Origin of the sequence: Nocardia sp. CC213A, assembly GCF_030766805.1 — a bacterium.
In the GTDB taxonomy this organism is placed as follows: domain Bacteria; phylum Actinomycetota; class Actinomycetes; order Mycobacteriales; family Mycobacteriaceae; genus Nocardia; species Nocardia otitidiscaviarum.
The window spans coordinates 230,686-346,028 of the sequence record NZ_JASFXA010000003.1 but is presented as its reverse complement, the minus strand read 5'-3'; the positions used below and the strand labels follow the sequence as shown (position 1 = coordinate 346,028).

Genomic DNA, 115,343 nt, shown 5'->3' with positions numbered 1-115,343 from the left:
GCTTCGTTGCTGCTCTCCGGCTGGAAGGTCCGCACCGTCTCGACGATCTGGTCGCGGGTGAGGATGAGCCGGGCGTCGGCGTCCTTGGCGTCGTTCTCGGCCAGCTTCTTCCGCAGCAGCGCCAGTAACAGGCTCACCGGGAACGAGCGCGCGCCGGGGCACGAGACGCGGAATCGCCGGTCCGTCGTCCTCCTCGAGTTCGGGCCGAGAGCGCAGGAAGGCGTAGCCCTCCGATTCGTCGATGAACACGGTGAGCCCGATGACCCGGACATAGTCGCGCACCTGCGCCTGGAGCGCCAGCAACTGCCGCCACTGCCGCTCATGGGTGTCCTGGTAGAGCACGCCCTTCATCAACTGGGTGACGACCACGGACAGTTCGTGTTCGGCGGTCGGTGTGGTCATCGCGGTTCCTCCGGCGCGGCGGCGCGCGTGAAGATCACGCGCGGAATCCGGGCGCTGCGCTGCACGCCATCGGTGTCGCACCACCGCACCCGCTCATGCTGCCCGTCATCGAAGACGACCTCGAAACCCGGATCGCTCAGTGACAGGTAGGTGACCGGCGGGTCATGGACATCCTGCGGGGCATCGAGGCGAATACGCTGCGCCTCAGGGAGATTCGGGTGCCCGATGTCGTGATGGGCCTCGATGCGACCGCACCGGAGGTGGTGCTGCCGATGGAACGGCCGCTGTATCGACCGGTGGACAAGGCACCGCCCCTGAGCCACCGCCTCGATCTCCGCGTCGATCGCGTCACGCCGCCGCCGCAACTCCGCCAGCCGCACCCGAGGATCCCCCTCCGCCCCGAACGCCATCTGCCGCAGCAGCTCGAACACGGTATTCAGCCGCGACTCGGTCCCGACGAACGACCGCTCCCGCAACGCCTTCGCCCACCCGAGCGCCTTCTCCACCGCCGGTGTCGCGTCGAAGTGCACCTCGTCGGAATCGGCGGGGTAGTACTTGCGCAGCCACCCCGATTCCGATGCGGCCCAATCGTTGAGATAGGTCTTCGGCGACTTCGGGAAGGTGCCCTCGCCAACCGCTGATTGAGCGCGTACAGCTCGTCATCGAGTCTGCTCTCGAGCTCCGAGGCGGAGATGGCGCGAATGTTCTCCTCCACGAACACCTTGCCCAGGAACGACAACACCAGCGGCGCATTGTCGGCTCGCAGCAGTCGCCACGCGGGATGCTGCCGACGCAGGGCGTCGAGCTGCTCGTAGTGCATGGCGATATGTCCTCGTCAGTACCGGGTGGTGCCATCGCATCGTAGGCGGGTGCTATGACAGATCGGCGATCCGGCCCACGCGGGAAGCCGACATCCCGGGCAAGCACCGATCGGCCCCCGAACCCCCGGCAAGTCCCTCACACCGTCGCGAGACGTCGAAGCAGGGCGGGCCGGTTCGCGTATCGGGTACGCAGGTCCGCGACGCGGATATCGAACCGGTCCATGCGTTCGTCACGGTCAGCGAGCGCTTTGAGATCGGAGAGCAGCGCGGCGGCCGCGTCGTAGTCACGCGGCTTGGCGGTAGTGACCAGCGCCTCCACCCGCGTCCATACCGCCTCGCCCTCGGCGGCGAGCCGTTCCAACCGCCGCTCACGGTCGCGGGCGGCCCGAGCCGCCACGCGGGCGCGCTCCCGCTCCTCCGCTTCGGCCTCAGCCCGTTCCCGGACAGCACGCCGTCGCGCCGCCTCGCCGAGCAGATCGGCGACCGTCCGTTCCCCGACCGTTCGCGGCCGTGGCGTCACGGCGCGGAATCGGTGCAGCAGTTCCAGGTGCACGAGCGCGGCGTCATCGCGAGCCACCCGCAGCAGGAGTTCGTCCTTGTCGGCGGGCGGTAGCCCGGCGATCCAGGCGGCCAGCTCCTCCGGCTCCTCGGCGGCAGCCGCGAGATCCGGACTCGCTTCCGCCGCGACCTCCAGCAGATCCGGATCGAGTCGCAAGAAGTCCGCGAGCCCACGCTGCGGTGCGGTGAGGGACCGCAGCCCCGAGGGCACCGGCGGCTCGAGTTCGTCATCGTGCTCACGGCCGAACGCGTCCTCGTCCCACTCCCACGTCCCGTAGCCCGCCAGCCAGGCCAGATAGAGCGCGCGCAGATCCCCGGCGGCCAACTCCGCACGCACGCCGACCAGCACCGACAGCGAATCCTCCGCCCCTTCCTCCCAATCACCGTCATAGCCGTCGCTGGTCAGGTCGATAACGAGGCTCTCGCCAGCGATCCAGGCACTCACGCACTCGTCGAGCAGATATGGCTCGACCGCTTCCGCATCCAGCAGCGCACGCGGCACCTTGAACAGGAATCGGTGTGTGCCCCAATCGGTTACATACAGGTGCGCGTCGAAATACTGCTCGACCAACTGCCGGGGATCGGCCTTCAGGTCACCCCAGTGGTACTCGTTGACGAAGCGTGTCGCCGTGATCCGCGCACGGGTGGACAGCGCCCGTACCTCCGCGAACTGCCGATCGTCGAGCGGTCGGTCGATGGCGACGAATTCGTAGTACTGGTACTCGCTCATCCCCCGCCCTCGGTCGCGCTGTCCTCGAACGGTACTGCGCGGAAACCGGATTCGTCACCGAGATGAAAGGTCAGATACCCGTCCACCCCACCGTCCACGCTCGGCACCGCCCACCCGCGCCCGCTCACCGGATCACCCTCGTCGAACCCTTCCCAGCTGAATCCGACGCCGTCGCGGCCGCTAGGCCGCTCGGGGCGGCAGTCCAGTTCGCCGGTCACACAGATGAAGGAGAACGCGCCGGTACCGTCCCGGCGGAACTCGATGTATCCGGGACCGGCGAGTTCGATCGCGTCGAGATCCCAGTTGTCCATCTCGGCGATCCGCCAGCGGCCGAGGAGAGCTGTGGGCATCGGGGACTTTCTGTCGTGCGCCATCGACCGCGAGGGTAGCTCAGTGCCCGCACCGAGAACACACGCCGTACACGCCGCCCCGCATGCACTGACGTCCTACCACTGGGAAGCACGTAGTCACGCAAGCTGCCGTAATCCCGTCAGCCGAGCCCGCAGGGCTCCGCCAGCTTATGACAAGTTGCGCCAGTCCTGCTGAACCGCAGGGCATCTCACAGCCCGCACTGCTACTGTCCAGAGGCCCGGGGCCACGGGGGCGGCGGGTGCACAACTAGGGGTTACATCGGTGAGTGTCGAGGCCTTCGAGATCAAGAAGCCGTTCCTGCGCAATCTTCTCGAGCAGGCCAGGGAAGGCCAGATTCAGCTTCCGGAGTTCCAGCGCGGCTGGGTGTGGCCGGAGAACAATATCCGCAGCCTGCTGGGGTCGGTGTCACGTGGTTTCCCCGTCGGGACGCTGATGATGCTCCAGGCCGGTGGCCACACCCGCTTCAAGCAGCGCCCCATCGAAGGCGTCGAGCTGCCCGGCAACGTGCCCGCGACGCAATTGCTCCTGGACGGGCAGCAGCGGATCACATCGCTGTACCAGGCGCTGATGCTGGACCGGCCGGTGGCGACGATCGACGAGCGGCGGCGGAAGGTCTCGGGGTGGTTCTACGTCGATATCGACCTGGCGCTCGATGACGAAACCGACCAGGACGAGGCTTTCCGGTTCATTCCGGCGGATCGCAAGGTCCGTGCCAGCTTCGGCCGCACCGAACTGGATCTGTCCACTATGGACGGGGAATGCCAGGCCGGACTCTTCCCCATGACCCACGTGTTCGATGCGGACGAATGGGGTTACCGCTACGCCGAACTGCACGACGATACGGCGGCCGCGTTCAAGCGCTGGCAGAACTTCAACCGGCGGTTCATCAAGCGGTTCGAGCAGTATCTGGTCCCGGTCATCGAGCTCTCCGCCACGACCCCGCGGGAAGCCGTCTGCCAGGTGTTCGAGAAGGTCAATACCGGCGGCGTCACCCTCACTGTCTTCGAACTGCTCACGGCCACCTACGCGGCCGACGAATTCAACCTGCGCGAGCACTGGGACCAATGCCGGATGCAGTGGAGCGACAGCAAATTCCGTGTGCTATCGGATGTTTCGGAAACGGATTTCCTGCAAGCCGTCACACTGCAGGCCACCTTCCGGCGACGCGAGACCAATGGAACGTCCGACCCCAAGGGCGGTCCCCGCATCGGCTGCCGCCGGGTCGACATGCTGCGGCTGCCGCTGGACGACTACAAGAAGTGCAGCGAGGAGATCGTGAGCGGCCTGCTCATGGCCGCGAAGTTCCTCCATCACCGCAGTATCTTCGACGTCAAATTCGTGCCCTACGGTGCGCAGTTGATCCCCTTGGCGGCGGTCTGCGCGGCGCTCGGCCAGTCGTGGCACCGGTATGACGTCCAGCAGAAGGTCGCGCGCTGGTACTGGTGCGGCGTGTTCGGCGAGCTGTACAGCGGAACAACCGAAACCCGTTTCGCCCGAGACCTTCCCGAGGTGGTGGACTGGGCCCTCGGGCGTACGTCGTCCGAACCTCGCACGGTCGCCGAAGCCCAGTTCGCTCCGGGCCGCCTGCGCACATTGCGGACTCGGAACAGCGCCGCGTACAAGGGCGTGTACGCCTTGCTGCTGGCCAACGGCGCTCGCGACTGGTGCAGCGGCAACCCCATCAATGCCGCAACATATTTCGATGACGCCGTCGACATTCACCACGTATTCCCGCAGGCGTGGTGCGCCAAGCAGGGTCTCGACCGCGCCATCTACGACTCGGTGATCAACAAGACCCCACTGTCGGCATACACCAACCGCCACATCCTCGGCGGGTCGGCTCCGTCGAAGTACCTGGCGAAATTGACCAGCATGGGTGCCGTCGACGCGCCCGCACTGCGTTCCCATGTGTCCACGCACTTGATCAATCCGGACGTGCTGCTGCACAACGACTTCGACACCTTCATCGGACAACGCGAGTCCGTCCTGCTCAATCTGATCTCCACCGCGATGGACAGCGGATTCGCGCAGCCGGAAGAACCTGAACAGGTGCCGCCGGAGGAGCTCGTCTCGCGCGGTGAATGCCAGACGGTCGAGTTCAAGGCATCGGCATTCCTGGATCTCAAGACCAATCAAGCCGAGCCGGATCGGCAGTACATCATTGTCAAGACCGTGTGCGGTCTGCTCAACGCCGACGGCGGGTCACTGTTCATCGGAGTGGAGGACAACGCCAACCCCGTCGGCCTGCTGGGCGATATGCGATCCATCAAGGTCTCGGACGCGGACAAATACGAGCTGCGCGTCCGGGAGGTGATCGAGAACAACCTCTCCACGACCACCGCCGCGACGGTACGTGTCGAGTTCCCCTCGATCTCGGGCACGCAGGTCTGCCAGGTCATCGTGACGCCCGCGGTCAGGCCGGTGTTCGTCACGCGGACAAAACGTCTGGGCGGTAAGGGCGAATCAGAGTTCTGGGTTCGACGCGGCAACGCGACGGTGCAACTCCAGGGTGATGCCATGGAGCGGTACAAGGAGGAGCACTGGGGCTCCATCGACCGCAGTACGCCGGGAAACCGCCCGGCAAGAGCGGCCGACCAGTCGGACAACCCGCGACGCCGGCACGGTCGACGTCCCTGGGAAGCCGACGATCTCGACCTGGCAGTGGAGTTGTGGAGCCAACTGACCGATCGTGCCCGCTCATTGTTCTCGCTCCTCATCGACCACCCCGACCGGCAATTCTCCGGCGAGGAACTGGCCGAGCTACTCGGCCTGCCCAACAGCCAGTCGGTAGCCGCCATGCTGAGCCGACCGGGAAAGCTGTGCGCCGACGCCGGACGAAACTACCTGTGGTGGTGGGAGTATCTCGACGACGGCCGCTGCTACTACTGGATGGACGACCAGCTCGCTGCGCTGTTCCGCGAGGTTCGCGACTGAGCGATGGTCAGGGTGCGGCGGGACCCGCGTTGGGCGGGTACCGCCGCAGCCTAACCCGACCTCACGTCAGATCGAAGTGGCCTGCCTTAACGGCATATGCGAACTGGTCCCAGACCGGGCCATCGAAGACGAGAACCGGACTGTCAGCCCCCAGCTTCGAGTCCCGAACACCGACCCTGCTCCCGGTCAGGTGAGCTGCTTCGACACACGCTTCGCCACCTTGACTCCTGCTGCTCTTGAACCAACGCGCCCCAGTTAGATCGCTCACGCTTCGAACTCCTTCGCCACCTGCCGGAGCAGGTGCTTGCTATCCGCTTCGCTCAACGCCACCGCACCCAACTGCTCGTGCGCTCCGACGTACCGATCCACAATATCGGTGCGGTCGTAATAGAGGCGGGACCCGTAGGACTCGACGTACACGGTCGTCGGTTCTACAGGCGTTTTCGTGCCGGAATCCATCGGGAATCGGAGGATCACGAACGGGCCTGGCGCGCAGCCGAGCGGGAATCCGACGGAGAAGGGCACAACCCGGACACGCACATTCGTCGGGGTGTCGGCGAGTTTGCGGAGCTGTGCCGCCATCACCTGTCGGGCGCCGGCCACACGCCGAATGACCGCCTCGTCGATGAGCAGATCTACCTCGACAGGGGCCAATCGGCGCGTGATAGCGGTCTGTCGCTGCATCCTCACCTGGATGCGTTGCTCCAGCTCCATGGGCGAATCCGAGCTGAAGAACACCCGCTCGAGAGCACGTGCGTACTCGGCCGTCTGAACGATCCCCGGCACCACGTCGGGTTGGTACATAATCACCTGTGCCGCTGCGGCTTCCAGGCTCATATAGGTCTCGAAGTCGCTGGGTATCAGGTCGTCGTAGCGATGCCACCACACTCGCTCATCGGTCGGCCGGGCCCGCTCATCTCCCTCCCGCGCAAGGGCCTTCAGAACCTCCAACTTCTCCTCGGACGCGTCGTACAGCCTGCACAGCGCTTCGATGTCCAGCAATCGAATGCGAGGGTTCTCCCCCTTCTCCAACCGCTGAAGCGTCCCGGCCCCGCGCTCGATCAGACGAGCCGCATCGGCAATGGAAAGCCCTGCCCCTTGCCGCATCTCGCGCAGCTGTCGACCGAGTTGCCGCCGGGGAATCGTCGTCGGGTTCTTGCCGGTCATTAGCTTTGCTCCCGAGTTCTGGATGGTAGGTGGACCGATCAGTGGACGGTGCAGCACCAGTTGCTGGATCTATTCTCCGCGCTCAATGGATGCCCTGCTGGCACTTTGGATGAATCTCTTTGGATGAGCCAAACACGCTGTCAGGCCGCCGTACCTGCGCGTCTACTGGAACCTGTCCGCAGCAACCAGTTCGAGCGTAAGGAGGTGGCCGACGATGACCGGCCTTCCGTTGATCAACCACCACGCGGTACCCGAATCGACACTCACGACCGCGCGCGCCCATCGGATAATGCAGGACCATAGGCATTGTCCAGCTTCGGTCTGCGCAGCGAAGGCACAGGCGAAGCGAAGGCTGATTCTGGCCGGAAAGCTCGTGCCTGCCGATGCTCCACACGTGGGGAGCTGAGGTCATGGACGACGACTCCTACTTCCACCGAATGCCGGATTACCCGATCCTGAATCCCGAAGTGGCGCAACGCGGATTGGCCAGGCACCAAGAGTGCGGCGACGATTGCGGCGCGAGGCGCTACTTCGCCGATCTGGTCCCCTATCTCATCCTCGGGTCAAACCGGGAAGGCCCGCTCATCGCGCAACCAACTACAGACCCCGGATGTAAGGAGCGGTGATGTTCGGAGAATTCATCTACCTCGCGCTCGGGATGCTCCTTGCGTGGTCGATCAGCGCAGTTCGCAACGCAGGATGCACCTCAGGCTCGAACAAAGGCCGAACTGTTGCCGAAATCCAATCCCGCATAGAGCAGGAGGGGCGTCACAGACAGCCGTTTATGCCACGAGAAGAAACGACCAGCTCGCTACATAATGCAGCGAGGTCCGCGACTGATCGAAGGTTAGGCCACGCAGCGGGGGCCATATAAGAGCTCCTATCGGGTTCGGTTGCTGAGTCGTCGCCAGCAGATCAGGGCGGCGGCGAGGTGGAGGAATCCGTGATGGATGTCGGTGCGTCGTTCCCATCGGATGGCCAGCCGCCGGTACTGGTGCAGCAGGGCGAAGGTCTGCTCGACGATCCAGCGGCCGGCGGTGATCTTGTCACCGGTGCCTCGGCGGGCGATATAGCCGGTGATATGTCGTTGTCGGAGTTCGGAATACACACTGGGGTAGTCGTATCCCTTGTCGGCGATCAGGTTGGTGATTCGGCGTCGGGGTTGGCCCGCACGGCCGCGCAGGGGGCGGACCCGGTCGAGCAGTGTGGGCAGCACCAGGTGATCGTTGACGTTGGCCGCGGACAGCGCCACCGCGAGCGGGAATCCGTTCGCGCAGGTCAGGATGTGGTGCTTGGAACCGGTCTTGGCGCGGTCGACCGGGCTGGGACCTGTTGCGGCGCCCCTTTTTTCGCCCGCACGTGCGAGCCGTCGACCATGACCCGGTCGAAGTCGATCAATCGGGCTGCGTGCGCGCGGGCGAGCACGGCCTGATGGATCTGCTCGAATGCCCCAGTGGCCTGCCAGTCCCGTAACCTGCGCCAACAGGTCATCCCGGATCCGAATCCGAGTTCCTGGGGCAGGTCCTCCCATCCGATTCCGGTGATCAGCACGAACAAGATCCCCTGTAGCACCAGACGCGAGTCCATCTGCGGCGGTCCCGGCGTACCGGCCGGTTTCACCGGCAGTAGCGGTTCGATTACCGCCCACAACTCGTCATCCACGATCCAGGGTGCTGCCACGACGAAACATAGTGCACTGCAATCAAACCCACCGCCACCGGACCGAACCTGTTAGGAGCTCTAAGGGTCTTGTCAGGACGTGTAACGACGTATTTGAGGCCGCTCCGCCGCTGAAACAGCGTCAGAGCGTGTCCAACAGCTCCCCCACCTCCACGGTGAACGAGTCGCGGGGACCTCTGATCATCATCAGATCGTCCAGCAGCGCTTGCAGCATCGTGCGCGCGGCCGGTAGGTCGCCGATCTCGCGTTTCAGGTCACCGATCTCGAAGCGCAGGTCGAGGGCCAGTTCGGAGCCACTGCCGTCGGCAGTGGTCACCTCGGCGAGGATCTGTTCGAGTTCGGCCAAACCGCTCTCGATATCGCCGAGCGCCATCCGGGCACGGGCGGCGCCGGCGCGGCATTCCAGGGCCGAGCGGCTGAACCGGCCCTCGGCGCGCTGGTATGCCTTGGCGAGCAAGTCGAACTCGCGGCAGGCGCGGCGGTCTTCACCGGCCAGTGCCCAGGCGGCGGCCACATCTTTGCGGAGGGTCAGCACTTGGACATTCTCCTTGCCCAATGCCGCTGCGGCACTGTCGATCACAGCCCTCAACGCATCTGCGGCTTGGGTGTAGCGTCCAGCTCGGACCAGCTGCACGTATCGATCCTCGGCGTCGGTGATCGCGGTCTGCAAATGCTGCGCCGACATCGGCGCGGTGGGTGCTGCCGCCTGCGGGCGGAGGCGAGTCGCTTCGATCTGGCCGGTTTCCAGGGGCGCGTTCGGCCGCCGAAATACCCGTGTCGGGTCCGGGAATCCGGGCAAGTACAGCTCGGTGGGCGGGATTGGTGTGCCGGGACCGGGCAGAAACGGCAGCAGGCGCTCGTACACGGAGTAGGCGTCGGCGGGCCGCCGGTGCGGGTCTTTCTCCACCAAGTCGAGTACGAGCTGCTCGAACTCGGCGGGTACGTCGAGACCGAGCCGCCGGAGCGGAGTCGGTGCCTGTTCGGCATGCGCGATCATGATCGAGAACTCCGAATCCGCCTCGAACAGCGGTCGGCCACTGATCATTTCGTGCATCAGGCAGCCGAGCGCGTACAGGTCGCTGAGCGGCGTGACCCGGCGGCCGTGGACCCGTTCGGGTGACATGTACCGGAGCGTGCCAATCTGTTGTCCGGTCACCGTCAGCTTCGGCGCCGACCCGTCGAGGATGGCGGCTATGCCGAAATCGATGACCTTGACGGAACCGTCGCGGGTGATCAACACGTTGCCGGGTTTGAGATCGCGGTGCACCACCGGCAGCGCGTGCGCGTACGACAGCACCGTGGCGATCTGGGCGGCCACGGACGCCACCCATGACAGCGGCAGCGGGTGGTCCGGGTCGATGTAGTTCTGCAACGGAACTCCATCGATGAGCTCCATCACCAGGTACACCGTCTCGAACGACGCGTCGAGCACGGCGTCGAATACCTGTGGTACGCCGTGGTGTCGAATACGGGCGGTGACCCGAGCTTCGCGGCGGAATCGTTCGGTGAACTCCTCGGCCTGCTCCGCGGTGACCACCTGATCGACGCGTATGGTCTTCACCGCGACCGCCCGGTCGAGCACGATGTCGTAGCCGCGCCAGACCGAGCCCATTCCGCCGGATGAGAGCTGCTCGGTGAGTTCGTAGCGGTTGTCGATCCGCCGCACCCGCATAGGTCGTTCCCCCTGTTCCCCTACGTCACTACCGGTAGACGTCCGCACACGCCGATCTGCCTACCTCCAGTTTGAGCCGGGCCGAGTACTCCAGCGTCGCGACCGGGAACGGGGTTCGGGAAATCGGTCACGCTACTCCGTCCAGACCGTGCTGTCGCCGGATCATTCGCCACGCCGCCCGGCTGGCGTGCCGGTTCAGTGTTTCCTTGAACGCGGGCTCGGAGCGGCTGAAGTACTTGTTGCCGAGGTCGGCGACGGTGTCGAGGTGTTCCATCATCTTGTCCTGGAACACCTCGACGAACTTGCCTTGGAACTCGTCCTCGCTGCGGTTGGCGACGGCGGCCAACTGGACCTCGGGATCGGCCATCGCCTCCTGGTAGGGCTTCGCCAGGTCCCCCTCGTCGAATTCGGTGCCGAAGCGTTCGTTGAGCTGGTCGATCAGCTCCGACAGCAACGATTTCTCCGGTTCCTTCGGTGCGGCGGCCGATTCCCCGAATCCGCGGAGCGTGGCCGGGCCTTCCGGGGCAAGTCCGAGATCGAGGTCCCCGATGTGCTGGACGCGGACATGGCTGAGATCGACCTCTCCGACATCCACCCCACCATCGGCTCGCCGCGGCAGGACATTCAGCAAATGTTTGCCGTACAGGTGCAGCAGCTCGAGCTCGGCATCCCGATAGGGCACGATCTGGGCGAGGAATCCGTACTTGCGTACGTAGTCGCGCAGCTCGATCCGGAACTGTTCGGCGAGCTCCACGTCCGATTCCTCGTCGCCGTGCAGCAGTGCGGTGAACCTGTCCACGGCTGGCTGGAGGTGCCGGTACAGCTCGGCATGTAGCTTCTGCCATTTCGCCTGTGATCCGGCGGCCTGCTGTTCGGCGGTCAGGTAGGCCTCGGCGAACGCGCGCATCTCCGATTCGATGAGTATCGGGGCGGCCATGACTTTGGTCTGCGCCAGATACAGCAGGTTCGGGTCGGTGGGCATCGTCTCGGCCAGTTCGTAGTAGGGCCGGAACGACTTCTGAATGTCCTCGCCGTCGTTGGCGAAATCGAGCACGGCGAGGTCGGCCTGGGTCTTCAGTTCATGGGTGCGGTTGAGCCGCGACAAGGTCTGCACGGCGGCGATACCGTGCAGCTTCTTGTTCACGTACATGGTGGTGAGCAACGGCTGGTCGAATCCGGTCTGGTACTTCTCGGCGACCACCAGTATCCGGTACTCGCGCTGTCCCGCTCCGCCCGAGCGGGTGGCGACATCGTCGGCACGGGTGTAGGCGAAGGCCTTCGGCAGCTGGGATTCGGGCAGGCCGCCGTTCTCCTTGGTTTCGGTGGTCTCCTCGCCCTCGTAGTCGAGCGCGCCCGAGAAGGCCACCAGCACACCGATATCCGGGTACTTCCTGTCGTAGCCGATATCGGCCAGATGCCGCTTGATGGCCCGCGCCATCGCCACGGCGCTCTTGCGGGAATCGGTGACCACCATGGCCTTGGCTCGCCCGCCGAGCAACTCGCGGGTGTGCTCCACGAAATGCTCGACGATCACCTGCGCCTGCTGCACGACCGTGGACGGGTGGGTGAGCGCGAACCGGGCCAGCATCGTCTTGGCCTTGGATTCGGGAACCTCACGGTCGGAGGGGTTTTCGTTGACCAGGCGGTAGAACGTCTTGTAGGTGACGTAATTGCGCAGCGGATCGAGGATGAAGCCCTCCTCGATGGCCTGCCGCATGGAGTAGGTGTGGAACGGTCGATACCGGTCGCCGTCGAGGGTGCCGAACGATTCGAGTGTCTTGGCCTTGGGGGTCGCGGTGAACGCGAAGTACGACAGGTTCGCCGCGTGTGCGCGTTCGGCGGCTTTGCGGTCGAGGCGCTGTTCCAGCTTCAGTTCCGTCGCACCGCCCTCCTCGTCGTCGGCGTCCAGGCCGAGATCGCGCAGCGCGGCGCGGACGGCGGTGGCGGCGTCACCGGACTGCGAGGAGTGCGCCTCGTCCACGATGATCGCGAACTTGCCGCCGCGCAGCTCGGTGGGGTTGCGGCGCAGGAAATCCAGCAGCGCCGGGAAGGTGTGCAGGGTGACGGTGATGATCTTCCCGGATTCCTGCGTGAGCGCCTGCGCCAGCTGCTCGGACTTCGCGCCCTGCCGGTCGTCGATCTTGACGACCAGGCCGTGCACCCGCTCGAAACTACCCACCGTCTCGCGCAGCTGGCTGTCCAGGTTGCGGCGGTCGGTAATGATGATGATCTTGTCGAAAACCGGTGTACCGGGCGTCAATCCGGCCGCCGGGTCGAGCAGTCGGGGATCAGCCGCGGTATGCAAATCGGTGAGCCGATGCGCGAGCCACCCGATCGTGTTCGACTTACCCGAACCGGCCGAGGCCATCACCAGATAGTTGTGGCCCGCACCGTGGGTGGCCGCATGCGCGGTGAGCTTCTTGACCACATCCCACTGGTGGTAGCGCGGGAAGATGATCGTCCGGCTCCCCCGCCCGCCGGGCCCCTTCGATTCGTGAGTGTGCACGAACCGTTCCAGCAGATCCAGCCAGTTGTCCGGATGCCAGATCTGCTCCCACAGATAGGCGGTCGCGTACTTGCCCGCCACCGTCGGGGCCGGGTTACCCGCGCCACCGGCCTCCCCCGGCCCCTCCGAACCGGTGTTGAACGGCAGAAAGCGTGTCTTCTTCCCCTTCAACTGGGTCGCCACGAACACCAGGTGCGGGTCGACAGCGAAATTCGCGATCACCCGCCGTGTGAAGATCAGCTCACTCGGATCGCGTTCGCTGCGATACTGTTCCTTCGCATCCTCCACCGTCTGCCCGGTCAGCGGATTCTTCAACTCCGCCGTGGCCACCGGAATCCCGTTGAGCAGCAACACCAGATCGATCCGATGCTTGGCATCGGCCTGCTTCGTCGCGTACGGCAGCTCCCGCACCACGGTCAACCGATTCGCACGATAGTCCCGCAAATCATCCGGCGACGTCACCAAATTCGGCTTGAAATACGCCAGCCGAATCCGCACCCCCCGATCCTTCACCCCCGACCGCAGGGTCTCGATCAACCCCTTGATCCCGATCTGCTGATCCACCACTTTGGCAAAACCAAGCTCGGCGGCGTTCCGGTCTCCCCCGTAGAAGGAGACCAGCTCATCCCACTCGTCGTTCTGGGTAGCCCTGATGAAGGCCAGCAATTCGCCCATATCCACACCGAGCTCAGGCTTGTACTCATGCGGATTGCCCTTGTGCCAGCCGTAGTCGAGCATGGCGGCGACGATGGAGTCGCCAAAGGTGAGTTCGTCATGGACTGGGCTCATCGCGGTTATACCCCCTGGGTGGTGTTTCGGCCGCTGGCGGTTGTTACGTCGAATTGGCCGGTTACGGCGGCAGTGATGATAGCCTGGCGGCGTTCGGAGAGAAGCGTATGTTGCCGTTCGAGGACGCGTACAGCATTTCCAATCATCAACTGCGCGTTCGCCACTTGTGCGGCCAAAAACCGCTGCTTCTCGATGCAGGGCAGCGGGATTGGGAAGCCTAGAATCTTGCTACTGTTAGTCGATGCCAGGTTTGTCGTCTTCACGCCCGTGCTCTCGAAGTAGCAACGACCGTGTAGAGTCTGAGTCATCAGTGCCAGGAATTCGCCATCCAGCCGGTCACGTTCTGGACGTAGGGCGAATACATGGTTCTGGTGCAGACAGCCGTCAATCTCCCCATGCCAGACCGTACCTCGGCCTAGCTTGTCCAGATCGCCCCCTTCAGTCATGAGCACATCACCTTGCCGGAGCGCCGTGCGAGCGGCAACATCTCTCGAAACTGCAATCTCCGTGATTGAGCCGAGGTCAACGTAGCCAGCCTGAACATTCGCGACCCGGAGGTACGGCCTGGTCACCCAATCGGCCGAAGCCTGACGCTTCCCATCCACAGTAAGCCCGTTCTGGATTCTACAGACATAGCCAAGCCTAACCAGTGGACGGTCATCGGGCAGATCTGGCAACCACGGCCAGGGCCACCTTCCCCTCGACTCCGAGAGGATGCCCGGAACGAGCACTTCTGAAGTGATCGCGCGCGACCGCTCGGCCAAAGATTCGATTTGTCGACGCCGCAATTCAGCCAACCGATCGATGCGGGAGGTTTCGGCGTCGAGAAAGTCGGCGATGCGGCGCTGCTCGTCAAATGGCGGGCTCGGCAGACGAAACCGCTTGATGTCCCACTGGAACAAGTGCGGCACACCCATGCCTCCTTTAACTGCGCCAATCTCTCCCTGGATTAAATCGCTGGCGATTACGTATCGTAAGAACCGCGATTCAATACTGTGCGATCTAATGACCGCTATTGACCCATTCACTGTCGCAGGCCTCGGCAGGTCCCGAACGATATTCACAATGCCGAGAGTATTGCCATCCTTTGCTAGCAGAACGTCTCCGCGCCGCAACTTCAAATCCGGCGACTCGTGATATCGATACTCACTAATGAAGTTGACGTTTGCGAAATCGATGTCCCGCTTCTTAATATTCGGTGTCGCAAGGAATGCGAATCCCTCTCGCTGATACTCTGACGCCGTCAGAGCCTTCCAGCCAATTCGGGCGTTAACGGAGGCAACTCGATCCAACCGGGTCCACTGCCATGACGGCGGGAGAGCTTCCACGACAGGGTTCACTGCGTCACCTCCCCCAACAGCTCCTGAATCTCTGTCTCCAACGCCTTCAGCTCCGCGTCGATCTCCTCCAGCGGACGCGGCGGTGTGTACACATAGAAGTGCCGGGTGAAGGGGATCTCGTATCCGATCTTTGTTTTGCTGTGGTCGATCCAGGCGTCGGGGACGTGTGGGAGGACCTCGCGGGCGAGGTATTCGTTCACGTCCTCTTCGAGCGGAACGTTCTCGTAGTCGCGCAGTTCGGTGTCGGGTTCGGGGGCGCCCTTGACGAGCTGCACTTCGCCTTCGGGGTCGCGAACGCCGAGGGCGTCGCGGAAGGCTTTGGCGAAGGGAGTACCGGTGGGCCAGGGTTCACCGGCACCCGCTACCGCGTCCTTGAGCGCGGTAATGGCATCGGCCTTGGTATTCCAGGTCTTGCCGAGGAGATTGCGCAGTAGGTCCGCGAAGGCGGTCGGGTCGGTGTACAGCTTGCGGACCGGGGCCGATGCGGTGAGTTGGTCGAGGGCGTCCTCGGTGAGTTCGAAGCGCAGGCGCAGCGGGCGTTCGACCGTGATGCGCTGGTAGCCGAAATCGCTGTTGGCGAAGACCTTCACCTTGCCGTGCAGGGGGTGGTCGGGGTCGGCGGCGACGTCGAGGGCGTCGCGGTAGAGGCGGGTGATCTCTTCGATCTGGTTGTCACCGATGCGTTTGCGCTTGTCGCCCAGGGATTTCCGCATCTTCTCCCAATAGTCGCGGGCGTCCAGAAGCATCACCTTGCCCTCATGGTCGGGTGATTTGCGGTTGGTGAGGATCCAGAAGTAGGTAGAGATGCCGGTGTTGTAGAACAGCTGATCCGGCAGAGCGACAATGGCTTCGAGCCAGTCGTTTTCGATGATCCAGCGGCGGATATTGGATTCGCCGGATTCGGCGGCGCCGGTGAACAGTGGGGAACCGTTGAAGACGATGGCGATGCGGCTACCGCCGCCGTTCGGGCCAACGGGCTTCATCTTGGAGATCATGTGCTGGAGGAACAGCAGGGAGCCGTCGTTGATGCGAGGCAGGCCCGCGCCGAAACGGCCGGCGTCGCCGAGGGTTTTGTGCTCCCACTCGACGGCGTCCTTGACCTTCTTCCACTCCACACCGAAGGGCGGATTGGCCAGCAGGTAGTCGGCGCGCAGGTGCTTGTGGCCGTCGTCGCTGAAGGAGTTGCCGAAGACGATATTGTCGGGGTCCTGGTCCTTGATCATCAGGTCCGAGCGGCAGATGGCCCACGATTCGGGGTTCAGCTCCTGGCCGTAAACCTCCACGCGCGCCTGCGGATTCAATGCCTTGATGTGGTCTTCGGCCGCACTGAGCATGCCGCCGGTGCCGCATGCGGGGTCGAGCACCTTGCGGGTGACACCGGGGGTGCCGACCAGATCGATATCGGGTGCGATCAGCAGGTTCACCATGAGTTCGATGACCTCGCGCGGGGTGAAGTGCTCACCGGCGGTCTCATTGGACTGTTCCGCGAAACGCCGGATCAGTTCCTCGAACACGTAGCCCATATTGTGGTTGGATACCTCGGAGGGCCGCAGATCCAGATCGGCGAACTTCCCGATCACCTTATAAAGCAGCCCGGCCCCGTCGAGCCGTTTGATCTGCTGGGCGAACTCGTACTTCTCCAGCACCTCACGGGCGTTGTCGGAGAACCCACCGACATACCTGATCATGTTCTTCTCTACCTGCCCGGAGTCGGACAGGATGGACTTCAAGGTCAGCGGCGTACGGTTGTAGAAGCGGACACCGGATGCCTTCTTCAGGAACGGATCAAGATCCAGATCACTGTCCTCGCGTGCCTCCACCACCGCGAGCACCTTCTCCCGCGTCGGCTCCAGCACACACTCCAGCCTGCGGAGCACGGTGAACGGCAGAATCACCTTGCCGTAGTCGGACTGCTTGTAATCCCCGCGAAGCAGATCGGCGACCGACCATGCGTGGTTGGCCAGCTCGGTGTGCTTATTGGTGTTCACTTCCTACCTTTCCGAGAGGTGGATTCCGCGGTATCGGCGGAGTGTTGTTGTGGTTCAAGCGCTCCGACGGTGAGGCCGGCGGCCATGAGTTCGGTCAGTCTGCCCGCTGTGTCGTCGACGCGGCGGGCGGCGCTGCGTATTCGGTGTAGCTGTCGGAAGGCCGCGCCGTAGCGCTGCTGCTGGTCGAGGGGCAGCAACGGTATGCGCAGGCGGGTGGGGACGACGCGGATAGTTGTCGCACCCATCATCGCGGCCACGTTATCTGGACCCGCGGCGAATCCGGCGAGGAACCACGGGTCGACACGGGAGGGGTCGGGGCGCAGCAGGAACACGTTGGGGCCGAGGACGGCACCCGCGTCGGCGCGGCCCGCGACCCTGGCACCGAGCTGACCGTCGCGGTTGCCGCGAAGTTGTGGGATCACCACGTCACCGGCCTCGATCACCACCACCGAGCCAGACCAGTCCGCATCGACCACCGCCGACGGCGCGGCGCCGGTAACGAGATCACGACCGGTCAGCACCGGCCTACCCAGATCCGCATCGGCCACGGGTTCTTTTTCATCACGTGAACGGTAGCTGAGCAACCGCAACGCGCCACCCTTGTCGAGATCGGCGACCGTCGCTGTGCGCCAAGGCTTCTCCTCGGCTCCAGTCAGTTCCGGCAACTCGTCGAACGCACCGCTGAGGGCCGCGAGATCGCCCGCAAATTCAAGGACCGTGGTCTCGACCGCATCTACCGTCCGGTCGGCATCGACCACCGCACGGACATACCGCCCGGGCGTCAGGTCTACGTCCTCGTCGAGCACGTCCATCACACGCACCACAGCCGCAACGTCGGAGGTGGCGGCGGATTTGGTATCACCCCGATCGAATGCCCGCCACGATTCGACAGCGGTTTCTGACAACTCCCGCCATTCGCCCGCGTTGGCCGCGGCTGCATTGTGCCTGGTCGCGTCGATGAACAGCACCTCATCGGCGACACCGCCACCGGTGGGACCGCGCAGAACCCACAGTTGCAAGCCCAGCTGCCGCGGCGGCGCCGCACCCGCGGGCAACCCGACAACCGCACGGAGGGCACCCTGACGCAGCAACTCACCGCGGATCCGGCGGCCAGTCGCACGCGACGCGACGGCCGGAGGAAGCAACAGCACAGCTGTGCCGCCCGGCCGCAAGTGCGCCAGTGCGTGCTGCACCCAGGCCAGCTCGGATTCCCCACGCGATGGCACTCCGAACTTCCACCGCGGATCAAGGGACAGTTCGTCCGCCCCCCAGTCGCGCTGCTGGTACGGCGGATTGCACAGCACCGCATCCACTTCGAGCCCCGGAAACGCATCGTTCAGAAGACTGTCGCCAGCGGCGATCGCGGCCTCGGTGTCCGGAGCATGCACCGATAGCAGGAGGGCGGCTCGCTGCGCTTGCACAGGCAGCACGTCTTGACCGAAGCATGCATGGGCGCCGGCCCGGGCGGCTGCTACCAGCAAGCCGCCGCTCCCACATGCGGGATCCAGCACCCGGCCGAGGAGCGCGTCCCCTGTGGGACGGGCGAGCTCCGCCATGAGATCAGCGACCCCATCCGGGGTGAGATAGACGCCTGTCGTGGGGCTTTCTTCCAAACCGCGTTCGGCCAGGGCCTCCACTGCTGCCGCCATACCCACCTCCCTCACCGCGGCACGCATTGTCCTCAGGATCTCGGAGTCGGTTCTCCCACGCCTCGAAGTCCCATTGGACGTCGAGATCGCGGTGAGTTCGTCCAGGAGACTGGGAATCTGCTGCGGCGCCACCTGTGCGCGGAGCAGGGTGCGCAGTTCCCGCAATGGCGACTCCGCCGATTCCACGCCGTGCTCCCGCAACCAGTTCCGGACATCGCCCAGGTCGAAGACCGGCCGCGATTCGCTGCCGCCCACGGGAGGCGGGAAATCGGCGTGCCGCCTGCGCCAGTTGCTGACGGTCGCTCGGGTGACACCGGCCAGCCGGGAGATCTCGGCAGCGGTGACCAGCGGGGCACTGTCTGACATACGCCTCCTTTCTCGTCTGGACAGCTTCACCCATGGTGGCGTTAAAGTCAATCTCCAAAGTTCTGATTGACAATGTTTTCACTCTACGTCTACCGTTGCGTTGTATCAGCGGATGCCGACCCGGTTCTCCGCACTACACATCTCGATCAGGTTGTGTCACAGGAGGTTTGCCATGGGGCATCGCAGCGATCAGCGCACCGACCGTGAGCAAGGCCGGGGTACACGCCGCCGGCTCGCGGCCCGTGGTCACCGGCCCATTCGCCTCCGGCACGGCGACGATCTACGGGATCTGCCGCCGCTACCGCGTCGATCCCACTGCGAGTCGACCGGGAAGATCCGCTACTTCGACCCACAGACCGCGGAACTGGCGCTGGCCGGAATCGATCACCGCGATCCCCGACGACGTGAACAGCGCACCTACCACTGCTCTAGCTGCGGTGGCTGGCATCTGACGAGTCAGCCGCTCCGAAGTGAGCACTCCTCCACAACCGGCAACTTCAACCGGCTGCCATAGCCACTGGCATTGCCCCGACGGCAGGCTGCCCTACCTCACCGACCGTGTTCCCCGGATGGGTCGCGGTCCGATCACCCCTACGCACAAAGGACGCGATCCACATGATTCGTAGAACCCTCACCCTGATCATCGCCGCATCGGCGGCGGTACTGATCACCACCGGCACCGCGCACGCCGCCCCACGCACCTGGCTCAACGAGGGCACCCAGGTCGTCGGCGAGGACGTACTGGCCGGCCTCTACAGCACCACGGGCCCGGACTCCGACGACTTCGGCTACTGCTTCATCGAATGGCTCCCGTACAAGGGCGCCACCTCATCTGAACTCGTCGATATCCAGGCCTACGAAGGTCCCTCCTACGTACGGCTCGACGAAGGCGATGTCATCACCGTCGACGGCTGCACCTGGATCCACGAGTCCTACACCCCCTGACCGAGTTCCCGTCACCGTGCCCGGCTGATCTCGCCGGGCACCACTCAGGAGTCATCATGACCTACCAGCCCTATCCCACCGCCACACCGCCGCCAGCACCGGTCGGCAAGGGAAAGCTCGTCGCCCTTATCGCGGGCGGAGTACTCGGTGGATTGGTCCTACTCGGGGCGATTGGGGCCGCTGTCGGCGACGATAAACACAGCGCGGCCACCACGACCACCGCCACCGGAGCGGCCGCCACCCGGACCGCCCGCACGACTGCCCCGGCGTCAGCTGTCGTCTACGACGTCCCCGGCGTCGCCAACCTCGCTCCGGAGTTGACCGTCACCGAGAAGCAATGCTTCGGTTCCGCCGGTTGCATCTTCAGGTACGAACTCCGGATCACCTCGCTCGGACCGGTCAACTTCGACCCGGAAAAGTCCTATCGCGTGACGATCGCGATCGATGAAGGCACGAACTGGGAGCGTGTCCACTCGCTCGAGGTCAAGGGCGCCAAGGCCGATGTGGTCACCGGTCACGTCAGCAGCGATACCTACAGCACTCCCGTCGCGACGATCTACACCGTCACCGCACGCTGACCACATTCGGGGCGCACAGGCAGCGCGCCATAGCAATTCGTTCACCAACGACCGGGTCGGAGCAAGCCGGCCCGGTCACGCCAACGAATCTCCTCGAAAGCGAAAGACAAGGAATCGCACCATGATCGACAATCACATGGGACTCACAGAGCACGACGGACTCGACCGGGCCCTCGCCGCCGCGTCCGCCGATGCCGCCGCGGCCGGGGCGCGCGTCTTCCCCTGCACCGTCTTCCAGCAGGGCAAGCGCACCATGATCTCCACCTCGTTCCCCTACGCGTTCCTGGCCCGGCAGGTGGTCTCCGAATCCGCCGAGAAGGGCGGTGACCCCGCGAACACCACGAACCGGCCGCTCATGGCCGACCACGTGAAGAACATCAACACCTATGTCCGGGAGAACCGCGACAACTACATCCTGCCGCCCGTCACGCTCAACGCGCGCCAACTGCCGGCACTGCACGTGCCCCGGGGCAACTTCAAGAACCGCCTCGGGTTGAATCTCCCCGGGTTCCGTGCGCACCGTGGTCTGCCCTGGGTTTCTCGGAGCCGGGTTGCTGGACTTCATGCCACGATGGTTGTGTTCTCGAATTCTATCGGGGCTAGCATGCCGAGGCTGCTGTGACGACGTTGTCGGTTGTGGAAGATTTCGAGGTACTCGAAGATCGCGTTGGCCAACTCGACGCGGGTGTTCCAACGGCGACGGTCCAGGAGTTCGACCTGCATCCGCGACCAGAACGATTCCATCATCGCGTTGTCGTAGCAGTCACCGACACTGCCCATCGACGGAACGAGCCCAGAGTCCTTGGCGCGCTGAGTGAATGCCCATGACCCGAACTGCGTGCCCTGGTCGGAATGAATGATCGTCCCGACGCTAGGGCGGCGAGTGTCGATGGCCATCCCGAGCGCGTTGGTCACCAGGGCGGCGTTCGGCGTGGAATCGATCGACCACCCCACCACCCGCCGGGAGTAGACGTCCAGCACCACCGCGCAGTAGACCTTTCCTTCGCGGGTGTGATGTTCAGTAATGTCGGTGAGCCACTTGCGATTTGGCGCTTCAGCGGTGAAATTTCGGTTGATCCGGTCGCTGGCGATCTGATCGGGCTTGGCATGCTTCCACTTCGGCCGACCGATCGCGCCCACGATCCCGGCGCGACGCATGAGCAACTCGACTGCCCCGTGTCCGACCACGATGCCGCGGCCCAGTCGGAGTTCGGCGTGTACCCGGCGGCTGCCGTAGGCACCGCGAGAACGCTGATGGATCTCGGCGATCAGCTCGGTCAACCAGGCATGACGGACCTCCCGCTGCGACGGCGGGCGGGAACGCCAGTCGTAGAAGCCGGATTCGGAGACTCCGAGTACCCGACAGGCGATCTGGATCGACAGTCCTTCCTCAGCCATCGCCGCGATCGCGGCGTAGGTGGCTTTTGGGCGCACCGCCCCCTTCAACAACTCCGTCGCCCGGCGGTGCACCGCCAACTCGGCTTCCAGTTGCGCGATACGTTGTTTCGCCGCTATCAGCTCGGCTTTCTCCGCGCTGGTCAGGCCCGCTTCCAGGCCGCGGTCGATGCGGTCCTGGCGACGCCAGGTGTAGATCGTTTGATCGCTGATGTCCAAGTCCCGGGCGATGTCGGCGACCTTGCGGCCGGCCTCGACCAGATCAAGCACCTTCCGCCGGAACTCCGGTGGATACCCGCGCCGTCCCATACCACTCCTCCTCATCAGGGTGGCACAAGAATCCAACATCCCGCCTCCGAAAAACCCGGGATAGACCAGAACACGGGGCGATTCAGGTTCATGGTGATCGGCGACAATGTGCGGTTCTACGTCACCGATGGGCAGCATCGCATCACCGCGATCAAGGGGCACGGCACCGGGCGGGCGGCGACCCCCGGGCTGATGGACCTGGAGGCCGGTTTCGAGGACGACAGCCTCGCGGTGCTCATCGTCGTCGAGGACGACCTCAAACGCATCCACCAGGACTTCGCGGATGCCGCGCAGACCAAGCAGATTCCGGCGAGCCTGCTCGCGGTGTACAACACGCGCGAACCGATCAATGGCGTGCTCGCCGACCTCGTGGAGAGGACACACCTGTTCCGGGGACGTGTCGACGCCACCTCGACCAAGCTGCCCAAAGCCTCGCAGGCGGTGTTCCTGCTCAATCAGGTGCGCCAGTTCGTCAAGGAACTGCTGTTCAACGACCATGCGCTCAACGAGGACTCGGTCTCCAAGCAGAGCACGCTGCTGATTGGCGATCCGGCTGCCCGCAACGAGTTCGTCGCCGACGCGGTCACGCTCATCGAAACGATGTCGGAACATATGGACCCGTGGCGGGAAATCTGCGAACTGCCCACCACCGGTGGACCCGCCAACCAGGTGGCCGACTTCCGGCAGAAGTACATCAACCTGACCGCGACGGGGCTCATCGTGATCGGCCGCGTGGCCTACGAGGTCCGCAAGAGCCCGGACCTCGACTGGCGGCTCGAGCAGTACAAGCGGCTCGCCACCGAAATCGATTGGCGGCGCACAGCTTCGATCTGGCGGAACAACATCGTGTCCAGCGACGGGAAGGTCTCCACCCAGCGTGGCCCGGTCCGGGAGGCCGCGAACCGGGTCATGGACGAACTCGGGCTGCAACTGGAAGTCAGCCTGTAGGCCCGCCCTCAGCGGAGGCCTTCCCTATGGGAGTGCCTCCGCTGGCCAGAGCCTCACGCGGGCAGATCGAACGCACCCGACCGGACGGCCGCGGTGAAGTCGTCCCACTCGAGACCGCCGAATACCAGCACCGCACCGGCTGCGTCCTTGCTGTCCCGAACCCCGACCTCACCCCCCGGAAGGTGCGCGGCCTCGACACAGTCACCCTGCGGCTGGCTGTGGCTGCTCTTGAACCACCGCACTGCGGATGGGGTCTCACTCACGCCGAGTACTCCTTCGCGAAATCTAGAACCATGTGTCTGGTATCTCCCTCATCCAACGCCACCTCGGCGATGTCCGCCACCGCCGTGCGGTACTTCTCGATCATCTCGTCGTCCTCGAAGAACAGCGCGCCGGTGAAGACTTCGACGAAGGCGACCGGCGGCTCCTGTAATCCGCTGTGCCGCAGTGCGGGGAACTCGAACAGGGTGAACTGTCCGACCACCAGGCCGATGTAGCCGTCGGCGGCACGCGGCACGACCCGGATGGTCACGTTCGGCGACTGCCCGATATCGGCCAGGTGCCTGAGCTGTTCGACCATCACCGCCGGACCGCCTACCCGGTGCCGCAGTACCGCTTCGGACAGAAACACATTCATCTCGAAATCGCGGTCGTCCAGGAGACGCATCCGTCTCCGAATACCGAGTTCGATCTCCCGCTCGACGTCGAGGGCGGAACGCCCCGGCTCCTTCACCAGGATCATCGACCTGCGGTAGCCGGGAGTCTGGAGCAGGCCGGGCAGCAGGGTCATCTGAAAGGTGGTCAACCGGGTACAGGCTTCTTCCAGATTCATGTAGTGGTCGAAATGGCTACTCGTCACATCCTTGTACGCACGCCACCACCCGCCCCGCGGGTCGCCCTTGGCCGCCTTCACCTCCTCGAACAGCGTCAGCGCCTGATCGGCCAATTCTCGCTCTGCCCCATAGCATCTCAGCAGCTCCTTCACCTGCACGCCGCTGACCTTGACCGGTATCCCGTCCTCCATTCTGCCGATGACCTGTGGGGAGACATCAATGATCAATCCTGCGGCCAACTGAGTCTTCCCGGCCTGTATCCGCAGTTGGTGCAATATCCGGCCCAACGCTCTCCGGGGGATGGTGGAACCCGCCATATCGTTAGCCTCGCTATCCGGGTCACTCCGTTCTGGCGGCACCGTGCTGGCTGCCGAACGAGATACGGATCAACTTCGATGCGGAGCTTCCAGAATAGCCCGGGCGGGTGTCTACTCGAGGGTGTTCAACAACCGGAAACCGCAGGCCCGGAGGCAAATCCACCCCGGTCTCAGCGGCCGATCCCTCGGGCTTGCTCAGCCGGTGGACCACACCTTCGACGACACCGAAAGCGGGAATTCGATCATGACGGCCGACCCACTTCCCACCTGGGTGACAATCGGCGCGCACGTAGTCGAGCTGTCCGAGACCCGTGGCATCGTGCTGTCCCGCACCAGAATCAAGTCCATTACCGACACGACTATCGAACTCCGTTGCGGCACACGGTACCTGCTGCGCACGATGCAATCCGCCGACCGCCCGGAAGAGGTGGTCTTCAGCCGCCCGAACTCCTTCATCCCGGGAATCAGAACCCGCCTGGCCTCCCCCGACCACCCCGAAGCGCGGCACTGACCACGGTGGTCCACCACCCGCACCATCGAAAGGCCGAACCCCATGGAATACGTCTCCCCCAGGGCACTGGCCTTGGCCGGATGCGACTACGACGGCGCGATGAACCATCTCGAAGCGGTCGAGGCGCGCGCTGCACCGCGCCTGCCCTCCCGACGAATGCCGCACCCTGCGCGCGGCGCAGAGCATTCTCCGTGCTCCTACCGAACCTCGGTGAGGCGGCCCGAACAATGGAGACCACCCACGATCCCGAATCAGAAAGAAGTACACCATGATCGCGTACTGGCTGCCGTTCCTGATCGGTGCGACCACCGGCGGCATCGTGAGCTGGCTCGCACCCACGCTCACAACGCGCCTCTCGCCCCGTCCGGTCGAGAACCGGACCGTCGCCGCGATCATCGCCCGCCTGGAGCGCGAGCGCCGCGCCGAGGGTGGGGCGCGCTCGATGGGGTCAACCGCTGTCTCCGCGCGAACACACCCGAGACACGCACGCTTGGCCACCGCCCGCTGACCGCGCCCGGATCGGCTCGCGCCAGAACTTGACGGCTGCCGCCATCCCGGGCGCGAGAGCCAGAAGCTACGATCGGTGCCGCATGCAGTTCCTAGAGGGGGTTCTTCAGTGGTGGGCGTTGATCCGGCCGGTTGGCTGGCTGTGGATTTCGGCAGGTCCTACATCGCAGCGGCACTGGCCGACGACTACGGGCAGCCCCACGTGCTGCCCTTGTCCAGTACCGGGAATTCGATGCCCGCAGCGGTTTTCGTAAAATCGCCGGCCCGAATCGAGGTTGGTGACGTGGCCGTCCAGCGCGGCACGAACGATGGGGTCGGATTCATCGCGGAACCAAGAAGCTGGATCGACGTGGGACACACCACCTTTCAGATCGGTGCGGGAGTGATACCGGCGCCCGCCATCTTCGCCGCCATCCTCGCGGCGGTGGTCGAGCGGGCGCAGTCTGTGCACGCGGGCCGGTGGCCGACCGGGGTCGTTCTGATTCACCCGCGGTCATGGTCCGCCCAGCAGGTCGGAATACTGATCGAGGCTGCGGTCAGGGTCGGTTTTCCGCAGGAACGCATCCGTGCCGTGCCCGAACCGCTAACCGGCGACCAGGAGCGACAACCCGTCGTCCTGGCGGCAATACGAGGTCTGGCGAGTGGCTCGTTCGACGCGCGGACCGATCTCTCGGACGCACCGTTCCAGCGCGGTCCTGCCGTGGATCCCGGTGTGGTTCGAACGCAGTCCGCGCAGACGCGGTGGCGTCTCGGTTCTCGTGGCCGTGGGCTGCTCTTCGCCGGTTTGGCGGCGGCGGTGGCCGTAGCGGTTGTCGTGTTCGCCGGGGGCTTCACCTACTGGACAGGCGACACCGATGCAGCGTTCGAGACTATCGCGCTCGGGCAATCCATGGACCGCACCTACGTCGCGGTCCACCCCGAGACCGGCCTGGTCTACGCCACCGACGAGAGTGACCGGACCGTATCGGTCGTCGATCCCGCAGGCAGCAATGTCACCGCGACGATCCAGCTTTCCGACAATCTGGAAGGCCTCGCGATCGACCCCGAACTGAACCAGGTCTACGTCGTGGGGCGCGGAGGCACCACTACCGACAGCTCCGAGGTCGGTACCCTGTCCATCATCGACACCACGACCAACCAGGTCACCGCGACGATCCCCACAGGAAAGGAATCTTGGGGCGTTGCCGTGGACCCGGTAACGCATAACGTCTATGTCACCAACGTGAACGGATTCGATGACCAGAGTGCGCCCAATGGGCGCAGCACGCTGTCGGTGATCGATCCGTACTCGGCCGAGGTGAAAGCAACTATCCCCGTCGGGCGCAACGCGATGGACGTCAGTATCGACCCCGATACCCGCAGCGCCTATGTCGTTGGCAGCTACTACGAATCGCATCCGGGGCAAGCGACGAAGGGGCTCGTAGCGGTCGACCTCGAGACGAACCGAGTGCGCGGTGCCATCGCCGGACCCGATGGCACCCATCTGGTCCATATCGCCGTCGACCCGCAGACCGGTACCGGCTACGCGACCGGCCGCGACAAGATCGCGGTGTTCGACTTGGCGAACAACACGATGGCGACGGTTCTGGACAACTCCGGACATGGAGGAATCGTCGTCGATTCGGCATCCCATACCGCCTATGCGGTCAGCGAGGACGGGCCGGTACTGGATTCGATCGTCGTCATCGACACACAGGCGCGCGTCGTGACCACCACGATCGAGCGAGTGGGTGAGACGCCGGACGGGCTGGCCTTCGATCCGAAGACTCGAACGCTGTACGCCAAGGGTTGGGGGCAGCTCACGGTGATTCCACGCTGAGCGACCCCGTCAACCGGTCATCGCGCGAACCGTTGACCGAACGTGGCAACTCAGGACCGCGGTGATCGAAAGCACTAGTGCGACAACACCGACCGCGGTAATCAGAGGCATGCCGTGGTACGGCAACGGCTTGCTGATCAGAGCAACCTCAGGTTCGGGGAGAAACACCTGAACCGAGGCCATGAGCATCATGCACACACCACCCGCGGTGACGAGGAATCGTCCGGCGGCCAACCGGGCGAACAGTAGGATGACGCCCACGAGCAGCAGTAGCACGGTACCCGCGGCCAGAATCAACCACACACGGTGATTGAAGGCGGAGTTCTGTCTGTACCACTCCAAGGTGTCCGAGATCCGCCATGTGGCCGCTGCGGCAATGACCGCGCACAGCAGAGACGATATCGCCGCGGTGATAACGCCCGGCCCGAACGCGGCGCGGTTGTGGGATCGGTGGGGATCCCGCGGGAGCGCCGCCGAGGGCAATAGCGCGCATATCGCCGCGACGATCGAAAAGATCAGTCCGACAACGCACACCGCCCTCTCGATCGTCAGGTCGAATGCCGTGAAGGCTCGGTCGTCGGCCGTCAGCGCCAGCAATACGCCGATCGCGTAGCTCACGCTTCCGGACAGCACAAGGGGACGTCCGGCGGGCTTCTGCGCGAGCAGCAGGCCCGCACCTCCGAACAGGAGCAACGCGATGAGCGTCGCGGCAAGGGTACCCACACCGAAGTAGGCCAGTGGGTACTTGTCGCTGTCGTAGCCCGAGAGTTGGCTGATCTCGGATTTCATGCCGGAGTAGATGACCCACAGTCGCAGCGCACCCGCGGCGGCAACGGTGGCCGCGACTGCCGCGAAAGCAGCGGCAGCCACAGCGGCCGGGCGTGAGCCGGAGTGCGGGTACGGCGGAGGCGCGGGGAATCCCGGCATAACCTGGTTCCGCCCAAAACCCGGCGCAGCCTGCGGGCTGGGGGGTGTGGGTAGCACCGGTGCTTGCCCGGCAAGCGCTGCGGCCGCAGCCGCGACGAACTCCGAGCAGTTGGCGAACCGTCCGTCCGGGTGCTTGGCGGCGGCACGCGCCAACACGTCATCGAGCATCGGCGGCACATCCGCTCGGAAACCGCTGAGCCGCGGGAACGGCTTGCTGAGATGCGCGGCGACAACCTGTCCCGCATTCGTCGATGCGAAGGGCGGCTGTCCGGCCAACAGCGTGAAAAACGTGCAGGCCAGCGAGTACTGGTCCGATCTCGAATCAACTCGTTCCGCGGACAGCTGCTCGGGAGAGGCGAACGCCAAGGTCGCGGTGACCAGTCCCGTAGAGGTGAGCTGGGTGTTCGCGTCGGCCAGGCGGGCAATGCCGAAATCGGTGAGGATCGCACGTTCCTCCCGGCCAGTGTGAGCGGCGGAAAGCAGGATATTGGCCGGCTTCACATCGCGATGCAGGACGCCTTGGCTGTGTGCGTAATCCAGGGCGGATGCCGTGTCGGTGACGATGCGCAAGGCCCGCTCCACGGTCATCTCGCGCGGATCGACGCGGGAGGCGTCGACGCCTTCGATGTATTGCATAGCGATCCACAGGTGACCGTCGTCCATTCCGCGGTCGTGAATGCCGACGATGCAGGGGTGGTCCAAACGTGCAATAGCTGTGGCCTCACGGTCGAATCGCTGTCGCAACTCCGGATCCGTGGAAACTTCGGCGGCAAGGAGTTTCAGTGCTACCCGACGAGGCAAACGGGGATGTCGGGCAAGATAGACGCTGCCCATTCCGCCCTTGCCGAGAAGACCGTCGAGAGTGAATTCGGCGAAGGCTTGACCCACGCTGACCTGAACCACTGTCCCCCCATGCTGGTCGATATCGGTAGTGCCGGAACAGCATAGACGATGTGCAGCCATCTTCTACGATGTGGAAGCCACGCTTCGTCAAGGGTTCACGGACGGCCTCAACGAGCGCCGAGACTGACGCTGCTGATCTCGCCGCATAACTCATCGGACTAGCCCCGCCTAGTTGGTGATGCTCAACATCGAGACGGACTAAATGCTCTCTCTTGCCTCGGTCATCTTCTGGTAGGCATGGGTCGCGGGTGTGGTCGCGCTGCCGAACGAAGTCGTCAACCCCACCCGATGATGGAGGCTCAGTAATGATGCCCGCTACGACAGCAATTGCTGCGGTAGCCCCAGTTCAGCAGTCAGGCTTATACAGGGAGTAGCTTATTATCGGCCGATAGTCGTCCTCAATCAGCCACTCCTGTTGACGCTGCGTCTTCTCTTGTTCAGCTGCGTCAACTCTATGTTCGGCAGACTCTGGTACTGATGCTGCTTCACTAGAACTGCGTGCAGCATCGGCCATGATGGCGAGATACTCGGGAGGAAAGTCGGCATAAGGGTCCGGACTTGGTTTAGGCGAACTCACAGCGGAAGGGCTTTCTCGCTACCGATTTACCAGCATCGTCGTCTCGGCTGTTTTTAGCTAATCGCAACTCGACTCCTTGTCGCGTTGTCCGGGTTCTTACGAGCCTCGGACGATCCAGTCGTCTTGATCAATCAACCGATAATCTCGAATGCGATCAACGGCTCGGTGGTCGGCAAGTTCTTCACGCAGTTCTGGATGCTTGTGGTAGAAGCGAATCAACCAGTAGGTCGCAGCGGCACCGATTGATGGAATATGAGCATTTATCACGCGGTATTCCGATTTCGAGTTACCCGCCATTTTCAATATGACTTCATAGGGCTTACTTCTGCGCCCTTTTTCGATTCCGGAACTAACTTCTTCTATTGATCTCCATTCTACGGAGCCCATTCCAGACGATGGCCTCGGGTAGGAGAGGCTGGATGGGCTCAATGTCAGGTCCATCGCCTTCTTTTTTCGAAGCTGCGAGCCTTCGTACAATGCCCACAACACCGTGAAAATCGCCCCGAACGGGAAGAATATGCGCTGCCCATCGGTGAGCGGTATGTTGAGATCGCCGGACCATGCCCCATAGGTGAATATCACGCCTGCGGGTATCAAGAACAGAATCATCCCGATCCGCGAGCTCTTGATGTACGGCGCAGGATCTACGACGGTAGCTTCGTCACAAAGTCGAATAGATGCTTCATCAACGCGCGCCCGACCGGTGTTGCGAACCATGGCCAGGCCAAACACCGCCATGCAGCTGAAAGCAGCCCCTGCCGTTACCAGGAACGCAACCTTGAGTACGTCGGCTCGAGCGATCGCAACAGGCAAGTTCCCAATGAGGAAAAGAGCGAATCCTGAAACGAGTATTACACCCGCCCAACGCATCCAGCGTGATCGATGCCATTGAGGAGGGAGGGGATAGCGAGAGAATCCCGATCGCGTCACTGACATACCATCTCTCCGATTTCTTTCCCAAGCCATCCAGCCAGCCAAGTACCGCCCATAGCTATGGGAACCGTGGCGACCGCGCCGATTCCTGTGCTCGTAGCCAATCCACCGGCAACTACGCCACCTGCTGTGCCCGCCGTTCCGGAAATGCCAGCGATGCATTTCTGGGTCGCGGTCTCTGCGTTCCATACGTCCCATGCGGTGACGGCGAGGCTCAGGCCCGGGCCGCCATATTTCGCTCCGATGCCGACGGATTTGATCTGGGCGTCGCTGATGCCCGGAATGCTCGCACCAGTCTTGCCGGCGTAGTTCTCCAGTCCCGAGATCGCCCCGCCAACCGAGGTCAGGACGGGGTGGGTGAGGTCCGCGGTAGTGGGCATGTTGAGCGATCTGTCGATGATCGGCTCGGGTATCGGCGTGGTTGTTCCGGTCGTGAGGTCGGTGACCGTTCCGCCTCGCCGACCGTCGGCGTCCTGCCACAGCACGGTGCGCGACTGGTCGGTGATCACCGATTCCGTTGTCTTGTAGCCGGATGTCGGATCGGTTTTGGTGCTGGTCGTCGCGACGACTTTCCCGGAGGGGTCGTACACGGTCTCCACCTGATACGACCAGCCGGTCGGCGGAGAGCCGAGGGGAAGACCGTCCGAGCCCATCGGCAAGCCGAGTTCGTTGTAGGAGTATCGCTCAGGCGAGTAGCCGCTGGTGTCCTCGATGCTACCGATCGAGACGACTACATGTTTGCTGCCGTCCTGCATGGTGATCGTCGTCTTGGTGTTCCCGTACCACTCCTGCTCCTGGGTATCCCGGACTGTGGTCGCGGCGTCCTGCTTCTGGATCTGCTCCTGACGGGCGAGCCCGTCTTCGGTGTTGGGGACAGGCACACCGCTGTCGGGCTTGGGCACGAGCTGGGCGATTGATAGAGGAATGCTGGTGTACTTGGAGGCGACCGTGAAGACGCGGTGTACCAGATCCTTGTCGGCGGCATCGAATTCGACGAGCAGAGGATTGATCACGTTGGTTTGCATCGCCTTCTGGGCATTCTGCAATGCCTTGTAGCGCTCGTCGTCCATCGGCTCCGGCTTGAGCAGGACGACCCATAAGTCGTTGACGAACAGCGGCCCCGACTCGATCATCGAGACAGCGTTGTCGAGCCGAGTTTTCAATGAGGAAAAGGTCTGGCCAGCGTTGGCTTGCACGGCAGCCATCGCCAACGCGACGTCGTTGAAGAAGCGGCCCTGCCGGGACGCCCGGGTGAACATAGTTGTCGCGGCATCGTGTGCTTTGCCCTCCCACCCACGCATCTCGGGCAGGTTCTCACAATTGCGCTGTAAGTCATGGGTCGCCACTTCGAGGGTGTTGCCGCTACTGTTGGTGGTCGTGGCGGCAGCCTGGAGGCCAGCGATATCCCAGGTAGCGAAGGTCGTGCGAGTCGGAATCACCGCTCGGGCTCCCCAATGATCTCGATATTGTCGCCCAGGGGCCCATACAGCGACCCGCCCGAACTCGGGTCATCGACCATCAGACCCTCGAACGTGGCGGCGAGGTCTTCGTCCATCACTTCGTAGGTACCGGCAGCACCCCGCACCGCGTCGCCCATGGCCGACACCTGACCTGCAAACTGGTCGAGCGGCTGCCGCAACCAATCGCCAGCCAGACTCGCAGCCCACTGCGCCTCCGAACCAGGCATCCCGTCGAAGGCGCTCTTCACTTTGCCCGCCAAATCCGCCCCTGTGATCGTTTGCGACGCACCCTCGACCTGCCCCGCGAACGTCCGCAAGATCGCTGGATCGACCAGCACGATACCTACCCCCTGTCAAGCCAACTCAATTGACCAGGCACGCTACCAGATCCGCAGCTGCCGAGCGCGTCCATGGCAACCGATCTGACCTCGCCAAGACGAGCGCCAGGCGTCGCCGACGGTATCCATCTCCTAGGCAATCCCAGGGCGGTTGACCGGGCGCCGCGCTACCGACACGTCGAACCAATCGCAGCGGAATTGCCCCCCTCAAAGTTAGCGAGTTCAAGCTGACAGCCGACCGTCAGCCTGCGGCGACGCCCCGGTTCCACTCCTACTGGGAGACGGCACGACCGATGTCGCGTCGATGACGTCACCAGGGAGAATCCAGACCCCGTGCGCTTCGGAATCGGAGAGGGGACCAGCCAGCGGAGCCGTCGCGGGAGCTATCGTCCCGCAAGATCTTCGGCGGGCGGAAGTCCGCTCGGCGCATCCGGTCGATCGCCACATCCGACGTGAGTTCACTGCGAAGCTCCGGATACCTCGAGTAGAACCGAACCACACGCAAGAGCAGAGGCGGATCAATCTTGAGATGCCATGCGAGAACGGTGATCGACATCTCCAGCTCATCACGGCCGAATCCTCCGCCCTCCACATCCACATTCACCCAGGGACGTGGAGTAATCCGCACCGCATGAACATTGGCATACATGACCGGTGAGATGCGGTCGATATCGTCCCAGGCGATGGCCGAGATCGACCTTCCTGCCGCCTTGACCACACCTTTCTCAGTAAGGGCGAAGAAGTGCTTGTGACGGCCGAAAACCATGGATGCCAACACGCCGACAATCGCGACTAGAACGATCACGACCACCACGATCCCGCCGGCGTTCAAGCCCAGCAGGACAGGATCGTCGGTAGTGGAATAGTCGCCGAAGGCGATGGCCCCCCGCAGCACCAGGAATCCCGCACCCAGCAGCAACCAGACGGCCATCACTGGACGCCACGAGGCCCGAACATCGATACGGAGGCCTCGAACGTGATCACCGACAGCAGTCACAGACAGGCGTGGCAGCTTATCGCGTCTGATACGGGCAGCAGGAATCAGTGACGCCGCCATGGTCAATGCGGTCAGCCCGCCGACCACACCGAGCACGCCGTTCAGCTGATCGCCACGCCCGAGGAAGTCACTGGCGAACGGACCGATCAGAACGATGCCGGCCAAGCCGAACGCTGCGATAACAAGGATGAGTTGACCGGGTGGCCTGGCCGGACCCCATTCTCGTGGCCATGCCAATTGTTTGCGGTTGTCCGCCCGTGACACTGTGATCCATCCTTCCACCCGCTACTGAGCGGCGGTTCCACGACGTAGGATCCACCCAATCTGGGGACGAGACCATCTATCGTGGCACTGACGCCCATGCAAACCGTGGCCGGAGAACGCCGCACCGGCAAGCGCTCCGAGTTTCGCACCAGCCCGGCCACCGAGACCACTCGAGCAAGCATGCGTCCACTCGCTCACGAGCAACTGTCGAGTGCCGCGTCGCGGGCCGCGCGATAGCGGTCGTCGGCGGCGATGAATATCTCGGGCGAGGTCGAGCCGACGGCCAGCTTGTTCAGCTCGGACGCGAAATCTTTTGCGGCACTGGCGTATTCGGACATGGCCGCGTTGAGGGTCGCGGGAATCGAGGGGTTGTCGCGTAGTGCGTCGGTGACCGTGGTGGCGGCGGAGGACAGTGCGGTCGCGGCGTCGCGAGCCTTGGTTCGGGCGGCCTCGCGGTCCTGCTGGGCCTCCAGCTCGCGGCTGAAGGCGCTGAGCTTGAACTTGACGTCGACCGCGGACCTGAAGAAGCCCCCGCAGACGGTGACCTTGGCGGTGTGCGCTCGGGCGGACGTCGCCGCAGCGGCGGAGCTTGATACCGAGGAGACGTAAGCGGCGCGGTCGGTCTCATTGGCCACTGCCTCGCCGTCGATGGTGCGGGCGCAACCGGCCGCGATCAGGCCGACCGCGACCGCAGTCAGGGCCAAGCCCTGCCCGAGAACACGCACGTTCATCAAACACTCCCCCTCGTCGTCGACAAGCCGATCAACCCTACGGCAGAAGCAGGCACGCCGAACGAACCTGTGAGCAGCATCGCGTCAGGCAACGGGTCCCGATCAGGAGTATCCGACCGAAAGTGCAACCACATGGACTGGCCATCGCATCGGGTTGAGGAGCGTGCCTGGAACCCGCCTCAGCGGCAGGGCTCGAGGGCCGACCGGACGCTCGAGCGTATCGAGGTGTCGATCCCACCTCACATCGCCGGGCTGGAGTACGACCCGGTGGGAGCGGTCGCCCGCGCTCACGAGGCGGCTGTGATCGCGATCGCGCGGCTCGAGGCCGGATTCGGGCGGCACCTGGCCCCGCTGGCGGACTTCCTGCTGCGCAGCGAGTCGGTGGCCTCGTCGAAGATCGAGCACATCGACGCTGGGTGGCGAGCCTTCGGCAAAGCGGTCGCCGGTGGCAGGGCGAGCGATGACGCCAAGGCGCAGCTGGCGGCCGTCGAGGCGCTCGTCGCCATGGTGGATGCCGCCTCCGCGAGGGCCGTCGGCGTCGAAGACCTGCTGACCGCGCACCGGCTGCTGATGGCACCCGACTACTACACGGCCCGGGATTCCGGTCGGTTGCGCGATGTCCAGAATTGGATCGGCGGCAGCGATTACACGCCGACCGACGCGGTACACATTCCGCCCCCGCCGGAACTCGTGCCCGAGTTGATGGCAGACCTGATCGCCTTCGCCAACCGAACTGATCTGCCGATCCTCGCGCAGGCCGCACTGGCGCACGCCCAATTCGAATCGATTCATCCCTTCACCGACGGCAATGGTCGCATCGGCCGAGCTCTCATCAGCGCGGTCCTGCGCCGTCGCGGACTCACCGAGCGCGTGACGGTTCCGCTGGCATCGGTGATGCTCGCGAATACCGGCAGATACTTCGGATACCTCAACGCATTCCGTTCGGGTCAGGTCGACCCGTTCGTCGAGTATTTGTCGCTCGCCGCGATCCATGCCAGCGAAGCGGCGCAGGAATCGGCATGTGCCCTGGCGGCGTTGCCCGCACGGTGGCGGACGATCGCACGGCCACGGGCGAACTCCGCCGATGAGACGCTGATCGCGGCGCTGCTGGACACCCCGATTCTCAATGCCGAGACCGCTCAACGCATCGCGGGCACCACCGACGCCAGCACCTACCGCGCGCTGGGCAGACTGACGGATACGGGGATCCTGGAGGTACTGTCGGAGAGCAAGCGCAACCGCGTCTGGGCGGCTACGGACGTACTGGCCGAGTTGGATGCGTTGAGCGCGGCCATCGGCAAACGCACGGCCGAACATCTCCGGTAGTTCCGGAATATTCGAACGCACCGCCGCGAATACCCAGGAGGACAAATGGCGCTGGAGATTCCGGAGGTGCTGGAGGAGTCGTGTGCCACTCGCCAGGCGTTGGAACGACTCGCGTCCAAGTGGCGGATTCTGGTGATCTACGCGTTGCTGGATGGTCCGCGGCGGCATGCGGAGTTGCGGCGGCGGTTGCCGGGGGTGACGCAGAAGGTGTTGACGGAGACGTTGCGGGGGATGGAGGCGGATGGGCTGGTGGTGCGGCGGGTGTATCGGGAGCGGGCGCCGCAGCATGTGGAATATGCGTTGAGTGAGCTGGGGAAGTCGTTGGAGACGCCGTTGGCGGCTATTTGCGCGTGGGCGGTGGAGCAGGCGGAGTCGGCGGGGTAGCCGACTCCGCGGCGGTCAGTTGCTGGTGAAGCAGAGGGTCATGCCGTTGGTGACGCCTGGTTTGCGGGTCATGCGGGCCACGTAGTCGCCGGGGCATTCGGCGGTGTCGGTGTCGTGGCGGGAGGTCACGCGGACGCTAGCGGCCGGGTCTGAGCAATCGGCCTTCGTCGGCCGGAAGTCGTTGCCCTCGTCCGGCGGGATGACGCAGTCACCGGCCATGGCGTAGCCGACATCGGCGTCGTCGACGGGGCCGACACACAGGGCCACCACCAGATCCGTGGTGTCGTGGGTGTTCATGGTGAAGCCGGTCGCTCCGATGACGCCGAGGCATTCGGGGGCGGCGGGTTCGGTGTGCTGCACGCGGACGGTCAGCACTCGCTCCGCGGCCTCGGGCAGGGTGCACGCGACAATGCTGGTCATGTTCTCGTTGACGCAGTCGCCGGTCTCGGCATTGCCGGTCGAGCTGGGGTCGGCCGCACGGACGCAGAGGACGAGGGCTCGGCCGCCCAGGGATGAGTAGGCGAACGCCTTGCGGACACTGGGGACGTCGTGGCAGGCCCGGTCGGTGACGGGGACCCTGGTGTGCAGTCGGATGGCCAGCACTTCGGCGACGCCGGACTCGGGTGTGCAGGCGACGCGGGTGACCGTCGCACCGCCGTCGGTCACCTTCACGCAGTCGCCGGTCTCGATGGCACCCGGGTCGGCCGTGTTGACGCGGGTGGGAGCCAGGCACAGGACGGTGTCCGGATCGGAGCCCTCGTCGGCGTCGTCGAGAACGGCACGGGTCGCGTCGTCGTACTTCATGCACGCGGATTCCACCGGATAGACCACGCTTTCGCGTGCGACGATGCGGTAGGCGGCATTGATCTGCCCACAGGTGTACTCGACCGGGTCGTCCTGGTCGAGTATCGAGACGCAATCGTCGACGGCCAGGGCGATGGGCTCCGGGCGGGTGAGGACATACGTGGTCGAGATGGCGGCAGCGACGAGAACGACGGTGGCGGCGAGGGCAACCCAGAGCCAGCGACGCGACCGTGGGGGCGGCGTGCCGTTCGTCGTGGGCGGGTAGTGCGGCAGGCCGGAGCCCGCTGGCTCGGTGGCCGCACCCCAGGGATCGTGCGATTGCGGGAACGCCGAACTCGCGTCTTGCGGCTGGTGTCCGTACTGCCCGGCCGGCGGTGGAAGTGGAGCATGCGCGCCCTGCGGCGGGTGACCGACCGGCCCGGCGGGCGGTGGAGCGACCGAGTGCGACGCGGGCGCTGGAACGGCCGGGTGGGGTGCGGGCGGCGGGGCGACCCGGTGCGGCGTGGGCGGGGGCTGCGGAATATTCGGTGACGGCGCACCGGGCACTGCGTCCGGGCGAGGCCAGACGTTCTGCACCTCGGTGGGGTTCTCGTCGAATGGGGATACGGCGGGCGGAATGCCGCTGCCGGATGGTCGGTCGCTGTTCATGGTCGGATGGCCCCTCCCCGGGAACGAATGGACGCGGTGTGTCGCGGATCGAAGATGCGGCTGGCGCGCGCGTAGCAGGCGACACATGCTGTCGCCCGGCGCGCCGGTGATACGGCTGTGCGGATTCCCTCCCCTGATCCGGATGCCGTTCGGAGTCAAACCGCCTTGCGCACCGGTGTATTCATTCCTGTAATGCCGCGACGAGCCTAGCGCCCGTGACGAGAACGACGCCACCCATATCGAAAGCCGGGCTTGCCGCGCGGATTTGACCCGAAGTCGACTCGAGGTTTTAGCGTCGTCGGCAGTTGCTCGTGGACAGAAGGAGAGGGTCGTGATTCTCGTTACGGGAGCCACCGGAGGTATCGGCGGCGCATTGCTGTCGGAATTGCGCAAGGGAGCGGAGCCGGTGCGCTGTCTCACGCGCGACCTCGCCCGGAGCGCGTTCCCGGCAGGCGTCGAGGTGGTGGAAGGCGATCTCGCCGAACCGGTTTCGCTGAAACCTGCACTGGAGGGCGTGCGGGCCATGCTCTACCTGTCGCGGTTCGGGCCGGATCGGGAGATTCTCGAGGCGGCGCGCACGGCGGGCGTGCGGCAGGTGGTGCTGGTGTCGTCGATCACGGTGCTCACCCATCCGTGGCTGGGACCGGCGGCCGAGAACGCGGCCGTGGAGCGGATGGTCGAGGACAGCGGGATGGAGTGGACCGTGCTGCGCCCCACCCAGTTCGCGTCCAACACCCTCATGTGGGCGGACGCCATTCGCGCCGGACGGCCGATCGAGGTGCCGTTCGCCGATATCGCGCTGCCCACCATCCATCCCGCCGATATCGCGGCGGTGGCGCGGCTCGCGCTCACCGATCCCGCACACCGGGGGCAGGCTTATGCGCTGACCGGTCCGGCCCGGATATCGCCGCGTGAGCAGGTGGCGGCGATCGCAGCGGAGCTCGGCCGGGAGATCGAAGTCGTCGAGATCAGCCGGGAGCGGGCGCGGGCGCGCATGGTGGACGTGTTCGGCGCGGACGCGGCGGATGCGGTGCTGGATGTGACCGGCGGGGACGTCAATGACGAACTGCTGCGGGTGCGCGATACGGTCGAGCGGCTCACCGGGAGCGCCGGGCGGACCTATCGCCAGTGGGTCGAGGAGAACGCCGAGGCCTTTCGCTGATCTCGTGCAGAAAAAAGCCGTGCCGAGCTCGAAAGCCCGGCACGGCAAGCGAACTGCCGGATCAGTGGTCGTGGCCGCCGACGACGCCGCTGAGCTCGTTCGGGGTGCCGTCCAGGGTCACCGAGGCCGCGGTGGTGCCCGCGGTCAGGTCGATGCGGTGGATCTGCTTGGTGGCCGGCTCGCTCACGTAGACGTCGTCATCACGGACGAAGATGGCCGGGCGGGGCTGCTGCCACTCCAGGGGCTCCTCCCACGGGGCGATCACGTCGAAGCTGCGGGTCACCTTCGCGGCGACCGGGTCGATGACGTGGATCTTGCCGTCGGTGCCGAGGACCAGGGCCTCGCCCTGCGGGCCGCGGGCCAGCGAGCGGAAGGTGTAGCTGGTGCCGAGCGGGACGAGCTTCAGGCTGGCGTCGCGGGTGTCGATGAGTGAGATCTGCTGCGGGCGTTCGAGTTCGGCGTCCTTGTCCTGCTTGTAGTCGCCGAGGGCGATCGGGGAGGCGTCGGAGCCCGCCTGGTTTCCGATGCGGCCGTACGGGGTGGGGCTGGTGACCTTGGTGATGACGCCGTCGCGGTAGATCAGGACGCCGGTCTGGCAGCCGATGACCACGGCCTCGCCCGCGGTGGTGGATTCGCCGTGCACGCCGGGGCAGTCCTCGTTGCGGGCGATCTCCTTGCGGTCGGCGTCGAGAACCACGATGCCGGTGCGCTTTTCCTCGGTGCCGAGGGTGGTGACCAGTTCGCCGTTGGACAGTTCGATGGCGACGCCGTGGTGGGGCGCGGCGGAGGTGTAGTTCGTGGTGTCGGGCTTGCCGTGTTCCAGGTCGTGCGGGTCGAAGATGGTGACCTCGCCGGTGCCGTCGGTGAACAGCACGGTGCGGTCGGCGTGGCGGACCACGTGACCGGGCTTCGCGCCGGGGAAGGTGATGTCGGTGAGCTCGGCGTGCACGGCGTCGAGGACCTGGAAGCCCTCCTTGGTCGACACCATGACGTGGGTGTCGTCGCCCGCCGGGTTGACGCGGTTGAAGCCATCCAGCCGCACATCGCCGCCGACCTGCAGGGTTTCCCCGTCGAGCAGGTAGATGCCGCCGTCGTAGGTGACCGCGAGAGGGTTCGCGATCTCCGGGCGGGCGGCGGGCTCCGGCTCGTCGGCGCCACAGCCGCTCAGGGCGACTACCGAGGCCAGGAGGCCGGTCAGGGCTGCCGCTGACGCGGCTCTACTGCGGGTACGCATGGTTCGTGCTCCTCATCATGGTTGGTGCGCAACGTGTGTCGACGATCAGCGCGGGGTGAGGCCGGTGACGATGGCCTCGGTGTTGGCGCGCATCATGTCGAGGTAGGTGTCGGCTCCCCCGCCGGGCGGGGTGAGCGATTCGGTGTGCAGGGCGACGACATCGACCGCCACGCCCGCCTGTTCGGCCAGGACGCGGGCCAGCCGGTCCGGCTGGGAGGAATCGGCGAAGATGGTGCGGACGCCCGCCGCGCGGATGGCGGTGGCGAGCTCGGCCAGATCGGAGGCGCTCGGGGAGGCGAGTGCGGTACCGCTGGGGATGATCGCGCCGATCACCTCGAAACCGAATCGCTGTGCCAGATAACCGAAGACGTGATGGTTGGTGACCAGACGGCGGTGATCGAGCGGCAGCGAATCGAAGCGGGCCGTCATCCAGGCGTCCAGGGCCTCGATCTCGGCGCGGTAGCGGTCGACATTGGCGCGGATCAGCGCGGTGTCGACGCCGGGCAGCGCGAGCAGACGCGCACCGATCACGTCGACGGCGGTGCGGACGCGGGCCGGGTCGGTCCAGAAGTGCGGGTCGGGGCCGTCGCTGGTGCGGTAGTCGATCGGGTTCACCTGGTCGCCGACGGAAAGGGTTGGGACACCGGACTCTTCGGCGGCTTCGACGTGGCGCTCGACGCCCTCTTCCAGCCCGAGGCCATTGTGGATCAGCAGGGCGGCGTGGCTGATCCCGGCGGCCTGCTGGGCGGAGATGCCGAACTGGTGCGGGTCCGCACCGGGCGGCATGAGCACGGTGACCTTCGCCGCGTCGCCCACCAACTCCCGGGTGATGTCGCCGAGGATATTCGTGGTCACGACCACCTCCGGGCCGTCGGCGCCACCGGTGCCACAGGCGGGCAGCAGCAGGAGGGCCGCGCAGGCCAGCAGAGTGCTCAGCAGGGATCTCATCGGCCGGTCTCCACCATGTGGTCGGGGGTGATGTCGAGTGCGAAGGTGCGGGCACGACGCAGGTTGTCGCGGTAATCGATCTCGTGAATCGCCTGGGCGGCGGCATCGTTGACGTAGGCGCGATTGGTGTCGACCTCGATGACCGGTGGCGAGTCGGCCGCGATCGGCCCGGAGAGTAGTTGCGCCCGTGCGGTTTCCGCGCCGGTGCCGGGGTCGTAGGCGTGCAGCACGCCGTCACCGGTCAGACCGAGGATCGCGCTCCCGGCACCGGCGGTGTTGGCGGCCAGCACCGGCCCGGATTCGATGAGACGCCAGCTCCGGGCGGCGATGTCGAGCACCCAGATGCCGCGCTCCCCGGCGATCGCGGTGAGGGTGGTCGAACCCGCGCGATGGGTGAAGCGGGCTGCGCGCTCGGCGGCGGGCACCGGCTGCGGATAGGGGATCTCGGTGACCGAGAACCGGCCCGCGTCGGCCGCGACGAGCAGCGCGCCGTCCGCACACCCGAGGACGACTCCCCGGCGGGTGACGGCCGTACCGCTCGGCGCGGAGCACTGCCCGGCGAGTGGTGTGACCTGCGCGCCCTCGCGGGTGCGCACCTCCACACGTCCGGTGGCCGACACGGTGACGAGGTGCTCGGCGTACGGGATCGCGAGCCCGTCCACGCTGTCGCGTTCGGCGATGACACCGGACTCCAGTTCCGCGCGGTCCAGCAGCAGCGTGCTCGACGCGCCGATCAGCGCGATGAGCGCCGTATCGCTGTGCACGGCGACCACTCCCCCGTGCGGCACCTCGCCGATATCCCGGACGGCCGCACGGTAGTAGTGCACGTGATCGCCGTGGTCGACGGTCCAGCCGCCCCCGTCCAGCACGCCGGTGGCGGCGGCGGTGAGCGGGAAACCGAAGCGGTCGTCGCCCGCGAGGCCGACGATTCCGGGCATCCGGTCGAATTCGGTGGTCTCCTCGGTGATCAGATCGATCACCCGCAGCTCACCGCCGGAGCCCGCGACCACCAGCCGCGACTGCACCGAGTCCGTTTCCTCGGCGCCCTCGATGTAGCCGTGCGGCACCTCGGCGGGCGGTTCCGGTTCCCCGGGTGCGGCGCACCCGACTAGCACCATCGACAGCGCCGCCAGCAGCACCAGGGCATTCGCACTCGGGGCGGGCAGCCGAATGGCGCGCGCCGACAACGCGATACGCAGCCGGGAGGCGGCGGCCGACAGGAAGAACAGCCCGACGGCAACGGCGGCGATGGTGGCTCCGGCCGCCGTCCCGGCATACCAGGACACCAGCAAACCGACGAAGGTGGCGATGCCGCCGAAGGCGACCGCCAAGGCCATGATCACCGGAATCCGATGCGACCAGTAGGTGGCCGCCGCCGGCGGCGCGATGAGCAGGCCGAAGACCAGCAGCGTGCCCACCACGTGGAAGGACGCCACGATGGCGAGGGTGAGCAGGCCGAGCAGTGCCGCCTGCGCCCAGCGCGGGCGCAGCCCGAGGGAGTGCGCCGTGCGCGGGTCGAAGGCCAGCGCTACGAACGCGCGATGCCCCAGCACCGCGATCACCAGCGAAAGTCCCAGCGCCACCGCGAGATACGCGAGGTCGATCTCGCGAATGGCCAGCACATCGCCGAACAGCAGCGCGGTCACGTCGACGGCGAAGGATTGCGACCGCGAGACGATGATCACGCCCACCGAGAGCATGCCCGCGAACAGCAGCCCGATGGCGGTGTCGGCCGCGAACCGGGTATTGCGGCCCAGCGCCGTCACCCCCGCCGCCATCGCCCCGGCGCTGAGCGCCGCGCCCAGTACCAGGTTGCCGCCCAGCAGGGTGGCGACGGCCACGCCGGGCAGCAAACCGTGGGCCATGGCCTCGCCCAGAAATGCCATGCCGCGCACCACAACCCAGGTACCGGCCAGCGCGCAGATGCCGGAGACGAGCAGTCCGCCCCACAGCGCTCTCTGCACGAAGGACACCTCGAACGGGGCGAACAGCCATTCCATGACACGGCACCTTATTATGGAAATGATTTTCAATACAAGTTAGGTGATGAAGTGAACGATCGCGACACCGCGGCGGTACGGCTGCGAGGGCTAACCGCCGGTTATCGATCCCGAGCGGTGCTGCACGAGATCACGGCCGATATCCCGGCCGGTCGGGTGACCGCGCTCGTGGGACCCAACGGATCGGGGAAATCCACCCTGCTCGGCGTCCTGGCCGGAGTGATCACCCCCTCGGCGGGCACCGTCGAACGCACCGGCGGCCGCCGACCCGCGCTCGTCGTCCAGCAGGGCAGCGTGCCCTCGACCCTCCCGATCACGGTGCGCGAGACCGTGGCCATGGGCCGCTGGGCACATCGCGGACCCTGGCGGCGGCTCACCCGCGACGACCGGCGCATCGTGGCGGACTGCCTGGAGCGGATGGGAATCGCCCACCTCGCCGCGCGGCGGCTCACCGACCTCTCGGGCGGTCAGCGCCAGCGCGCGCTGCTCGCCCGGGCACTGGCGCAGGAAGCGGATCTGCTGCTGCTCGACGAGCCTGCCGTCGGATTGGATATCGAAGCACAGCAACAGATCTCGCGCACGATCCGGGAAACCGCCGCGTCCGGGGTCACCGTCGTGCACGCCACGCACGACCGCGCCGAAGCGCTCGGTGCGGATCACTGCCTGCTGATGCGCGACGGCGGACTCGCCGACTCCGGAGCGCCGGAAACGGTGCTGGCGACGGCCCCGGCGGCCGAACCGACCGCTACCGCCCCCACGCCAGCTTGATCCGGGTGGTGGACAGGAAATCGTCGGTCAGCTCGCGCAGCGCCAGGAACTGACCCCCGGTCCCGTACTTCTGTCGCAGGCTGCCGAAGTCGAGGTACTCCGCCGCCGCCGCGATCTGATTCGATTCCGGAATCCGCGTCGGGAACAGGCGCGGCAGGCTGCGGTCCCGGCGCAGGTCGTCGAGTATGCGCTGATGTACGGCCGAGGAGCGGCGGTATTTGGTGACCACCACGCCCAACTCCTCGATGGGAGCGCCCCACCGCGCCGACAGCTGCCGGATTCGGGCCTGCACCGCCGGAATGCCGTAGGTGGACATGAAATCCGGAATGGTCGGGACGAGATAGCCGTCCGCGATGCGCAGGCCGTTCTGGGTGACCAGGCCCAGGCTCGGCGGGCAGTCGATCAGCACATAGTCGTAGTCGAACAGCACGCCGCTGAGCGAGTCGGCCAGTAGGGCGGTCGGATCCACCGCCCGGACGTGGGACAGATCGTCCTGGAGCGCAATGAGTTTCAGAGAGGATGGCAGCAGGTCCACCGAGGTGACGGTGCGCATGGCGGAAACGCGGGGCTGCACCAGCCCGGCCGCGTCGCGCGGGCGGTAGCCCTCCACCACATCGCCGAACACCGCCGCCAAGGTGTCCGCGCCTCGATCCAGTTCGGCCGCCCGGCGTTCGCCGACCATCATGGTGGTGAGATTGCGCTGCGGATCGAGGTCGATGAGCAGCACCCGCTTGCCGAACTCGGCGGACAGGATCTCCGCCAGGGCCGCCGTGGTGGTCGTCTTGCCCACCCCGCCCTTCAGATTGAAGGTGGCGACCACGTAGGGGCGGGTACGGCCCGGTACCGGGTTCTGCTCCCAGATGCGTTGCGGGCGTTCGAAGTGCAGGATACGGCCGCTCTTGTCGGGCCACGCCCAGTCGAAGCCGTCGGCTTCGGCGAATCCCACCGAGCGCGCACGCTCCCCGGACACCACCTCACCGCGCAACTCCACCAGTTCGAAACCCTTCATCCCATGACCGCCGCGACGATCCGGTTCAGCCTAGTAACCCGGGCCCCCGGCGGCCGGTTACGACACCGGCGGGTTGGAACATCATGCGCTCTATCGTGAGCCAGAACACGAATGAGGATGACCTCAGATCTGCCACAATGCCTCGGTGCGTTATTTCGAGGGTGTGAGCGGCCTGGTGCATTACCGGAGGTGGCCGATCGAAAACCCCAGGGCGGTAGTCGTTCTGCTGCATGGGCTCGGACAGCAGAGCGCCGACTACCACCGGTTCTGTCGCGCGGCCAATCGATCCGGTATCGACGTGTGGGGCATCGACCACATCGGACACGGCCTGAGCGAAGGCGACAGCGAGGCCATGCCGCCCATCGACGATCTCGCGGCCAATGCGGTGCGGCTCACCGCACTGGCGCGCACCGAACACCCCGAGCTACCGCTGATCATGGTCGGGCATTCCCTCGGAGCCGGTACCGCGCTCATCGCCATGCAGGACCGAGGTGCCGTGGTCGACTCGGTATCGGGCGTGGTGCTGCTGGGGTCGCCGGAACGAGCCGCGATCCTGGACGTGCCGGCCCCGCGGGTGCCCACGCTGGTGCTGCACGGCGCGGACGACCGGCGGGCTCCGATCGCACCGATCCGGCGGTGGTGCGCGCAGCGGCCGGGCACCCGGATGCGCGAATTCCTCGATGCCGGACACGATCTGCTGCACGAGCCGGGACACCGCGCGGTCACCGAGGCGATTCTGGAATTCGTCCAGGACGCGGTGCGCCGGACCTCGATGCCTGCCCGACGCGTGCCGGGGTTGCCCGCTGTCGCCGTGTGAAGGCAGCCGACCCCGGCCGCTGGCTCGTGCCTGTGCGGACTGCCGGTCTCAGCCGCGGAACCACATGGGCCGCAGGGTGGGACCGTTCTCCGGCAATTCGATGAGGTCGCCCTCGAGGACGAACCCGCAGCGCGCGTACAGGCGCGAGGAGCGTTCGGTGCTGGCCTCCAGGTAGGCGGGGACGCCCGCCTCGGAGGCCGCCTTCACCCGGTCGGTGACGATGGCGGCTCCCGCGCCCTTGCCGCGGTGCTGCGGCAGCGTCACGATCACCTGTAGATAGCGGTGCGGGAATTCGGTCGGGTGGCTCTGCTCCAACAGGCCCGACAGCGCCCGCAATCGCCGGAAGGGCGGCAGCGGAGCCTGTTCGTACAGCTCACGCATCTGCTCGGCTTCGCGCTGTACGCGCTCCCGGCCGGTGACGGTCTGCCACAGCGAGACCGCCCAGATCTCGTCCCCGGCCCCGGCGACCCACACCTCGTCCTCGCGCATGGTGCGCTCGATCATCTCCGGCGCGTACTGCGCGCGGAACTGCCGGGAGATCTCCGGATGCCCCGCCATGATCCAGCTGAACACCACTTCGTCGGCGGTCGCCTCGGCGAAGACCGCCGCCACCCTGTCGAGTTCGTCCAGGCCCGCGCGGCGGACCGTCGGCGTCGTAACCATCTCCGTCGTACCCATTTCTGTAACCTCCCGATCCGAACGGTGTCCTCGAGGGCCAAGGTATGGCGATGCCGACCGGGTTACGACAATTTCGTCACACTGGATGTCGTGATGAAACCAGAGACGCCGGAGTGTGCGGTGTGCGGCGAGACGATCACGCATCCGCCCCGCGGACGCCGCCGCCGGTACTGCTCACGGTCGTGTCAGGCGCGGGCCTACCGGGCCCGGTCGCGGCCCGTCGCGCCACCGCGCCGCACCCCGCCGCGACGGCTCACCACCGTCGCCGTGGTGCGCGCGGCCGTGGAACTCGCCGATCGGGAGGGCCTGGAGGGGCTGTCCATGCGCCGTCTCGCCACCGAACTGGGCGTGGCAACCGCCAGCCTGTACCGCCACTTCCCTGACCGCGACACCCTGCTCGCGGAGATGGCGGAATTGACGCTCGCCGAAACCCCGCCGCCCCCAGCCGATCTCACCGGCTGGCGGGACGGGCTCGGCTACGAGGCGCTCGGCGAATGGCAGCTCTACCGCCGCCACCCCTGGATGCTGCCGGTGCTCGCGCAGACCCGCCCACCGCTGGGGCCGGCCCTGCTCGATTCCCTGGAGCGCGCCTTCACCGCCCTGTACCGGCCGGGTATGACGCGGGAGAGCATGCTCACCGTCTATCTGTCGGTATCCGGCCTGGTGCAGGGGCTGGCGCTGCTGCTCACCTCCGAGCGCGCCCCACTCGGTCCGCAGACCACCGCCGAGGACGTGGTGGAGATGGTCACCCCCGAATCCCACCCGATGCTCGTGCGCTACTTCGAAACCGATGCCGGGGGCCTCGATCTGGACCTCGACCGGCTGCTCGGGGATTGCCTCGCGCTGCTCTTCGAGGGCATCGCCGCCCGGCACTACCCCACCGAGCACGCGCGCGGCGGAGCATGCAACCGCTAGGACGCCGCGGTCGAGTCCGCGACGCCCAGGTATCGGGATGGGACCTCGGCCACCAGCCAGACACCATTGCCGGTGACGAAGAACTCGTGGCCGTCGCGGTGCATATCCGCCGCCGCCACGGTGAGGACGGCCGGGCTGCCGTGCCGTGTGCCCACGGTGCGGGCGGTGGCCGGATCGGCGGACAGGTGCACGGCATGGCGGCGCATGGGGAGCAAGCCCTGCGACCGGATCAGTGGGAGGTTCGATCGGGCGGTGCCGTGGTACAGCCGCGCGGGCGGCGCGGCCGGGGCGTAGCCGAGATCCACCGGGACGGAGTGCCCTTGCCGCGCCCGGATCCGGGTGCCGCTCGCGTCGAATTCGAAGCGCCGCTTGCTGTTCTGCTCGACGACGAGGTCGAGCTGAGCGCGCGTGAAACCTTTGCCGTGCACGGCCGCCTGTCGTAGCAGCGCCGCGACGGGCACCCAGCCCGCCGCGTCCAGGTCCAAGCCGATGGCCTCGGGGCGATGCCGCAGCCAGTTCGACAGCCGCTTGGACACTTTCACGATGTCCCTGTCGTTCATGGTCCGATCACGGTCGCATACCGAGCGGCGCGGCACCAGGCAATAATGCCGCGCCGCCCCGAACTACCCGCCGGAACTCGGTGCCGGATCGTCGGGCAGCGACTGCACGGTGCAAACCGCGGCGATCGACACGGTGCGGGAAGCGTTGCCGCCCGAGGGTGGCGTGCCCGTGGGCTCGGTGCCGGGTGACGCCACTGTCGACCGCCTATCGTTCAGTCGTGCCTGATCCGAAAAGTCCCATGCGAGGCGTTGCGTTACCCGTCCGCAATTCGACAGCAACCCGAACCGTCGCGCCCGGGACGCCGGTCCGGACGGGGCGCAGTAACGTGGCAGCCATGACAGCTGTTGCAGATCGTTCGCTCGGACCGGAATTGGTACGCACCGTAAGCATCGGCGAGGCCGATGTCCTCGTCATCGGACTCACGAGTTCCGACGACGGACCCGCGATCGCCCCGGCGGACGCGTTCGGCGACGTACTCGATGCCGAGACGCGCGCGACTCTGCTGACCGCGCTCACCGCGGTCGGGGCCAAGGGCAAGGGCGAGGAACTGACCCGGGTGCCCGCGCCCGCCGGACTGGGCGTCGACAGTGTGCTGGCGGTCGGGCTCGGCGCGCTCGACAAGATCGACGCGGAACAGATCCGCAAGTCGGCCGGTGTCGCCGGGCGGGCGCTGAGCGGAGTCGGCACCGCCGTCACCACGCTGTCCGGACTGGACCTGGGCGCGGCGGCCGAGGGCTTCTACCTGGGCGCGTACACCTTCACGCCGTACAAGGGGAAGTCCGCGCCCACGCCGGAGGAGACCCCGGTCAAGCGGGTCGAATTCCTGGTGCCCGATCCGGGATTCGGCGAGGAGGCGCTGTTCCGCGCCCAGGCCGTGGCCGAAGCCGTCGCCACCGCACGGGATTTCGTCAACACCCCGCCCAATGACCTGTTCCCCGCCGAATTCGCCGACCGCGCCGCGGAATTGGCCAAGGCCGCCGGACTCCAGGTGGAGATCCTCGACGAGCAGGCCCTCGCCGACGGCGGGTACGGCGGCATTCTCGGGGTCGGCAAGGGCTCCTCGCGGCCGCCGCGGCTGATCCGCATCACCTACGCGGGCGGCGACAAGAAGGTCGCGCTGGTCGGCAAGGGCATCACCTTCGACACCGGCGGCATCTCCATCAAGCCCGCGCAGAACATGGAGAACATGACCTCCGATATGGCGGGTGCGGCGGCGGTCATCGCCACCACCCTGCTCGCCGCGCGGCTGAGCCTGCCGGTCACCGTCACCGCGACCGTGCCCATGGCCGAGAACATGCCCTCGGCAACCGCTCAGCGACCGGGCGATGTGCTCACCCAGTACGGCGGCACCACCGTCGAGGTGATCAATACCGATGCCGAGGGTCGGCTCATCCTGGCCGACGCCATGGTGCGCGCCGGTGAGGACGAGCCGGACTACCTCATCGACGTCGCCACCCTCACCGGGGCGCAGATGGTGGCCCTGGGCACCCGCACCCCGGGTGTCATGGGCACCGAGGAGTTCCGGGACCGGGTGGCCCGGATCTCCCAGGCCGTCGGCGAGAACGGCTGGCCCATGCCGCTGCCCGCGGAACTGCGCGCCGACCTCAACTCCAAGATCGCGGATCTGGCCAATGTCACCAACCACCGCTGGGGCGGCATGCTCTCGGCCGGACTCTTCCTGAAGGAGTTCGTGGCGGACGGGTTGCAGTGGGCGCACGTCGATATCGCCGGACCGTCGTACAACACCGGCGGACCGTTCGGCTACACCCCGAAGGGTGGTACGGGCGTACCGGTCCGCACGCTCATCGCGACCATCGAGGACATCGCCGCGGAATAGCCGTACCCGCGCGGTGGGGTCGACAGACCCCACCGCGCACGGCAAACCGACTGTCGGACGGCCGATTACGGCCGTGCAATAATCCGGACCGATGCAGTCGACGGGCGGCTCCACGGTCCGGGCCGTTCGGGAGGGATTCAATGGCCACACGCGCGCTGACCCAACAGGACTTCCGCCAGGTGGTGGCGAGCAATCACATAGTGCTGGTGGACTTCTGGGCCGACTGGTGCGGATGGTGCAAGCGCTTCGCCCCCGTCTACGACGCGTCCTCGGTCACCCATCCGCAGATCGTGCACGGCACCGTCAACGGGGAGACCGAACCCGCACTGGCCGCCATGGCCGAACTCACCGGCTACCCGACCATCATGGCCTTCCGCGAAGGGCTGCCGGTCTACAAGCACGCCGGCTACCTGAGCGCCGCGCAGCTGGAAGACGTGGTGCAGCAGGTGCAGTGGATGGATATGGACGAGTTCCGGCGGCAGGCGGCCGAACAACTCCGGCAGCAGCAGGCCGCGCAACAGCAGGCACCCGCCACCGAGACCGCCGCCGCCCCTGCCGTCCCCCGCGCCGGAATCGCGGGCGGGCCGCCCCAGTACGGCTGGCCGGGCCTGCGCACGCGCTGAGCCGAAGCGCGACGACCGTTCAGTCGTCAGCGAGCATGGCCCGCCGCCGCTCGATCCGGCGGCGGGCGTCGTAATCGCGCATCCGTTGCGGATACCCGACCTTGCGCACGTCGTAGACGGGGATGCCGAGCTCACCCGACAGCCGGTGCGCGCCCCGCTCCCCCACCACCCGGCGGGTCCACTCGCCGTCGTGGGCGACCAGCGCCACCGACACGTCCGTCACCGTCGTCCGCGGTTCCACGAACGCCTCCACACCCCGATGGGTGCTCGTCCACTCCCGCAGGTAGGCCAGGTCCGCCGCCCGCGCACCGCCGACGCCACCGCGCAGCCGATCCAGGAATCCCATCCGGCATCCTCCTCTCCGGAGCTTGGAAACGGGAGCCTGGAAACGCTCCCGTCCACTATCGATACTGCCAGCGAAACGCCAGGTGAGACCGGGTGCACCCGAGTCCTCAGCGAATACACAGCCGGAACTCAGAACTCCAATGCCATCCACTGCTCCGGCCGGGCCAGCGGCGTGAAACCGAGGCGTGCGTACACCTCGTGCGCGTCCTGCGTCACCAGCGCGACGCGCCGCACGCCGGTCGGCCGCAGGTGCTCACGCACGGCCGCCACCAGGGCCGAACCGATCCCCTTCCCGCGCACCGACCGGTCCACGTAGACGTCGCAGAGGAAGGCGAAGGTCGCCGAGTCGGTGACCACCCGCGCGTAGGCCACCTGCGCACCCGAGACCGACTCGTACACGCCGAAGTTGAGCGAACCGGCGATGGCGCGGTCCTGATGTTCGCGGGCCCGGCCCAGCGCCCAGTAGGCGTCGCCGGCCAGCCAGTGGTGCACGCGGGCGCGATCGAGGCGGTGGTGGGCGGTGGAGAGTTCGTAGCCCTCGGGCAGCGGCACGGCGTCGGTCATGTCGGAAACATTCCCAGGTGGTGGGAACAGTGGCGACCCGAATTCTCGGGTCACAATGCTCGCGCGCGGTGAGTTGTGACACGCGCGATCGGCTATCACCGCTGCTCGCCGCGTCGCCGTGGCCGCTCACGGCGGCGGTGGCCGTCCCGAGAGGTGGACGCAACGGCCGCCCTGTGACACGCCGCACGCGCGGTAGTGCAAGGATGGGTATCCGGAACAACAACCTACGGATCTCCGGGGCCACAGAATTGGCTGTGGCTGTACGGGACCCCGCGACCCGCGGTGGAGACCCGCCGAGAGAACGAACTGTTTAACCCGACGAGCAGTCAGAGGAGTCAACGGACATGGCCTTCTCCGTCCAGATGCCGGCTCTTGGTGAGAGCGTCACCGAGGGCACTGTGACCAGGTGGCTGAAGCAGGAAGGAGACACGGTCGAGGTCGACGAGCCGCTGCTCGAGGTCTCCACCGACAAGGTCGACACCGAAATCCCGTCGCCTGCCGCAGGAGTCCTGGTCAAGATTTCCGCCCAGGAGGACGACGTCATCGAGGTCGGCGGCGAACTCGGTGTGATCGGTGATGCCAACGAGGCTCCCGCACCCGATTCCGCGCCCGCCCCCGAGGCCGCCGCCCCGGCCGCCGAGGAGAAGCCCGCTCCGGCCCCCGAGCCCGAGCCGGCCCCGGCCGCCAGCGCGCCCGCCCCCGAGCCCGCCGCCGCGTCCTCCGGCCCCGCCGAGGGCACCCCGGTGAAGATGCCCGAACTCGGCGAATCCGTCACCGAGGGCACCGTCACCCGCTGGCTCAAGCAGGTCGGCGATCAGGTCGCGGTCGACGAGCCGCTGCTCGAGGTGTCCACCGACAAGGTCGACACCGAGATCCCGTCGCCCGTCGCGGGCACCCTGCTGGAGATCACCGCACAGGAAGACGACGTGGTCAATGTCGGCGGTCAGCTCGGCGTGATCGGCAGTGGCGCACCGGCTTCCGCGCCCGCCCCGACCCCGGCTCCCGCCCCGGCCCCCGAGTCGAAGCCGGAACCGAAGCCGGAACCCGAGCCCGCTCCGCAGCCCGCCGCCGAGGCCCCCAAGCCCGCACCCGCTCCGGAGCCCGCGCAGAAGCCCGCCCCGGTCCCCGCCGGTGCGACCCCCGCCGAGGAGCCCTCCAGCAACGGTGGCGGCGGACCCTACGTCACCCCGCTGGTGCGCAAGCTCGCCGCCGAGCACGGCGTCGACCTGGCCTCGGTGAACGGCTCGGGTGTCGGCGGCCGTATTCGCAAGCAGGATGTGCTCGCCGCCGCCGAGGCCAAGAAGGCTCCGGCCCCGGCCGCCGCCCCGTCGGCTCCCGCTGCCGCCGCGCCCGCCGCCACCGCGGCCCCGCGTCCGCAGCTGGCCCACCTTCCGGGCACCACCCAGAAGGCCAACCGCATCCGGCAGATCACCGCCACCAAGACCCTGGAGTCGTTGCGGACCACCGCGCAGCTCACCCAGGTGCACGAGGCCGATCTCACCAAGATCGCGGCGCTGCGGGCCAAGGCCAAGAACTCCTTCCAGCAGCGTGAGGGCGTCAAGCTCACGTTCCTGCCGTTCTTCGCGAAGGCCGCCATCGAGGCCCTCGGCGTACACCCGAACGTGAACGCCTCCTACGACCAGGAGAAGAAGGAGATCACCTACCACTCGGTGGTCAACCTCGGCATCGCGGTCGACACCGAGCAGGGGCTGCTGTCCCCGGTCATCCACAACGCCAACGACCTGTCCCTCGCGGGGCTGGCCCGGGCCATCGCCGATATCGCCAACCGGGCGCGCACCGGCGGCCTCAAGCCGGACGAGCTGTCGGGCGGCACCTTCACCATCACCAATATCGGCTCCCAGGGTGCGCTGTTCGACACCCCGATCCTGGTGCCGCCGCAGGCCGCCATGCTGGGCACCGGCGCGATCGTCAAGCGCCCCATGGTGATCAGCGACAACGGCAGTGAGGCCATCGGCATCCGCTCCATGGCGTACCTGCCGCTGACCTACGACCACCGGCTCATCGACGGCGCCGACGCCGGCCGCTTCCTCACCACCATCCGGCACCGGCTGGAAGAGGCGGCCTTCGAAGGCGATCTCGGCCTGTAGCCATGAAGGTCGTGGTGGCCGGGTCCTCCGGGCTGATCGGGACGGCACTGGTCGCGGCACTGCGCCGCGACGGGCACGAGGTGGCGCGCCTCGTGCGCCGTCCCGTGCGCGCCCGCGACGAGTTCTCCTGGGATCCGGCCCGCGCCGACCTGGACCAGCGCGCGCTGCGCGATGCCGACGCCGTGGTGAACCTCTGCGGCGCGAGCATCGGGCGGCGGCGCTGGACCGGCAGCTTCAAACAGGAGCTGCGCGACAGCCGCATCATCCCCACCGATGTGCTGGCCTCGGCGGTCGCCACGGCCGGGGTGCCGACGCTGGTCAACGCCAGCGCCATCGGCTACTACGGCATGGACACCGGTGACCGGGTGCTCACCGAGAGCGACCCCGCCGGAACGGGATTCCTGGCGGCGCTGTGCCGGGACTGGGAGACCGCGACGCAACCGGCCGTCGACGCCGGAACGCGTACCGTGCTGCTGCGCAGTGCGGTGGTCATGTCCGCGCACGGCGGCATGCTCGGCATGCTGCGGCCGCTGTACTCCCTCGGACTGGGCGGCCGCATCGGCAACGGTCGCCAGTACATGCCGTGGATATCGCTCGACGACGAGATCGGCGGCATCGTGCACGCCATCACCCGACCGGCAGTCTCCGGGCCGGTGAACATGGTCGGCCCCGCTCCGGTCACCAATGCCGAGTTCAACCGGGCGCTGGGGCGCGCGCTGCACCGGCCCGCCCCGTTCGTGGTCCCCGCCTTCGCCCTGCGCCTGGCCCTCGGTGAGTTCGCGGACGAGGCCGTCCTGCACGGCCAGCGCGCGATTCCCGCTGTCCTCGAGGAGAGCGGCTACACCTTCACGCATCCCACCATCGGCGCGGCGCTCGCCGCCGTCGGCGACCGCTGACCCTGGCCGGTGCCACCACTGGGGCGTGCCCTGTTTCGCGCGGCTATAGCCGGGTAACCCGCCAGTAGCTACCATGGATAACCCCACGTAAGACCCGTTGCTGCAGGTAAGCGGGCCGCCGAGCGAGACGGGCGTGACCGCCATGTTCAAAACCATTGATGTCAAGTTGATCGCCGGCGAATTGGTTCTCACTCTCGCCATCCTCACCGCCGGGTATTCGATTCCGGACTTCGACAACCCGTTCCAGTGCGTGCCACATCTCGGCGATACCACCGAATTCCTCGCCTGCCTGGACCGATAGCCGGGCGAGAGCGGCGTCACAGCACGGCGCTGGCTACCGTGAACGGGTGAGCGACGCCCTCTCCCCCGCCGTGCTCGCACCGGCCGACCTGCTGGTGCGCGACGCCCGCCCGAGCGATCTGCCGGAAATCCTGGTGATCCACAACCACGCCATCGCCGAGACCACAGCCATCTGGGATACCGAACTCGCCGACCTCGGCGAGCGCACGGCCTGGTTCCAGGCCCGCACCGATGCCGGATGCCCCATCCTGGTCGCCGAGATCGACGGCGCGGTCGCCGGATACGCCAGCTACGGACAGTTCCGGCCCAAGTCGGGATACCGCTTCTCCGTGGAGAACTCCGTGTACGTCTCCGACCGATTCCACCGGCGCGGCGTGGCCACCGCGCTCATGAGCGAACTGCTGGCGCGGGCTCGCCGGGGCGGCGTGCACGCCATGATCGCCGCCATCGAATCCGGCAACACCACCTCCATCGCCCTGCACGAGAAGTTCGGCTTCACCATCGTCGGACAACTGCCCGAGGTCGGGCACAAGTTCGGCCGCTGGATGGATCTGACACTCATGCAACTCGTCCTCGGCGATGGCGTAACGGGCGATGGCGTAACGTCACAGTCGTGAGCGAGCGCACCACCCCCGCCCCGAGCACCCCTGCCGCAACCTCGGCCACCGGCGTCTCGGCCCGCTACGACAGCACGCCGCTGCTGGTCGAGGATCTGGGTCTGATCGACTACACCCTCGCCTGGGACCGCCAGCGCGCGATCGCCGCCGAACGCGCCGAGGGCGTCGGCCAGGACCGGCTGCTGCTGCTCGAACATCCGTCGGTCTTCACCGCGGGCCGCCGCACCGAACCCGAGGACATGCCGATCGACGGCAGCCCGGTGATCGAGGTGGACCGGGGCGGCAAGATCACCTGGCACGGGCCCGGACAGCTGGTCGGCTATCCGATCGTCCGCCTGGCCGAACCCGTCGACGTGGTCGCCTACGTGCGACGGCTCGAGGAGGCCATCATCCACGTGTGCGGGCAGTTGGGACTGCACGCCGGTCGCGTGGCGGGTCGTTCGGGAGTGTGGGTGCCCGCGAACGACTTCCAGCCCGAACGCAAGATCTCCGCCATCGGGGTGCGGGTGCAGCGCGGCGTCACCCTGCACGGGGTGTCGTTCAACTGCAATTCGGCGCTGGACGGTTTCCAGACGATAGTGCCGTGCGGAATCCGCGATGCCGGGGTGACCACGCTGACCCGGGAGCTGGGGCGCGAGGTGACCGTGGCCGAGGTGCGGCCGCTGGTGGCGGAGGCCATCGCGCGGGCCCTCGACGGGGAGCTGCCGGTGAGCGAGCACGTCGTCGCCCGTGAGACCGCCAAGGTGGCCGAGCCGCAGCCGGAGGCGGCGTCGGGGTCGAAGTCCGAGGCGAGCGGTCCGGCGAAAGTCGAGGCCTGAGGGCCCTCCACGAGCCGAAGATCACGAGCGTAGAGTCGAAGAAGTGACCTCCGTCGACACCCCGACATCGAACGACCCGACCGCGGCCGACCCTGCGGCGGGCTCCACGGCATCCGCCGCGTCCGAGCGCGCCACCGCACCCGCGGGCCGCAAGCTCCTTCGCATCGAGGCGCGCAACGCCGAGACGCCGATCGAGCGCAAGCCCAAGTGGATTCGCACCCGCGCCACCATGGGTCCGGAGTACTCCGAACTCAAGGGCCTGGTGAAACGCGAAGGGCTGCACACGGTCTGCGAGGAAGCGGGCTGTCCCAACATCTTCGAGTGCTGGGAAGACCGCGAGGCCACCTTCCTGATCGGCGGTGACCAGTGCACCCGCCGCTGCGACTTCTGCCAGATCGACACCGGCAAACCCAAGGCGCTGGACCGCGACGAACCGCGCCGCGTGGCCGAGAGCGTGCAGGCCATGGGGCTGCGCTACTCGACCGTCACCGGTGTGGCCCGCGACGACCTGGACGACGGCGGCGCGTGGCTGTACGCCGAGACCGTGCGCGCCATCAAGCGGCTCAACCCGCACACCGGCGTGGAGCTGCTCATCCCCGACTTCAACGCCGACCCGGACCAGCTGGCCGAGGTGTTCTCCAGCCGTCCCGAGGTGCTCGCCCACAATGTGGAGACGGTGCCGCGCGTGTTCAAGCGCATCCGCCCCGCCTTCCGCTACGAGCGCTCCCTGGCCGTGATCACCGCCGCCCGCGAGGCCGGGCTGGTCACCAAGTCCAACCTCATCCTGGGCATGGGCGAGAACCCGGAGGAGGTCACGCAGGCCATGCGCGACCTGCACGAGGCGGGCTGTGACATCCTCACCATCACCCAGTACCTGCGCCCGTCGCCGCGCCACCACCCGGTGGATCGCTGGGTCAAGCCGGAGGAGTTCGTCGAGCACTCCCGCACGGCCGAGGAGATCGGCTTCGCCGGTGTCATGGCGGGTCCGCTGGTCCGCTCCTCCTATCGTGCGGGGCGGCTCTACGCCCAGGCGATGAAGCATCACGGCCGTGAGATCGCACCGGAGATGGCGCATCTCGCCGAGGAGGGCACCGCATCGCAGGAGGCCACCTCGGTGCTGGCCCGCTTCGGTTCCTGAGCCGCGACACATTCCTGAGCCGCGCCACAACAGACTCCCGCCACAGCAGACATACGACGATGGCCCGGACAGTGTCCGGGCCATCGTCGTATCCAACGCAAGATGGCGTATCGGCCGATTCGCAGACGCGATCCGCTCGCTGGTGGGAAGCTCGAAGTACCGCACGTGGCGACCAGGGGAGCGAGCCAGATGGTCGAGAAGACGAGTGCGTCGGCAGGCGCGAACGGTAGGGCAGTGACGGCCGACCGGCCGGAGGACATACGCAATGTGGTGCTGGTCGGGCACAGCGGGTCCGGGAAGACCACGCTGGTGGAGGCGCTGGCGGTGGCCACGGGGGCGGTGCCCCGATGTGGTCGGGTCGAGGACGGGACCGCGGTGTCCGACTACGACGACATCGAACAGCGACAACACCGGTCGGTACAGCTGTCGGTGGTCCCGATGGGGTGGGAGCAGTACAAGATCAACCTATTGGACACCCCCGGCTACGCGGACTTCGTCGGGGAATTGCGGGCCGGTCTGCGCGCTGCGGACGCGGCCCTTTTCGTGCTCTCGGCCGCCGCCGGGGTGGAGGGGGTGAGCGGGCCGACATTGGCACTGTGGGAGGAATGTGCCAGAGTCGGCATGCCGCGCGCCATCGTGCTCACCCACCTCGACACCGCGCGCGCGGACTTCGACGAGATGACCGAGACCTGTCGCGACATCCTGGGCGGCGGAGCCGCGGAATCCATCCTGCCGCTGCATCTCCCGGTCTACGGGGAGAAGGCCGCCGACGGCCACCGGCCGGTGCTGGGGCTGATCGACCTGCTCTCCCAGCACGTCTACGACTACTCCGCCGGTGCGCACACCGAAACCCCGGCCACCCCGGAGCAGGTGGCGCAGCTCGAGGAGGCGCGCAACCGGCTCATCGAGGGCATCATCGCCGAGAGCGAGGACGAGACCCTCATGGACCGCTACATCGGCGGCGAGGACATCGACCTCGCCACCCTGGAGGCCGATCTCGAAAAGGCCGTCGCCCGAGGCAGTTTCCATCCCGTGCTGATCGCCGCGCCGCCACCGGAGGGGGCGCGGCAGGGGCTGGGCACCATGGAGATCCTGGAGCTCATCACGCGCGGATTCCCCACGCCCGCCGAACATCCCGTCTCCGCGACCGGCACCACCGGAGGCACGCCCGAACCGCTCGTCTGTGATCCGAAGGGGCCGTTGGCCGCCGAGGTGATCCGCACCTCCTCCGATCCATATGTCGGCCGGATGTCGCTGGTGCGGGTGTTCTCCGGCACGCTGCGCACCGACGACACCGTGCACGTGTGCGGGCACGGGCCGTCCGAGACCACCAATCACGACGCCGATGAGCGGGTGGGGGCCGTCTCCGCGCCGTTCGGCAAGCAGCAGCGGCCGCTCGGTCAGGCCATCGCGGGCGATATCGCCTGTGTCACCAAACTGTCGCGCGCGGAAACCGGCGACACCCTCTCGGCCAAGGACGCTCCGCTGCTCATCGAGCCCTGGGCCCTGCCCGATCCGCTGCTGCCGGTGGCCATCGCGGCGCATTCCAAGGCCGACGAGGACAAACTCTCCCAGGGCCTGAGCCGTCTGGTGGCCGAGGATCCGACGGTGCGGCTGGAACAGAATCCCGATACCCGGCAGCTGGTGCTGTGGTGTCTGGGTGAGGCGCACCGCGAGGTGGCGCTCGAGCGGCTGCGCACCCGGTTCGGCGTGCAGGTCGATGTGGTCGAGCACAAGGTGGCGCTGCGGGAGACGTTCGCCGGCGCCGCCACCGGCCGCGGGCGGCATGTGAAACAGTCGGGCGGCCATGGTCAGTACGCCATCTGCGAGATCGAGGTGCAGCCGCTGCCGGAGGGCTCCGGTATCGAGTTCGTGGACAAGGTGGTGGGCGGCGTCGTGCCGCGCCAGTTCATTCCCTCGGTGGAGAAGGGTGTGCGGGCGCAGGCCGCGCGCGGTGTGGTGGCCGGATACCCGCTGGTCGACGTGCGAGTGACGCTGTACGACGGCAAGGCCCACTCCGTCGACTCCTCCGACGCGGCCTTCCAGACCGCGGGCGCGCTCGCCCTGCGCGAGGCCGCCGCCGCGGCCCGCATCAACCTGCTCGAGCCCATAGCCGAAGTGCTGGTGGTGGTTTCGGACGACTACGTGGGGCCGGTGCTCGGTGACCTGTCGAGCCGGCGGGGGCGGGTGCTCGGCACCGAACCGATCGGGCGCGGCGGCCGCACCGCGATCAGGGCCGAGGTCCCCGAACTCGAATTGAGCCGCTACGCCATCGATCTGCGCTCACTGGCCCGCGGCGCGGCCGACTTCACCCGCCGCTACGTGCGGCACGAGCCGGTACCCGCGCAGCTCGCGGACGGCATCCGCGAGAAGGCCGCATCATCCGCCTGACCGGTCAGCAGGCGTCGAGAACGCGTGTCATGGCGTCCTTCTCGGCCCGGGCCACCCAGAGTGCGTAGGCCGCTCAGACGTCGATCTGCTTGGCGACGTAGACACAGCGGTAGGACTTGTTGGGCGGCAGCCAGGAGGCGGCGTCGCTGTCGCTCTTGCGCTGATTGGCGGGGCCGTCGACGGCGAGCAGGTGGCGCGGATCGTTGGCGAGGTTGCGGCGCTGGCGCGGATCCAGCTGTTGCGCGCCCTTCTGCCGGGCGCGGACGGATACGGCGGGCGGCACGGTCGAGTGCGGCGCGGTGGTAGTGCTGGCGCTACCACCGGGCGGGTGCGTACCGGAGTTCGCATTCGGGCGTGCGCCGCACTGACGTGACCGGTGTGGATTCCTAACCTCGGAAGGGTGAGCGGGCGCATCGGTCCGCTTCCGAGCAGGAGGAATCATAGTGCGCAGTAGGGCATTTCGGTGTCGCACCAGACGGGTGGCGCTCGCGGGCACGGTGGAGCTCGACACGCCGGTCGAGCAATCGGGCACGACCGATCCGGCGGCGCACAATCAGCCCATGCGATTGGTGTGTGCCGCATGAGCTTCGGTAAATGGTTCGCGGCGCTGTGCCTGGTACTTCCCTTCGGAATCGGCTGTGCCACCGCGGACACCGCCGCCGCGCCCGAGCTGGACCGCTTCCACCACCAGCGGGTGGACTGGCGGCCCTGCGATCAGGAACGTCTCGACGCGGCCGAGGCGCAGTGCGCCGACGTCACCGTTCCGCTCGACTACGGCCGGCCGGACGGGCCGACGACGACCGTCGCCATCTCGCGCATCGCCGCCGATCCGGAGCGCAAACGCGGTGTCATGCTGTCGAATCCCGGCGGTCCGGGCGGCAGCGGGCTGGACTTCATGGTGGATGTCGGGGCGGCCATGACGCCCGAGGTGAAGGCGAGCTACGACCTGATCGGCATGGATCCGCGCGGAGTCGGACGCTCCGCGCCGGTCCGGTGCGACTGGCCGCGCGGCATCGGGCTGCAGGCGGCGGGCCCGGACGCGGCGAGCTTCGCGGCGTCCGTGGCGTCACAGGCCGAGCTGGCCGCGCGCTGCGCCACCGCGGAGGGAGAACGGCTGCGGCACATCACCACCCGCAATACCGCGCGGGATATGGATGTGATCCGCGCGGTGCTCGACGCCGAGCGGATCAGCTACTTCGGCACCTCGTACGGCACCTATCTGGGCGCGGTGTACGCCGAGCTGTTCCCGGACCGGGTGGATCGGATGGTGCTGGACAGCGCGGTCGACCCGGAACGCTACGGGCCGGTGGACATGGTGCGGGATATGGGTCCGGCCAATGAGGCGGCGCTGGACCTGTGGGCGGACTGGACCGCCGGACACGAGCGCGACTACGGTCTCGGAGCCACCCGTGAACAGGTGCGGGCGACCGTGCTGGAACTGCTGCGGCGTTCGGGGGAACAGCCGATCCGGATCGGCGAGTTCGCGGTGAGCGCGCACGAATTGCCGCTGATGCTGTTCACCGGGCTCGACGATCCACGGCAGTACGGAATGGTCGCCGAGCAGGTGGCGCTGCTACGGGACGCGGCGCGGGGCCTGCCGGTGGCGATCACGCCGGAGCTGGACCAGGGGCTCGCCTTCGTGCTCGCCGCCGAGCCCGAGGACAGTTCGGCGCAGATGGCGATCATGTGCGGCGACGTGGACGCACCGCGCGATCCGCTCTGGTACTGGAACAACCTCGAGCGGTCGCGGACCACGGCACCCGTGTTCGGGTCGTTCACCGACAACATCACGCCCTGCGCCTTCTGGGCCGCGCCCGCGGAACCCCGCACGGTGGTGGACAATTCGGTACCGGCCCTGATCGTGCAGTCGACCGGCGACACCCGCACGACCTACGCCAATGCGGAGGGCATGCACCGCGCGCTGTCGGCGTCACGACTGGTGACGCTGCGGGATGTGCCGATTCACTGGATCTTCGGCCGCTATCCGAACACGTGCGTCTACGACGCGGTGAACGCGTACTTCCGGGACGGCACCCTGCCGGAGTCGGATATCACCTGCGCCGCCGACTGACGTGCAGGCCCGAAACCCGCCCGGGTTTCGGGCCTCACGCGTTGAGGTAGGCGAGCACCGCCAGCACCCGCCGGTGCCCCGACTCGTCGGCCCCCAGCCCGAGCTTGGCGAAGATGCTCCGAATGTGTTTCAGCACAGCGCCTTCACTGACCACGAGGCGCTCGGCGATGGTGGCGTTGTCGTGGCCCTCCGCCATGAGCGCCAGCACCTCGCGCTCGCGCGGGGTGAGCGCCGCCAGCGGGTCATCGGCCTGGCGGCGCACCAGCAGTTGGGAGATCACCTCGGGATCCATGGCGGTGCCGCCGTCGGCTACCCGGCGCAGGGAGTCCAGGAAGCGATCGACCTTGCCGACGCGTTCCTTCAGCAGGTAGCCGACGCCACCGGCGCCGTCACCGAGCAGTTCGGCGGCGTAGCTGTCCTCCACGTACGCCGAGAGCACCAGCACCGGCAGCCCGGGGTGAATCTCGCGGGCGCGCACCGCCGCTCGCAGGCCGTCGTCGGTGAAGGTCGGCGGCAGCCGCACATCCACCACCACGGCGTCGGGCCGCTCCCCCGCGAGCGCGGTCAGGAGATCGCCGGCATTGTCGACGGCCGTGATCACCTCGATCCCGGCGGTGTTCAGCAGCAGGACGAGCCCCTCCCGCAGCAGGGCATCGTCCTCGGCGATCATGACGCGCACAGCGACTCCACGACGCACACCCTACTGGGGCGTGACCACGGCCCGGGACCGCGCCGAGCCCCGGGTCACAGCCGCGACGGCAGATCCACCCGCAGCACCGTCGGCCCACCCGCGGGGCTGGTCAGGGTCATGCTGCCGTCGAGTGCTTCGGCGCGACGGCGGATGCCCGCCAAGCCACCACCATCGATCTCCCGGGCCGCGCCGATGCCGTCGTCGCGCACCAGCACCGTGAGCAGGTCGGCATCACCGGCGACCGAGACCGTGACCGACCGCGCGCCGGAATGTTTGGTCGCATTGGTCATGGCTTCCGCCACAACGAAATAGGCCGCCGCCTCGACGGCGGCGGGCCAGCGGCCGGTGGTGGCGACCTCCAGCGCGCACGGAATCGGACTGCGGGCGGCGAGGGCGGAGACGGCGCTGGCCAGACCGCGATCCGCCAGCACCGGCGGATAGACGCTGCGCAGTACGTCACGGAGTTCGGCGAGCGCGTCGGTCGCGGTGTCCTGAGCCTTCCGCATGAGTTCCCGGGCTCGGTCGGGGTCGCGGTCGTGCAGTTGCTCGGCCAACCCCAGCTGCATGATCACCGCGGCGATGCGGGCCTGCGCGCCGTCGTGCAGATCGCGTTCGATGCGGCGCAGTTCCGCGCCGTGGGCGTCGAGGGCGGCGGCGCGGGTGGCGGTCAGCTCGGCGACCCGGCCCGCGAGGGCGATATCGGGGGCGGGGGCGAGGAACCAGCGGGCGACGCGGGCCTGCCAGCGGGCCATGGCGGGGATCAGCAAGGTCAGCGCGCCGATGGGAATCGCGAAGGCGAGATTGACCAGCGCGGTCGGCCACGAGGTGACGGGTAGGCCGAAGGTCGCGATCGACCCGGGCGGCAGGGCCTGCCAGTACAGCGGTATCAACAGCTGGTTGACCGCGCTCAACGGCAGTGCGACGGCGAGTGCCGCGAGCGTTGAGCCGGTGGCGGCGTGCACGCACAGCCAGCCGATATCGCGCCGGTTCGCGGGATCGGTCAATACCGTGGCCACCCGCTGCCGCAGCGGCGCGGCGAAGGGCCGGTACGCCTCGGGGATCGGCTCCCCCAACCGCTCCCCCGCCCGGGTGCGCTCGAATCCGAGCAGCGGCCGGATCATCCGGACCGCGTCGGGCAGCAAGGGAATTCCCACGCCTACCAGACACAGCGCGGCCGCCGCGAGCAGCGCGACCAGAACGAAGATCGACAGCAGCGACGTCGCCCCGCCGATCACCAGATACCGCACCGCCGACGGCAGCGCTCGCACCCGGCCAACCAGCACACCCCATGTCACCCGACCACCGTAGGCGCGAGCGACGGATCCCACCCCGTCGGCCTGCGGGTACCCGCGCACCAGCGGGCTCGACACGACGGACCGATGCGGTCGGACCACACGGTGACCGCATGACACGGCGACCGGTGACACGGCCGCCACACGCCACGGCGATCGGGCCGGTGGATCGAACGACCGAGCCCCGCCGTGCCCGCTGTTTCCGAGCGACAGTGGGGCGCGGCGGTGACGCCGCGCGAAACCTCGCGATCCCGGCGGGGATCGGCGGGTGCGCGGCCATTATCCTGGGTGCCATGGCAGCAGGTAAGGGCGGCAAGCCGTCGAAGGAAGCGAAGGCCGCGGCGAAGGCGGCGCGCAAGCAGGCGTCGAAGGAGCGTCGTCAGCAGCTCTGGCAGGCGTTCCAGATGCAGCGCAAGGAAGACAAGCTGCTGCTGCCGCTGATGATCGGCGCGCTGGTCGGCGTGACGGCGCTGTTCCTGATCATCGGGCTGATCTTCGATCTGCAGTGGTTCCTGCTGCCGATCGGCGTGCTGCTCGGCGCGCTGGCGGCGTTCATCATCTTCGGCCGTCGCGTGCAGAAGAACGTCTACGCCAAGGCGGAGGGGCAGGCGGGCGCGGCCGCGTGGGTGCTGGACAACCTGCAGGGCAAATGGCGTGTCACTCCCGGTGTCGCCGCCACCACTCAGCTCGACGCCGTGCACCGCGTCATCGGTCTGCCCGGGGTGATCCTGGTGGCGGAGGGCTCACCGGGCCGGGTGAAGTCGCTGCTCGCCCAGGAGAAGAAGAAGGTCGCCCGCCTGGTCGGCGACACCCCCATCTACGACATCGTCATCGGCAATGACGAGGGCCAGGTCGCGCTGAAGGACCTGCAGCGTTTCCTCACCAAACTCCCCCGCAATATCGACGCCAAGCGCATGGAACTCATCGAGGGCCGCCTGTCCGCGCTCGCCACCCGAGGCGGCCCGGCGCTGCCCAAGGGCCCCATGCCCACCGGCGCGAAGATGAAGGGTATGCAGCGCACCATCCGCCGCCGCTGACTCCCGCCCGCATCTGCTTCCCGTGCCCCGCCGCATCCCACGGCGGGGCACGGTTGTCCTGAGCCAGCGGTAGCCGACCGGCCGTGTACGTCGAATGACGTACTCCGATGGGGCGTGTGGGCCGATGTGATGGCCCCTGGACTTCCCTACCGTCGCCCACATGCGAAAACAGTGGATCGGATTGGCCGTTCCGACGGCGTACGTGTGGATCGCGATGGTGGCGTTCGGGGGGATCGCGGTGGAGACGATCATCATCTACCCGAATGTCTTCCACGATGTGCCCGCATCGCTGGCCGAGGCGTCGGACTTCTTCGAGGTGACCGGACCCGCGGACTTCTTCCCGCCGATGGGGGCGCTCACGGTGCTGGCCGCGGTGGCGACCACCGCGCTGGCCTGGCGGGTTCCGGGGGCACGCTGGTGGTTGCTGGGCAGTCTGGGCTCGCTGGTGCTGGGTGAGTTCCTGTTCTCGGCGCTCTACTTCTGGCCGCGCAACGAGATCATGTTCGACGAGGGCGCGGCCGTGCATTCGACGGAGGTGCTGCGGCGGACCGCGACGGAGTTCGAGAACGGGCACTGGGTGCGGCTGGCCATGAGCGGGGTGACCGCGGTGCTGGCGTTCATCGGTTTTCTGCGGCTGTACCGGCAGGCGACCGGTAGCGAGGTCCGCACGGCTCAGGAGGTGGCGGCATGAGTGGACGGCGCGCACACGTCCCAGCCCGAGATCGCATGAGCACGGCCGCACGTATTCGCGATTCCCTCGGCCTCGCCCCGCTCGCGGTGATCGTGCTGGCGGCGCTGGGCGTGCCCCGGGTGATCGCGCACGATCTGGGGGCGGTGCCCGCGGTGGTCAACGCGGTGCTGGTCTTCGTGCCGATCGCGGTGTGGATCGGCTATGTGCTGTGGCGGCGGGTGCCGAATCCCATCCCGGCGCTGCTCGCGGTCGGCGCCTGTTACGGCCTGCTGCTGGCGCTCACGCACCAGCTGCTCTGGAACGCCGCCTTCGCGGATGATCCGCCGCGGCTGGGTGGCAATCTCGAAGGCAGGTTCTCGCCGGGCACCGAGGAACTGGTGATGCGTGCCTTCGCCATGAGCAGCAGCGTGCTCACCGGCGTGCTGCTCGGTGCGGCCACCGGTGCGGTGGCATGGTTGCTGGCGAGGATCACCGATCGCACTCGATAGGCGAAGACGGCCGTGACACACGTGGGAAGCGGGGCTGGTGAGATGCATCCGAACGAGTCGCGAACCGGCATGCGTCTTTCCGGCGCGGAACCGGAATCCCACGCCGGGCAGACTGAACCGAGGCGGCGGCAGCTGCCCGCCGACGCCGGAACCCACGCCGAGACGAACCGCGCCGAGCACCGTGCGCGGCTGGTCGACCTCGCTCTCGGCATGCTGACCCTGGTGGTGGTCGGCACGGCGATCACCGCCAATGTCGGCGGGTCGGCCGCCGGGGTCGCGCCGTCCGCCTATGCCTTCGGGGCGCTGTTCGGCGCGTTGATGCTGGTGCGCCGCCGCTGGCCGGTCGGCACGCTGCTGGTGTCGGGTGCGGCGCTGCTGGTCTACTACATGCTCGACTATCCGCCGATCGGGTTGGCGCTGCCGGTGGCGGCGGCCCTGTTCTCGGCGGCGGAGCGCGGGCGGCTGTGGTGGGCGGCGGGCACCGCGCTGGCCCTGCTGGCGATCTCCACCGCCGTGCGGGTGGCCCAAGGCGACAATCTGGGTTTCGTTCTCGGACTGGAACTTCCGTCCTCGGCCGGATTGATGGCGGCGGTGATCGCGCTCGGCGACAGCATTCGCTCCCGACGCGGCTGGCGTGCCGAACTTCAGCGGCGGGAGCGGACGGCGGCGGTGGAGCGCGAGCGCGAGGCCGCGCGCCGGGTCGAGCGGCAGCGGGTGCGCATCGCCCGCGACCTGCACGATCTGCTCGCGCACACGGTGTCGGTGATCGCCCTGCACACCGATGTGGCCCGCGAATCGCTGCGGGACGATCCGAACACCGCGGAGCACTCCCTGACCGCAGCCCGCACCGCCTGCCGGGAGGCGAGCCGGGAGTTACGCGCCACCGTCGACGCCCTGCGCGCCCCGGATGCCGCCGAACCGCCGACCCCGGGCCTCGACCGGCTCGACGAACTGATCACGGTCACAAGGGATTCCGGTCCGACGGTGACCTGCACCCGCTCGGGCGGTACCGCCCCGCTACCCGCCATTGTCGAGACCACCGCCTACCGCGTGATCCAGGAATCGCTGAGCAATGTGCTGCGCCACGCGGACGCCCGCACCGTCGACATCGAATTACGCCGCGAAGCCGCCGAATTGGTGGTGCGCATCGCCGACGACGGCCGCGGATCCCGAGGCGACACGGCCGGGTGGGGAATCATCGGCATGCGCGAACGCGTGGCACTGCTCGGCGGCGATCTGCGCGCGGAGAATCGACGGCAGGGAGGGTTCATGGTGGAGGCGCGCATACCGGTGCGGGGCGCGGCATGATCCGGGTGGCGCTGGTGGACGACCAGCATCTGGTGCGGGAGGGGCTGCGGGCGCTGCTGGAGCGCGCCGACGATATCGAGGTGGTGGGCGAGGCAGCCACCGGCGCGACCGGGGTGGAACTGGTCACCGCCACTCGGCCCGACGTGGTGCTCATGGATATCCGCATGCCGGGCGGCGACGGCCTGGCGGCGACGAAACACATTGTCGCGCAACCGGAACTGCGCGACGTCCGGGTGGTGGTGCTCACCACCTTCGACACCGACGACAATCTGCTGGAGGCCATGCGCGCCGGGGCCGCCGGATTCCTGCTCAAGGACACCGACCCGGACGGGCTGCGGGAGGCGGTGCGGATCGTGGCACGCGGCGACGCCCTGCTCTCCCCCGCCGTCACCCGCCGCGTCATGCTGGCGGCCGCGGCCGGACCGCACCCGCGCGCCGCCGAACTCCTGGACCGGCTCACCGCCCGGGAACGCGAGGTGCTGGCCGAAGTCGGTGCGGGACGGTCGAATTCCGAGATCGCGGCGACGCTGCACATGAGTCCCGCCACCGCGCGGACCCATGTGGGGCGACTGCTGACCAAACTCGACGCCCGCGACCGAGCCCAGCTGGTCGTGCTCGCCTACGAGACAGGGCTGATCACCCCGGGCTCGCGGCCGGAACGGGACTCGCTGCCGGAGCGATGATCACGCCGGATTCGCGGCCCGATCGGTGATCACGCCGGTCGTCGCTGCGACCCTGCTGCGATACCGGCAGGTCCACACGACACCTCGCACCGCACGGGCGCGCCCCCGACGTTCCACCCACCTGGCACACCCCGGCATCCCTTGGCAGCACGAGGGTTCAGCCGATATGCCTGCCCAGGAAGGCCACCACATCCGGCATCACCGTGCGCCAGTACGCGTCGGTATGCGCACCCGGTGTGATGGACGCGATCTCCAGCGGCGCACGGGCGATGAACTCACGGCAGCCGTGCACGAACTTGTCGCGGTCCCCACACCAGAGCGCCATCGGAGCGGGTCCGAGTTTACCGATATTGCGCAGCGGATCCAGTGCGGCCCACTGGCTTTCACTGGCGAAGGCATTGCGCCTGCTCATATCCGCCCAGGAGGTCAGCAATCCCGGCGAGATGGTGGCCACCGCCCGCGCCGGATCGCCGCGTTCGGTGCGACGGCGGGCGTAGAGCATGGCGCCGAAGCCGCCCATGGACACACCGGTGCAGGCGAAGGGCGTTTCGTCGTGGCCGCGGGCGGCGAGCCAGTGCGGCACCTCGTCGAGCAGCATGGACATCGGGTCGTCGCCGGGATGATTCTCGTGCCAGTAGTTGTCCCCGCCGTCGACGGCGAGGAATCCGAAGGGCGGCACCTGCCGCGTCGTGACGGCGGCGGCCAATGCGTGGCCGATCCCGCCGACCCCGGCGGCGGTGTGCGCATTGCCCTTCAGGCCGTGCAGCAGAATCGAGATGGGCAGGTCGCGTACCCGCACGCCGGGCGGCAGGATGGTGACCACGTCCACCTCGCGCCCGCGTGCCGCCGAGTAGACGCGCTCGCGCCGGATCACCGGCCCCGATACGACGGGCGTGATCTCCTCGTAGACGTTGCGCAGCAGGACGTGCCGGACACCGGGTGGGCCGTTCAGGGCGTTCGCGCCGAGGGCGGCCAAGCCGAGCAGACCGGTGGAGGCGAACAGCGACCGGCGGCTGAGTCCACGCGCCGCGGCCCGGTAGCCCTCGCTCATGCAACCTCCGAAGTCGTCACGACTGGACGTCCGCACAGTACCGGCCGAATATGAGAGCCGGTGAATAGCCAGCTACGTTGGGATGAACATGTCCGAGGTACGCACCTTTTACATTGTGCTGGACTTGACCAAGCCGACGCGGGAGCCACGCCGAGCCTGGTCGTCGTCGATAACCACCTCGCTCAGACCGAAGCGCTGCTGAATCCGCTTCATCCAGACCGGAGCCCACCAGCAGCGATCACCCAGCAAACACATGACGGCGGGGACCAGCAGCATGCGCAGCACGGTGGCGTCGATGAACAGCGCCGCGATCATGCCGTAGGCGATGTACTGCATGAGCACCAGGTCGGAGAAGGCGAACGCACCCGTCACCACCAGCAGGATCAGCGCCGCCGCGGTGATGATGCGCCCGGATTGCACGGTGCCGATCCGGATCGCCTCCTCGGTGGTCGCGCCCGCGCCGCGCGCCTCGACCATGCGCGACAGCAAGAAGACCTCGTAGTCGATGGACAGGCCGTAGATGATGGCGATGATCAGCACCAGCATGTTCGCCTGACCGGGCTGCGGGGTGAAGTTCAGCAACCCGGCCCCGTGACCGTCGATGAATATCCACGTCAGAATGCCCAGGGTGGAGCCGAGGCCGAGGCCGCTCATGAGCGCGGCCTTGATCGGCAGCACCAGCGAGCCGAAGGTCAGGAACAGCAGCAGCGTGGTCACCAGCAGGACGAGGCCGATCATCCACGGAATCCGGACCAGCAGGGCGTCGATGGTGTCCTTCTGCAAAGCGGGCACCCCGCCGACCAGGACCGTCATCCCATCGGGCAGGTCCAGTGACCGGAGATATTCGATGGTGGCCCCGGCGTCGTTGATATCCACCACCGCGGCCTTGGCCCGGTAGATATCGGGCTGCGCGGGTGAGCGCGCGGGAATGTCGAACTGCCCCACCAGTCCCGGTGCCTGATTGGCCTGATTCCACACCGGTCCCACCGCCTGGGAGTTGTCGGCGATGAAGACCAACTCGATGGGATCGGATTTGCGCAGCGGGAAGTAGTGGTCGATCTCCTCCTGCGCCATGCGGGTCGGATTGTCCGGGGGCAGGTACTTCTCGCTGAAGCCGCCGAAGACGAGATTGTGCATGGGCACGATGAGCAGGATCAGCACCAGCAGAATCGGGACGGCGACCTTGCCGGGATGGCGCATCACCCAGGCGGTGGTGCGCGCGAGCAGCCCGTTGTCGAGTTCCTCGGACGATTTGGTGCGGCGGAATCGCTTCAGCCCCAACAGATCCACGCGCGGCCCGAGTACGGCGAGCACGGCCGGGAGGATGGTGATGGCGGTGACGGCCGCCAGGGTCACCGTCGCGATCGCACCGTAGGCGATGGATTTCAGGAACGCCTGCGGAAACAGCAGCAGCCCACCGAGACTCGCCACGATCATGGTGGCCGAGAAGACGACCGTGCGTCCGGCGGTCAGCACTGAACGCCGCACCGCCGTGCGGGTGTCGTTACCCGCGGCCAACTCCTCCCGGAATCGGCTCACGATGAACAGGCCGTAGTCGATGGCGAGCCCGAGCCCGATCATGGAGACCACCGGGGAGACAAAGGTGTTCACCTCGGTGAAGTTGGCGACGAACCGCACGATGCCGAACGCGCCGAAAATGGTGAGCAGGCCGGTGAGCAGCGGCAGCGCCGCGGCGACGACGCCGCCGAAGATGAAGAACAGCAGCAGCCCCACGAACGGCACCGCCAGCAGTTCCATGCGGTGCAGATCGTCGGCGACGGTGTCGTTGAGCGCGCCCGCCACGGGTTGCAGTCCGCCGACCCGCACCTCGACGCCGGGAATCTCGAAGACATCCTTGACCGCTCGGTAGTTGCGCTGGATATCGGTGTCGTTCTCGCCGCGCAGGGCGATGGCGGCGACGGCGCGGCGCTTGTCCTTGGTGGCCGTGGCGGCGCTGACCGCACCGGTCTCGGTGCGCCAGTAGGTGCCGACGACGCGGGATATCTGCTCGGGATGCTCGCGCGGCAGGCTGTCGAGGTGATCGACGACCGTCCGGCTGAAGTCCGGGTCGTCGACCGTCCTACCCGGCGGCGCGGTGAACAGCACGACGACGTCCACATCATGGTTGCGTCCGAAGGCGGCGTCGGCCAGCCGCCCCGCCTCCGCGGATTCCGACGAGGGATCGAACATGCCCCCCGAGCTCAGGTGGTCGTTCAGGCTGAGCCCGTAGCCACCCAAGGCCAGCAGTGCCGCGACCGCGAGACCGATCACCGCGAACCGCAAGCGGCAGACCATATTTCCCCACCAAGCGAACAAGAGGCTGCATCCTTCCGCACGGTTCCCGCCGCCCTTAAAGGTACATAACCCCGTTTCGCAATCAATGCGTCCGGGCTATGACGCGAGGTAGGCCGGTGAGCCCGGAAGACTTCCGAAAGACATTGGCCGCCAGGGGAATGAATCCACCGTGTCTAACCTTCTATATGGCGATAGACGGTTATATCCCGATCGACATCCCCCGAGAGACAGGACATCATCATGAACGACGTGCGCCACCACACCGTGGAGATCCAGGGACTGCCCGTCTTCTACCGCGAGGCCGGAGACCCCGCGAACCCCACACTCGTCCTGCTGCACGGCTTCCCGAGTTCCTCGGCCATGTTCCGTAATCTGCTGCACGATCTGGGCGACAGCTACCACCTGATCGCCCCGGACCACATCGGCTTCGGACAGTCGGCCATGCCGTCGGTGGACGAATTCCCCTACAGCTTCGACAAACTCACCGAGATCACCCAGGAACTGCTGGACGCCCTCGGCATCGATCGATTCGCCCTCTACATCCAGGACTACGGCGCGCCCATCGGCCTGCGCATCGCCTCCCGGCAGCCCGACCGCGTCACCGCCCTCATCAGTCAGAGCGGCAACGCGTACCTGGAAGGCTTCACGCCCTTCTGGGATGTGCTCTTCGCCCATGCGCGCGATCGCGCCGCCCACGAGCCCGCCGTGCGCGAGCTGCTCGAACTCGATGCCACGAAATGGCAGTACCTGCACGGCGTTCCCGAGGACCGCAAGGCCCGGGTGAGCCCCGACACCTGGACCCTGGATCAGGCGTATCTGGATCGCCCGGGCAACAAGGAGATCCAGCTCCAGCTGTTCTGGGACTACCAGTTCAACCTCGACGGCTACCCGGCCTTCCAGAAGTACTTCGCCGAGCATCGGCCGCCCACGCTCATCGCCTGGGGCGAGCACGACGAGATCTTCGGGGCCGACGGCGCCCGCGCCTACCTGCGCGATCTGCCCGACGCGGAACTGCATCTGCTGGACGCGGGCCACTTCGCCCTGGAAACGCACGGCCCGGAAATCGCCGAACTCATTCGGAACTTCCTGCGCACCGCGCTCGGGTGAGGCGGGATCAGCGGGCGCGGACGAGGGCGGTGCCGGTGGCGCGGTCGTGCATGCCGCGCCCGTCACCGTCGGTGAAGAGGGCGGGGACCACGAAGACGAGCAGGATCTGGCGGACCAGGGCGCGGACGAAGCCGACGGGGACGTCGGCGTCGATGCGCAGCACCCGCTCCTTCAGGAAGAACTGGCCGGGGGTGTAACCGAAGAGGGTCACCGTGGCGACGCCGATGACGAACCACACCAGCAGCGTCGGGGTGGACAGGGAGCTGATGATGACGACCAGGTCCGGCGGCGGCTGCTGCCCGGCCGGGATGTCCATCTCGGCGATGAGCTGGTCCGGATTCGGGCGGAAGATGACCGCGGCCAGGCCGAGCGCCATGAACCAGTCCACCAGCAGGGCCGTGATGCGCCGGAGCATGGTGACCAGTGAGCCGACCCCTTCCTGCGGCAGTCCCAGATCCTTGCCCGGGTAGTCGCCGGGGGCGGAGCCGCCGGATTCGGCGTTCGGTCCGGACAGCCAGGAGCCGGTGATACGTGCCATGCACCCAGCTTAAGGGCCTCGGCGGCGGGGATTCGCCCGGCATGTGGCGCGAGCGTGACCGCGAGGTAACCGGAAAAGTGCTGAACCGACCGGTCCGGCGGTGAGGATTCTCACGCGTGCCCGGGTCGACGTGGTAATCCCCCTATCTTTTCGGCGTCATGCGCGGCGATTGCCGCTGTTCGATGGCAGGATGTCGGTGCTGGTCGAGCGCAGCTCAGCGCCCTGCGCGGCCGTTTGCCGAACGCCGGGACACCGACGAACCCCCGGCCAGCTGTACGTGTAACACTGGCGAAACACAGCCTTGATTGTGGGGAAACACCGCATCCATACCGTCTGGTCGCGACGAACCCATGCAATCGTGAATTGGCTGGGAACCGATCCGTAAGGAGTACTAAGTGGCGTTCAGCACGGCCGACGAGGTCATCAAGTACATCAAGGAGGAGGAGGTCGAGTACGTCGACATCCGGTTCACCGACCTCCCGGGTGTGCAGCAGCACTTCTCGATCCCTGCGAAGGCGTTCACGGCCGACCTGGCCGAAGAAGGCCTCGCGTTCGACGGCTCGTCCGTCCGCGGCTTCCAGTCGATCGACGAGTCGGACATGCTCCTGCTCCCCGACTTCAGCACCGCTCGGATCGACCCGTTCCGTGCCGCGAAGACGCTGAACCTGAACTTCTTCGTGCACGACCCGTTCACCCGTGAGGCCTACTCCCGCGACCCGCGCAATATCGCGCGCAAGGCGGAGGAGTACCTGCGGTCGACCGGTATCGCCGACACCGCGTACTTCGGTCCCGAGGCGGAGTTCTACATCTTCGACTCGATCCGCTACGACTCGGCCATGAACGGCGCCTTCTACGAGATCGAGTCGATCTCCGGTTCCTGGAACACCGGCGCGGAGTTCAACCCGGACGGCAGCCTGAACCGCGGTTACAAGGTTCGCAACAAGGGCGGCTACTTCCCGGTCGCGCCGTACGACCACTACGTCGACCTGCGCGACAAGATGTCGACCGCCCTGCAGCAGGCGGGCTTCGAGCTGGAGCGCGGCCATCACGAGGTCGGCACCGCGGGCCAGGCGGAGATCAACTACCGCTTCAACACCCTGCTCGGCGCGGCCGATGACCTGATGCTGTTCAAGTACATCATCAAGAACACCGCGTGGCAGGAGAACAAGACCGTCACCTTCATGCCGAAGCCCCTCTTCGGCGACAACGGCTCGGGCATGCACGTGCACCAGTCGCTGTGGAAGGACGGCAAGCCGCTGTTCCACGACGAGGCCGGTTACGGTGGCCTGTCGGATCTGGCGCGCTGGTACATCGGCGGCATCCTGCACCACGCCCCGTCGCTGCTGGCGTTCACCAACCCGACCATCAACTCCTACCACCGTCTGGTGCCGGGCTACGAGGCCCCCATCAACCTGGTGTACTCGCAGCGCAACCGCTCCGCCGCGGTCCGCATCCCGGTCACGGGCAACAACCCGAAGGCCAAGCGCATCGAGTTCCGCGCCCCCGACTCCTCGGGCAACCCGTACCTGGCCTTCTCCGCCATGCTGATGGCCGGCCTGGACGGCATCAAGAAGAAGATCGAGCCGATGGCCCCGGTCGACAAGGACCTCTACGAGCTCCCGCCGGAGGAGGCCAAGAACATCCCCCAGGCTCCCACCAGCCTGGCCTCGGTCATCGACCGCCTCGAAGCCGACCACGACTACCTCACCGAGGGTGGCGTCTTCACCGAGGACCTGATCGAAACCTGGATCACCCTCAAGCGCGAGAACGAGATCGCCCCGGTCAACCTGCGCCCGCACCCGTACGAGTTCGAGCTGTACTACGACGTGTAAATCGTTGTAGCGCAACCGATCTCGGGAGCCCCATCCGCTTCGGCGGGTGGGGCTTCGGGCGTTTCAGTGGCCGATGGGGTGGTCGCCGGCTTCCACCAGGCCGCTTTCGTAGGCGAAGACGACTATTTGAGTGCGGTCGCGTAGGCCCAGTTTGGTGAGGATGCTCGAGACGTGGGATTTGACGGTGGCGGGGCCGATGAAGAGCTGGGTCGCGATTTCGGGGTTGCTGGCGCCTCGGGCTATGGCGGTCATGACGTCGCGTTCGCGGTCGGTGAGGCGGGCCAGGCGGGCGGTGATGGTGGTGTCGGTGGTGAGGCGGCGGGCGAAGCGGCCGATCAGGCGGCGGGTGATGGAGGGGGCGAGGAGGGCGCCGCCGTCGGCTACGGTGCGGACGGCGGCGGCGAGCTGGTCGGCGGGCATGTCCTTGAGGACGAAGGCGCTGGCGCCGGCGCGGAGGGCGCGGTAGACGTAGTCGTCCGGGTCGAAGGTGGTGAGGATGAGGACGCGGACCTCCCAGTCGGCCTCGGCCAGCAGGCGGGCGGTGGCCTCCAGGCCGTCCATCTCCGGCATGCGGATATCCATGAGGACGATATCGGGGCGGTGCCGGTGCGCGGCCTCGATGGCCGCCAGGCCGGTGCCCGCCTCACCCACCACCTCGATGTCGTCGTGCATGCGCAGCACCATGGTGAAGCCGCTGCGCACCAGGGCCTGATCGTCGACGACGAGGACGCGGATGGTCATGCGGGGTCCTTCGAAGTTGCCGAGCGGTGGGTGTCGGCCCCGGTGGGAAGCCGGGCGGCCACCCGGAAACCGCCGCCGGGGCGGGGCTTCGCGTCGAGACTGCCTCCCAACAGTAGTGCGCGCTCGCGCATCCCGACGATGCCGTGCCCCGGGACGCCCGCGTCGGTACGGGCGGCGGCACCGCGGCCGTCGTCGAGCACTTCCAGCGTGATCTCGGCACCGGAGTTCGCGGCACACAGGCGGATGTCGGCGTGGGTGCCGGGGCCGCTGTGCTTGAGCACATTGGTGAGCGCCTCCTGAACGATGCGGAAGGCCGACAGTTCCACACGTGCGGCCAGCGGAGTCCGGAACTCGTCGATATCCGCCGTGACGTCCAGGCCCGCCCGGCGGACCTGGTCGATCAGGCGCGGCAGATCGGTCAGACCGGGCTGCGGCCCGAGCTCGTCGTTGTCCACGTCGGGCCGCAGCACACCCAGCAGATGCCGCAGTTCGTCCAGGGCTTCGCGGCCCGCCTCCTCCACCGCGGCCATGGCCTGGCGGGCGGCCTCGGGGTCGACGGCCGCCACCGCCTTGGCCGCGCCCGCCTGCACCGTCATCATGCTGACCCGGTGGGCGACCACGTCGTGCAGTTCCCGGGCGATGCGGGTGCGCTCCTCGGTGAGCACGCGCAGATGCGCCGCGGCCCGCTCCCGGCGCGCCTGTTCGGCGCGCTCACCGCGCAACCGGATCCGGCGACCGATGTACCAGGCCAGTTCCATCACCACGACACCGGCGAAGATGTCGCCGAACGCGAAGCCGTCGAGGGCACCGTCGAGGATCACCAGCGCGATCGCACCCGCCGCACCGAGGTAGGACCAGCGGCCGTCGCGGGCGTAGCGGCCGACGGAATACAGGGCGACGATGGCGATGCCGCCCAGGCCCGAATATCCGCTGCCGACCGTCACCGCCCAGGCGAGCAGGGCCGCCCCGAGCACCGGCAGCGGGTGGCGGCGACGCAGATACAGTGCCGCGCTCGCCACCGCGAACAGAACCAGGACGACGACCGGCACCGACGACATCGGCCGCAGCACGAGCGTGTCGCCCGGCCCGTCGGCCACATGGACGGCCAGGACGAACAGCACGGCGGCGAGTACCGCGTCCGCGGTGCGCGGCCAGCGGCGAAACGGTCCGCGAAAGCCGCGGGTGGGGGCGCTGTCGCCGTCCATCACGACGCCGGCCGTCCGATGGGGTGGCGGGACCGGCCGGGTGCGTCCCGGTGCGAACTGTCGGTGGGCATCACGCAACGGTAGGTCAGCCGCCCGTAGCCGGTAACCCACCACGGGCTACCCGCGCCTCCGCCGGACGGGGGATCCTCCCCGCCTCGGCAACCCCTCTCGGGACGGAACGGAAACATCCGGGCGGCGGGCGACCCGCACCGCCGCCGACCACGACGATGAAACCCGCTGGCCGACAAGGAAGTCGGGATAACAACCCCATCATCGCCGAGGAGCACACCACCATGGACGCAATCACCCGCCGCATCGGTGACGCCAGCGCCAGGAGACCGTGGGCGGCGGTCGCCGCCTGGCTGGCCGCCGTCGCCCTCGTGCTGACCGCCGCGGGCACGCTCGGCGGTTCGTTCGTCGACGACTTCGTCGCCCCCGGCAGCCAGAGCGAACAGGCCATGGATCTGCTCGCGGAACGGTTTCCGGAGGCGGCGGGCGGCAGCGCGCTGGCGGTGTTCGCGGTGCCCGAGGGGCAGCGGCTCACCGAGCACCGGTCGCTCATCCAGGACGCGGTCGATCGCATGGACGAGGCGGAACACGTGGTGGCCGTCGCCGATCCGTTCACGGCGGGCACGGTGTCGGCGGACGGCCGGATCGGATACGCGCAGCTCACCTTCGACCTGCCCGCGACCGACCTCGCCCCGGAGTCACTGGCACCGCTGAACACCGTCCTGGAGCGGGTACGCGCATCCGGCGTCGCCGCGGAACTGGGCGGTGACGCCGCGTTCATCAATGCCGAAACCCCCACCTCGGGAGCCGAGGCGGTCGGCGTGCTGGTGGCCCTGCTGGTTTTGGTCGTCGCCTTCGGCACGCTGGTGGCGGCGCTGGTGCCGATCGTGCTCGCCCTGGTGGCGGTGGCGGCCGGATTGGGCGGTATCGCGGTGCTGGCCGCCGCCATGGACGTGTCCACCGCCGCACCGACCATCGGCGCGATGATCGGTTTGGGCGTCGGTATCGACTACTCGCTGTTCATCGTGGCGCGGTACCGGGAGAACCGGGCCGCGGGACAACCCGATGCGCACGCGCTGTCGAATGCCATGGGCGCGTCGGGGTCGGCCGTGCTGTTCGCCGGCGGCACCATCATGCTCGCCATGGTGGCGCTGGTGTTGACCGGCGTCGGCTTCCTGATCTCGGTCGGACTCGCCACCTCGCTGGTGGTGCTGGTCGCGGTGACCACCGCACTCACCCTGCTGCCCGCGCTGCTGACACTGCTCGGCGACCGCATCGACACCGGGCGGGTACTGCGACGCGCCCGGACCCGCGGTCTCGAGCAGTCGGCGTGGTGGCGGGTCGCGCATCGGGTGGCGGGACGCCCCTGGCCGTATCTCCTCATCGCCACGGCGGTGCTGGTCACCCTGGCCGCCCCGGCCCTGCACATGCGCACCGGATTCCCCGACGCCGGTGACGATGTCACCGCCACCAGCCACCGCCGCGCCTACGACCTGTTGGCCGAGGGTTTCGGCCCCGGCGTGAACGGACCGCTGCTGCTGGTGGTCGATCAGCGCGACCGGGCCGCCGATATCGCGGGGCTGGCCGAGCGGGTCGCCGCCGATCCGGGCATCGCCTCGGTGGGTGGCGCACGCACCTCGACCGACGGTGGCACGGTGATCCTGCCCGCCGTGCCCACCACCGCGCCCGCGGACCCCGCCACCTCGAAAACCCTGGAGCGCCTGCGCGATCTGGCCCCCGACAATGTGGCGGTCTCCGGGATGACCGCGATGACCGACGATCTCACCACGCGGCTGAACGAGGTCCTGCCGGTCTTCCTCGCCGCCATCCTGATCTCGTCATTCCTCCTGCTGCTGATCGTCTTCCGTTCCGTGGCGATACCGCTGAAGGCGGCCGTGATGAATCTGCTGTCCATCGGCGGCGCCTACGGCATCGTGGTGGCGGTCTTCCAATGGGGTTGGGGCGCGGGCCTGCTCGGCCTGGACCGCACCTACCTGATCGCCTCCCCCATGCCGACCATGTTCTTCGCGATCCTGTTCGGCCTGTCGATGGACTACGAGGTGTTCCTGCTGTCCCGGATCCGCGAGGAGTACGACCGCACCCGCGACAACACCGAATCGGTGGCCCGGGGCATGGCGGGCACCGGCCGCGTCATCACCTCGGCCGCGCTCATCATGACCGCCGTGTTCGCCAGTTTCATCGCCAATCCGTCGCCGCTGGTCAAGATGATGGGGCTGGGACTCGCGGCGGCCATCGTGCTGGACGCCACCGTCGTCCGCCTCGTCCTGGTCCCCGCCACCATGACGCTGCTCGGCCGGGCGAACTGGTGGCTACCGGACTGGCTGGACCGCCTCCTCCCCCGCCTGCGCACGGAGGCCCGACCCGCCCCGCGACCGGGCGTGGCGGTACCGGCCGAGTAGCGAGCGCCAGCCCACCCGCTCCGGCGGGTGGGCTGCCGAACGCGGTGGCCCGCACATGATCCGCTACCCCGGCAAGCCGACGGATAATGACGCGTCGATCGCCATCTCCTCGGTCGTGCGGCGAGCCACCACCCCGACGGCGGCGGTCGATATTGCCCGGACGGCCGGGTACCGGTATCACTATTCCTAGTCCGCATATGACGGCTGGTAACTATTGAAATGTCAACGGAGAGGCTCTTTTTCGCTTCGTTGTCCAGGCTTGATCCCGGTGGGCGGGGTAGGTGTCCCAGTCGGCGGAAATGTCCGGGCGAAGTCGATATCGGAATGGGCACCGGATCTACGTTCGCGGCCATGAAAAATAGTTTGACAGGGCGGCTTCGCCTTTCACTCATCGGTATGACCACCGCCGCGGCGGCCGTGCTGGCACTCGGGGCGACGCTGGTGGCTCCCGCGGCCGTCGCGGAACCCGCGTTGGCGACGGCGACCCGGATCGAGTTGCAGGGGGCGGTGAATGTTCGGGACATCGGCGGATATTGGACCTATGACGGGTCGAAGACCAAGTCGGGGAAGGTGATTCGATCCGATGCGCTCGGAAAGCTGACCGATGCCGATGTGGCGAAATTGGGGACGCTGAATCTGAAGCAGGTGATCGATGTGCGGACACCCGCCGAGGTGCAGGGGCTGGGGGCCGACCGGCTGCCGCCTGGAGTGCCGCTGGTGGCGCGGCCGATCGACGACACCGGCATGTTCACGAAGATGTTCGAGGCGATCAGTTCGCGGGATCCGGTGAAACAGGAGGAATTACTCGGCGGCGGCAAGGCCGAGCAGATCATGGGTGATGTGTACCGCAGCTTCTTCAGCGCGGATTCGCTGGCCAAGTTCGGGCAGACGATCAAGGATCTCGCCGCGACCGACAAGGCGACGCTCGTGCACTGCACGGCGGGCAAGGACCGCACCGGCTGGCTGACCTACGTCACGCTGCGCGCCGTGGGCGTACCGGAATCGCTCGCCCGCAAGGACTACCTGCTGTCCAACCAGTACCGCGCCGCCTCCGACGCCGCCCTGCGGGAGCAACTGAAACAGGCCGGAGTGATGGAGAATCCGGACCTGCTGATCCCCCTGCAGGAGGTGCGCGACGCGTACCTGGACATCGCGTTGCAGACCATGGAGCAGAAGTACGGGGACTTCGGGAAATTCCTGACCAACGGTCTCGGACTGAATCCGATGACCATCGTGAAACTGCGGAAGAACCTCGTCGACTGACGAATCCGTGACCGCCGCCCTCCCGTGCGCCGCGCGGGAGGGCCTATCCGCCGCCGCGCCGCGCCATCGCCCCGAGCACGCTCAGATCGAGATCCCCCGACGCCTCGGTCCAGCCGGTGGCCCGCAATTCCTCCGGTGAGCCGACCCCGAGCGCGTCGTGCAGGCCGATGGCGACCGAGCGGGCCAAATCGACCAGCGCACTGTGCGGGATCGGCCAGAGTAGGCTGCGTCGCCAGTTTTCGATCTCGCGCTGCAACACCGGCGCATTCCAGCCGAGATCGGACAACCGCTGCGCCGCGTCATCCGAAATCGGTTCCGTCAGGTAGTAATTGCCGGTCAGTTCGGCGGACAGTTTGATGTCGAACTGCTGGAATTGCACATAGCGATTTCCGGGCGCGGCGATGATCAGAGTTGCGCGGGACGGCAATTCGGCCAAACAGCGGACCAGTGCTTGGACGAATCCGTCCCATTCCGTTGTCACAACCTGCTCGCTCTGCCCCCGTATGCCCATCGTGGCCGATCATACGCCGTCAGGTCGTCTGGGTCACCGCGCTCACGAGGAAATCCGCACCACGGAACCGCTTCTCCTCCACCGAAATGCGCGCGGCGGCGCAGATGCGTCAGCGGTGGGACCCATGGCCGACGGACCGCGCACGCGGATATCGCACCCGGATATGGTTGCCACCCGGGCGAGATGATGAGAAGATTCAGCAGTAACCCTCTCATGCTGTCAGGGTGGTGGCACCCCCGGCAGCCCGTGATCAAAGGAGATCACCATGACCGCCGCCGTGGCCCCCGTCGACTCCGCGACCCAGAGAGCACGCCCGCAGCGCCGCCCGTTCGGCCCCGGCACCCGCATGTGGGAAGAGGTCGGCCTCATCACCTTCTCGTTCACCGCCGGGTCGGCCTTCCTGCTGCAAACCATGGAACCCACCATCTCCGCGGTGGTGGACGAGCACTCCACCTTCCGCACCGACCCCATGGGCCGCGCCGTCCGCAGCATCGCCTCGGTGATGATGTGGGTCTACGGCGGCGACGAGGCCCTGGCCGAGGCCGACCGGCTGCGTGAACTGCATGCCGGACTGAACACCGAGAAGGAAGGCGTCCGCTACACCGCGCTGTCCTCCGGGCCCTGGGCCTGGGTGCTGCACACCGGCATCTTCGCCTTCACCGAAGGCAACCGATATTTCTCCCGCACCCCGCTCACCGAGGCCGACAAGGAACAGTACTACCAGGAGACCGTGCAGCTCATGCGCAACTTCATGGTGGCGCCCAAGGAGATCCCGGCCTCCTACCGGGAGTGGGAGCCCTGGTTCGAGGACATGGTCGAGAACCACCTCGTCCCCACCCAGACCGCGCGGGACTACCTGAGGGTCATCCGGTCCGTCGCACCGCCCACCTGGCTACCCGCACCGCTGCGCCCGGTGTGGCGGGCCGCCGTCGCGCCGGTGGGACGGTTACAGTACTTCTTCACCGTCGGCACCACGCCGGGGGTGGTGCGCCGCAAGCTCGACCTGGAGTGGACCGACAAGGACGAACGCAATCTGAAGCGGCTGGGCTGGATTCTCGGCCGCACCATTCCGCTGCTGCCCGAACGCGTCCGCTACTTCCCCATCGCCTACGAGGCGCGCCGCCTCGAACGCGACCGCGCCCGCCTGCGCAAGGTGATCGACTTCCGCCCGCTCTGATCTTCCGGCCCACGCTCGCCGGGGGTCGTGTTACACCCCCGGTTCCTGGGGCTGGACGGACGCCCAGGCAGACTCGATAGTCCTATGGTGCGATCGGGATTCGTAAGGTGGCGGGTGGCGGCCGTGGTTGCGGCCACGCTCGGAATGGTGTTCGGGGTGGTGCTGCCCATGCGGGCGGCGGCGGAACCGGCGTATCAGCATCGGCAGGAGTTCATCACCGCGCCCGACGGCACCCGGCTGCACGCGGACATCCTGCGGCCGGTCGGCGTGGCCGACGACGTACGGACGCCGGTGATCATGACGGTGAGTCCGTATCGGGCGCATCTGGCGTATCTGAGCCAGCCGCGGCTCGGCGGCGGGGTGTCCACCAAGGACCTCAGCGTGGAGATGTTCCTCGCCGCCGGATACACCTACGTCATCGTGGACCTGCGCGGCTTCGGCGGCTCCAACGGCTGCCCGGACTTCGGCGGACCGAACGAACGCTCCGATGTGAAGACGGCGGTGGAGTGGGCGGCCCGACAGCCGTGGTCCACCGGGCGGGTGGGCCTGACCGGCATCTCCTATGAGGCGTGGACCGGCATCATGGGCCTCGCCGCCCAGCCCGCCGGATTGGCCGCCGTCGCGGCCTTCGCACCGGTGGTGGACCCGTACTCCTACCTCTACATGCAGGGCATCGCCTGGAAGTTCTCCGGCAAGCCGGTGACCGAATCCGGGGTGCGGCCGGGCGATCTGGCGGGCTTGGAGCATGTGCTCATCGCGTCCACACCGGGCCACTGGGCGGATTCGGCGGAGTACCAGGCGAATGCGTCGAACATCGACCCGGGCTGCTTCCAGCGCTATCTGAGCGAGACCGGCGATCACGATCCCGACACCGAGTTCTGGCGCGAGCGCGACCTGGTGGAACAGGTGCGCGGCAACACCATTCCGCTGTTCCTGGGACAGGGATTCGTCGACTACAACACCCGCGCGCACCGGGTGTTCGAGCTGTGGGACGCACTCGGTCCGGGCGAGCACAAGGCGTGGTTCGGACAGTGGGGGCATCGCAACTGCTTCGAGAAATGCGGGACGCCGTTCTTCGGCGATGAGCTGCTGGCCTTCTTCGACAGGCATGTGGCGCAGCGGGACGTGACGGTGCCCGGACCGCGCGTGACGGTGGGCCAATTCGACGGACGGTGGCGCGGCGAGCAGACCTGGCCGCCCGCCGACAGCCGCCCGGTGCGCGTGGCCGTGCGACCGGGCGCCTACACCGACCGCGGCCTGGTGCCGGGCGCCGACCGCGAGGTGTGGAGCTTCAGTCAGCCGCTCGCGCACGACCAGCACTTCTCCGGTGTCGCCACGGCCACCCTGCACCTGAACGGCCCCGCCGCGGCCACCGTGACCGTGGAGCTCTACGACGTCGCGCCCGACGGTCGGGCGACCGTCATCACCCGCGGCATCGCCCCGGTCGGCGCCACCGCGAACGTGCGCCTGCTGGCCCAGGATTGGCCGATCCCGGCCGGGCACCGCATCGGCATTCGCATCACCGACGTGATCGACGACGTGTGGGCGCATCCGCCGGCCTTCGCCCGCGTCACGCTGACCGACGGGGAGGTGCGGCTGCCGCTGCTGGAGACGGTGCGCACCCCGGACATCCCCGGCGGGCTGACCGAGGGCATTCCCAAGTGGCGCGCCGAGAAGACCATCCCCCTCCCGCCCGAACTGGTGAACAATGCAACGGTGACCGTCGACTTCCCGCCCCGAGCCACCCGATGACCGCGACCGCCGCCACCGGCCCCGCCGTCGACGCGGCCACCGCCGAACGCCTGGCCGAGGCCCTGCGCTGCGTCACCATCTCCCGTGCGGACCCCGCCGAGACCGACGACAGCCAATTCGTCCGGCTCGCGACGCATCTGGAGCGCAGCTTCCCGCTGGTGCACGAGCGGCTGGAGTTGGAGACCTTCGGCCACAGCCGGTTGTACACGTGGGCGGGGACCGAGGAGGCCACGGCGGCCTCCGCCGATCGCCCGCCCGCGGCGGCCATTCTGCTGGCGCATCTGGACGTGGTGCCCGTCGATGACGAGACCGGGTGGACGCATCCGCCCTTCGCGGGCGTCGTGGACGACGAATTCATCTGGGGCCGTGGGGCCATCGACGACAAGAGCCGGGCCGTGGCGCTGCTGGAGGCGGTGGAGGCGGCATTGGCCGCGGGGGTGCGGCCGCGCCGGACGGTGTATCTGGCGCTCGGGCACGACGAGGAGGTGTTCGGCGACGGCGGGGCCGTGCGGATGGCGCGACGGCTGCGCGAACTCGGGGTGCGGGCGGACCTGCTGCTCGACGAGGGCGGCGTGATCACCCAGGGCGTCGCCGACGGGGTGGACCGGCCGGTGGCCACCATCATGGTGGGCGAGAAGGGCTATGCGACGGTTCGGCTGTCGGTGTCGGCGGTGGGCGGGCACTCGTCCATGCCGGGACGGCGCACCGCGGTGGGCCGGTTGGCGCGCGCGGTGGCGCGGGTGCAGGAGCATCCGTTTCCGCTGCGCATGACGCCGGTGACGGCCGATATGCTGGCCCGTATCCGGGTGTTCATGTCCGAACCGCGGCGCACCGCACTCGGCCTGAGCCGGGTGGCCGGTCCCGCCATCCTGCGGGTGCTGGCGCTGCGCCCGCAGACCGAGGCCATGGTGCGCACCACCACCGCGCCCACCGTCATCCACGGCGGCGTGAAGGCCAATGTGCTGCCGCAGCGCGCCGAGGCGCTGGTGAATTTCCGTATCCTGCCCGGTGATTCGGTGGACGCGGTACTCGCGCACTGCCGTCGGGTGATCAAGGATCGCGAGGTGGCGGTCGAGCTGGTCGGCATGTCCTCCGAACCGTCCCCGGCCCGCTCCCCCGGCCCGTGGTTCGAGACCATCGCGGAGCTGGCGCGCGCGGTGGTGCCCGGGATCGCGGTGACCTCCGGGCTGGTGCCCGGCGCGACCGACTCCCGCCACTACGACGATCTCGCCGAAACCCGCTGCAATTTCGCGCCGATCGTGCTCACCGCCGCGGATCTGGAGCGGATTCACGGCACCGACGAGCGGCTCTCGCGCGAGAACTACGGCCGCCTGCTCGATTTCAACCGCCGACTCGTCGAACACCTGGCCCGCTGATCCGCCGCCGGTCGCCGCGCAGTGGGAGAATGGCCCGGCACCCAAGCCCGGATTGTCGCGTCATGCGACCGAGGAGGAGCGATGACCACAACCGAGACCGGCGAATTCGACGGCAAGGGCGGCCGGATCTTCTGGCGGGCGTGGCTGCCCGATACCGAACCGCGTGCGGTCGCGGTGATCGTGCACGGCATCGCCGAGCATTCGGGACGCTACGAACACGTCGGCCAGCGTCTCGCCGACGCCGGTATCGCGGCCTACGCCCTGGACCACATCGGGCACGGGCGGTCCGCGGGCGGCAAGGCCAATATCGAATCGATGGAGAATACGGCCGACAATGTGGAGACCATGCTCGGGCTCGCCACCGAACGGCATCCGGAGCTGCCGCGCTTCGTGATCGGCCACAGCATGGGCGGGCTCATCACCTCCTACCTGGCCACCCGCGCACCCCTGGACGTGACCGGCATCGTGCTGTCGGCGGCGGCCATCGAGATCGAGGCCGGGAACCAGATCCAGCGCATGCTGGGTCCGCTGGTCTCCCGATTCGCCCCGAATCTCGGTGTGCTGAAACTGGATTCGACGCTCATCAGCCGTGATCCCGCGGTGGTGCACGCGTACGACACCGATCCGCTGGTGTACACCGGGCCGGTCGTGGCGCGCACCGGAGCGGAAATGCTGGAGGCCACCGTCCGGGTGAAGGAACGCCTGTCGGTGCTCACCGCGCCGCTGCTGGTGCTCCAGGGCACCGCCGACGGCCTGGTCGCGCCCACGAGCGCCGATGTGCTCGAAAAGGGCGTCGGCTCAGAGGATCTCACCGTCATCCGGTACGAGGGCCTCTACCACGAGGTGTTCAACGAGCCGGAGCAGGACAAGGTGCTCGGCGATCTGCTCGCGTGGTTGGAGGCGCGCCTGTAGCCCTGTGAGCGGGGCTCACAGCCTTAGTCGGGCGATCACCGCGCGATGGTCGGAACCGGGCACGACCAGCGTGCGCACATCCTCGGCCTGGCCCTCGGCGACCAGCACCCGGTCGATGCCGATGACCGGGCCCCAGGACGGCTCCTCCGGCCAACTGGTGAGCCTGCCCGCACCCGCCAATTCGGCGGCGTCGGCGAAGCGACCGGTCAGCAACTGCCGATACGCGTAGTGGTCGAAGGTGGCGTTGAAATCCGCGCCGACGATAGCGGGACCGGATGTGGCGGCGAGCAGCGCGCGGATGCGGTCCATCTCGTCGACCCAGGCCGCGAAGTTCAGCGGCGGCGGCACGGGATGGAACTGGAAGACCGTCACGGGACCGCGCTGCGGATGCAGCATGGTGGCACGCAGGTTGGCCAGTTCGAAACCCGCCAGGATGACGCCGTCCTGGAGCGGGTGACGGCTGAAGATGCCGCCGCCCGCACCGCCGCCCAGCGGGGCGAGGTACCGGTACGGCAGTTCGGCGTCCAGACCCGCCGCCTCCAGGCGCAGCAGCATCTCCGGGGTGAGTTCCTCGAGGGTCAGCAGTTCGATGCCGTTGTCGCGCACCGACCGCACCACCGCGTCGGCGTCCGCTTCGCCGAAGTACAGGTTGGACTGCATGACCGGGATCTCGACGGCGAAACTCGCCTTGCCGTCCGGCACGAACAGGGTGAGCTGGCTGAACAGCGCTGCCGCCACCACCGCACCGGCCACCAGCGCGCTGCGCCAGCCACGGGCCAGCAGCAGCAACGCCGCGCCCACCAGCGCGCCGAGCATGAGGTACGGCGCGAAGGAGGCGGCGAGCACGATCTCCCGCTGCGCCCACGGTGCGTAGTGCAGCGCGACCCCGGCGACCCCGACCAGGACCGCCAGCCAGCCCAGCACCAGCAGCACCCGGCTGCTCCAGCGCCGCACCGGTGACGGCCGCGGCACCACGACCGTATCCGCCACCGCGGTCCCCGCACTGCCCGAATACCCGGTGAACTCTTGTTTCCGCACCATGTGACACCTCCCCTTCGGCGACCACCCTACGGGAACGGCACTTGTCCGCGTCCGGCCGCGTGTAGCCGACCCGACGGCGGTGCGAAGCCCACCCGACGGCGGTGCGAAGTCCACTCGACGCCGGTGCGAAGTCCACCTGACAGCAGAGCGAAGCCCGACCGGCCGGCAGTGCGGGGCCGTCCCGATCGGTCGCGCCGGAACCGTCGCAGCGGTCTTTCGCGCCCGAACCGTCGCAGCGGCCTCGTCGGCATCCGTCGTGGTCCGGCGCACCGGGCACGCGCCGGAGCGGAGCACGGTTGGCGCGAATCCGTCGGTGCGGTCTGCGACCATCGGCGCATGCGCGAACAGGTCGTCCCCATCCTCCGCGTCGCCGATGCCGCGACCGCGGTCCGCTGGTACGAGCGGCTCGGATTCACCCAGCGGTGGGAGCACCGTTTCGAACCCGGCCTCCCGGCCTTCGTCGAGGTGGCGCGGGGCGATATGCGGTTGTTCCTGTCCGAGCACACCGGCGACGCCCGGCCGGATACGCTCGTCTACCTCTCGGTGCGCGATGTGGACGCCGTGGCCGCGGAATTCGAGGTGGCGGTCGAGGACGCGCCGTGGGCGCGGGAGATCGAACTGAGGGATCCCGACGGCAATCGACTACGGATCGGCACACCCGCCGACTGACACCCGGAGCACGTGTCTCGGGCACCGCACGTTGGGCTGGGCGCAGGACCCTGGCTCCGAGTGGCCGTCGCGATAATTCACGTGCCCGATCGGGTCGGCGCGGATACGATCCGAACGTCTCGTGGAGTAGATCAGTGGCGGATCACCCGGCTTCTCACCGGGCGGGCGCGGGTTCGAATCCCGCCTCCACGTCTGTAGCGCCCTGGTGTAGCTCAATGGCAGAGCGCCCGGCTCGGGACCGGGAAGGCGCGGGTTCGAGTCCTGCCGCCAGGTCTGGTCTTTCGGTTCAGGATGTGGGGAGATTCGGTGTCCGATCAGTCATTTCGAGACGGTCCGGCGCAGTACGCGATCGGGCAGTTGGCGCGCGCCGCCGCGGCGGCCGCACGCGCCGCCGACGGCGTGGATCGGGACCGGGCACGTGAACGCATGCGACGCTGGCGCGAGGTGCTGGACGGCATGGCGGACGGCTCGCTGCGGGTCGGGGATCGCACGCCGGTCTCGGGGCTGCCCGCGTGGGTGACGCTCGAGGTGGCCCACGGCGGCTTCGCGACCGGGCGGGCACTGGCCGAACAGCCGCTCGGTGCGGCCGAATCCGCACTGCTCACGCGACTGCCCGCCGATGTGCCCGGTGGAACCGATCGGGAGCGGTTGAACCGCTGGTATCTCGGGGATGCCGGGCAGGCCGAACTGCTCGCCGCCCTGCGGTCCGGGCAGTACCGGATCGAGGTGCCCGAGGATGCCGCGCTGCCCGTGGTGGCGCTGCTGCTGGAGCGCGGGTTCGACGCGGAGGCCCTGGATCTGGTGGCGGAGCTCTCACCGCTGCTGGATCGACTGCGGCTCGTACCGCCCTTCGATCCGGCGGCGCGACCCGCGGGTACGGCGGTACGAGTGGCCTCGGTCGGCGAGGTGCGCGGCGCGTTGCGCGCCGTGCGGACGCCGGAGCCGCTGACCGCCATGCGCACCACCCTGGAGGTGTGGAATCCGCTGTACGACCGGCTGGTAGCGCTGTGGTGCGAGACGGTGGCGGGTGAGCTGCCCACTCTCGATGACACGGGCGCGGTGCGCGGCGGCTGGCCGTGCCGCCGACTCCCCGCGGACTGGGCGGTCGAGCGTGACCGCTGGCTGGCCGATGTGGCCGTCGCACAGCGGGATTACGGCCTGACCGGTCGGCACGCCCAGGCCAAGGGCAACTTCGCGCGCCTGCACGACGCGCTGCTCAGCTGCCCCGACGGCAGCGCGAATCTCACTGCCCGCCAAGTCGGGTGGATTCGCCGCGCCATCGCCAACACGGTGACCCGGCACGGTGCGCCGGGCAGCGCCGCGCGCGCCCGGGTGCGCGCAGCCCAACGGGATTCCATTGCGGCCCCGCTGCATACGACGTTCGCGGCGCTGCTCACCACGCGCCTGCGGCACTATCGGGCCGAGGGCGGCATCCCCGACCTCGCCCCGGTATCGGCTGCGGTATCCGACGACGACCGCTGTGATATCCCCTCCGGCACAGCCATTCCCCGGCATCTGCTGGACAAGGCGGCCCGCGCCCTGGAGGCGTCGGCCGACGAGTTGATTCGGCGCGGCATCATCGGCTCCGGCGATATGCTGGCGCGGGTCCTGCCGCAGCTCACCTCGCGGCTGCTGGCCGCCGATTTCGCCGACCCGGCCGCCGCGAACCTGTACGAGCAGCTCTACACCGCCTTCCGACGCCGCCGCGGCCTGCTGCTGCTGAACCTGCAGGGCCAGGTGCGCTTCGAAGAACTGCCCTGGGTCGCTGCGATGGCGGCACTGCGTGGTGATGCGGATGCGGCCGGAATCGAGGATGCCGCGAGCGGAATCAGCGCGATCGGGGCCGATATCGCGGCGACGGAGCCAGCGACATCGCGCCGCACACGGCATCGAGGCGATGCGACACGGCACAGTGCGCTGGCGGCCCGGCGGTTGCTCGGACAGATGACGCTGCTGACACTCGACGCGTTTCCGTATGCCCTGCTGCCGAATCCGCTGGTGCGGGAGTTCGGTGCGCTCGCACGGCAGGCGGAGCTGGACTTGCCGCTGGTCGAGGAGGTGGCGGCGGATATCTTCATGGGCACCTTCACCACCAAGTGGCTGGCGGCCGCACTGGTGGCCGGGCGGACCCTGGAAGGCACGCTGTACCAGGCGTATTACGATCTGCCCGCGCCCGGTGAGTGGGTCGGGCACGCCGATACGACGCAGCGGTGGGGCCGGGCCACGGCCGCGGGATTCACCGAACTGTGCACGCGCCGGGCGGGCGAGGCGGGATGCGACGGCGGGTATGTCGCGCGTAACGGGGCGATTCTGGAGCAGAGCCAGATCCTCACCACCCACAACCTCGCGGTCCTCGTCGACGCGCTCGAATTGACCGCTCGCGTACGGGATTCCGCACCGGAACTCGCCCACGACACCTTCACCTGGGTGGTGCGCCAGCTCAGCCGACCCGCGCCGAACCGGCACGCGGAGCTCATCACGGTGAAGAACGCCGCCTACGCCTGGCGTCAGGGTGTGTACCTGCTCGCCGCGTGCGACCGCGAAACCCAGCGGGCCCAGGTGCTGCGCCTGATCGACGACGCGGGCGACACCCCGCTCGCGCCCGCCATCACGGGCCTGGGCCATATCGTCGAAGGCGGCCGCTTCACCCGCCAGGGCTGGGTACCCGACGGCTCCGGCCGCCGCTTCCTCGGCTGGACGGCACGACGGCACTGGCTCTTCGGCGGACCGTAGCTCCGGTGGGTACAGCTGCGGCGTGCCGTGGCGAATCGCCGGGGGCATACCCGCGACCGGAACCCGGCGAGCGCTGTGCGCGTCCAATCCGTACACGACACTCGTGAACGGAGGCCGCCGATGGACCCGGAATCGCTGCATGCCGGTACCGCCGCCCGCCGCGCCCAGCGGGGTGCGGAGCGCGAGCAGCGACGCGTCCCGCACGCTGGCGTCGATCCCGACTACATCTGGCGGATGGAGCGGTTCACCGAGCTGACCCACGCCGAGATCCACGCGCGGGTGCGGGAGATGGACCCCGCCGCCATGCACGAGAGCGCCGACACCTGGGTCGGGATCGCCGACAGTCTGAGCGGAGCCGCGACCGGATTGCACATGACGGTGCAGTCCGCGCTCGCCGAGGCATTGCGCGGGCAGATCGCCGAGGCCGCCGAGGCGGCGGCGCGGGCCTTCGTGGCGCGGGCCATGGATATCGCGGAGGTGGCGCGCAATGCCGGGCACCGCATCACGGCCGCCGCGTACGGGGCCGAGGCGGTACGGAGAACCGTGCCACCACCGCCCGATTCCGGCGCGGCGCTGCCCGATTCCGGTGCGGCACCGACCGATTCCGGCGCACCGTCGGCCGATACCGGTGCGACAACACCCTTGCCGACCACGATGACGGGCACCGCGGACCCGGCGGCGGAGCGATTCGCGGAGGAGCAGTACCAACTCGCCTTAGCGGCCTTGGAAGCGAACTACGTGCCGATCTACCCGCCGGCCGGGTCGGGCGTGCCTGCCTTCGAACCCGCCCGGTCATCTCCGGACGGCAGCGACGATGGTGCTGCTACAACACTTCCCGCATCCGCCGGGTCCGGCGGTCCGATCTCGTCCGGGCACCCCGCCGCCTACGGAAGCCCATCCGACGTGGTACCGGACCGCAAGGACCCACCATCCGCAACGACCACCGATCCGACTGCTGCGGTGGTGAATTCGCCTGCCCTCGGCGATCCGAACGCTCCGTCGGGTACCGACCCCGGAATATCCGAGCCATCGCCGCCTGCCAGCCCACACGGCATGTCGCTCGCCGACCTGACGACCACACCATCCGGCGTGACGCCAGACCCGACAGCGCCGTCGCATTCCCCGGCGACCCCCAACCCGACAGCGGTACTGCCCTACTCGACGGACCCGACAACGGCGCTTCCCAACCCAGCGCCACCCGGCTCGAAAGCACCGCCGGGCGCACCGGGGACATCCGCCTCTCCCCCGGCACCGGGCGACCCCGGCCGTAGTATCCCCGGCCAGCCGACCGGCCGAACCACCCGCATCCCAACGTTTTCCGACAGCACACCACGTCCCGGCGGTTCCTGGCTCCCCGCCATGTACCCGCCCATGGCGGCGCGCGGCGGTGACCAGAACGCACCCCGCACCACCCCTGCCTGGCTAGTCTGGAACCGAGAACAAGAACTCCTGGGCGACCCGCCACCATGCACACACGGGGTCATCGGCGTGGACATCCCCGCCGCCCGACCATGCACCGACCCCGAATGAGCGGACAGGTCGGACCTGCAACCGATCCCGATATCCGCAGCCACGCCGCCGCAGACACCAGCGCGACAAACCGCAGGGCTCGGCCCCTCCCACGACTGAGCGCCTGGTCTCGAGCGTGCCCGCCACCGGAGACGTCGTGACGCCGCCGCTCATTCCCGTCGCCGCAACCAATTGATCGGGTCACCATCATCGAGTTCGATCGCACCGTCCCCGCTTTCGGTGCGCAGCCAATGCCGCACCAGGTACCGCCGATGTGCCGAATAACCGAGCACATGCGCGATCACGCTGCCGAGCACGAAGCTCTCCGGTGGATCGCAGAGCGCGTCGATGAGGGTGTCCTCCCATCCGCCGCGCCGGTCGATCTCGCGTACGGTGTCGAGCCAGCGCACCGCCACCCGCTCGTGCCGGTCCACCAGCTCCGGTAGGTCGTTGCCGCGTGGCCGGGGCATGTCCTCGCCGTCGATGGCGGCGAGCCAGCATTCCTTGGTCTCGACGAGATGGTCGAGTACCTCGGCGATGGAGGCTTCGGGGCCTCGGAAGGCTTCCACGGTCAGCCCGGGCATCCGTGCCCGCCGATACTGTTCCTCGGTGAGTTGCCCTGCCGCGGTGAGCAATTCGCGGGCGTCCTCGATGTCGTGGTGCAACAGCAGCGTCGTCGGATCCATCGCGGACCGTCCCTTCGGCGCGTTCTCCACCCACAGCGACATGGGTGGATGGAAGTGGATGCCATTGGCGGCGGGCAGCCAGCGGCGGCGCTTCTCCGCGGTGGTGGCGCTGGGCGGGTGGCCGAAGGCGCGGCTGTATGCCCGGCTGAAGCCCTCCACCGAGTCGTATCCGGCAGCGAACGCCACCTCGGTCACCGATTCTCCGGTGGACAGCGCCCATGCCGCGCGCTCCAGCAGCACCCGCCGTTTGAGGGCGACCGGCGATTCGCCGGTGCCGCGGGAGAACTGCCGGGTGAAGTGGAAGGGCGAGGCGTACGCCCCCGCCGCCATCTCCTCCAGCGTGGTGTTGTCCTCGTCCAGGACGGCGTCGAGCAGTTCTCGCAGTCGGTCTCGTCCGTTCTTGGGCACATCAGCAGTCTGCCAAGCCGGTGGCCGCCCGCGCTTGACCGTTCTTGCGCAGCCCGCGCGGAATCAGCCGCCGAAGACCCGCTCGACCACCGTCTTCGCCCGGCGCGTCACCCGCATGTAGTGGTCCAGGAACTCACTGCCGTCGTCATTGGGCCATCCGGCGACGATCGCGATGGCCGACAGCAGCCGTCCGGGACCGGGCAGCTGATCGGCGGGTTTGCCGCGCACCAGCACCAGGGCGTTGCGGGCCCGGGTGGCGGTGAGCCAGGCGTCGCGCAGCAGCGCCGCGTCGGCGGGGTCGATGAGTTCGGCGGCCTCGATGGCCTCCAGTGATTGCAGGGTCGAGGTGTTGTGCAGGTCGGGCACCTCGTGCGCGTGCTGGAGTTGCAGCAGTTGCACGGTCCATTCGACGTCGGCGAGTCCGCCGCGGCCGAGTTTGGTGTGGGTGGCCGGGTTCGCGCCGCGCGGCAGCCGCTCGGAATCCACGCGCGCCTTGATGCGGCGGATCTCACGCACCCCGTCCGGGGACATGCCGCCGCTCGGGTAGCGGATCGGGTCGACGGTGCGCAGGAACCGTTCGCCCAGCTGCGGATCGCCCGCCACGAAGCGGGCCCGCAGCAGCGCCTGCACCTCCCAGGACTGTGCCCACTGCCGGTAGTACGCGGCGTAGGCGGCCAAGCTGCGCACCAGCGCGCCATTGCGGCCCTCTGGGCGCAGCCCGGCATCCACCTGCAGCGGCGGATCGGTGCTGGGCGCACCGAGCAGGCGCTGCACCTGTTCGGCGATGCCGATGGACCATTTCACGGCGACGGTCTCATCCTCGCCGGGACGCGGGTCGCACACGAACAGCACATCGGCGTCGGAGCCGTAGCCCAGTTCCAGACCACCCAGGCGACCCATGCCGATGACGGCCATGGCGGCGGGCGCGGGTTTGCCGCGTTCCACCTCGCTGGCGCGGATGACCGCCTGCAACGCCGCCTCCAGGGTGGCGATCCACACCGAGGACAGCGCCTCGCAGACCTGCGGCACCTCCAGCATGCCCAGCACATCCGCCGAGGCGACGCGGGCCAGCTCGCGACGGCGCAGCGATCGGGCCGTGGCCACCGCCCGCTTGGGTTCGTCGTAGCGCGCCGCGCCCGCGAGGATGCCGCGCGCCACCTCGGCGGGCTGGGTGGCCAGCAGCAGCGGCCCGTTCGGGCCGTCGGCGTACATGCGGATGGTTTCGGGCGCGTTGATGAGCAGATCGGGCAGATAGGCCGAGGAGCCGAGCACGATCATGAGCCGCTGCGCGATGGCACCCTCGTCGCGCAGTTCGCGCAGGAACCAGATCTCGCTGTCCAGTCCCTCCGAGACCCGGCGGTAGGCCAGCAGACCGGCATCGGGATTCGGTGTGTCCCCGAGCCATTCGAGCAGCGTCGGCAGCAGCAGTGTCTGAATGCGACCTTTGCGGCCGATCTCGCCGGTGAGGGCCTTGAGGTGGCCGAGCGCGTTCTCCGGGGCCGCGTAGCCGAGCGCGGCCAGCTGCCGCACGGCCGCCGCGGGGCTGAGTCGCAGCGCGGCGGCGTCGAGCCGCGCCACCGATTCCAGCAGTGGCCGGTAGAAGAGTTTGGCGTGCAGCCGCCGCACCCGCACGGTGTTGCGTTTGATCTCGCTGCGCAGTACGCCCACGGCGTCCTGGCGGCCGTCGGGGCGCATGTGCGCGGCCCGCGCCAGCCAGCGCATGCCCTCCTCGTCGTCGGCGGCGGGCAGGGTGTGGGTGCGCTTGAGTCGCTGCAATTGCAGGCGGTGTTCGAGCAGTCGCAGGAATTCGTAGGAGGCGGTCAGATTCGCGGCGTCGTCGCGGCCGACGTAGCCGCCCGCCGCCAGCGCGGTGAGCGATTCCACGGTGCCCTGCGTGTGCAGGGATTCATCGGCCTTGCCGTGCACCAGTTGCAGCAGCTGCACCGCGAATTCGACGTCGCGCAGCGACCCGTGCCCGAGTTTGAGTTCGCGCTCGCGCATATCGGCGGGCACCAGATCTTCGACGCGGCGGCGCATGGCCTGCACATCGGCGACGAAGTCGGTGCGTTCCGAGGCCGTCCACACCATGGGCATGAGCGCGTCGCGGTACTGCTCGCCGAGTTCGAGATCGCCGGTGGTGGGCCGCATCTTGAGCAGGGCCTGGAATTCCCAGGTCCGCGCCCAGCGCTTGTAGTAGGCGATATGCGATTCCAGGGTGCGCACCAGCGCACCGGCCTTGCCCTCGGGGCGCAGCGCGGCGTCTACCTCGAAGAAGGCCGCGCCGCCGACGCTCATCGTCTCCGCGGCCAGCCGGGTGGCGGTGGTGTCGGCGGGTTCGGCCACGAACACCACGTCCACGTCGGAGACGTAGTTCAGTTCGCGCGCACCGCATTTGCCCATGGCGATGACGGCCAGCCGCACCGGCACCGGCCGGTCGGGGCACACCCGGGCCACCGCCACCGCGAGCGCGGCGGTGAGGGCGGCGTCGGCGAGGTCGGTGAGATGCCAGCCCACCTGCTGGTACGGCAGTACCGGTTCGTTCTCGACGGTGGCGGCCAGGTCCACGGCCGCCAGCAGCATGAGCTGATCGCGATACCGCTTGCGCAGCAGGGCGACCGCCTCCGGTCCGGAGATCTTGGCGCGGTACAGCATCGGACCCGCCTGCGGACCGTTCTCGGGCTCCGCGGCGACGGCGTCGAGCAGTTCGGCGAGGATCTCCGCACGCCCGGGCAGTTCGCGGCGGCGCAGCAGCTGCCACCCGCCGGGATCGGCAACCAGATGATCGGCGAAGGCGCTCGACGACCCGATCAGCGCGAACAGCCGACCGCGCAGCGAGGTATCGGTGCGCAGTTCGGAATCCAGTGCGGCCCAGTCATTTCCGAGCGCCTCCCGCAGGCGCATGAGCGTGAGCAACGCCAGGTCCGCATCGGGGGAACGCGACAGCGCCCACAGCAGCGGAACACTGTCGACATTGTCCCATGCCAACTCCCGGAGGTTGTTGGCTGCCGACGGCTCGAGCAAGCCGAGCCGTCCGACACCGGGGACCGCGGAACGGGCAGTCGGTGGCCGGACCATGCTCCCAAATTACCTGTCAGGCGGGGCGATCGCCGTAACGTTCCCCGCTCGGTTGTCGGACGCCGGGCTGCTACAGCCCCAGGTACTCCTGCAGTTCGAACGGCGTCACCTGGGACCGGTAGTCGGCCCACTCGCGACGCTTGTTGCGCAGGAAGAAGTCGAAGACGTGCTCGCCCAGCGCCTCGGCGACCAGTTCGGACTTCTCCATGTTCTTCAGCGCCTCGTCCAGGCTGCCCGGCAGTTCACGGAAGCCCATGGCGCGCCGCTCGGCCGACGTCAGCGACCACACGTCGTCCTCGGCCTCCGGCGGCAGCGTGTAGCCCTTCTCGATACCGCGCAGACCGGCGGCCAGCAGCACCGCGAAGGTCAGGTACGGGTTGCAGGCGCTGTCGGGGCTGCGGATCTCGACGCGGCGCGAGGACGACTTGTTCGGCGTGTACATCGGCACGCGGACCAGTGCGGAGCGGTTGGAACGGCCCCACGACGCCGCGGTCGGGGCCTCGCCGCCGTGGATGAGGCGCTTGTAGGAGTTGACCCACTGGTTGGTGACGGCGCTGATCTCGTGGGCGTGCTCGAGAATGCCCGCGATGAAGGCCCGCGCGGTCTCCGACAGGTTGATCGGGTCGTCGGGATCGGCGAAGGCGTTCTGCTCACCCTCGAACAGCGACATGTGGGTGTGCATGGCCGAACCCGGGTGCGCGGCGAACGGCTTGGGCATGAACGTGGCGCGCACGTTCTCGTCGATCGCCACTTCCTTGATCAGGTAGCGGAAGGTCATCACATTGTCGGCCATGGACAGCGCGTCCGCGTAGCGCAGGTCGATCTCCTGCTGGCCGGGTGCGCCCTCGTGGTGCGAGAACTCCACGGAGATGCCCATGGACTCCAGCGCGTCGATGGCGTGGCGGCGGAAGTTCGGGGCCTCGTCGTGCACGGCCTGGTCGAAGAAGCCGCCGTTGTCGACCGGCACCGGCGAGGAGCCGTCGTAGGGGCCGGGCTTGATCAGGAAGAATTCGATCTCCGGGTGCACGTAGCAGCTGAAGCCCATATCCCCGGCCTTGTTCAGCTGGCGGCGCAGCACATGACGCGGATCGGCCCAGGACGGCGAGCCGTCGGGCATGGCGATATCGCAGAACATGCGCGCGGAGTGCTGATGCCCCTTGGAGGTGGACCACGGCAGCACCTGGAAGGTGGACGGGTCCGGCTTGGCCACCATGTCGGCCTCGGAGACGCGGGCAAACCCTTCGATGGCCGAACCGTCGAAGCCGATGCCCTCCTCGAAGGCGCCCTCGAGTTCGGCGGGAGCGATCGCCACCGACTTGAGATAGCCCAGGACATCGGTGAACCAGAGCCGTACGAAGCGGATGTCCCGCTCTTCGAGCGTCCGCAGCACGAATTCCTTCTGGCGATCCATGCTCGCGAGCGTAGGCAGTCGGAGTTAAATCCGTGTTACATGGCAGCTGCGTTGTGAAACCTGCACCGGCGAGCCGGCCCGGCCGTGCGGGACATCAGCAGGTCAGTCCCGGCGTAGGCGGCGTCAGGTTGATCAGGTAGTCGATGACGGGCGTATCGACACAGTCCGACACGCCCGACAGCGACACGGTGTGACGGGTGCCGTTGTAGGTGATCAGCGCGGCGTCGAGCTGCCGGGCCAGGTCCACGCCCGCCTGGTACGGGGTGGCCGGGTCCTCGGTGGTCGAGACCACCACCGTCGCGGGCAGATTCGGGATCGAGACCTCGTGCGGGGTGGAGGTGTTGGGCACCGGCCAGATCGCGCACAGTTCGAGCGGCGCGGCACCGGTGCCGCGGCCGTCGTCGAGGAACGGGGCCACCCGGCGGTATTCGGCGTCCTGTTTGGCCGCGACGGCCCGGTCCTCCACCCGTGGATCGTCCACGCAGCGAATGGCGTTGAACGCGTCCGCGATGTTGTCGTAGGTGCCGTCGTCGCGGCGGCCGTCGTAGAGGTCGGCCAGGGCCAGCAGGGTGTCGCCGCGGCCCTCCCGCAGTTCGTTGAGGCCCTTGGTGAGCGCGGGCCAGAACCGGTTGGAGTACAGCGTCTGCTGCACACCGGTGATGGCGTCGCCGTAGTGCAGCCCGCGCGGGTCGTCGGTCACGGCCGGGGTGTCCCACAGCGGGTCGACCAGCTCCCGGAACCGCTTGACCGATTCCGTGGGATCGGTGCCGAGCGGGCAGGCGGGCTCGGTGGCACAGTCTGCCGCGTAGGCGTCGAATGCCTGCTGGAAGCTCTCGGCCTGCAGGACCGATTCCTTGACCGGGTCCTGCGAGGGGTCCAGCGCACCATCGAGCACGAGTGCGCGCACCCGGTCGGGGAACTGCTCGGCGTAGGTGTAACCGAGCCGGGTGCCGTAGGAGTAGCCCACGTAGCTGAGCTTGTCGTCGCCGAGCACCGCGCGGATCACGTCCATGTCCTGGACCACCTCGCGGGTGCCGACATGGGCGAGGAACTCCGCGCCGGTGCGCTCGACGCATTTGCTCGCGTAGTCCTTGTTGTCCGCCTCGGCGGCGGCGATACCGGCCGGATCGTTGTCGAAGGGCGGCTCGGCGCGCTCGGCGTCCATCTCGGCCGGGGTCAGGCAGGTGATGGCCGGGGTGGACGCGCCGACGCCGCGGGGATCGAAGCCGATGCGGTCGAAGCGCTCCGCGAGCGCGGTGCCGTCGCCGACGGTGTTCATGGTGAGCCCGGAGACGCCCGGCCCGCCCGGGTTGAACAGCAGCGATCCGATCTTGTCGCCGGTAGCCCGCAGGCGGGAGATGGCGATCTCGGCGGTCTCGCCGCCCGGGTTCTCGTAGTCGACCGGGACGCTGACGTGGGCGCATTCGAGGCCACGCGGCAGTTCGTCCGCGCTGAACTTCGCGCAGCTGCCCCAGCGCACGCTCTGACCGTAGAACTGCTCCAGCCCCGCGGGCGCGGTTGCCACCGGATTCCCGGTCACCACCTCACTGCTACACCCGGACGCCACCATCGCCACCGCCGCGACCGCCAGCACGGCGCGACCTGATCGCTTGAACCCCATGCCCACGATCGTGCCATGGCGGTCGCGGTTGCCTTCCCGTCGCCGGGGGCCGCTCCCGAGCCGGTCGCTGTGAGGAATTGCACCGTGGGCCCGGCCACGGTGCGTGGGACACTGAAGGGCGTCAGTGAAACCCGGGGACCCGATCGGGCCTCGAGGACGACGAAAGGGACGATGATGTCCGTATCCGATGCGGAAACCCCTGCCTACGGCGCTGCACCGGCACCGGCTACTCCCGCCACGCGGAAGACGCGAGTGCATCACCTGCAGCAGATGAAGGCCAATGGTGAGCGCTGGTCCATGCTCACCGCCTACGACTACTCCTCGGCGCGCATCTTCGAGGAGGCCGGCATCCCGGTCCTGCTGGTCGGCGATTCGGCCGCCAATGTGGTGTACGGCTACGACACCACCGTGCCCATCACCATCGACGAGCTGATCCCGCTGGTGCGCGGTGTGGTGCGCGGTGCGCCGCACGCGCTGGTGGTGGCGGATCTGCCGTTCGGCAGCTATGAATCCGCCCCGGAGCAGGCCCTGGCGACCGCCACCCGCTTCATGAAGGAGGGTGGCGCGCACGCGGTCAAACTGGAGGGCGGCGAACGGGTCGCCGACCACATCGCCAAGCTGACCGCCGCCGGCATCCCGGTGATGGCGCATATCGGCTTCACCCCGCAGAGCGTCAACACCCTGGGCGGTTTCCGGGTGCAGGGGCGCGGCGACGGTGCCGAGCAGCTCATCGCCGACGCCATCGCGGTGCAGGAGGCCGGCGCTTTCTCCGTGGTCATGGAGATGGTGCCCGCCGAGTTGGCCGGGCAGGTCACCCGCAAGCTGACCATTCCGACCGTCGGCATCGGGGCCGGGGTGGACTGCGACGCGCAGGTGCTGGTCTGGCAGGACATGGCGGGCTACACCAGCGGCAAGACCGCGAAGTTCGTCAAGCGCTTCGGCCGTGTCGGTGACGAACTGCGCACCGCCGCAGCGACTTTCGCCGACGAGGTGCGACGCGGCGCGTTCCCGGGTCCGGAACACAGCTTCTGATCGGGCCGGGCGAGCGGGACGGCGGCCCGCCCCCGCTCGCCCATCCCCGGTCGATTCATAGCCATCGGCTCTCATCGCTGGGCGTGGCCGAACTGTGCTGGCCCGCGGCGGGAAAACGGTGGCAGACTCGGAGCGAACGAGTTGGATCGACCAAAGGGAACACATGTCGCAGGGCCGTTGGACGAGCACCCTTCATATCCGCGGGGCAGCACTGCTACTCGCCGGCGGAGCGGCCGTCGCGCTGACCGCCGGATGCGGGAACACCACGTCCGGCTTCGAGCAGCCGGAGGGCTCCGCCTCCCCGTCGACGACCTCCAGCTCGGCACCGAAGACCAGCGCGGGCACTGCCCAGGGTGACCAGCTCACGGTCTCCGACGCCGTCGGCCAGCAGCTGTGCGACATCATCGAACCACAGCTGTCGGACTGGCGGGTACAGGGCCCGACGCTGGGCAAGATCTCGCTCAACGGTTCCGTGCACGAGTGGGCGCTGCGCAACGGCGCCATCAACGGGCAGGTGCTCGGCGACAAGGACTCGGTGGACCGGATCATGACCGCGCAGTGCCCGGATGTGCACGCGCAGGCGGTGAGCGCACTCGAACTGCCCAGCCTGGCGGCGGGACTGCTGTAATGCGCGACCTGTACCCGCCACTGGAACCGCACCGCGAAGGCATGCTGGATGTCGGTGACGGACAACGGATCTACTGGGAGGAGAGCGGCACCCCGGACGGCAAGCCGGTGGTCTTCCTGCACGGCGGCCCGGGCGGCGGCACCGCCCCGCTGCACCGTCGCTTCTTCGACCCGAGGGCGTACCGGATCGTGCTGTTCGACCAGCGCGGCTGCGGTCGCTCCGCCCCGCACATCGCCGACGGGGCGGGGTTGGAGACCAACACCACCTGGCATCTGGTCGCCGATATCGAGGCGCTGCGGGAATTCCTCGGCATCGAGCGCTGGCAGGTGTTCGGCGGTTCCTGGGGTTCCACCCTGGCGCTGGCGTACGCGCAGCGGCATCCCGAGCGGGTGAGCGAACTCGTGCTGCGCGGCATCTTCCTGCTGCGGCGCAAGGAGATCGACTGGTACTACAACGGTGCGGCCGGATACATCTACCCGGACGAGTGGGAGAAGTTCCTCGCGCCGGTGCCGGTGGCGGAACGGGACTCGGATCTGGTGGCCGTCTACCACCGGTTGCTGCACTCCCCCGATCCCGAGGTCGCCACCGCGGCGGCGATCGCCTGGTCCACCTGGGAGGGAGCAACGAGTTCGCTGCTGCCGCAACCGGATCGGGTGGCCGAGACGGCCGAGGAGCGGTTCGCGCTGGCCTTCGCCCGAATCGAGAACCACTACTTCACCCACGGCGGGTTCCTCGAGGACGGGCAGCTGCTGCGCGATATCGACCGCATCGCCCATATTCCGGGCGTGATCGTGCAGGGCCGCCACGACATCGTCTGTCCCGCCGTCAGCGCGTGGGACCTGCACCGTGCGTGGCATAATTCGGAACTGCACATCGTGCCCGACGCCGGGCACGCCGCCAACGAGCCCGGTATCACCCACCATCTGGTGGAGGCCACAGACAAGTTCCGCTCATGACGCACACCGCCGCAGGTCCCGCCGTAGTCGCCGCGGTCTCCGACGACGTCGATCGACTGCTGTCGGCTGAACCCGATGTGCGCCGAGATCTTCCGGACTCGGTGCACCAGATGCGGGTGGCCACGCGGCGGCTGCGCAGCGTGCTTCGGTCCTACCGGCGCGTCTTCCGCCGCCGCCCCGTCGACGAGCTACGCGATGAATTGCGCTGGCTGGCAGGCGTATTGGGAGTGGCGCGGGATGCCGAGGTGCGAGCGGAACGCTTCGCCGCCCTGCTCGAAGAACACCCGGAGCTGGCCAAGAAGAAGTTCCGCATCGGCGGAAAGGACGCTCCCGCTCGGGGTTTGCGCAAGCTGCTGGTGACCGCCGAACGGGAGCGCTACGCCGCCGCGCACGCGGAGATCCTGACCGCGCTCGACAGTGAACGCTACCGCACCCTCACCGCCGCACTCCGGTCCCTGCTGGACGACCCGCCGCTGCGGGAGGCGTACGCGCAACGCCCCGCGGAACGCTTCTGCCGGTCGGTGCTGCGCGACGACTTCCATCGCGTGCGCCGCCTCGTCCGACTCGAACCCACGCTGTCCGAGGCCGAACGCGTGGAGCACCTGCACGATATCCGCAAGGCCGCCAAGCGCCTGCGCTACTCCGCCGACGCCGCCGTCCCGCTGCTGAACGGCCCCGCGAAATCGCTGTCCGGCAATGCCAAACGCCTGCAAACCGTGCTCGGCGACCACCGCGACGCCGTCGAGGCCGAGGCCGCCATCCGCGACCGCCTGCGCGACAGCACCAACCCCGCCTGGCAGGCCCTCTGCGAGGACGAGGCCGCCGCTGCCCGCAAGTCGCTGGAGCAGTACCCGGCGACGACGGAATTTCTGCGCAAGAGCTTCGACGGCTGAGACTTGCCGCCCACCGACCGGGCGCGACGGTGTCCGCAGCGCGGGTCAGCGGTCGGCCGATGCGTCGCGCAGCGAACCGCGCACCGTGCCACCGCGACGTCGTGGCGATTCCGGCTCCGGCCCACCGATCGGGCGAACGGTCAGGGCCCGCAGCAGCAGTGCGCCCAGGCGCAGGTAGCCGGTCGCGGCCTGGCGTGACACCGCGACGGAGAGCACGGTGTCGGTGGTCGTACGGTCCAGGGGTTTTCCGGCGAAGCGGGCCGCCAGCCAGTTCTCCACCAGCGGCGCGGCCAGCAGTCCGAGACCGACGTGGTCGCCGAGCAGGTCGCGGATGTAGCGCACCGGGGTGCCCGCCGCGCGGTAGCGGTCCACCAGCCGGTCCACATTGCCGACCGGGATGACCAGGTCGTGTACGCCCTGCACGGTGAGCACCGGGAAGTCGGGCGGGTTGTCGCCCGGCTGGATGTCGGTCAGCACCGCACGGACCTGCGGCAGGGTGCGCAGGGCCGCGAGCGCGCCGCCCTCCAGATCCTGGAGGCGGGCGCGGCTGGCACGCAGCACCAGCGGGATGGTGGTGCTGCGCTCGGCGCGGTCCAGCAATTCCAGCGAGGCCGGGTCGAGCCGTTCGGCCAGGCTGGCGTGCAGCGGTGGATAGGCGCGGCGCAGCCCGGCCAGACACAGCGTCGCCAGCCCGCCGAAGCCGAACCGTGCGTCATTGAGCCGGAAGAAGGTCGACTCCAGATCACCGACCGGCGAACCGGCCGCGGCGGCCAGGATATTCAGCTCCGGCGCGTAGGCGGCGGCCATCTCCGCCGCCCATACCGTCGCCAGCCCGCCGCCGGAGTAGCCGGACAGCGCCACCGGCGCATCCACCGGGTGGCCGAGGAAGGCCAGCGTGGCGCGCAGGCCGTCCAGGGCGCGGTAGCCGGGCTCGCGCGGCGTGCCGAAATGCCCCGCCGTGCCGATGTGATCGGGCACCGAGATGGCCCAGCCCCGGGTGAGCGCGTGCGCGACGAGTAGCAGCTCCAACTGCGGCAGTGCGCCCAGCGCCCGCGCGCCGCGCCGAAACGCGTACGAGGGCAGGCAGTTCGACGCCACCGCGTCGATGGCGCACTGATAGGACACCACCGGCCGCGACCGCGCCGGATCCGCGCCCCAGGGCAGCAGCACGGTGGTCACCGCCGCCTCCGGGCGACCGTGCAGATCGGTGCTGCGGTAGAGCAGCTGCCACGCCGCGATCCGCTGCGGCAGCACCCCGAGTAGCGCCAGTTCCACCGCCCGCGACCGCAGGACAGCGCCGGGAGCACGCCGGGACAGCCCCCGCGGCGGCCGATAGAACGGATCGTGCTCGGGCCGCGGCGGTTCCGCCGATTCGACCGCGACTTCCGCCGCCCCGCCGCCAACAGTGCTCGCCCCCATAGCGTGTCCTCTCCGCTCCGGGCGGATGTCCTCGCATCCGCCGAATCGATATTCCTCGGCATCGCCCGCCACACATCACCCCGACGTATCGCGCGACCACGCCGGAGCAGCCATCACCTCCGTCCCCGTCGCCCGATGCCGCCCGGCCGCACCCCGGCGCACAGCCTCGTCCACGCTCTGCCGCCACTCATCACGGGTCCGCACGCGCGGCACGGGCTGTCCGCCCGCTGCCGCCATCGGTCACCGCGGTCCGCACCTCCGCGTAGTGCCTGCCCGCCTGCTGTCATCCCGGCACCAGACCGGTGGGCCGTGCGGCCATGCTCCGCCCTGCACCTGCCCCTCACCCCACCGCCGATCGCGTCGAATCCACGTGCGCCGCGAGCACGAACCGCAGTTCGCTGCGGCGGGCGACGGACAGCTTGCGGTACACCCGCGTCAAGTGCTGCTCCACCGTGCTGGTGGTGATGGTCAGCGCCGCCGCGATATCGCGGTTGCGCTTGCCCAGTGCGGCCAGTTCCGCCACTCGGCGCTCGGCCGGGCTGAGGGTTTCGAAGGCGCTGGGGGCCAGGCGAACCCGCGGGATGGGCTCGGTGGCCGGTGGTTGCCGGTCACCGCGCAGTCGACGCTGCAGCAGTTCGGCATCGCACTGTTCGGCCAGCCGGATGGCGTCGCGCAGCAGCGGCCGGGCTCGGTCGGTATCGCCCATGGATCGGTAGGCACGGCCCAGATCGCCCAGTGCCATGGCCAATTCGAGGTCGCCGTCGCCGGCGCGCGCCACCGCGACCGCGCGGCGCAGCAGGCTCACCCGCCGATGCGGATCGGCGGTGGCGGCGAGAATGCGCAGCGAAACCCCGGCGCTGCGGTGGCCGTCGGGGCCGCCGACCAGGTCCAGGTGCATGCTCGCGAAGGCGCGGGCCTCGCGTTGGCGGCCGACGGCCAGGTGCGCGGCGGCCACGTCATTGCGCCACGGGGTCAGCCACGCGTAGTCCATTCCCCACTGCCGCATGAGATTTCCGCACTGCCGGAAATGCCGCAGCGCCTCCTCGGGCCGCCCGGTGGCCAGGCAGTGTTCGCCGTGGGCGCTGAGATAGGTGAGGGCGAAGCGGGATTCGAACATGGCCCGGGGCACCGGGCGGCGCAGCTGGGCCGCGGCCTCGGAGTGCTTGCCCTGCGCGGTGAGCGCCCGCACCAGCACGCCGATGGGCCGCCCCGCCCACACGCCCAGGTGTTCGGCGGGGACCAGGTTCAACGCGAGCACCGCGTGCTCGGCGGCCTCGCGGAGTCTGCCCTTGCGCAGCAGGGTTTCGGCGCGCACGGCCGCGAAGACGGACCGCCAGGTGGGCGCGTGCCGGGCCGCCGCCTCCGCCAGCAGTGAGGTGCACCAGGCGTCGGCGAGATCCAGCCGATCGGTGTGTATGAGGCAGTCGACGGCGGCCACCAGCGCCTCCACCGTGGTGATGGTGAGCCGGTGCCCGGCCAGGATGCGCTGAGCGGCGGCGGCCAGGTCGGCGGGCGGGCGCGGTGTGGCCAGGGCTCCGAGCAGGTCCGCGGCCTGCCGATGCGGGGAGTCCCGCTCACCCGGCGCGGCGGTGCCGCGGAGGCGTCCGGAGAACAGGTCGGGGTGGCGTTCCACATGGGTGGGATGGGTGTAGCGAACCCAGGCGCACAGGAATTCGATGCCCGGTCCGACGGTGAGCGCGCCGCCGACGCCACGTTCGAGCCGGGCCAGCGCGCGGTCCACGTGCTGGCCGCATCCGTGCCACAGCATGAACGACACCGCGGCGGGCACCTCGGGGTAGGGCACCAGCCCGGCGGCCAGCGCCGCCCGTAGTCGCCCGAAGTTGCGGGTGCGCCCGGAGGGGTTGATCCGCCATTCCACCGCGACGAGCCGGGTGGCGATGGCCGCGCGCTCCCGGGCCCGATCACTGGCCCGGTAGCCCAGCTCGAGATACTTCGCCGCCCAGTCGAGCTGATCCTCGGCCACCGCCTCGGCCGCCGCGGCGACCAGCACCCGTGCCGCCCAGGCGGTGCCGGTCTCCCCAGCGGCGTAGAGGTGCGGCGCGACCACGGCCGGTCGGAATCCGCTGCCGTGCAGCACTTCGGCTGCCCGGCCGTGCAGATCGCGCCGCTCCCCCACGGACAGGTCCCGCAGTAGGCGCGCACCCACCGCGGGCTCGATACAGCGTTGCCCCTCGAACGCCGCCGTCATCTCCAATTCCGTTATGATGCGGTGGGTTTCGGAGGTCTCGGTGCCCAGCAGCGCGGACACCCGCGCCACGGTGGCGGCGGGTCCCAGTACCGCCACCGCGCGCGCGACGGACAGCCCCGGCCCGTCCAGCCGCAGCAGTTCCGCCATACCGTCCGGCTCGTCGTCCGGGCGGCGGTGCCGCGCCGGTCCGCGCGTGCCGCCGACGATGGACAGTGGTTTCCGGTCCCGACCGATCGACCGCTGCATAGCCGACATCCCTTCATCGATCTCCTTCAGTCCCGACTGAGGGGAGGGCACGACGAGCTGATGTGCTGGAGCGGCATCGTTGCAGCGGGTGGACGCCTGGCGGCGGCCGGTCTCAGCCGGGCACGACGGTGTGTTCCGGCGCTCGCCGACGCGTCCGTCGGCGAGCGATCGGATGAATCAGGTTACCCCGCAACCTGATTGGACTGCAGCTCGGCGACGGAACCGGAGAGTGACAGCGGCAGCGGTCGATACGGCAGACACGCCGCCGCGCTGTCGTCCGCGCCCAGGAACAGCACCGTGCGCATCCCCTCGAGCAGCCCCGACGCGGCGGCCTGCGCATACGCGTGCACCGGCGCCGCGCTGAACGGATCGCCCAGTGCCGGATCCACGCCCGCCACGGCCGCCACCGGAATGCCCAACCGGTAGGCCAGCCGTTCCCGGAATCCGGCCACCGGCGCGGGCGCGAGCAGCACCGCCTTGCCGGTGGCGAAATCCGCCGCGTCGATGCCCTCGTCGGCCAGGCAGGCGCGCACCACCCGGTCGGCCAATTCCAGCGGATCGCCCGTCCCGGCCCGCACGGTCAGCGCGTTGCGGCCGTCGGTGCCCGCCGACTCCAGATCCACCCAGGCGGTGGGCGGAGCCGAGCCGTCGACCTCGCTGGTGTGCGGGCGACCGAATCCGCCCGCCTGCGTATCGGATCGGAGCAGGACGGCCGCACCGCTGGCGGCGTAGGGGAAGTCGTCGCGGTCCCGGGCCATCGAGGGATGGGTGTCGCCGGCGACCACCATGGCGTATTCCACCTCGCCGGGCGCCAGGAAGCACTGTGCGGCCATGAACGCGTGCAGCACACCGGTGGCCCCGTTCATGAGGTCGAAGGAGAAGGCGGGCACATTCCCGCTGACGTACTCCAGTCCGATGTCCAGGCGCTTCTGGATGAGCGCCGCCACCGCCGGTTCGGAGATATTGCTGTCGCGGAAGACGCCCGCGTTGATCACCAGGCCGATCCGGTTCGGCGACACCCCGGCCTGTTCCAGGCAGGTCCGCCCGGCGCGGCTGGCCAGTTCGAAGAAGCTGCCGGTGTCCTGATCGGTGCACACCGCCGCGGAGACAATGGCTGTGGACATGCGTCACGCCTCCAATCGGGTGATGGTCGCGGCCAGATGCCCGGAGACCACTCCGGACGCCTCCGGAATCAGCAGCACCTTGGATCCCTTCGGAATGCGCTGCCGCGCCAGGTGTTCGTGCAGCACCAGGAAGTGGGAGGTGGAGGCGGTATTGCCGAATTCGTCGTAGACGTTGAGCGGCTGCGGCATCGGGGTGTCGAAGTGCCGTTCGGTGAGCTGGCTGATGTATTCGATGGCCGGGCCGCTGAACTGGTGGTGCACCCAGTAGTCGTATTTCTCGCTCTCCCAGGTGCGCCCGGTTTCTTTCAGGAAGTCGTCCATGCGGCTGATGCCCTGCTGGAAGCGCGATTCGCTGGCCAGCGCCCGGTTGTCGGTGTACATGGCGATACCGGTGGTTTTCTCGCTCGGCATGCCGAGGCAGTGCTCGGCTCCCGCGGAGGTGGTCATGAGCTCGATGTAGTGGATCTCGTCGTGGTCGTCACCGCGACCGTCGACCACCACCGCCACCGCAGCGTCGCCGACGGTGAGCGCGGCGAACTGGGGATCGTAGGGCTGGCTGATCTCCCGGGCGGCGGTATCGGCGATGGGCGTGATCTGTTCGCCGCTGACCACCAGGCCATTGCGCACCACCCCCGCCTTGATCATGCGGTCCAGCAGCAGCACCCCGGTGATCATGCCCGCGCAGGCGTTGGACAGGTCGAAGTACCGCGCCTGCTTCGCACCCAGGGCATTGCGCAGCATGAGCGCGAAAGACGGTGCGTAGCAAAAATATTCGGGTCCGCGAAAGCGCGTGATCGAGACGTTGATGATGACGTCGAGATCCTCGGCGGCGTAGTCGGAGTGCGTCAGGCAATCGTCGATCGCCCGCAGCGCCAGTTCGAACGAGGATTCGTAATCGTCCGGATCGCTGTTGTGCACGCGACGATTCTTGATCCCGGTGATCCGCTCCAGGTCCAAGGCCCTGGGGATCGACAGGCTGGCGATCACGTCCTCGGTGGAACGGACGGTGCCGGGTGTGTACGCACCGATCGATTCGAAACGGGTACGCATAGCCCCCTACTCTCTGGAAAGATTGTGCGAGTTCGGTCGAATTCTGGTGCGGCGATTCGTATTCGGATCGATCATCCGAAGCAATGCCGTCGTTATCCAGTAGCCCCGATGCCGATTCGAACGGTACCAGTACCCACTGGTAACTCTGCGCCACAACAGTCCCGCCAATCACAGACGTTACAGCGCCGTTTCAGTTTAAGATCGATAGAAACTCAAGGTAGACCGCGGTATTCGCGACCTGCCGGGAAAACTCGCATAGGGGTTGGACTAGGGGGTGCGAGAGAACCTGTTGCGGTACTGCTGGACACACCAAACACGTTGCGCGGCAATGTATTGGCATACTTCGCGCGGTAGCGGCCTCGCATTGCTCGAGGTAACCTCGCCGTACTGCCCGTCACATTCATCGTCGAATTCGACAGCAGTTGTTCTCCTTCCGTATCCACCATTTCCGCGCGTGCGATACCGCCGCCGTCGGCGCGAATATCGAGCGCGCGAATTCCATGAGGTGATGCCATGACCGCCGCGACCTACTGGCGCGCGCTCGACCGATTCCGTGACATCGTCGCCGCCCATCCGGATCGGGAGGCGGTGATATACGCCGACGGCCGCAATGCCGCGGGTCTGCCCGACTACCGGCAGCTCACCTACGCCGAGCTCGATAGTTGGTCCGATGCCATCGCGGCGAACTTCCTCGCGGCGGGCGTGGGCCGGGGGATGCGGACCATCGTGCTGGTGCGGCCGGGGCCCGAGCTCTACGCGGTGCTCAACGGGCTGTTCAAAATCGGTGCGGTGCCGGTGATCATCGATCCCGGCATGGGTCTGTTCAAGATGATGCGCTGCCTGCAGGCCGCCGATGCGGAGGCGTTTGTCGGAGTGCCGGAGGCGCAGGCGGTGCGCATCGTCTTCCGCGCCTACTTCCGCAAGGTGCGGCTGGCGGTCACCGTCGGCCGCGGCTTCTGGCGCGGACCCACCCTGGACAGCTGGGGCCGCACCCCGCCCGCTCCACTGCCCGAGCGCGAGCCCGCGCCGGACGACGAACCGCTGCTCATCGCCTACACCACCGGCAGCACCGGACCGGCCAAAGCGGTCGTGCTCACCCACGGCAATCTCAGCGCCATGATCGAGCAGGTCGACGCGGCGCGCGAGCATATGGAGCCGGGCACCTCGCTCATCACCGCACCGGTGGCCGGCATTCTGGAGCTGCTCATCGGGTCCCGCTGTGTGCTGCCGCCGTTGATCCCCTCCAAGGTCGGGGCCACCGATCCCGAGCACGTGGTGGACGCGGTGCACCGGTTCGGGGTGAAAACCATGTTCGCCTCCCCGGCGGTGTTGATTCCGCTGCTGCGGCATATCGAGCAGCACGGGTCGCAGCTGCCGACGCTGGAGAGCATCTACTCCGGCGGCGCGCCGGTGCCGGACTGGTGCATCGCCGGGCTGCGCGCGGTGCTGCCCGAGGACGCGAAGGTGTACTCGGGCTACGGAGCCACCGAGGCACTGCCCATGGCCACCATCGAATCCCGGGAATTGCTGGGTGATCTCGTGGAGGCGGCGCATCGGGGCGAGGGCGTGTGCGTGGGCAAGCCCGCCCTGCACGTACGGGCGCGCGTCATCGCGATCACCGATGACCCGCTGCCCACCTGGCACGACGTCGACGAACGGGCCGAGGAGCTGGCCGCCACGGATTGGATCGGCGAGCTGGTGGTCTCCGGACCGAATGTGAGCACCCGCTATCTCTGGCCGGATTCGGCCAATACCGTCGGCAAGATCCGCGACGGCGAGGTGGTGTGGCATCGCACCGGCGATCTGGCGCGCATCGACGATCAGGGCCGAATTCGGTTCTGCGGGCGCAAGAGTCAGCGCGTGGAAACCGCCGACGGGACGCTGTTCACGGTGCGGGTGGAGCAGGTGTTCAATATCGTCTCCGGAGTGGCGCGCACGGCGCTGGTGGGCGTCGGCGAGCGCGGTGCGCAGCGACCGGTGCTGTGCGTGGAACTCGAGCCCGACGCCGACCGCAAGGCCGTCGAGGTCAATCTGCGCAAGCGCCAGGCCGAATTCGCGATCACCGCACCGGTGACGGCCTTCCTGTTCCATCCCGGATTCCCGGTCGACATCCGCCACAACGCCAAGATCGGGCGGGAGAAGCTGGCGATCTGGGCCGCGAAGCAACTCGACGTCTAGACCAGGAGGAGACGGTGAGAGAGATCGTGCTGCGATCGTTCCTGACACTGGGGTCGCTGTCCCGGCTGGCGGGGGTGGTCACCGCGGTGGCGAGTATCGCCGCCGATGAGCGGGCGAGTCGGTCGACGCACCGCGACGGCCGGACCGGGGATGGAGGGCAGACGCTGTGCGGGCATTGGTGACGGGGGCCTCCGGATTCCTGGGCGGGGCGCTGGTGCGCCGTCTGGTACGCGACGGCGACTTCCAGGTCTCGATTCTGGTGCGTCCCACCAGCAATCTGCGTGATATCGCCGCCGTGCTGGACCGGGTGGAGGTGGTCAACGGCGACCTCGGCGATCCGGCCTCGCTGGAGCGGGCGGTGGCGGGCGTCGACATCGTATTCCACAGTGCCGCACGGGTGGACGAGCGCGGGACCCGGAAACAGTTCTGGAACGAGAACGTCACGGCGACCGAGCGACTGCTGACGGCGGCGCGGAAACGGGGGGCGCGCCGGTTCGTGTTCATCTCCAGCCCGAGCGCGCTGATGGATCGCGACGGCGGGGATCAGGTCGACATCGACGAGTCGGTGCCGTATCCGCGCCGCTTTCTGAACCTCTACTGCGAGACCAAGGCGGCGGCCGAACGGCTCGTACTCGCCGCGAACACACCGGATTTCACCACCTGCGCACTGCGACCGCGCGCCATCTGGGGCTCGGGTGACCGGTCCGGGCCGATCGTGCGGCTGCTGAGCCGGGCGGCGGCGGAGACGCTGCCGGATCTGTCGTTCGGGCGCGAGGTGTACGCCTCGCTGTGCCATGTCGACAATATCGTCGAAGCCTGCGTCAAGGCCGCTGGCTCCGACGCGGTCGGCGGCAGAGCGTATTTCATCGCCGATGCCGAGCAGACCAATGTGTGGCGGTTCCTGCGACAGGTCGCCGCCGACCTGGGCTATCGCCCGCCGGGGCGCAGGCCGCATCGGCGGGTGGTGGAACTGGCCGTCGAGGTGATCGAAACCCTCAGGCGCATACCGTATCTCGCCGAACACTGGACGCCGCCGCTGTCGCGGTACACGGTCGCGGTGCTCACCCGCACGGGCACCTACGACACCGGGGCGGCCGCCCGCGATTTCGGTTATCGACCGGTCATGGACCGGGATACCGGATTGGTGGAATTGCAAGGGTGGCTGCGTTCCGGGGAGGTGATTCCCACGACGTCGCGCTGACCGGCGATCGGGCGCTACTCCCCGAGCCTTGTGTTACCAGCGGTACCAGCTAGCATGGATTGCACATTCCGTGCCGGGGTATTTCGCTGTCGACGACCCTGGCCGGACGAGCAGGACAGCACCGCACTCAATGAGGAGAGCGCCCGATGCCGGTATTCGACTTCCACGGCGTTTCCGTCGCCTACGACCGTGCCGGATCGGGTGATCCGATCTTGTTCCTGCACAATATCGGTGGTGACCGGCGAATCTGGTCACATCAGATGCGAGCCCTCGCGGCCACCAACAGCGTGTACGCACTGGATCTGTTCGGCTACGGCGAATCGGATATACCGACCAGTGGGTATACGGTCGACAATTACGTGCGCCTCGTCTCGGAATTCGTCGCCGATCGCGGACTGCAGAACGTCACGCTGGTGGGCAATTGTTTCGGCAGCGCGCTGTCGCTGTTCTATGCCCGGCAGGAGACGCAGCGGGTGCGCGCCCTGGTGCTGTGCAGTCCGCTGACCGCCGCCACCCTGCGTCCGACACCGACCGGCTGGACCGCGAAGGCCGCCCGGCACATCCGCCTCGACGCACTGGCCTCGGCGACCAAGGTGCCCGCCCTGGCGGCCACCTGGGTGGTGCGCGAACAGCTCGGCCCGCGCGGCCGCCACATGGACGCCACCGCCTTCGCCGCCTTCCGCGACCGCTGGACCGAGCCCCGCCGCCTGCTGGCCCCCGCCGCCATCGCCCGCGACTTCGACCGCCTGGCCGCCCTGGACGACTTCCGACCCACCCTCGCCTTCCCGCCCATCACCACCATCTGGGGTGCGAAGAACCGCATTCTCTCCGCGACCGCCGGATCGGCGCTCAACCGCACGCTGTCCCCCACCCGGTCACTGCTGCTGCCCGACTGCGGCCATCTGCTCATGCTCGAGGACCCCGACACCATCACCGCCGCGATCCGCTCGGCCACCGCATCCGCCATCGCCAGCTGACGGTCGGCCCCGGCTCAGGAGGCCGGGTAGTCGAACATGACCGTGCGCGCGGCCGGATCGGCCTCGGTGAGCCGGACCGTCACCCGCTTCCCCTCCGGCGGTCCCCCGGTGCATTTCGACAGTACGGGCGGATCGGCGACGAAGATCTCCGCCGGGCGGGTGCCATTGGCCTCGCGCAGCACGACGGCCTCGAATTCCGTGCCCACTCGGGATTTCAGCACCGTGGACTCGGTGAGGTCGATACAGGCGCGCTCCAGCTTGCCCGCCACGGCATCGGTCCGGCGCATGGACTCCGCGGCAGCGTCCAGGCCCTCCCGGACCCAGAGCGGAATCTCGGTGCCCGCGCAGTGCGCCAGGCAGATCTCGGTGGCGTAGCGGTCGGAGAGCCGACGCAGGGGTGCGGTCACATGGGCGTACGCCGCGCCGATGGCGCTGTGCTGCAGAGTGTCCGGGTCCTCACCGTCCAGCACGGTGTAGGACGCGCCGCGCAGCAGGCTGGTGGCCTCGGACATGAGGACCAGCGCGGCCGGGGTGTTGGGGTCCAGGCGGGCGAGCATGCGGCCCACCGATTCGTCGGCGGGCCAGTCGATTCCGACGGCCGCGGCGGTGCGGCGCATGGACTCGGCGGCGGACGACGGCGCGGGCGGCATGGTGCGCAGCAGGCCGAGGCGGTGGGAGCCGTTGCCGTCCAGCATGATCCGGGCGGCGCACATGCCGGTGAGCAGCGATACCTGCTCGTTCCAGTCGTCGGCGGCGGTACGCGGCTCCACCACCAGTTGCCAGTGGTCGTCGGTATTGTCCACGCGGATCACGCTCTGCGAGGGCAGGCGCAGCGAGATCGCGCCACGCGCCAGCCCGGCCTCGATGCGCAGGCGGCCGAAGTCGGGCAGCGCGGCGATGGCGGCGGGCAAGCGACCGGTGTCGGCGTCGGCCTGCACCCCGGCGTAGTCCAGGCGGGCGCGGGAGCGGACCAGGGCGCGCGTTACCGACCAGTTCGTCGGCTCGGCGTCGGCATCGAGTTCGATGGTCCACAGCGCGGCGGGACGGTCGAGGTCGGGCAGCAGGCTGGAGCGGTCCTCCGACAGCACGCGCGGATGCAGCGGCACCGTGCCGTCGGGCAGATAGAAGGTCTGGCCGCGCACCAGGGATTCGCGGGCGAGCGCACCGTCCGGCGCGACGACGGCCGCGACATCGGCGATGGCGTAGTGGAGTCGGAATCCCGTCGGGGTCCGTTCGAGATGCAGCGCTTGATCCAGATCCAGTGCGCCGGGCGGGTCGATGGTGACAAAGGGGATGTCGGTGCGATCGACCCGGTCGCCCGCGAACGCGTCCACCGCGTCGCGGGCCTCCGAGACGGCCTCGGCGGGATACGCCGAGGCCAACCCGAATTCGGTTCGGACGGCGCCGAAGTCGACCGGCGCCGAAACGATCCGCTGATGTAGTTCCACCGGGGGGACTGGCCCTACTGCAGAGCCAGCATGGTGCCGTTCAACTGGTCGAACGGCCCGAAGACGGTGAACACGACCCGCCCCTCCGGATACTGCGACGACAGCTTCGCCGCGGAATCCAGCGCCTGCCCGAAGGACGCGGCGGACGGATGCGGCAGACCGGCGAGGGTCTGCCCGAAGTGGGTGTCGGCCACCCAGCGCGTATCGGCGGGAGTGAGATCCACCTGCACCCCACCCGGCAGCGGGGTCACGGCGACCGCCGAGGCGGACCCGGAACCCATCACGGCCAGCACGGCAGCGGTACCGGCGAGCAGCCCACCGGTGACCAGCTTGCGAGCAATTCGCATATAGACGAAACCTGCTTTCCGACGTTCGTTGATGCCCTTCGCCCCGTTGCTATCACCCGCAACGGAACCTTCCAACGCGCAACACTGTATGAGATCAGTCACGCTCCCGGCTAGTTCCGGGCAGAACGACCGGTCGACACGCCGTGCCGCGCCGCCTCCGGCTCGCTCCACCCGAGCTGTAGGGTTGCCGTCGCATCCGCCGCGTACCGCGGGTGGACGCGTTCTTCCGACACCGAGCGATCCGAGGAGTTCCTTACCGCATGTCGATGATCCTCTTCGACCACCTGCTGCCCCTACTCGGCCCGGAGCAGGCCAGCTACTGGGCTCAGTTGCTCGTCGTACAACCGAACTGACCGAACAGCGGCGCACAGCGGCGGTGACCCCCGGGCGGGGTCGCCGCCGCTGTCGCATCGAGCGCCGAAACGGAAAATCCCACACGGGGATAGCGATAGCCGTCGACTATGCCCACGGCGGGTGGGCGGACGAGTCGGTCTGTAAGCCGGATCCTGTCCCCGGTTCGCACCGGGAGGCGGCCATCCATCTGGACACACCGTTGCCGGGTGCCTCGAGCAGTCCACCCGCAGGCTCGGGCGAGCAGCCCTCGAACGCCTGCGCAGCCGCACTCTCGCCGAGAGTGCGGCCTTCGACCTTGCTCCGGGCGGGGTTTACCGAGCCGCGCCGGTCACCCGGCGCGCTGGTGCGCTCTTACCGCACCGTTTCACCCTTACCCACACATGGCGTGTGGGCGGTTTGTTTTCTGTGGCACTGTCCCGCGGGTCGCCCCGGGTTGCCGTTAGCAACCGCCCTGCTCTGTGGAGTCCGGACTTTCCTCGGCGACGGGCGGCGGCACAGCCGTGCCCGTTCCCATCGCCGCG

General features: G+C 68.0%; 96 protein-coding genes, 2 tRNA genes, 1 other RNA gene and 4 pseudogenes (2 of these 103 only partly in view). 51 read left to right on the top strand and 52 right to left on the bottom strand.

Annotated features, from left to right (window positions below; translation table 11 throughout):
• From QJS31_RS07480 to QJS31_RS07465, 5 genes and pseudogenes are all read right to left on the bottom strand, one after another.
• Nucleotides 1–351: pseudogene (locus tag QJS31_RS07480) on the bottom strand (DUF4194 domain-containing protein) (it extends 199 nt beyond the left edge of the window).
• A 47-nt stretch (nt 352–398) separates the two neighbouring features.
• Nucleotides 399–977: pseudogene (locus tag QJS31_RS07475) on the bottom strand (DUF3375 family protein); the annotation flags it as partial.
• A 122-nt stretch (nt 978–1,099) separates the two neighbouring features.
• A pseudogene (locus QJS31_RS37345) lies at nt 1,100–1,222 on the bottom strand (DUF3375 family protein); the annotation flags it as partial.
• Nucleotides 1,223–1,359: 137 nt separating this feature from the next.
• Nucleotides 1,360–2,511, bottom strand: coding sequence for a hypothetical protein (locus QJS31_RS07470; RefSeq protein WP_306356290.1), 1,152 nt, complete (start codon nt 2,509–2,511; stop codon nt 1,360–1,362).
• Nucleotides 2,508–2,861: a hypothetical protein gene (locus QJS31_RS07465; protein WP_306356289.1), complete on the bottom strand. Its 354-nt coding sequence runs from the start codon at nt 2,859–2,861 to the stop codon at nt 2,508–2,510. The genes QJS31_RS07470 and QJS31_RS07465 overlap by 4 nt, the downstream gene beginning before the upstream one ends.
• A 283-nt stretch (nt 2,862–3,144) precedes the next feature.
• Between QJS31_RS07465 and QJS31_RS07460 the strand changes: the two genes are divergently transcribed.
• Nucleotides 3,145–5,817, top strand: coding sequence for a DUF262 domain-containing protein (locus tag QJS31_RS07460; protein ID WP_306356288.1), 2,673 nt, complete (start codon nt 3,145–3,147; stop codon nt 5,815–5,817).
• A 61-nt stretch (nt 5,818–5,878) separates the two neighbouring features.
• Here the strand turns inward: QJS31_RS07460 and QJS31_RS07455 are convergent, their stop codons facing one another.
• On the bottom strand, nt 5,879–6,085 hold the full coding sequence (locus tag QJS31_RS07455) for a DUF397 domain-containing protein (protein ID WP_306356287.1): 207 nt from the start codon (nt 6,083–6,085) through the stop codon (nt 5,879–5,881).
• Entirely contained in the window at nt 6,082–6,984 is a 903-nt protein-coding gene (locus tag QJS31_RS07450) for a helix-turn-helix transcriptional regulator (RefSeq protein WP_306356286.1), read from the bottom strand. The genes QJS31_RS07455 and QJS31_RS07450 overlap by 4 nt, the downstream gene beginning before the upstream one ends.
• A gap of 410 nt (nt 6,985–7,394) precedes the next feature.
• Between QJS31_RS07450 and QJS31_RS07445 the strand changes: the two genes are divergently transcribed.
• Nucleotides 7,395–7,610, top strand: coding sequence for a hypothetical protein (locus QJS31_RS07445; protein ID WP_306356285.1), 216 nt, complete (start codon nt 7,395–7,397; stop codon nt 7,608–7,610).
• A 254-nt stretch (nt 7,611–7,864) separates the two neighbouring features.
• On the opposite strand, the gene QJS31_RS07440 is transcribed toward QJS31_RS07445, so the two are convergent.
• The 6 genes from QJS31_RS07440 to QJS31_RS07415 form a co-directional block, all read right to left on the bottom strand.
• Nucleotides 7,865–8,664 (bottom strand): IS5 family transposase gene (locus QJS31_RS07440; protein ID WP_372341718.1). Its coding sequence is split into 2 segments (ribosomal slippage): nt 7,865–8,334 and nt 8,334–8,664, totalling 801 coding nucleotides; the frame shifts between segments, so codons are not numbered across the junction.
• 121 nt (nt 8,665–8,785) lie between these two features.
• A complete protein-coding gene (locus tag QJS31_RS07435; RefSeq protein ID WP_306356283.1) occupies nt 8,786–10,336 on the bottom strand; it encodes a serine/threonine-protein kinase in 1,551 nt (516 codons plus the stop codon).
• Nucleotides 10,337–10,463: 127 nt separating this feature from the next.
• Nucleotides 10,464–13,631, bottom strand: coding sequence for a type I restriction endonuclease subunit R (locus tag QJS31_RS07430; protein WP_306356282.1), 3,168 nt, complete (start codon nt 13,629–13,631; stop codon nt 10,464–10,466).
• A gap of 5 nt (nt 13,632–13,636) precedes the next feature.
• Nucleotides 13,637–14,959, bottom strand: a complete 1,323-nt coding sequence (locus tag QJS31_RS07425) for a restriction endonuclease subunit S (protein WP_306356370.1) — start codon at nt 14,957–14,959, stop codon at nt 13,637–13,639.
• Nucleotides 14,960–14,967: 8 nt separating this feature from the next.
• Nucleotides 14,968–16,959, bottom strand: coding sequence for a class I SAM-dependent DNA methyltransferase (locus tag QJS31_RS07420; RefSeq protein ID WP_306356281.1), 1,992 nt, complete (start codon nt 16,957–16,959; stop codon nt 14,968–14,970).
• On the bottom strand, nt 16,956–18,974 hold the full coding sequence (locus QJS31_RS07415; protein ID WP_306356280.1) for an N-6 DNA methylase: 2,019 nt from the start codon (nt 18,972–18,974) through the stop codon (nt 16,956–16,958). Before QJS31_RS07415 ends, QJS31_RS07420 begins: the two co-directional genes overlap by 4 nt.
• A 615-nt stretch (nt 18,975–19,589) precedes the next feature.
• Between QJS31_RS07415 and QJS31_RS07410 the strand changes: the two genes are divergently transcribed.
• The 3 genes from QJS31_RS07410 (at nt 19,590) to QJS31_RS07400 (ending at nt 21,119) form a co-directional block, all read left to right on the top strand.
• Nucleotides 19,590–19,919, top strand: a complete 330-nt coding sequence (locus tag QJS31_RS07410; protein WP_306356279.1) for a hypothetical protein — start codon at nt 19,590–19,592, stop codon at nt 19,917–19,919.
• 56 nt (nt 19,920–19,975) lie between these two features.
• Nucleotides 19,976–20,497, top strand: coding sequence for a hypothetical protein (locus tag QJS31_RS07405; RefSeq protein WP_306356278.1), 522 nt, complete (start codon nt 19,976–19,978; stop codon nt 20,495–20,497).
• Nucleotides 20,498–20,618: 121 nt separating this feature from the next.
• Nucleotides 20,619–21,119, top strand: coding sequence for a DNA sulfur modification protein DndB (locus QJS31_RS07400; protein ID WP_306356277.1), 501 nt, complete (start codon nt 20,619–20,621; stop codon nt 21,117–21,119).
• On the opposite strand, the gene QJS31_RS07395 is transcribed toward QJS31_RS07400, so the two are convergent.
• A complete protein-coding gene (locus QJS31_RS07395) occupies nt 21,059–22,201 on the bottom strand; it encodes an IS3 family transposase (RefSeq protein WP_306356276.1) in 1,143 nt (380 codons plus the stop codon). The two genes, QJS31_RS07400 and QJS31_RS07395, sit on opposite strands and share 61 nt — an antisense overlap.
• Nucleotides 22,202–22,291: 90 nt before the next feature.
• On the opposite strand from QJS31_RS07395, the gene QJS31_RS07390 reads away from it, so the two are divergent.
• Nucleotides 22,292–23,149 (top strand): DNA sulfur modification protein DndB, encoded by an 858-nt coding sequence (locus QJS31_RS07390; protein WP_306356275.1) that lies wholly within the window; start codon nt 22,292–22,294, stop codon nt 23,147–23,149.
• Between the two features lie 53 nt (nt 23,150–23,202).
• On the opposite strand, the gene QJS31_RS07385 is transcribed toward QJS31_RS07390, so the two are convergent.
• Complete coding sequence (locus QJS31_RS07385) at nt 23,203–23,412, bottom strand: DUF397 domain-containing protein (RefSeq protein WP_306356274.1); 210 nt, start codon at nt 23,410–23,412, stop codon at nt 23,203–23,205.
• Nucleotides 23,409–24,299: a helix-turn-helix transcriptional regulator gene (locus QJS31_RS07380; RefSeq protein WP_306356273.1), complete on the bottom strand. Its 891-nt coding sequence runs from the start codon at nt 24,297–24,299 to the stop codon at nt 23,409–23,411. The genes QJS31_RS07385 and QJS31_RS07380 overlap by 4 nt, the downstream gene beginning before the upstream one ends.
• A 43-nt stretch (nt 24,300–24,342) precedes the next feature.
• On the opposite strand from QJS31_RS07380, the gene QJS31_RS07375 reads away from it, so the two are divergent.
• The 3 genes from QJS31_RS07375 to QJS31_RS07365 all read left to right on the top strand — a co-directional run bounded on the left by QJS31_RS07375 (nt 24,343) and on the right by QJS31_RS07365 (nt 27,136).
• Entirely contained in the window at nt 24,343–24,810 is a 468-nt protein-coding gene (locus tag QJS31_RS07375) for a hypothetical protein (RefSeq protein ID WP_306356272.1), read from the top strand.
• A gap of 268 nt (nt 24,811–25,078) precedes the next feature.
• Complete coding sequence (locus QJS31_RS07370; RefSeq protein WP_306356271.1) at nt 25,079–25,318, top strand: hypothetical protein; 240 nt, start codon at nt 25,079–25,081, stop codon at nt 25,316–25,318.
• Between the two features lie 108 nt (nt 25,319–25,426).
• On the top strand, nt 25,427–27,136 hold the full coding sequence (locus tag QJS31_RS07365) for a hypothetical protein (RefSeq protein WP_306356270.1): 1,710 nt from the start codon (nt 25,427–25,429) through the stop codon (nt 27,134–27,136).
• 9 nt (nt 27,137–27,145) lie between these two features.
• On the opposite strand, the gene QJS31_RS07360 is transcribed toward QJS31_RS07365, so the two are convergent.
• The 6 genes from QJS31_RS07360 to QJS31_RS07335 form a co-directional block, all read right to left on the bottom strand.
• The gene (locus QJS31_RS07360) at nt 27,146–28,966 is read right to left on the bottom strand and encodes a serine/threonine-protein kinase (RefSeq protein WP_306356269.1); all 1,821 of its coding nucleotides are present in this window, start codon (nt 28,964–28,966) and stop codon (nt 27,146–27,148) included.
• 673 nt (nt 28,967–29,639) lie between these two features.
• Entirely contained in the window at nt 29,640–30,356 is a 717-nt protein-coding gene (locus tag QJS31_RS07355) for a hypothetical protein (protein WP_306356268.1), read from the bottom strand.
• A gap of 113 nt (nt 30,357–30,469) precedes the next feature.
• Nucleotides 30,470–31,915: a hypothetical protein gene (locus tag QJS31_RS07350; protein WP_306356267.1), complete on the bottom strand. Its 1,446-nt coding sequence runs from the start codon at nt 31,913–31,915 to the stop codon at nt 30,470–30,472.
• Nucleotides 31,912–32,274 (bottom strand): WXG100 family type VII secretion target, encoded by a 363-nt coding sequence (locus QJS31_RS07345; protein WP_306356266.1) that lies wholly within the window; start codon nt 32,272–32,274, stop codon nt 31,912–31,914. The genes QJS31_RS07350 and QJS31_RS07345 overlap by 4 nt, the downstream gene beginning before the upstream one ends.
• Nucleotides 32,275–32,584: 310 nt before the next feature.
• Nucleotides 32,585–33,535 carry a hypothetical protein gene (locus QJS31_RS07340; protein WP_306356265.1) on the bottom strand — a complete coding sequence of 317 codons (951 nt, stop codon included), beginning with the start codon at nt 33,533–33,535 and terminating at the stop codon, nt 32,585–32,587.
• 194 nt (nt 33,536–33,729) lie between these two features.
• Entirely contained in the window at nt 33,730–34,266 is a 537-nt protein-coding gene (locus QJS31_RS07335; RefSeq protein ID WP_306356264.1) for a hypothetical protein, read from the bottom strand.
• 132 nt (nt 34,267–34,398) lie between these two features.
• Here QJS31_RS07335 and QJS31_RS07330 point away from each other — a divergent pair, with 132 nt between their 5' ends.
• Together QJS31_RS07330 and QJS31_RS07325 are read left to right on the top strand one after the other, a co-directional pair.
• Nucleotides 34,399–35,592 (top strand): Fic family protein, encoded by a 1,194-nt coding sequence (locus QJS31_RS07330; RefSeq protein ID WP_306356263.1) that lies wholly within the window; start codon nt 34,399–34,401, stop codon nt 35,590–35,592.
• A gap of 45 nt (nt 35,593–35,637) precedes the next feature.
• Entirely contained in the window at nt 35,638–35,976 is a 339-nt protein-coding gene (locus QJS31_RS07325) for a helix-turn-helix domain-containing protein (protein WP_282784717.1), read from the top strand.
• Between the two features lie 15 nt (nt 35,977–35,991).
• Here QJS31_RS07325 and QJS31_RS07320 read toward each other — a convergent pair whose 3' ends face one another.
• Entirely contained in the window at nt 35,992–37,428 is a 1,437-nt protein-coding gene (locus tag QJS31_RS07320) for a hypothetical protein (protein ID WP_306356262.1), read from the bottom strand.
• Nucleotides 37,429–37,759: 331 nt separating this feature from the next.
• On the opposite strand from QJS31_RS07320, the gene QJS31_RS07315 reads away from it, so the two are divergent.
• Nucleotides 37,760–38,590 (top strand): SDR family oxidoreductase, encoded by an 831-nt coding sequence (locus tag QJS31_RS07315; RefSeq protein WP_282783207.1) that lies wholly within the window; start codon nt 37,760–37,762, stop codon nt 38,588–38,590.
• A gap of 61 nt (nt 38,591–38,651) precedes the next feature.
• Here the strand turns inward: QJS31_RS07315 and aztD are convergent, their stop codons facing one another.
• From aztD to aztB, 3 genes are read right to left on the bottom strand one after another with little or no spacing between them, the layout of a single operon-like run.
• Nucleotides 38,652–39,824 carry a zinc metallochaperone AztD gene (aztD, locus tag QJS31_RS07310; RefSeq protein ID WP_306356261.1) on the bottom strand — a complete coding sequence of 391 codons (1,173 nt, stop codon included), beginning with the start codon at nt 39,822–39,824 and terminating at the stop codon, nt 38,652–38,654.
• 45 nt (nt 39,825–39,869) lie between these two features.
• Nucleotides 39,870–40,772 (bottom strand): zinc ABC transporter substrate-binding protein AztC, encoded by a 903-nt coding sequence (gene aztC / locus QJS31_RS07305; protein WP_306356260.1) that lies wholly within the window; start codon nt 40,770–40,772, stop codon nt 39,870–39,872.
• Nucleotides 40,769–42,772: a zinc ABC transporter permease AztB gene (gene aztB / locus QJS31_RS07300; RefSeq protein WP_306356259.1), complete on the bottom strand. Its 2,004-nt coding sequence runs from the start codon at nt 42,770–42,772 to the stop codon at nt 40,769–40,771. The genes aztC and aztB overlap by 4 nt, the downstream gene beginning before the upstream one ends.
• A 51-nt stretch (nt 42,773–42,823) precedes the next feature.
• Here aztB and aztA point away from each other — a divergent pair, with 51 nt between their 5' ends.
• Complete coding sequence (gene aztA / locus QJS31_RS07295; protein ID WP_306356258.1) at nt 42,824–43,540, top strand: zinc ABC transporter ATP-binding protein AztA; 717 nt, start codon at nt 42,824–42,826, stop codon at nt 43,538–43,540.
• On the opposite strand, the gene QJS31_RS07290 is transcribed toward aztA, so the two are convergent.
• Nucleotides 43,518–44,549 (bottom strand): ParA family protein, encoded by a 1,032-nt coding sequence (locus QJS31_RS07290; protein WP_282783197.1) that lies wholly within the window; start codon nt 44,547–44,549, stop codon nt 43,518–43,520. The genes aztA and QJS31_RS07290 overlap by 23 nt on opposite strands.
• Before the next feature lie 145 nt (nt 44,550–44,694).
• Between QJS31_RS07290 and QJS31_RS07285 the strand changes: the two genes are divergently transcribed.
• The gene (locus QJS31_RS07285) at nt 44,695–45,366 is read left to right on the top strand and encodes an alpha/beta hydrolase (protein ID WP_282783195.1); all 672 of its coding nucleotides are present in this window, start codon (nt 44,695–44,697) and stop codon (nt 45,364–45,366) included.
• 48 nt (nt 45,367–45,414) lie between these two features.
• On the opposite strand, the gene QJS31_RS07280 is transcribed toward QJS31_RS07285, so the two are convergent.
• Nucleotides 45,415–46,044 carry a GNAT family N-acetyltransferase gene (locus tag QJS31_RS07280; RefSeq protein WP_282783193.1) on the bottom strand — a complete coding sequence of 210 codons (630 nt, stop codon included), beginning with the start codon at nt 46,042–46,044 and terminating at the stop codon, nt 45,415–45,417.
• A gap of 93 nt (nt 46,045–46,137) precedes the next feature.
• Here QJS31_RS07280 and QJS31_RS07275 point away from each other — a divergent pair, with 93 nt between their 5' ends.
• Nucleotides 46,138–46,959, top strand: a complete 822-nt coding sequence (locus tag QJS31_RS07275; RefSeq protein ID WP_282783209.1) for a TetR/AcrR family transcriptional regulator — start codon at nt 46,138–46,140, stop codon at nt 46,957–46,959.
• Here the strand turns inward: QJS31_RS07275 and QJS31_RS07270 are convergent.
• A complete protein-coding gene (locus QJS31_RS07270; RefSeq protein WP_306356257.1) occupies nt 46,956–47,519 on the bottom strand; it encodes an RNA 2'-phosphotransferase in 564 nt (187 codons plus the stop codon). The genes QJS31_RS07275 and QJS31_RS07270 overlap by 4 nt on opposite strands.
• A 335-nt stretch (nt 47,520–47,854) precedes the next feature.
• On the opposite strand from QJS31_RS07270, the gene QJS31_RS07265 reads away from it, so the two are divergent.
• Together QJS31_RS07265 and QJS31_RS07260 are read left to right on the top strand one after the other, a co-directional pair.
• The gene (locus QJS31_RS07265; RefSeq protein WP_306356256.1) at nt 47,855–49,357 is read left to right on the top strand and encodes a leucyl aminopeptidase; all 1,503 of its coding nucleotides are present in this window, start codon (nt 47,855–47,857) and stop codon (nt 49,355–49,357) included.
• A 140-nt stretch (nt 49,358–49,497) separates the two neighbouring features.
• Nucleotides 49,498–49,980, top strand: a complete 483-nt coding sequence (locus QJS31_RS07260) for a co-chaperone YbbN (RefSeq protein ID WP_306356255.1) — start codon at nt 49,498–49,500, stop codon at nt 49,978–49,980.
• 19 nt (nt 49,981–49,999) lie between these two features.
• Here the strand turns inward: QJS31_RS07260 and QJS31_RS07255 are convergent, their stop codons facing one another.
• Nucleotides 50,000–50,326, bottom strand: a complete 327-nt coding sequence (locus QJS31_RS07255) for an oxidoreductase (RefSeq protein ID WP_282786458.1) — start codon at nt 50,324–50,326, stop codon at nt 50,000–50,002.
• 128 nt (nt 50,327–50,454) lie between these two features.
• A complete protein-coding gene (locus QJS31_RS07250) occupies nt 50,455–50,889 on the bottom strand; it encodes a GNAT family N-acetyltransferase (RefSeq protein WP_282786456.1) in 435 nt (144 codons plus the stop codon).
• 344 nt (nt 50,890–51,233) lie between these two features.
• Between QJS31_RS07250 and sucB the strand changes: the two genes are divergently transcribed.
• The 7 genes from sucB (at nt 51,234) to QJS31_RS07215 (ending at nt 59,157) form a co-directional block, all read left to right on the top strand.
• Nucleotides 51,234–52,997, top strand: a complete 1,764-nt coding sequence (sucB, locus tag QJS31_RS07245; protein WP_306356254.1) for a 2-oxoglutarate dehydrogenase, E2 component, dihydrolipoamide succinyltransferase — start codon at nt 51,234–51,236, stop codon at nt 52,995–52,997.
• A gap of 2 nt (nt 52,998–52,999) precedes the next feature.
• On the top strand, nt 53,000–53,893 hold the full coding sequence (locus tag QJS31_RS07240) for a TIGR01777 family oxidoreductase (RefSeq protein ID WP_306356253.1): 894 nt from the start codon (nt 53,000–53,002) through the stop codon (nt 53,891–53,893).
• A 133-nt stretch (nt 53,894–54,026) separates the two neighbouring features.
• Entirely contained in the window at nt 54,027–54,194 is a 168-nt protein-coding gene (locus QJS31_RS07235) for a hypothetical protein (RefSeq protein ID WP_195143776.1), read from the top strand.
• A gap of 88 nt (nt 54,195–54,282) precedes the next feature.
• Entirely contained in the window at nt 54,283–54,810 is a 528-nt protein-coding gene (locus QJS31_RS07230; protein WP_282783318.1) for a GNAT family N-acetyltransferase, read from the top strand.
• Nucleotides 54,807–55,628 (top strand): lipoyl(octanoyl) transferase LipB, encoded by an 822-nt coding sequence (gene lipB, locus QJS31_RS07225; protein ID WP_282783306.1) that lies wholly within the window; start codon nt 54,807–54,809, stop codon nt 55,626–55,628. The genes QJS31_RS07230 and lipB overlap by 4 nt, the downstream gene beginning before the upstream one ends.
• Nucleotides 55,629–55,791: 163 nt before the next feature.
• Nucleotides 55,792–56,766, top strand: coding sequence for a lipoyl synthase (gene lipA / locus QJS31_RS07220; protein ID WP_282783320.1), 975 nt, complete (start codon nt 55,792–55,794; stop codon nt 56,764–56,766).
• A 189-nt stretch (nt 56,767–56,955) separates the two neighbouring features.
• Nucleotides 56,956–59,157 (top strand): elongation factor G-like protein EF-G2, encoded by a 2,202-nt coding sequence (locus QJS31_RS07215; RefSeq protein WP_282783308.1) that lies wholly within the window; start codon nt 56,956–56,958, stop codon nt 59,155–59,157.
• A 4-nt stretch (nt 59,158–59,161) separates the two neighbouring features.
• Here the strand turns inward: QJS31_RS07215 and QJS31_RS07210 are convergent.
• Nucleotides 59,162–59,416 (bottom strand): annotated as a pseudogene (locus tag QJS31_RS07210) (DUF1524 domain-containing protein); the annotation flags it as partial.
• Nucleotides 59,417–59,737: 321 nt separating this feature from the next.
• Between QJS31_RS07210 and QJS31_RS07205 the strand changes: the two are divergent.
• Complete coding sequence (locus tag QJS31_RS07205; RefSeq protein ID WP_282783310.1) at nt 59,738–61,228, top strand: alpha/beta hydrolase; 1,491 nt, start codon at nt 59,738–59,740, stop codon at nt 61,226–61,228.
• A gap of 34 nt (nt 61,229–61,262) precedes the next feature.
• Here QJS31_RS07205 and QJS31_RS07200 read toward each other — a convergent pair whose 3' ends face one another.
• Together QJS31_RS07200 and QJS31_RS07195 are read right to left on the bottom strand one after the other, a co-directional pair.
• A complete protein-coding gene (locus tag QJS31_RS07200) occupies nt 61,263–61,907 on the bottom strand; it encodes a response regulator transcription factor (protein ID WP_282783312.1) in 645 nt (214 codons plus the stop codon).
• A 65-nt stretch (nt 61,908–61,972) separates the two neighbouring features.
• Nucleotides 61,973–63,214, bottom strand: coding sequence for a sensor histidine kinase (locus tag QJS31_RS07195; protein ID WP_282783314.1), 1,242 nt, complete (start codon nt 63,212–63,214; stop codon nt 61,973–61,975).
• Nucleotides 63,215–63,504: 290 nt separating this feature from the next.
• Between QJS31_RS07195 and QJS31_RS07190 the strand changes: the two genes are divergently transcribed.
• The 5 genes from QJS31_RS07190 to QJS31_RS07170 all read left to right on the top strand — a co-directional run bounded on the left by QJS31_RS07190 (nt 63,505) and on the right by QJS31_RS07170 (nt 67,418).
• Complete coding sequence (locus tag QJS31_RS07190) at nt 63,505–64,248, top strand: DUF4191 domain-containing protein (protein ID WP_029932553.1); 744 nt, start codon at nt 63,505–63,507, stop codon at nt 64,246–64,248.
• A gap of 160 nt (nt 64,249–64,408) precedes the next feature.
• Nucleotides 64,409–64,939, top strand: coding sequence for an anthrone oxygenase family protein (locus QJS31_RS07185; protein WP_282782138.1), 531 nt, complete (start codon nt 64,409–64,411; stop codon nt 64,937–64,939).
• Nucleotides 64,936–65,427 (top strand): hypothetical protein, encoded by a 492-nt coding sequence (locus tag QJS31_RS07180; protein WP_306356252.1) that lies wholly within the window; start codon nt 64,936–64,938, stop codon nt 65,425–65,427. The genes QJS31_RS07185 and QJS31_RS07180 overlap by 4 nt, the downstream gene beginning before the upstream one ends.
• Nucleotides 65,428–65,496: 69 nt before the next feature.
• On the top strand, nt 65,497–66,735 hold the full coding sequence (locus QJS31_RS07175) for a sensor histidine kinase (protein ID WP_282782141.1): 1,239 nt from the start codon (nt 65,497–65,499) through the stop codon (nt 66,733–66,735).
• Complete coding sequence (locus QJS31_RS07170) at nt 66,732–67,418, top strand: response regulator transcription factor (protein WP_282782143.1); 687 nt, start codon at nt 66,732–66,734, stop codon at nt 67,416–67,418. Before QJS31_RS07175 ends, QJS31_RS07170 begins: the two co-directional genes overlap by 4 nt.
• 157 nt (nt 67,419–67,575) lie before the next feature.
• On the opposite strand, the gene QJS31_RS07165 is transcribed toward QJS31_RS07170, so the two are convergent.
• Nucleotides 67,576–68,469, bottom strand: a complete 894-nt coding sequence (locus QJS31_RS07165) for an alpha/beta hydrolase family protein (RefSeq protein ID WP_282782145.1) — start codon at nt 68,467–68,469, stop codon at nt 67,576–67,578.
• Between the two features lie 108 nt (nt 68,470–68,577).
• Complete coding sequence (locus QJS31_RS07160) at nt 68,578–70,785, bottom strand: MMPL family transporter (protein WP_306356251.1); 2,208 nt, start codon at nt 70,783–70,785, stop codon at nt 68,578–68,580.
• 219 nt (nt 70,786–71,004) lie between these two features.
• On the opposite strand from QJS31_RS07160, the gene QJS31_RS07155 reads away from it, so the two are divergent.
• Entirely contained in the window at nt 71,005–71,871 is an 867-nt protein-coding gene (locus QJS31_RS07155; protein WP_306356250.1) for an alpha/beta fold hydrolase, read from the top strand.
• Nucleotides 71,872–71,878: 7 nt separating this feature from the next.
• Here the strand turns inward: QJS31_RS07155 and QJS31_RS07150 are convergent, their stop codons facing one another.
• Complete coding sequence (locus QJS31_RS07150) at nt 71,879–72,409, bottom strand: RDD family protein (protein ID WP_306356249.1); 531 nt, start codon at nt 72,407–72,409, stop codon at nt 71,879–71,881.
• 395 nt (nt 72,410–72,804) lie between these two features.
• On the opposite strand from QJS31_RS07150, the gene glnA reads away from it, so the two are divergent.
• Complete coding sequence (glnA, locus tag QJS31_RS07145) at nt 72,805–74,241, top strand: type I glutamate--ammonia ligase (protein ID WP_282782153.1); 1,437 nt, start codon at nt 72,805–72,807, stop codon at nt 74,239–74,241.
• Nucleotides 74,242–74,304: 63 nt separating this feature from the next.
• Here glnA and QJS31_RS07140 read toward each other — a convergent pair whose 3' ends face one another.
• Nucleotides 74,305–74,982 carry a response regulator transcription factor gene (locus QJS31_RS07140; RefSeq protein ID WP_282782155.1) on the bottom strand — a complete coding sequence of 226 codons (678 nt, stop codon included), beginning with the start codon at nt 74,980–74,982 and terminating at the stop codon, nt 74,305–74,307.
• Nucleotides 74,979–76,187, bottom strand: a complete 1,209-nt coding sequence (locus QJS31_RS07135; protein ID WP_306356248.1) for a sensor histidine kinase — start codon at nt 76,185–76,187, stop codon at nt 74,979–74,981. Before QJS31_RS07135 ends, QJS31_RS07140 begins: the two co-directional genes overlap by 4 nt.
• A 293-nt stretch (nt 76,188–76,480) precedes the next feature.
• Between QJS31_RS07135 and QJS31_RS07130 the strand changes: the two genes are divergently transcribed.
• Together QJS31_RS07130 and QJS31_RS07125 are read left to right on the top strand one after the other, a co-directional pair.
• The gene (locus tag QJS31_RS07130; RefSeq protein WP_306356247.1) at nt 76,481–78,616 is read left to right on the top strand and encodes an MMPL family transporter; all 2,136 of its coding nucleotides are present in this window, start codon (nt 76,481–76,483) and stop codon (nt 78,614–78,616) included.
• Between the two features lie 396 nt (nt 78,617–79,012).
• Nucleotides 79,013–79,879: a tyrosine-protein phosphatase gene (locus tag QJS31_RS07125; RefSeq protein WP_306356246.1), complete on the top strand. Its 867-nt coding sequence runs from the start codon at nt 79,013–79,015 to the stop codon at nt 79,877–79,879.
• Nucleotides 79,880–79,922: 43 nt separating this feature from the next.
• Here QJS31_RS07125 and QJS31_RS07120 read toward each other — a convergent pair whose 3' ends face one another.
• Nucleotides 79,923–80,390 carry a hypothetical protein gene (locus tag QJS31_RS07120; RefSeq protein ID WP_282784582.1) on the bottom strand — a complete coding sequence of 156 codons (468 nt, stop codon included), beginning with the start codon at nt 80,388–80,390 and terminating at the stop codon, nt 79,923–79,925.
• Nucleotides 80,391–80,655: 265 nt separating this feature from the next.
• Here QJS31_RS07120 and QJS31_RS07115 point away from each other — a divergent pair, with 265 nt between their 5' ends.
• The 4 genes from QJS31_RS07115 to QJS31_RS07100 all read left to right on the top strand — a co-directional run bounded on the left by QJS31_RS07115 (nt 80,656) and on the right by QJS31_RS07100 (nt 85,607).
• Nucleotides 80,656–81,567, top strand: a complete 912-nt coding sequence (locus QJS31_RS07115; protein ID WP_306356245.1) for an oxygenase MpaB family protein — start codon at nt 80,656–80,658, stop codon at nt 81,565–81,567.
• Nucleotides 81,568–81,681: 114 nt separating this feature from the next.
• Nucleotides 81,682–83,319, top strand: a complete 1,638-nt coding sequence (locus QJS31_RS07110) for a CocE/NonD family hydrolase (RefSeq protein WP_282784586.1) — start codon at nt 81,682–81,684, stop codon at nt 83,317–83,319.
• Entirely contained in the window at nt 83,316–84,695 is a 1,380-nt protein-coding gene (locus QJS31_RS07105; RefSeq protein WP_282784588.1) for a M20/M25/M40 family metallo-hydrolase, read from the top strand. The genes QJS31_RS07110 and QJS31_RS07105 overlap by 4 nt, the downstream gene beginning before the upstream one ends.
• Before the next feature lie 81 nt (nt 84,696–84,776).
• Complete coding sequence (locus tag QJS31_RS07100; protein ID WP_306356244.1) at nt 84,777–85,607, top strand: alpha/beta hydrolase; 831 nt, start codon at nt 84,777–84,779, stop codon at nt 85,605–85,607.
• 15 nt (nt 85,608–85,622) lie between these two features.
• On the opposite strand, the gene QJS31_RS07095 is transcribed toward QJS31_RS07100, so the two are convergent.
• On the bottom strand, nt 85,623–86,648 hold the full coding sequence (locus tag QJS31_RS07095; RefSeq protein ID WP_306356243.1) for an endonuclease/exonuclease/phosphatase family protein: 1,026 nt from the start codon (nt 86,646–86,648) through the stop codon (nt 85,623–85,625).
• A gap of 336 nt (nt 86,649–86,984) precedes the next feature.
• Between QJS31_RS07095 and QJS31_RS07090 the strand changes: the two genes are divergently transcribed.
• From QJS31_RS07090 to QJS31_RS07070, 5 genes are all read left to right on the top strand, one after another.
• Nucleotides 86,985–87,317, top strand: a complete 333-nt coding sequence (locus QJS31_RS07090; protein ID WP_282784594.1) for a glyoxalase superfamily protein — start codon at nt 86,985–86,987, stop codon at nt 87,315–87,317.
• Between the two features lie 120 nt (nt 87,318–87,437).
• A tRNA-Arg gene (locus QJS31_RS07085) sits at nt 87,438–87,509 on the top strand.
• Between the two features lie 9 nt (nt 87,510–87,518).
• Nucleotides 87,519–87,590 (top strand) — tRNA-Pro (locus QJS31_RS07080).
• A 33-nt stretch (nt 87,591–87,623) separates the two neighbouring features.
• Nucleotides 87,624–90,050 carry a hypothetical protein gene (locus QJS31_RS07075; RefSeq protein ID WP_306356242.1) on the top strand — a complete coding sequence of 809 codons (2,427 nt, stop codon included), beginning with the start codon at nt 87,624–87,626 and terminating at the stop codon, nt 90,048–90,050.
• A gap of 120 nt (nt 90,051–90,170) precedes the next feature.
• The gene (locus QJS31_RS07070) at nt 90,171–91,580 is read left to right on the top strand and encodes a hypothetical protein (RefSeq protein ID WP_306356241.1); all 1,410 of its coding nucleotides are present in this window, start codon (nt 90,171–90,173) and stop codon (nt 91,578–91,580) included.
• Between the two features lie 149 nt (nt 91,581–91,729).
• Here the strand turns inward: QJS31_RS07070 and QJS31_RS07065 are convergent, their stop codons facing one another.
• The 4 genes from QJS31_RS07065 to QJS31_RS07050 all read right to left on the bottom strand — a co-directional run bounded on the left by QJS31_RS07065 (nt 91,730) and on the right by QJS31_RS07050 (nt 98,760).
• On the bottom strand, nt 91,730–92,653 hold the full coding sequence (locus QJS31_RS07065) for a helix-turn-helix domain-containing protein (RefSeq protein ID WP_282778784.1): 924 nt from the start codon (nt 92,651–92,653) through the stop codon (nt 91,730–91,732).
• A 63-nt stretch (nt 92,654–92,716) separates the two neighbouring features.
• Nucleotides 92,717–95,728, bottom strand: coding sequence for a bifunctional [glutamine synthetase] adenylyltransferase/[glutamine synthetase]-adenylyl-L-tyrosine phosphorylase (locus tag QJS31_RS07060; protein WP_306356240.1), 3,012 nt, complete (start codon nt 95,726–95,728; stop codon nt 92,717–92,719).
• Between the two features lie 70 nt (nt 95,729–95,798).
• Entirely contained in the window at nt 95,799–97,139 is a 1,341-nt protein-coding gene (locus QJS31_RS07055) for a glutamine synthetase family protein (protein ID WP_029932578.1), read from the bottom strand.
• 94 nt (nt 97,140–97,233) lie between these two features.
• Entirely contained in the window at nt 97,234–98,760 is a 1,527-nt protein-coding gene (locus QJS31_RS07050; protein WP_372341579.1) for an alpha/beta hydrolase, read from the bottom strand.
• A 174-nt stretch (nt 98,761–98,934) separates the two neighbouring features.
• Between QJS31_RS07050 and panB the strand changes: the two genes are divergently transcribed.
• The 4 genes from panB to QJS31_RS07030 all read left to right on the top strand — a co-directional run bounded on the left by panB (nt 98,935) and on the right by QJS31_RS07030 (nt 102,269).
• Nucleotides 98,935–99,792: a 3-methyl-2-oxobutanoate hydroxymethyltransferase gene (gene panB / locus QJS31_RS07045; protein ID WP_143983905.1), complete on the top strand. Its 858-nt coding sequence runs from the start codon at nt 98,935–98,937 to the stop codon at nt 99,790–99,792.
• A 163-nt stretch (nt 99,793–99,955) separates the two neighbouring features.
• Nucleotides 99,956–100,420 carry a hypothetical protein gene (locus QJS31_RS07040; RefSeq protein ID WP_282778781.1) on the top strand — a complete coding sequence of 155 codons (465 nt, stop codon included), beginning with the start codon at nt 99,956–99,958 and terminating at the stop codon, nt 100,418–100,420.
• A complete protein-coding gene (gene pip, locus QJS31_RS07035; RefSeq protein WP_282778779.1) occupies nt 100,420–101,376 on the top strand; it encodes a prolyl aminopeptidase in 957 nt (318 codons plus the stop codon). The genes QJS31_RS07040 and pip overlap by 1 nt, the downstream gene beginning before the upstream one ends.
• On the top strand, nt 101,373–102,269 hold the full coding sequence (locus QJS31_RS07030) for a CHAD domain-containing protein (RefSeq protein ID WP_282778777.1): 897 nt from the start codon (nt 101,373–101,375) through the stop codon (nt 102,267–102,269). Before pip ends, QJS31_RS07030 begins: the two co-directional genes overlap by 4 nt.
• A 45-nt stretch (nt 102,270–102,314) precedes the next feature.
• Here the strand turns inward: QJS31_RS07030 and QJS31_RS07025 are convergent, their stop codons facing one another.
• The 4 genes from QJS31_RS07025 to QJS31_RS07010 all read right to left on the bottom strand — a co-directional run bounded on the left by QJS31_RS07025 (nt 102,315) and on the right by QJS31_RS07010 (nt 108,317).
• Nucleotides 102,315–103,688: a lipase family protein gene (locus tag QJS31_RS07025; RefSeq protein ID WP_306356239.1), complete on the bottom strand. Its 1,374-nt coding sequence runs from the start codon at nt 103,686–103,688 to the stop codon at nt 102,315–102,317.
• A 340-nt stretch (nt 103,689–104,028) separates the two neighbouring features.
• On the bottom strand, nt 104,029–106,143 hold the full coding sequence (locus QJS31_RS07020) for a LuxR family transcriptional regulator (protein WP_282778774.1): 2,115 nt from the start codon (nt 106,141–106,143) through the stop codon (nt 104,029–104,031).
• 182 nt (nt 106,144–106,325) lie between these two features.
• A complete protein-coding gene (locus tag QJS31_RS07015; protein ID WP_306356238.1) occupies nt 106,326–107,267 on the bottom strand; it encodes a hypothetical protein in 942 nt (313 codons plus the stop codon).
• 3 nt (nt 107,268–107,270) lie between these two features.
• On the bottom strand, nt 107,271–108,317 hold the full coding sequence (locus QJS31_RS07010; RefSeq protein WP_029932587.1) for a 3-oxoacyl-ACP synthase III family protein: 1,047 nt from the start codon (nt 108,315–108,317) through the stop codon (nt 107,271–107,273).
• Nucleotides 108,318–108,830: 513 nt separating this feature from the next.
• Here QJS31_RS07010 and QJS31_RS07005 point away from each other — a divergent pair.
• From QJS31_RS07005 to QJS31_RS06990, 4 genes are all read left to right on the top strand, one after another.
• Nucleotides 108,831–110,495, top strand: a complete 1,665-nt coding sequence (locus QJS31_RS07005; protein ID WP_282778769.1) for a fatty acid CoA ligase family protein — start codon at nt 108,831–108,833, stop codon at nt 110,493–110,495.
• Nucleotides 110,496–110,509: 14 nt separating this feature from the next.
• A complete protein-coding gene (locus QJS31_RS07000) occupies nt 110,510–110,677 on the top strand; it encodes a hypothetical protein (protein ID WP_282778768.1) in 168 nt (55 codons plus the stop codon).
• Nucleotides 110,662–111,696: an NAD(P)-dependent oxidoreductase gene (locus QJS31_RS06995; protein ID WP_306356237.1), complete on the top strand. Its 1,035-nt coding sequence runs from the start codon at nt 110,662–110,664 to the stop codon at nt 111,694–111,696. Before QJS31_RS07000 ends, QJS31_RS06995 begins: the two co-directional genes overlap by 16 nt.
• Nucleotides 111,697–111,842: 146 nt before the next feature.
• Entirely contained in the window at nt 111,843–112,673 is an 831-nt protein-coding gene (locus QJS31_RS06990) for an alpha/beta fold hydrolase (RefSeq protein ID WP_282778765.1), read from the top strand.
• Nucleotides 112,674–112,687: 14 nt separating this feature from the next.
• Here QJS31_RS06990 and QJS31_RS06985 read toward each other — a convergent pair whose 3' ends face one another.
• From QJS31_RS06985 to rnpB, 3 genes are all read right to left on the bottom strand, one after another.
• Nucleotides 112,688–114,121 carry an RNB domain-containing ribonuclease gene (locus QJS31_RS06985; RefSeq protein WP_306356236.1) on the bottom strand — a complete coding sequence of 478 codons (1,434 nt, stop codon included), beginning with the start codon at nt 114,119–114,121 and terminating at the stop codon, nt 112,688–112,690.
• Between the two features lie 14 nt (nt 114,122–114,135).
• Nucleotides 114,136–114,468: a hypothetical protein gene (locus QJS31_RS06980; protein WP_029932592.1), complete on the bottom strand. Its 333-nt coding sequence runs from the start codon at nt 114,466–114,468 to the stop codon at nt 114,136–114,138.
• Between the two features lie 479 nt (nt 114,469–114,947).
• Nucleotides 114,948–115,343, bottom strand: an RNA gene (rnpB, locus tag QJS31_RS06975) — RNase P RNA component class A (it continues 17 nt past the right edge of the window).

Excerpts from the sequence above, each read along its gene's own strand:
- QJS31_RS07470 (WP_306356290.1), bottom strand. The coding sequence starts at position 2,511 with ATGAGCGAGTACCAGTACTACGAATTCGTCGCCATCGACCGACCGCTC.
- QJS31_RS07465 (WP_306356289.1), bottom strand. The coding sequence starts at position 2,861 with ATGCCCACAGCTCTCCTCGGCCGCTGGCGGATCGCCGAGATGGACAAC.
- QJS31_RS07450 (WP_306356286.1), bottom strand. The coding sequence starts at position 6,984 with ATGACCGGCAAGAACCCGACGACGATTCCCCGGCGGCAACTCGGTCGA.
- QJS31_RS07445 (WP_306356285.1), top strand. The coding sequence starts at position 7,395 with ATGGACGACGACTCCTACTTCCACCGAATGCCGGATTACCCGATCCTG.
- QJS31_RS07435 (WP_306356283.1), bottom strand. The coding sequence starts at position 10,336 with ATGCGGGTGCGGCGGATCGACAACCGCTACGAACTCACCGAGCAGCTC.
- QJS31_RS07430 (WP_306356282.1), bottom strand. The coding sequence starts at position 13,631 with ATGAGCCCAGTCCATGACGAACTCACCTTTGGCGACTCCATCGTCGCC.
- QJS31_RS07415 (WP_306356280.1), bottom strand. The coding sequence starts at position 18,974 with ATGTCAGACAGTGCCCCGCTGGTCACCGCTGCCGAGATCTCCCGGCTG.
- QJS31_RS07410 (WP_306356279.1), top strand. The coding sequence starts at position 19,590 with ATGATTCGTAGAACCCTCACCCTGATCATCGCCGCATCGGCGGCGGTA.
- QJS31_RS07405 (WP_306356278.1), top strand. The coding sequence starts at position 19,976 with ATGACCTACCAGCCCTATCCCACCGCCACACCGCCGCCAGCACCGGTC.
- QJS31_RS07400 (WP_306356277.1), top strand. The coding sequence starts at position 20,619 with ATGATCGACAATCACATGGGACTCACAGAGCACGACGGACTCGACCGG.
- QJS31_RS07395 (WP_306356276.1), bottom strand. The coding sequence starts at position 22,201 with ATGGGACGGCGCGGGTATCCACCGGAGTTCCGGCGGAAGGTGCTTGAT.
- QJS31_RS07390 (WP_306356275.1), top strand. The coding sequence starts at position 22,292 with ATGGTGATCGGCGACAATGTGCGGTTCTACGTCACCGATGGGCAGCAT.
- QJS31_RS07380 (WP_306356273.1), bottom strand. The coding sequence starts at position 24,299 with ATGGCGGGTTCCACCATCCCCCGGAGAGCGTTGGGCCGGATATTGCAC.
- QJS31_RS07370 (WP_306356271.1), top strand. The coding sequence starts at position 25,079 with ATGATCGCGTACTGGCTGCCGTTCCTGATCGGTGCGACCACCGGCGGC.
- QJS31_RS07335 (WP_306356264.1), bottom strand. The coding sequence starts at position 34,266 with ATGAACGTGCGTGTTCTCGGGCAGGGCTTGGCCCTGACTGCGGTCGCG.
- QJS31_RS07330 (WP_306356263.1), top strand. The coding sequence starts at position 34,399 with ATGGACTGGCCATCGCATCGGGTTGAGGAGCGTGCCTGGAACCCGCCT.
- QJS31_RS07325 (WP_282784717.1), top strand. The coding sequence starts at position 35,638 with ATGGCGCTGGAGATTCCGGAGGTGCTGGAGGAGTCGTGTGCCACTCGC.
- QJS31_RS07320 (WP_306356262.1), bottom strand. The coding sequence starts at position 37,428 with ATGAACAGCGACCGACCATCCGGCAGCGGCATTCCGCCCGCCGTATCC.
- aztD (WP_306356261.1), bottom strand. The coding sequence starts at position 39,824 with ATGCGTACCCGCAGTAGAGCCGCGTCAGCGGCAGCCCTGACCGGCCTC.
- aztC (WP_306356260.1), bottom strand. The coding sequence starts at position 40,772 with ATGAGATCCCTGCTGAGCACTCTGCTGGCCTGCGCGGCCCTCCTGCTG.
- aztB (WP_306356259.1), bottom strand. The coding sequence starts at position 42,772 with ATGGAATGGCTGTTCGCCCCGTTCGAGGTGTCCTTCGTGCAGAGAGCG.
- QJS31_RS07290 (WP_282783197.1), bottom strand. The coding sequence starts at position 44,549 with ATGAAGGGTTTCGAACTGGTGGAGTTGCGCGGTGAGGTGGTGTCCGGG.
- QJS31_RS07280 (WP_282783193.1), bottom strand. The coding sequence starts at position 46,044 with ATGGGTACGACGGAGATGGTTACGACGCCGACGGTCCGCCGCGCGGGC.
- QJS31_RS07275 (WP_282783209.1), top strand. The coding sequence starts at position 46,138 with ATGAAACCAGAGACGCCGGAGTGTGCGGTGTGCGGCGAGACGATCACG.
- QJS31_RS07270 (WP_306356257.1), bottom strand. The coding sequence starts at position 47,519 with ATGAACGACAGGGACATCGTGAAAGTGTCCAAGCGGCTGTCGAACTGG.
- QJS31_RS07265 (WP_306356256.1), top strand. The coding sequence starts at position 47,855 with ATGACAGCTGTTGCAGATCGTTCGCTCGGACCGGAATTGGTACGCACC.
- QJS31_RS07260 (WP_306356255.1), top strand. The coding sequence starts at position 49,498 with ATGGCCACACGCGCGCTGACCCAACAGGACTTCCGCCAGGTGGTGGCG.
- QJS31_RS07255 (WP_282786458.1), bottom strand. The coding sequence starts at position 50,326 with ATGGGATTCCTGGATCGGCTGCGCGGTGGCGTCGGCGGTGCGCGGGCG.
- QJS31_RS07250 (WP_282786456.1), bottom strand. The coding sequence starts at position 50,889 with ATGACCGACGCCGTGCCGCTGCCCGAGGGCTACGAACTCTCCACCGCC.
- sucB (WP_306356254.1), top strand. The coding sequence starts at position 51,234 with ATGGCCTTCTCCGTCCAGATGCCGGCTCTTGGTGAGAGCGTCACCGAG.
- QJS31_RS07240 (WP_306356253.1), top strand. The coding sequence starts at position 53,000 with ATGAAGGTCGTGGTGGCCGGGTCCTCCGGGCTGATCGGGACGGCACTG.
- QJS31_RS07215 (WP_282783308.1), top strand. The coding sequence starts at position 56,956 with ATGGTCGAGAAGACGAGTGCGTCGGCAGGCGCGAACGGTAGGGCAGTG.
- QJS31_RS07205 (WP_282783310.1), top strand. The coding sequence starts at position 59,738 with ATGAGCTTCGGTAAATGGTTCGCGGCGCTGTGCCTGGTACTTCCCTTC.
- QJS31_RS07190 (WP_029932553.1), top strand. The coding sequence starts at position 63,505 with ATGGCAGCAGGTAAGGGCGGCAAGCCGTCGAAGGAAGCGAAGGCCGCG.
- QJS31_RS07185 (WP_282782138.1), top strand. The coding sequence starts at position 64,409 with ATGCGAAAACAGTGGATCGGATTGGCCGTTCCGACGGCGTACGTGTGG.
- QJS31_RS07180 (WP_306356252.1), top strand. The coding sequence starts at position 64,936 with ATGAGTGGACGGCGCGCACACGTCCCAGCCCGAGATCGCATGAGCACG.
- QJS31_RS07175 (WP_282782141.1), top strand. The coding sequence starts at position 65,497 with ATGCGTCTTTCCGGCGCGGAACCGGAATCCCACGCCGGGCAGACTGAA.
- QJS31_RS07170 (WP_282782143.1), top strand. The coding sequence starts at position 66,732 with ATGATCCGGGTGGCGCTGGTGGACGACCAGCATCTGGTGCGGGAGGGG.
- QJS31_RS07165 (WP_282782145.1), bottom strand. The coding sequence starts at position 68,469 with ATGAGCGAGGGCTACCGGGCCGCGGCGCGTGGACTCAGCCGCCGGTCG.
- QJS31_RS07155 (WP_306356250.1), top strand. The coding sequence starts at position 71,005 with ATGAACGACGTGCGCCACCACACCGTGGAGATCCAGGGACTGCCCGTC.
- QJS31_RS07150 (WP_306356249.1), bottom strand. The coding sequence starts at position 72,409 with ATGGCACGTATCACCGGCTCCTGGCTGTCCGGACCGAACGCCGAATCC.
- QJS31_RS07140 (WP_282782155.1), bottom strand. The coding sequence starts at position 74,982 with ATGACCATCCGCGTCCTCGTCGTCGACGATCAGGCCCTGGTGCGCAGC.
- QJS31_RS07135 (WP_306356248.1), bottom strand. The coding sequence starts at position 76,187 with ATGGACGGCGACAGCGCCCCCACCCGCGGCTTTCGCGGACCGTTTCGC.
- QJS31_RS07130 (WP_306356247.1), top strand. The coding sequence starts at position 76,481 with ATGGACGCAATCACCCGCCGCATCGGTGACGCCAGCGCCAGGAGACCG.
- QJS31_RS07125 (WP_306356246.1), top strand. The coding sequence starts at position 79,013 with ATGACCACCGCCGCGGCGGCCGTGCTGGCACTCGGGGCGACGCTGGTG.
- QJS31_RS07120 (WP_282784582.1), bottom strand. The coding sequence starts at position 80,390 with ATGGGCATACGGGGGCAGAGCGAGCAGGTTGTGACAACGGAATGGGAC.
- QJS31_RS07115 (WP_306356245.1), top strand. The coding sequence starts at position 80,656 with ATGACCGCCGCCGTGGCCCCCGTCGACTCCGCGACCCAGAGAGCACGC.
- QJS31_RS07105 (WP_282784588.1), top strand. The coding sequence starts at position 83,316 with ATGACCGCGACCGCCGCCACCGGCCCCGCCGTCGACGCGGCCACCGCC.
- QJS31_RS07100 (WP_306356244.1), top strand. The coding sequence starts at position 84,777 with ATGACCACAACCGAGACCGGCGAATTCGACGGCAAGGGCGGCCGGATC.
- QJS31_RS07095 (WP_306356243.1), bottom strand. The coding sequence starts at position 86,648 with ATGGTGCGGAAACAAGAGTTCACCGGGTATTCGGGCAGTGCGGGGACC.
- QJS31_RS07090 (WP_282784594.1), top strand. The coding sequence starts at position 86,985 with ATGCGCGAACAGGTCGTCCCCATCCTCCGCGTCGCCGATGCCGCGACC.
- QJS31_RS07070 (WP_306356241.1), top strand. The coding sequence starts at position 90,171 with ATGGACCCGGAATCGCTGCATGCCGGTACCGCCGCCCGCCGCGCCCAG.
- QJS31_RS07060 (WP_306356240.1), bottom strand. The coding sequence starts at position 95,728 with ATGGTCCGGCCACCGACTGCCCGTTCCGCGGTCCCCGGTGTCGGACGG.
- QJS31_RS07055 (WP_029932578.1), bottom strand. The coding sequence starts at position 97,139 with ATGGATCGCCAGAAGGAATTCGTGCTGCGGACGCTCGAAGAGCGGGAC.
- QJS31_RS07050 (WP_372341579.1), bottom strand. The coding sequence starts at position 98,760 with ATGGGGTTCAAGCGATCAGGTCGCGCCGTGCTGGCGGTCGCGGCGGTG.
- panB (WP_143983905.1), top strand. The coding sequence starts at position 98,935 with ATGTCCGTATCCGATGCGGAAACCCCTGCCTACGGCGCTGCACCGGCA.
- QJS31_RS07040 (WP_282778781.1), top strand. The coding sequence starts at position 99,956 with ATGTCGCAGGGCCGTTGGACGAGCACCCTTCATATCCGCGGGGCAGCA.
- pip (WP_282778779.1), top strand. The coding sequence starts at position 100,420 with ATGCGCGACCTGTACCCGCCACTGGAACCGCACCGCGAAGGCATGCTG.
- QJS31_RS07030 (WP_282778777.1), top strand. The coding sequence starts at position 101,373 with ATGACGCACACCGCCGCAGGTCCCGCCGTAGTCGCCGCGGTCTCCGAC.
- QJS31_RS07025 (WP_306356239.1), bottom strand. The coding sequence starts at position 103,688 with ATGGGGGCGAGCACTGTTGGCGGCGGGGCGGCGGAAGTCGCGGTCGAA.
- QJS31_RS07020 (WP_282778774.1), bottom strand. The coding sequence starts at position 106,143 with ATGCAGCGGTCGATCGGTCGGGACCGGAAACCACTGTCCATCGTCGGC.
- QJS31_RS07015 (WP_306356238.1), bottom strand. The coding sequence starts at position 107,267 with ATGTCCACAGCCATTGTCTCCGCGGCGGTGTGCACCGATCAGGACACC.
- QJS31_RS07010 (WP_029932587.1), bottom strand. The coding sequence starts at position 108,317 with ATGCGTACCCGTTTCGAATCGATCGGTGCGTACACACCCGGCACCGTC.
- QJS31_RS07005 (WP_282778769.1), top strand. The coding sequence starts at position 108,831 with ATGACCGCCGCGACCTACTGGCGCGCGCTCGACCGATTCCGTGACATC.
- QJS31_RS06990 (WP_282778765.1), top strand. The coding sequence starts at position 111,843 with ATGCCGGTATTCGACTTCCACGGCGTTTCCGTCGCCTACGACCGTGCC.
- QJS31_RS06980 (WP_029932592.1), bottom strand. The coding sequence starts at position 114,468 with ATGCGAATTGCTCGCAAGCTGGTCACCGGTGGGCTGCTCGCCGGTACC.